At 72.7% G+C, this 111760-nt stretch carries 97 protein-coding genes, 8 pseudogenes and 1 riboswitch (1 of these 106 running past the window's edge); of the genes and pseudogenes, 57 read left to right on the top strand and 48 right to left on the bottom strand.

The window, feature by feature from the left end; all coding sequences use genetic code 11:
* A protein-coding gene (locus tag ACIQ1J_RS11260; RefSeq protein WP_403556152.1) for an EamA family transporter crosses the window boundary here: on the bottom strand, window positions 1-813 show its 5' portion. Its footprint begins 150 nt before the window's first position; 813 of the gene's 963 nt are visible here — the first part of the coding sequence; its start codon is at window positions 811-813; its stop codon lies off the left edge, out of view.
* Window positions 814-1111: 298 nt separating this feature from the next.
* Between ACIQ1J_RS11260 and ACIQ1J_RS11255 the strand changes: the two genes are divergently transcribed.
* Window positions 1112-1564 (top strand): NUDIX hydrolase, encoded by a 453-nt coding sequence (locus ACIQ1J_RS11255; protein ID WP_403556150.1) that lies wholly within the window; start codon window positions 1112-1114, stop codon window positions 1562-1564.
* An 85-nt stretch (window positions 1565-1649) separates the two neighbouring features.
* Entirely contained in the window at window positions 1650-2267 is a 618-nt protein-coding gene (locus tag ACIQ1J_RS11250) for a dihydrofolate reductase family protein (RefSeq protein WP_403556148.1), read from the top strand.
* Window positions 2268-2316: 49 nt separating this feature from the next.
* On the opposite strand, the gene ACIQ1J_RS11245 is transcribed toward ACIQ1J_RS11250, so the two are convergent.
* The 3 genes from ACIQ1J_RS11245 to ACIQ1J_RS11235 all read right to left on the bottom strand — a co-directional run bounded on the left by ACIQ1J_RS11245 (window position 2317) and on the right by ACIQ1J_RS11235 (window position 4871).
* Entirely contained in the window at window positions 2317-2910 is a 594-nt protein-coding gene (locus tag ACIQ1J_RS11245) for a DinB family protein (RefSeq protein WP_403556146.1), read from the bottom strand.
* Between the two features lie 72 nt (window positions 2911-2982).
* Entirely contained in the window at window positions 2983-4449 is a 1467-nt protein-coding gene (locus ACIQ1J_RS11240) for an FG-GAP-like repeat-containing protein (protein WP_403556144.1), read from the bottom strand.
* Between the two features lie 149 nt (window positions 4450-4598).
* Window positions 4599-4871 carry a GntR family transcriptional regulator gene (locus ACIQ1J_RS11235; RefSeq protein ID WP_403556142.1) on the bottom strand — a complete coding sequence of 91 codons (273 nt, stop codon included), beginning with the start codon at window positions 4869-4871 and terminating at the stop codon, window positions 4599-4601.
* Window positions 4872-5059: 188 nt separating this feature from the next.
* Between ACIQ1J_RS11235 and ACIQ1J_RS11230 the strand changes: the two genes are divergently transcribed.
* Together ACIQ1J_RS11230 and ACIQ1J_RS11225 are read left to right on the top strand one after the other, a co-directional pair.
* Window positions 5060-5269 (top strand): hypothetical protein, encoded by a 210-nt coding sequence (locus ACIQ1J_RS11230; protein WP_403556140.1) that lies wholly within the window; start codon window positions 5060-5062, stop codon window positions 5267-5269.
* Window positions 5266-5550 carry a hypothetical protein gene (locus ACIQ1J_RS11225; RefSeq protein WP_403556138.1) on the top strand — a complete coding sequence of 95 codons (285 nt, stop codon included), beginning with the start codon at window positions 5266-5268 and terminating at the stop codon, window positions 5548-5550. Before ACIQ1J_RS11230 ends, ACIQ1J_RS11225 begins: the two co-directional genes overlap by 4 nt.
* Window positions 5551-5589: 39 nt before the next feature.
* On the opposite strand, the gene ACIQ1J_RS11220 is transcribed toward ACIQ1J_RS11225, so the two are convergent.
* Complete coding sequence (locus ACIQ1J_RS11220) at window positions 5590-8508, bottom strand: FAD-binding and (Fe-S)-binding domain-containing protein (protein ID WP_403556136.1); 2919 nt, start codon at window positions 8506-8508, stop codon at window positions 5590-5592.
* A gap of 111 nt (window positions 8509-8619) precedes the next feature.
* Here ACIQ1J_RS11220 and serC point away from each other — a divergent pair, with 111 nt between their 5' ends.
* Window positions 8620-9738 (top strand): phosphoserine transaminase, encoded by a 1119-nt coding sequence (serC, locus tag ACIQ1J_RS11215; protein WP_403556134.1) that lies wholly within the window; start codon window positions 8620-8622, stop codon window positions 9736-9738.
* A 74-nt stretch (window positions 9739-9812) separates the two neighbouring features.
* Here the strand turns inward: serC and ACIQ1J_RS11210 are convergent, their stop codons facing one another.
* Together ACIQ1J_RS11210 and ACIQ1J_RS11205 are read right to left on the bottom strand one after the other, a co-directional pair.
* Window positions 9813-10640 carry an ABC transporter permease gene (locus ACIQ1J_RS11210; protein WP_403556132.1) on the bottom strand — a complete coding sequence of 276 codons (828 nt, stop codon included), beginning with the start codon at window positions 10638-10640 and terminating at the stop codon, window positions 9813-9815.
* On the bottom strand, window positions 10637-11638 hold the full coding sequence (locus tag ACIQ1J_RS11205) for an ATP-binding cassette domain-containing protein (protein WP_403556130.1): 1002 nt from the start codon (window positions 11636-11638) through the stop codon (window positions 10637-10639). Before ACIQ1J_RS11205 ends, ACIQ1J_RS11210 begins: the two co-directional genes overlap by 4 nt.
* A 91-nt stretch (window positions 11639-11729) precedes the next feature.
* Here ACIQ1J_RS11205 and ACIQ1J_RS11200 point away from each other — a divergent pair, with 91 nt between their 5' ends.
* Entirely contained in the window at window positions 11730-12518 is a 789-nt protein-coding gene (locus tag ACIQ1J_RS11200) for a TetR/AcrR family transcriptional regulator (protein WP_403556128.1), read from the top strand.
* On the opposite strand, the gene ACIQ1J_RS11195 is transcribed toward ACIQ1J_RS11200, so the two are convergent.
* Complete coding sequence (locus tag ACIQ1J_RS11195) at window positions 12492-13475, bottom strand: WD40 repeat domain-containing protein (RefSeq protein ID WP_403556126.1); 984 nt, start codon at window positions 13473-13475, stop codon at window positions 12492-12494. The two genes, ACIQ1J_RS11200 and ACIQ1J_RS11195, sit on opposite strands and share 27 nt — an antisense overlap.
* Window positions 13476-13587: 112 nt before the next feature.
* On the opposite strand from ACIQ1J_RS11195, the gene ACIQ1J_RS11190 reads away from it, so the two are divergent.
* The 3 genes from ACIQ1J_RS11190 to ACIQ1J_RS11180 all read left to right on the top strand — a co-directional run bounded on the left by ACIQ1J_RS11190 (window position 13588) and on the right by ACIQ1J_RS11180 (window position 16014).
* Window positions 13588-14268, top strand: coding sequence for a GDSL-type esterase/lipase family protein (locus ACIQ1J_RS11190; RefSeq protein ID WP_403556124.1), 681 nt, complete (start codon window positions 13588-13590; stop codon window positions 14266-14268).
* Window positions 14269-14381: 113 nt separating this feature from the next.
* Window positions 14382-14969, top strand: a complete 588-nt coding sequence (locus ACIQ1J_RS11185; protein WP_386521237.1) for a Uma2 family endonuclease — start codon at window positions 14382-14384, stop codon at window positions 14967-14969.
* Between the two features lie 52 nt (window positions 14970-15021).
* A complete protein-coding gene (locus tag ACIQ1J_RS11180; RefSeq protein ID WP_403556122.1) occupies window positions 15022-16014 on the top strand; it encodes an aldo/keto reductase in 993 nt (330 codons plus the stop codon).
* A 143-nt stretch (window positions 16015-16157) separates the two neighbouring features.
* Here the strand turns inward: ACIQ1J_RS11180 and thpR are convergent, their stop codons facing one another.
* From thpR to ACIQ1J_RS11165, 3 genes are all read right to left on the bottom strand, one after another.
* A complete protein-coding gene (thpR, locus tag ACIQ1J_RS11175) occupies window positions 16158-16730 on the bottom strand; it encodes an RNA 2',3'-cyclic phosphodiesterase (protein ID WP_403556120.1) in 573 nt (190 codons plus the stop codon).
* A 204-nt stretch (window positions 16731-16934) separates the two neighbouring features.
* On the bottom strand, window positions 16935-18302 hold the full coding sequence (locus ACIQ1J_RS11170) for an MFS transporter (protein WP_403556118.1): 1368 nt from the start codon (window positions 18300-18302) through the stop codon (window positions 16935-16937).
* A 27-nt stretch (window positions 18303-18329) separates the two neighbouring features.
* Window positions 18330-18767 carry a MarR family winged helix-turn-helix transcriptional regulator gene (locus tag ACIQ1J_RS11165; protein ID WP_007450858.1) on the bottom strand — a complete coding sequence of 146 codons (438 nt, stop codon included), beginning with the start codon at window positions 18765-18767 and terminating at the stop codon, window positions 18330-18332.
* A gap of 156 nt (window positions 18768-18923) precedes the next feature.
* On the opposite strand from ACIQ1J_RS11165, the gene ACIQ1J_RS11160 reads away from it, so the two are divergent.
* The gene (locus ACIQ1J_RS11160; protein WP_210962289.1) at window positions 18924-19106 is read left to right on the top strand and encodes a ribbon-helix-helix protein, CopG family; all 183 of its coding nucleotides are present in this window, start codon (window positions 18924-18926) and stop codon (window positions 19104-19106) included.
* Between the two features lie 10 nt (window positions 19107-19116).
* On the opposite strand, the gene ACIQ1J_RS11155 is transcribed toward ACIQ1J_RS11160, so the two are convergent.
* Window positions 19117-20574 carry an NCS2 family permease gene (locus ACIQ1J_RS11155; RefSeq protein ID WP_403556116.1) on the bottom strand — a complete coding sequence of 486 codons (1458 nt, stop codon included), beginning with the start codon at window positions 20572-20574 and terminating at the stop codon, window positions 19117-19119.
* Between the two features lie 201 nt (window positions 20575-20775).
* On the opposite strand from ACIQ1J_RS11155, the gene ACIQ1J_RS11150 reads away from it, so the two are divergent.
* The 3 genes and pseudogenes from ACIQ1J_RS11150 (at window position 20776) to ACIQ1J_RS11140 (ending at window position 24070) form a co-directional block, all read left to right on the top strand.
* Window positions 20776-21030: a DUF2530 domain-containing protein gene (locus ACIQ1J_RS11150; protein ID WP_210962291.1), complete on the top strand. Its 255-nt coding sequence runs from the start codon at window positions 20776-20778 to the stop codon at window positions 21028-21030.
* Between the two features lie 68 nt (window positions 21031-21098).
* A pseudogene (locus ACIQ1J_RS11145) lies at window positions 21099-21568 on the top strand (GNAT family N-acetyltransferase).
* 99 nt (window positions 21569-21667) lie between these two features.
* The gene (locus tag ACIQ1J_RS11140; protein WP_403556113.1) at window positions 21668-24070 is read left to right on the top strand and encodes an HAD-IC family P-type ATPase; all 2403 of its coding nucleotides are present in this window, start codon (window positions 21668-21670) and stop codon (window positions 24068-24070) included.
* A 111-nt stretch (window positions 24071-24181) separates the two neighbouring features.
* Here the strand turns inward: ACIQ1J_RS11140 and ACIQ1J_RS11135 are convergent, their stop codons facing one another.
* The gene (locus tag ACIQ1J_RS11135) at window positions 24182-27304 is read right to left on the bottom strand and encodes a sacsin N-terminal ATP-binding-like domain-containing protein (RefSeq protein ID WP_403556111.1); all 3123 of its coding nucleotides are present in this window, start codon (window positions 27302-27304) and stop codon (window positions 24182-24184) included.
* A 194-nt stretch (window positions 27305-27498) separates the two neighbouring features.
* Window positions 27499-28422, bottom strand: coding sequence for a DUF3027 domain-containing protein (locus tag ACIQ1J_RS11130; protein ID WP_403556109.1), 924 nt, complete (start codon window positions 28420-28422; stop codon window positions 27499-27501).
* A gap of 344 nt (window positions 28423-28766) precedes the next feature.
* Between ACIQ1J_RS11130 and ACIQ1J_RS11125 the strand changes: the two genes are divergently transcribed.
* From ACIQ1J_RS11125 to ACIQ1J_RS11110, 4 genes are read left to right on the top strand one after another with little or no spacing between them, the layout of a single operon-like run.
* A complete protein-coding gene (locus ACIQ1J_RS11125; protein ID WP_403556107.1) occupies window positions 28767-30158 on the top strand; it encodes an MFS transporter in 1392 nt (463 codons plus the stop codon).
* A gap of 58 nt (window positions 30159-30216) precedes the next feature.
* Entirely contained in the window at window positions 30217-30705 is a 489-nt protein-coding gene (locus ACIQ1J_RS11120; RefSeq protein WP_247696843.1) for a DUF2771 domain-containing protein, read from the top strand.
* Window positions 30706-30716: 11 nt separating this feature from the next.
* Window positions 30717-31424, top strand: a complete 708-nt coding sequence (locus tag ACIQ1J_RS11115) for a futalosine hydrolase (RefSeq protein ID WP_403556105.1) — start codon at window positions 30717-30719, stop codon at window positions 31422-31424.
* Window positions 31414-32292 carry a 1,4-dihydroxy-6-naphthoate synthase gene (locus tag ACIQ1J_RS11110; RefSeq protein WP_403556103.1) on the top strand — a complete coding sequence of 293 codons (879 nt, stop codon included), beginning with the start codon at window positions 31414-31416 and terminating at the stop codon, window positions 32290-32292. The genes ACIQ1J_RS11115 and ACIQ1J_RS11110 overlap by 11 nt, the downstream gene beginning before the upstream one ends.
* A gap of 16 nt (window positions 32293-32308) precedes the next feature.
* Here the strand turns inward: ACIQ1J_RS11110 and ACIQ1J_RS11105 are convergent, their stop codons facing one another.
* Together ACIQ1J_RS11105 and ACIQ1J_RS11100 are read right to left on the bottom strand one after the other, a co-directional pair.
* Window positions 32309-32692: a cold-shock protein gene (locus ACIQ1J_RS11105; RefSeq protein WP_053132946.1), complete on the bottom strand. Its 384-nt coding sequence runs from the start codon at window positions 32690-32692 to the stop codon at window positions 32309-32311.
* A gap of 158 nt (window positions 32693-32850) precedes the next feature.
* Entirely contained in the window at window positions 32851-33162 is a 312-nt protein-coding gene (locus tag ACIQ1J_RS11100; protein WP_403556101.1) for a helix-turn-helix domain-containing protein, read from the bottom strand.
* Between the two features lie 312 nt (window positions 33163-33474).
* Here ACIQ1J_RS11100 and ACIQ1J_RS11095 point away from each other — a divergent pair, with 312 nt between their 5' ends.
* Window positions 33475-33786, top strand: a complete 312-nt coding sequence (locus ACIQ1J_RS11095; protein WP_403556099.1) for a hypothetical protein — start codon at window positions 33475-33477, stop codon at window positions 33784-33786.
* Between the two features lie 181 nt (window positions 33787-33967).
* Here ACIQ1J_RS11095 and ACIQ1J_RS11090 read toward each other — a convergent pair whose 3' ends face one another.
* Window positions 33968-35605, bottom strand: a complete 1638-nt coding sequence (locus tag ACIQ1J_RS11090) for a recombinase family protein (RefSeq protein ID WP_403556097.1) — start codon at window positions 35603-35605, stop codon at window positions 33968-33970.
* A 222-nt stretch (window positions 35606-35827) separates the two neighbouring features.
* Between ACIQ1J_RS11090 and ACIQ1J_RS11085 the strand changes: the two genes are divergently transcribed.
* Entirely contained in the window at window positions 35828-36094 is a 267-nt protein-coding gene (locus ACIQ1J_RS11085) for a hypothetical protein (RefSeq protein WP_403556095.1), read from the top strand.
* Here ACIQ1J_RS11085 and ACIQ1J_RS11080 read toward each other — a convergent pair.
* Window positions 36055-36705 carry an HAD family hydrolase gene (locus tag ACIQ1J_RS11080; RefSeq protein ID WP_403556093.1) on the bottom strand — a complete coding sequence of 217 codons (651 nt, stop codon included), beginning with the start codon at window positions 36703-36705 and terminating at the stop codon, window positions 36055-36057. The genes ACIQ1J_RS11085 and ACIQ1J_RS11080 overlap by 40 nt on opposite strands.
* Before the next feature lie 30 nt (window positions 36706-36735).
* Window positions 36736-37776, bottom strand: coding sequence for a hypothetical protein (locus ACIQ1J_RS11075; RefSeq protein ID WP_403556091.1), 1041 nt, complete (start codon window positions 37774-37776; stop codon window positions 36736-36738).
* Between the two features lie 131 nt (window positions 37777-37907).
* Between ACIQ1J_RS11075 and ACIQ1J_RS11070 the strand changes: the two genes are divergently transcribed.
* The 4 genes from ACIQ1J_RS11070 to ACIQ1J_RS11055 all read left to right on the top strand — a co-directional run bounded on the left by ACIQ1J_RS11070 (window position 37908) and on the right by ACIQ1J_RS11055 (window position 43249).
* Window positions 37908-40472, top strand: a complete 2565-nt coding sequence (locus ACIQ1J_RS11070) for a helicase-associated domain-containing protein (RefSeq protein WP_403556089.1) — start codon at window positions 37908-37910, stop codon at window positions 40470-40472.
* 384 nt (window positions 40473-40856) lie between these two features.
* Entirely contained in the window at window positions 40857-41069 is a 213-nt protein-coding gene (locus ACIQ1J_RS11065) for a hypothetical protein (RefSeq protein ID WP_403556087.1), read from the top strand.
* A gap of 346 nt (window positions 41070-41415) precedes the next feature.
* On the top strand, window positions 41416-41781 hold the full coding sequence (locus ACIQ1J_RS11060) for a hypothetical protein (RefSeq protein WP_403556085.1): 366 nt from the start codon (window positions 41416-41418) through the stop codon (window positions 41779-41781).
* A gap of 70 nt (window positions 41782-41851) precedes the next feature.
* The gene (locus ACIQ1J_RS11055; RefSeq protein WP_403556082.1) at window positions 41852-43249 is read left to right on the top strand and encodes an FAD-binding oxidoreductase; all 1398 of its coding nucleotides are present in this window, start codon (window positions 41852-41854) and stop codon (window positions 43247-43249) included.
* Here ACIQ1J_RS11055 and ACIQ1J_RS11050 read toward each other — a convergent pair.
* A complete protein-coding gene (locus ACIQ1J_RS11050; RefSeq protein ID WP_403556080.1) occupies window positions 43192-43785 on the bottom strand; it encodes a recombinase family protein in 594 nt (197 codons plus the stop codon). The two genes, ACIQ1J_RS11055 and ACIQ1J_RS11050, sit on opposite strands and share 58 nt — an antisense overlap.
* A gap of 158 nt (window positions 43786-43943) precedes the next feature.
* Between ACIQ1J_RS11050 and ACIQ1J_RS11045 the strand changes: the two genes are divergently transcribed.
* Window positions 43944-45584 carry a DNA repair helicase XPB gene (locus tag ACIQ1J_RS11045; RefSeq protein ID WP_403556078.1) on the top strand — a complete coding sequence of 547 codons (1641 nt, stop codon included), beginning with the start codon at window positions 43944-43946 and terminating at the stop codon, window positions 45582-45584.
* Between the two features lie 13 nt (window positions 45585-45597).
* On the opposite strand, the gene ACIQ1J_RS11040 is transcribed toward ACIQ1J_RS11045, so the two are convergent.
* Both ACIQ1J_RS11040 and ACIQ1J_RS11035 read right to left on the bottom strand, forming a co-directional pair.
* Window positions 45598-45990 (bottom strand): hypothetical protein, encoded by a 393-nt coding sequence (locus ACIQ1J_RS11040; protein WP_403556076.1) that lies wholly within the window; start codon window positions 45988-45990, stop codon window positions 45598-45600.
* A gap of 98 nt (window positions 45991-46088) precedes the next feature.
* A complete protein-coding gene (locus ACIQ1J_RS11035; RefSeq protein ID WP_210962308.1) occupies window positions 46089-46274 on the bottom strand; it encodes a hypothetical protein in 186 nt (61 codons plus the stop codon).
* 286 nt (window positions 46275-46560) lie between these two features.
* On the opposite strand from ACIQ1J_RS11035, the gene ACIQ1J_RS11030 reads away from it, so the two are divergent.
* Complete coding sequence (locus ACIQ1J_RS11030) at window positions 46561-48636, top strand: HelD family protein (RefSeq protein WP_403556074.1); 2076 nt, start codon at window positions 46561-46563, stop codon at window positions 48634-48636.
* A 417-nt stretch (window positions 48637-49053) separates the two neighbouring features.
* Here the strand turns inward: ACIQ1J_RS11030 and ACIQ1J_RS11025 are convergent, their stop codons facing one another.
* From ACIQ1J_RS11025 to ACIQ1J_RS11015, 3 genes and pseudogenes are all read right to left on the bottom strand, one after another.
* Window positions 49054-49743: a copper homeostasis protein CutC gene (locus ACIQ1J_RS11025; protein ID WP_403556072.1), complete on the bottom strand. Its 690-nt coding sequence runs from the start codon at window positions 49741-49743 to the stop codon at window positions 49054-49056.
* A gap of 86 nt (window positions 49744-49829) precedes the next feature.
* A complete protein-coding gene (locus ACIQ1J_RS11020) occupies window positions 49830-50513 on the bottom strand; it encodes a maleylpyruvate isomerase family mycothiol-dependent enzyme (protein ID WP_403556070.1) in 684 nt (227 codons plus the stop codon).
* A gap of 91 nt (window positions 50514-50604) precedes the next feature.
* Window positions 50605-50895, bottom strand: a pseudogene (locus ACIQ1J_RS11015) (TetR/AcrR family transcriptional regulator); the annotation flags it as partial.
* Window positions 50896-51001: 106 nt separating this feature from the next.
* Between ACIQ1J_RS11015 and ACIQ1J_RS11010 the strand changes: the two are divergent.
* Together ACIQ1J_RS11010 and ACIQ1J_RS11005 are read left to right on the top strand one after the other, a co-directional pair.
* The gene (locus tag ACIQ1J_RS11010) at window positions 51002-51667 is read left to right on the top strand and encodes a hypothetical protein (protein ID WP_403556638.1); all 666 of its coding nucleotides are present in this window, start codon (window positions 51002-51004) and stop codon (window positions 51665-51667) included.
* A 10-nt stretch (window positions 51668-51677) separates the two neighbouring features.
* Complete coding sequence (locus ACIQ1J_RS11005) at window positions 51678-52754, top strand: GNAT family N-acetyltransferase (protein ID WP_403556068.1); 1077 nt, start codon at window positions 51678-51680, stop codon at window positions 52752-52754.
* Here ACIQ1J_RS11005 and ACIQ1J_RS11000 read toward each other — a convergent pair.
* Window positions 52727-53014, bottom strand: coding sequence for a DUF4031 domain-containing protein (locus ACIQ1J_RS11000; protein ID WP_403556066.1), 288 nt, complete (start codon window positions 53012-53014; stop codon window positions 52727-52729). The two genes, ACIQ1J_RS11005 and ACIQ1J_RS11000, sit on opposite strands and share 28 nt — an antisense overlap.
* Window positions 53015-53027: 13 nt before the next feature.
* On the bottom strand, window positions 53028-53408 hold the full coding sequence (locus tag ACIQ1J_RS10995) for a hypothetical protein (RefSeq protein WP_403556065.1): 381 nt from the start codon (window positions 53406-53408) through the stop codon (window positions 53028-53030).
* Between the two features lie 55 nt (window positions 53409-53463).
* Here ACIQ1J_RS10995 and ACIQ1J_RS10990 point away from each other — a divergent pair, with 55 nt between their 5' ends.
* From ACIQ1J_RS10990 to ACIQ1J_RS10970, 5 genes are all read left to right on the top strand, one after another.
* Complete coding sequence (locus ACIQ1J_RS10990) at window positions 53464-54441, top strand: MurR/RpiR family transcriptional regulator (protein ID WP_210962316.1); 978 nt, start codon at window positions 53464-53466, stop codon at window positions 54439-54441.
* A 129-nt stretch (window positions 54442-54570) separates the two neighbouring features.
* Window positions 54571-55506 (top strand): N-acetylmuramic acid 6-phosphate etherase, encoded by a 936-nt coding sequence (gene murQ / locus ACIQ1J_RS10985; RefSeq protein WP_403556063.1) that lies wholly within the window; start codon window positions 54571-54573, stop codon window positions 55504-55506.
* 15 nt (window positions 55507-55521) lie between these two features.
* Window positions 55522-57060: a PTS transporter subunit EIIC gene (locus tag ACIQ1J_RS10980; RefSeq protein ID WP_403556061.1), complete on the top strand. Its 1539-nt coding sequence runs from the start codon at window positions 55522-55524 to the stop codon at window positions 57058-57060.
* Window positions 57008-57577 carry a hypothetical protein gene (locus ACIQ1J_RS10975; RefSeq protein WP_403556059.1) on the top strand — a complete coding sequence of 190 codons (570 nt, stop codon included), beginning with the start codon at window positions 57008-57010 and terminating at the stop codon, window positions 57575-57577. Before ACIQ1J_RS10980 ends, ACIQ1J_RS10975 begins: the two co-directional genes overlap by 53 nt.
* 74 nt (window positions 57578-57651) lie before the next feature.
* On the top strand, window positions 57652-58230 hold the full coding sequence (locus ACIQ1J_RS10970) for a TetR/AcrR family transcriptional regulator (RefSeq protein WP_403556057.1): 579 nt from the start codon (window positions 57652-57654) through the stop codon (window positions 58228-58230).
* A 3-nt stretch (window positions 58231-58233) separates the two neighbouring features.
* On the opposite strand, the gene ACIQ1J_RS10965 is transcribed toward ACIQ1J_RS10970, so the two are convergent.
* On the bottom strand, window positions 58234-58620 hold the full coding sequence (locus ACIQ1J_RS10965) for a hypothetical protein (RefSeq protein ID WP_403556055.1): 387 nt from the start codon (window positions 58618-58620) through the stop codon (window positions 58234-58236).
* Window positions 58621-58713: 93 nt separating this feature from the next.
* Here ACIQ1J_RS10965 and ACIQ1J_RS10960 point away from each other — a divergent pair.
* From ACIQ1J_RS10960 to ACIQ1J_RS10950, 3 pseudogenes are all read left to right on the top strand, one after another.
* Window positions 58714-59416 (top strand): annotated as a pseudogene (locus ACIQ1J_RS10960) (helix-turn-helix domain-containing protein).
* Window positions 59400-59492: pseudogene (locus ACIQ1J_RS10955) on the top strand (DUF397 domain-containing protein); the annotation flags it as partial. The pseudogenes ACIQ1J_RS10960 and ACIQ1J_RS10955, both read left to right, overlap by 17 nt.
* Window positions 59493-59575: 83 nt before the next feature.
* Window positions 59576-59629 (top strand): annotated as a pseudogene (locus ACIQ1J_RS10950) (hypothetical protein); the annotation flags it as partial.
* Between the two features lie 365 nt (window positions 59630-59994).
* Here ACIQ1J_RS10950 and ACIQ1J_RS10945 read toward each other — a convergent pair.
* A complete protein-coding gene (locus ACIQ1J_RS10945) occupies window positions 59995-61518 on the bottom strand; it encodes a carboxylesterase/lipase family protein (protein ID WP_403556053.1) in 1524 nt (507 codons plus the stop codon).
* A 110-nt stretch (window positions 61519-61628) separates the two neighbouring features.
* Window positions 61629-62759: an NADH:flavin oxidoreductase gene (locus ACIQ1J_RS10940; RefSeq protein WP_403556051.1), complete on the bottom strand. Its 1131-nt coding sequence runs from the start codon at window positions 62757-62759 to the stop codon at window positions 61629-61631.
* A 316-nt stretch (window positions 62760-63075) separates the two neighbouring features.
* Here ACIQ1J_RS10940 and ACIQ1J_RS10935 point away from each other — a divergent pair, with 316 nt between their 5' ends.
* The 4 genes from ACIQ1J_RS10935 to ACIQ1J_RS10920 all read left to right on the top strand — a co-directional run bounded on the left by ACIQ1J_RS10935 (window position 63076) and on the right by ACIQ1J_RS10920 (window position 66375).
* A complete protein-coding gene (locus tag ACIQ1J_RS10935; protein ID WP_403556049.1) occupies window positions 63076-63594 on the top strand; it encodes a toxin-antitoxin system HicB family antitoxin in 519 nt (172 codons plus the stop codon).
* 95 nt (window positions 63595-63689) lie between these two features.
* The gene (locus tag ACIQ1J_RS10930) at window positions 63690-64532 is read left to right on the top strand and encodes a DUF4097 family beta strand repeat-containing protein (RefSeq protein ID WP_403556047.1); all 843 of its coding nucleotides are present in this window, start codon (window positions 63690-63692) and stop codon (window positions 64530-64532) included.
* A gap of 71 nt (window positions 64533-64603) precedes the next feature.
* On the top strand, window positions 64604-65587 hold the full coding sequence (locus tag ACIQ1J_RS10925) for an ATP-binding cassette domain-containing protein (protein ID WP_403556045.1): 984 nt from the start codon (window positions 64604-64606) through the stop codon (window positions 65585-65587).
* On the top strand, window positions 65584-66375 hold the full coding sequence (locus tag ACIQ1J_RS10920) for an ABC transporter permease (RefSeq protein WP_403556043.1): 792 nt from the start codon (window positions 65584-65586) through the stop codon (window positions 66373-66375). Before ACIQ1J_RS10925 ends, ACIQ1J_RS10920 begins: the two co-directional genes overlap by 4 nt.
* Before the next feature lie 113 nt (window positions 66376-66488).
* Here ACIQ1J_RS10920 and groL read toward each other — a convergent pair whose 3' ends face one another.
* From groL to thrC, 4 genes are all read right to left on the bottom strand, one after another.
* Window positions 66489-68114 (bottom strand): chaperonin GroEL, encoded by a 1626-nt coding sequence (gene groL / locus ACIQ1J_RS10915; protein WP_121747677.1) that lies wholly within the window; start codon window positions 68112-68114, stop codon window positions 66489-66491.
* 293 nt (window positions 68115-68407) lie between these two features.
* Window positions 68408-68611, bottom strand: coding sequence for a cold-shock protein (locus ACIQ1J_RS10910; protein ID WP_004929928.1), 204 nt, complete (start codon window positions 68609-68611; stop codon window positions 68408-68410).
* A gap of 438 nt (window positions 68612-69049) precedes the next feature.
* Window positions 69050-69325 carry a MoaD/ThiS family protein gene (locus ACIQ1J_RS10905; protein WP_121747678.1) on the bottom strand — a complete coding sequence of 92 codons (276 nt, stop codon included), beginning with the start codon at window positions 69323-69325 and terminating at the stop codon, window positions 69050-69052.
* A complete protein-coding gene (gene thrC / locus ACIQ1J_RS10900) occupies window positions 69322-70623 on the bottom strand; it encodes a threonine synthase (RefSeq protein WP_403556040.1) in 1302 nt (433 codons plus the stop codon). Before thrC ends, ACIQ1J_RS10905 begins: the two co-directional genes overlap by 4 nt.
* 18 nt (window positions 70624-70641) lie before the next feature.
* Window positions 70642-70789: riboswitch (SAM riboswitch) on the bottom strand.
* A 134-nt stretch (window positions 70790-70923) separates the two neighbouring features.
* On the opposite strand from thrC, the gene ACIQ1J_RS10895 reads away from it, so the two are divergent.
* Complete coding sequence (locus tag ACIQ1J_RS10895; RefSeq protein ID WP_210962331.1) at window positions 70924-71868, top strand: glucosyl-3-phosphoglycerate synthase; 945 nt, start codon at window positions 70924-70926, stop codon at window positions 71866-71868.
* Window positions 71869-71871: 3 nt separating this feature from the next.
* On the opposite strand, the gene ACIQ1J_RS10890 is transcribed toward ACIQ1J_RS10895, so the two are convergent.
* Entirely contained in the window at window positions 71872-72021 is a 150-nt protein-coding gene (locus tag ACIQ1J_RS10890; protein WP_403556038.1) for a hypothetical protein, read from the bottom strand.
* A gap of 89 nt (window positions 72022-72110) precedes the next feature.
* Here ACIQ1J_RS10890 and ACIQ1J_RS10885 point away from each other — a divergent pair, with 89 nt between their 5' ends.
* Entirely contained in the window at window positions 72111-73514 is a 1404-nt protein-coding gene (locus tag ACIQ1J_RS10885) for a trehalose-6-phosphate synthase (RefSeq protein ID WP_403556036.1), read from the top strand.
* Between the two features lie 182 nt (window positions 73515-73696).
* On the opposite strand, the gene otsB is transcribed toward ACIQ1J_RS10885, so the two are convergent.
* The 3 genes from otsB to ACIQ1J_RS10870 form a co-directional block, all read right to left on the bottom strand.
* On the bottom strand, window positions 73697-74566 hold the full coding sequence (gene otsB, locus ACIQ1J_RS10880) for a trehalose-phosphatase (protein ID WP_403556034.1): 870 nt from the start codon (window positions 74564-74566) through the stop codon (window positions 73697-73699).
* A 267-nt stretch (window positions 74567-74833) separates the two neighbouring features.
* Window positions 74834-75058, bottom strand: a complete 225-nt coding sequence (locus ACIQ1J_RS10875) for a DUF3263 domain-containing protein (protein WP_210962334.1) — start codon at window positions 75056-75058, stop codon at window positions 74834-74836.
* Between the two features lie 46 nt (window positions 75059-75104).
* Window positions 75105-76322, bottom strand: a complete 1218-nt coding sequence (locus ACIQ1J_RS10870; protein ID WP_403556636.1) for an extracellular solute-binding protein — start codon at window positions 76320-76322, stop codon at window positions 75105-75107.
* 230 nt (window positions 76323-76552) lie between these two features.
* On the opposite strand from ACIQ1J_RS10870, the gene ACIQ1J_RS10865 reads away from it, so the two are divergent.
* The 3 genes from ACIQ1J_RS10865 (at window position 76553) to ACIQ1J_RS10855 (ending at window position 79730) form a co-directional block, all read left to right on the top strand.
* Window positions 76553-77461 carry an ROK family protein gene (locus tag ACIQ1J_RS10865; RefSeq protein ID WP_403556634.1) on the top strand — a complete coding sequence of 303 codons (909 nt, stop codon included), beginning with the start codon at window positions 76553-76555 and terminating at the stop codon, window positions 77459-77461.
* 7 nt (window positions 77462-77468) lie between these two features.
* A complete protein-coding gene (nagA, locus tag ACIQ1J_RS10860) occupies window positions 77469-78614 on the top strand; it encodes an N-acetylglucosamine-6-phosphate deacetylase (protein WP_403556032.1) in 1146 nt (381 codons plus the stop codon).
* A gap of 183 nt (window positions 78615-78797) precedes the next feature.
* Complete coding sequence (locus ACIQ1J_RS10855; protein WP_403556632.1) at window positions 78798-79730, top strand: 1-phosphofructokinase family hexose kinase; 933 nt, start codon at window positions 78798-78800, stop codon at window positions 79728-79730.
* 25 nt (window positions 79731-79755) lie between these two features.
* Here the strand turns inward: ACIQ1J_RS10855 and ACIQ1J_RS10850 are convergent, their stop codons facing one another.
* Window positions 79756-80739 carry a carbohydrate-binding protein gene (locus tag ACIQ1J_RS10850; RefSeq protein ID WP_403556030.1) on the bottom strand — a complete coding sequence of 328 codons (984 nt, stop codon included), beginning with the start codon at window positions 80737-80739 and terminating at the stop codon, window positions 79756-79758.
* 118 nt (window positions 80740-80857) lie between these two features.
* Entirely contained in the window at window positions 80858-82522 is a 1665-nt protein-coding gene (gene cdgB, locus ACIQ1J_RS10845) for a diguanylate cyclase CdgB (RefSeq protein ID WP_403556028.1), read from the bottom strand.
* 315 nt (window positions 82523-82837) lie between these two features.
* On the opposite strand from cdgB, the gene ACIQ1J_RS10840 reads away from it, so the two are divergent.
* Together ACIQ1J_RS10840 and ACIQ1J_RS10835 are read left to right on the top strand one after the other, a co-directional pair.
* Window positions 82838-83437, top strand: a complete 600-nt coding sequence (locus ACIQ1J_RS10840) for a flavin reductase family protein (protein WP_403556026.1) — start codon at window positions 82838-82840, stop codon at window positions 83435-83437.
* A gap of 48 nt (window positions 83438-83485) precedes the next feature.
* Window positions 83486-83967: pseudogene (locus ACIQ1J_RS10835) on the top strand (GNAT family N-acetyltransferase).
* A 62-nt stretch (window positions 83968-84029) separates the two neighbouring features.
* On the opposite strand, the gene arfB reads toward ACIQ1J_RS10835, so the two are convergent.
* Window positions 84030-84467 (bottom strand): alternative ribosome rescue aminoacyl-tRNA hydrolase ArfB, encoded by a 438-nt coding sequence (gene arfB / locus ACIQ1J_RS10830; RefSeq protein ID WP_210962339.1) that lies wholly within the window; start codon window positions 84465-84467, stop codon window positions 84030-84032.
* A 158-nt stretch (window positions 84468-84625) separates the two neighbouring features.
* On the opposite strand from arfB, the gene ACIQ1J_RS10825 reads away from it, so the two are divergent.
* The gene (locus ACIQ1J_RS10825) at window positions 84626-85201 is read left to right on the top strand and encodes a TerD family protein (RefSeq protein ID WP_121747691.1); all 576 of its coding nucleotides are present in this window, start codon (window positions 84626-84628) and stop codon (window positions 85199-85201) included.
* Window positions 85202-85306: 105 nt separating this feature from the next.
* Here the strand turns inward: ACIQ1J_RS10825 and ACIQ1J_RS10820 are convergent.
* Window positions 85307-85435 (bottom strand): annotated as a pseudogene (locus ACIQ1J_RS10820) (LuxR C-terminal-related transcriptional regulator); the annotation flags it as partial.
* Window positions 85436-85542: 107 nt separating this feature from the next.
* On the opposite strand from ACIQ1J_RS10820, the gene ACIQ1J_RS10815 reads away from it, so the two are divergent.
* Both ACIQ1J_RS10815 and ACIQ1J_RS10810 read left to right on the top strand, forming a co-directional pair.
* Window positions 85543-86946: a M1 family metallopeptidase gene (locus ACIQ1J_RS10815; RefSeq protein ID WP_403556024.1), complete on the top strand. Its 1404-nt coding sequence runs from the start codon at window positions 85543-85545 to the stop codon at window positions 86944-86946.
* A gap of 60 nt (window positions 86947-87006) precedes the next feature.
* The gene (locus tag ACIQ1J_RS10810; protein ID WP_210962341.1) at window positions 87007-87507 is read left to right on the top strand and encodes a hypothetical protein; all 501 of its coding nucleotides are present in this window, start codon (window positions 87007-87009) and stop codon (window positions 87505-87507) included.
* Window positions 87508-87585: 78 nt separating this feature from the next.
* Here the strand turns inward: ACIQ1J_RS10810 and ACIQ1J_RS10805 are convergent, their stop codons facing one another.
* Window positions 87586-88284 (bottom strand): pentapeptide repeat-containing protein, encoded by a 699-nt coding sequence (locus tag ACIQ1J_RS10805; protein WP_403556022.1) that lies wholly within the window; start codon window positions 88282-88284, stop codon window positions 87586-87588.
* Between the two features lie 153 nt (window positions 88285-88437).
* Between ACIQ1J_RS10805 and ACIQ1J_RS10800 the strand changes: the two genes are divergently transcribed.
* The 3 genes and pseudogenes from ACIQ1J_RS10800 to ACIQ1J_RS10790 all read left to right on the top strand — a co-directional run bounded on the left by ACIQ1J_RS10800 (window position 88438) and on the right by ACIQ1J_RS10790 (window position 91474).
* Window positions 88438-89598 (top strand): NAD(P)-binding protein, encoded by a 1161-nt coding sequence (locus tag ACIQ1J_RS10800; protein ID WP_403556020.1) that lies wholly within the window; start codon window positions 88438-88440, stop codon window positions 89596-89598.
* A gap of 164 nt (window positions 89599-89762) precedes the next feature.
* Window positions 89763-89904 (top strand): annotated as a pseudogene (locus ACIQ1J_RS10795) (zinc-binding dehydrogenase); the annotation flags it as partial.
* 67 nt (window positions 89905-89971) lie between these two features.
* Window positions 89972-91474, top strand: coding sequence for an MFS transporter (locus tag ACIQ1J_RS10790; protein WP_403556018.1), 1503 nt, complete (start codon window positions 89972-89974; stop codon window positions 91472-91474).
* 177 nt (window positions 91475-91651) lie between these two features.
* Here ACIQ1J_RS10790 and ACIQ1J_RS10785 read toward each other — a convergent pair whose 3' ends face one another.
* On the bottom strand, window positions 91652-93061 hold the full coding sequence (locus tag ACIQ1J_RS10785) for an NAD(P)/FAD-dependent oxidoreductase (RefSeq protein WP_403556016.1): 1410 nt from the start codon (window positions 93059-93061) through the stop codon (window positions 91652-91654).
* Between the two features lie 105 nt (window positions 93062-93166).
* Between ACIQ1J_RS10785 and ACIQ1J_RS10780 the strand changes: the two genes are divergently transcribed.
* Both ACIQ1J_RS10780 and ACIQ1J_RS10775 read left to right on the top strand, forming a co-directional pair.
* Window positions 93167-94084, top strand: a complete 918-nt coding sequence (locus ACIQ1J_RS10780; protein ID WP_403556014.1) for an aminoglycoside phosphotransferase family protein — start codon at window positions 93167-93169, stop codon at window positions 94082-94084.
* Window positions 94085-94202: 118 nt separating this feature from the next.
* A complete protein-coding gene (locus ACIQ1J_RS10775; RefSeq protein ID WP_403556012.1) occupies window positions 94203-99329 on the top strand; it encodes a hypothetical protein in 5127 nt (1708 codons plus the stop codon).
* Here ACIQ1J_RS10775 and ACIQ1J_RS10770 read toward each other — a convergent pair.
* Window positions 99320-102799, bottom strand: a complete 3480-nt coding sequence (locus tag ACIQ1J_RS10770; RefSeq protein ID WP_403556010.1) for an AAA family ATPase — start codon at window positions 102797-102799, stop codon at window positions 99320-99322. The genes ACIQ1J_RS10775 and ACIQ1J_RS10770 overlap by 10 nt on opposite strands.
* Window positions 102800-103210: 411 nt before the next feature.
* Between ACIQ1J_RS10770 and ACIQ1J_RS10765 the strand changes: the two genes are divergently transcribed.
* From ACIQ1J_RS10765 to ACIQ1J_RS10755, 3 genes are all read left to right on the top strand, one after another.
* Complete coding sequence (locus ACIQ1J_RS10765; protein WP_403556008.1) at window positions 103211-103894, top strand: LuxR C-terminal-related transcriptional regulator; 684 nt, start codon at window positions 103211-103213, stop codon at window positions 103892-103894.
* Between the two features lie 162 nt (window positions 103895-104056).
* Entirely contained in the window at window positions 104057-104824 is a 768-nt protein-coding gene (locus ACIQ1J_RS10760) for a DUF4255 domain-containing protein (RefSeq protein WP_403556006.1), read from the top strand.
* A complete protein-coding gene (locus tag ACIQ1J_RS10755; RefSeq protein ID WP_403556004.1) occupies window positions 104821-106983 on the top strand; it encodes an ATP-binding protein in 2163 nt (720 codons plus the stop codon). The genes ACIQ1J_RS10760 and ACIQ1J_RS10755 overlap by 4 nt, the downstream gene beginning before the upstream one ends.
* Before the next feature lie 19 nt (window positions 106984-107002).
* Here the strand turns inward: ACIQ1J_RS10755 and ACIQ1J_RS10750 are convergent, their stop codons facing one another.
* The 3 genes from ACIQ1J_RS10750 to ACIQ1J_RS10740 all read right to left on the bottom strand — a co-directional run bounded on the left by ACIQ1J_RS10750 (window position 107003) and on the right by ACIQ1J_RS10740 (window position 111462).
* On the bottom strand, window positions 107003-108445 hold the full coding sequence (locus ACIQ1J_RS10750; RefSeq protein WP_403556002.1) for an RICIN domain-containing protein: 1443 nt from the start codon (window positions 108443-108445) through the stop codon (window positions 107003-107005).
* A 74-nt stretch (window positions 108446-108519) separates the two neighbouring features.
* A complete protein-coding gene (locus ACIQ1J_RS10745) occupies window positions 108520-109965 on the bottom strand; it encodes a hydrolase (RefSeq protein ID WP_403556000.1) in 1446 nt (481 codons plus the stop codon).
* Between the two features lie 87 nt (window positions 109966-110052).
* Complete coding sequence (locus tag ACIQ1J_RS10740) at window positions 110053-111462, bottom strand: DUF4157 domain-containing protein (protein ID WP_403555998.1); 1410 nt, start codon at window positions 111460-111462, stop codon at window positions 110053-110055.
* Window positions 111463-111760 lie beyond the last annotated feature (298 nt).

Genomic DNA, 111760 nt, shown 5'->3' with positions numbered 1-111760 from the left:
GGCGGGTTCCAGGCTCATGAGGATGGCGAAGGTGGGCGCGGGCAGGCGGCGCAGGGCGAGGAGTTCGAGGGTGTAGGGCAGGACGGAGGAGAGCAGGGCGACCCCGGCGCCCAGCGCCAGTGTCATCGGGTCGAGGAGCTTGCCGCCCGACTCGGCGATGCCCAGCGGCAGGAACAGCACCGCCCCGACCGCCATGGCGAGGGCCAGCCCGTCGGCCTGCGGGAAGCGGCGCCCCGTACGCGCGCTGAAGACGATGTACGCCGCCCACATCGCGCCCGCCCCCAGTGCGAAGGCGACGCCGGCCGGGTCGAGGCCGTCGAAGCCGCCGCCACCGAGGAGGAAGACGCCGGCCAGGGCGAGCGTGGCCCAGACCAGGTTGACCGCGCGGCGGGAGGCGAAGACGGAGAGGGCGAGCGGGCCGAGCACCTCCAGGGTGACGGCGGGGCCGAGGGGGATGCGGTCGACGGCCTGGTAGAAGAGGCCGTTCATACCGGCCATGGCGATGCCGAAGACGACGACCGTGCCCCAGTCGGCCCGGGAGTGGCCGCGCAGCCGAGGCCGGCAGATGAGCAGCAGTACGACGGCGGCCACGGCCAGCCGCAGGGTCACCACGCCGAGCGCACCGGCCCGGGGCATGAGGCTCACCGCCAGCGCGGCGCCGAACTGCACGGAGAGTCCACCGGCGAGGACCAGGCCGACCGGCCCCAGGGAGCCCCGACCGCGCGGGGCACCCGCCGGGTCGGACGTGGGCCCCGGGCCCGCAACGGGTGCGGCGGCCGGGGTGGAGGGGGTGGCGGCGCTGGGGGTGGTCACGGGGCCTACCTGGGTCTTGGTGCTGGGCTTTGGCGTTGCGTCCTGGCGCGGGGAACGGAACTCCTGCCGGGCGCCGCGCATCGCACCGCGCCGGCCGCTCCGGAGCCGCGCCCGACCGGTCCAGGGTAATGACCTCCGGACAGGACCGTGCAAGGTGTACACGCCTGACGATGAGTCCCTCGCCCCGCCCGGGTCAACTCCGTCCGTCATACGGACCGCCCGCCGCGGCGGGTACCGTCCCCATGGCGCGTCCCGTGCCCGAACCCGTGCCCGCCCCCACCACGTCTCCCGAGGTCCCGTGCGACGACTTCTTGCCCGCCTCTGGCGGCTCCTGCGCCCTGTTCAGAGCCGCGTCATGTGGATCCTGCACGCCAAGTTCGTGGTCGGCGTGACCGGCGTCGTACGCGACGACGAGGGGCGGGTCCTGCTCCTGAAGCACCGGATGTGGCCGCCGGGCCGCCAGTGGGGCCTGCCGAGCGGTTTCGCGCGCAAGGGCGAGGACTTCCGGGAGACCGTGGTCCGCGAGGTGCGGGAGGAGACGAACCTCGACGTGGAGGTGGGCCGCCTGGTCATGCTGAACAGCGGCCTGCGCACCCGCCTGGAGGTGGCCTACGAGGCCCGCCTGCTGGGCGGCGAGCTGCGCATCGACCCCTTCGAGATCCTGGAGGCCCGCTGGTGCCGCCCGGACGAGCTGCCCGAGGGTGTCCAGCCGGTGTGCCGTCCGCTGGTGCGGGGCGAGACGGCGCCCTGAATCGCCCGCGCGGGTGTGTCGAAAGCGCCGGTCTCCGATCGACGCACGGGTGAAGACACCCACGCACCCCCGAGGAGCACCCCTCATGACCATCGTGACCGCGGACCTGGCCATCACCCTCGACGGCTACGTCGCCGGCCCGAACGTCACCCTGGACAACCCTGGCGGCGACGGCGCCGAGCCGATCTTCGAGTGGATCCACACCCTGGCGAGCTGGCGGGAGCGCCAGGGCATGGCCGGCGGGGAGGAGAACCGCGACTCGGAGCTGATCCGCGAGTGGTTCGACGCCACCGGGGCGGTGGTCATGGGCCGGACGATGTACGACACGGGCGAGGAGCCCTGGGGCGACAACCCGCCCTTCCGCACCCCGGTCTTCGTCCTCACCAACCGCCCTCGCCCCACCCTCGTGAAGGAGGGCGGCACCACCTTCACCTTCGTCACCGACGGCATCCACAGCGCACTGGCGCAGGCGAAGGCCGCCGCCGACGGCCGGAACGTCGACATCGCGGGCGGGGCGAGCACGGTGCGGCAGTACCTCGGAGCCGGGCTCATCGACGAACTCCAGCTGCACGTGGTGCCCGTGCTCCTCGGCGACGGGCTGCGCCTCTTCGAGGGGCCGGGCGCGGGTCGGCGCGACCTCGAACAGGTCAGGGTCGTCGAGACGCCCCTGGCCACCCACCTGAAGTACCGCTTCGTGAAGTGACCCGGCCGGCGCCTCGCCCGCGTCGGCCCGCCCGACCGGATTCCGCCGGTCAGCCCATGCTCTTGGCACCGTCCAGGGACTCGCGGATGATGTCGGCGTGGCCGGCGTGCTGGGCGGTCTCGGCGACGATGTGCATCAGCACCCGGCGGGCCGACCACTGCGCGCCGGCCTCGAACCACGGAGCCTTCGGCAACGGCTGCGTGGCCCCCAGGTCGGGCAGCGTGGCGACCAGGCCGTCGGTCCGGCGGGCCGCCTCGGCGTAGTCGGCCAGGACCCCGGCCAGCGTCTCACCGGGCAGCATCCGGAACTCGTCGGCCCGCTGGGCCCGGTCGGCCTCGGTCATGGTCGTGAAGTCTCCTCCCATCGCCGACGGGCCGTCCACGATGAAGTCCGCCCAGCTCCGCTCGACCGAGGACACGTGCTTGATCAAGCCGCCCAGGCAGAGCTCGCTCGCGGTGGTGCGGAGTCCGGCCTGCTCGTCGGTGAGGTCACGGGTGGTGAAGCGCAGGAAGTGCCGTTGGTGGGCCAGCATCTCCAGCAGGTCGGCGCGCTCACCGGTGACGGCCGGGGCCCCGGTCGGGTCGCCGGTGGTCAGGTCGCCGGTGGTCAGGTCGCGGGTGGTCGACGCGTCGAGAGTGGTCATGGTCTCCGCCTTCCGGTGTACTGCTCCGTCGGTCGAGGACCACGCTATGGGCCGTATAGGTCAGACCATGTCCTAGATCACCTGTGCCACGACGCGGAGTGCCTGGAGCGCGAGCTCACCGCCACCCATCAGCAGGCCCAGCCCCTCGGTGTCGTCGAAGGTGTCCCCGGACAGCCGGGTGACGCCTTCGGTGGCGGGTCCCTCCGCGGTGCCGGGCAGCAGCCACGCGACGCCGTCGACCGTGTCGCTGCCCGGCGCGGTCACCACGAGGTCGGCACGGCCGTCGCCGTCCAGGTCGGTGAGGCCGACCGAAGCGCCGAAGTCGGCGTCCCCGCCCGGGACGGCGCCGAGGTCGTCCCCGTCGAACAACCGGGCCCCCTCACCACTGAGCCCGCCCGGCCCACCCGCCAGGAACAGCACCTGCTCCGGGCCCGGCTCCCCGTAGATGTCCCACCGGGGCGCCCCGGCCACCACGTCCGCGTATCCGTCGCCGTTGACGTCCCCGACGTCCAAGGCTGCGAAGGAGGCGTCCTCGTCCTGGGGTTCCTCGCCGGGCACGCCCGGGGTGTCCCGGTCGACGGTCGTCGCCCGCTCCCCCGGCCCGGCCTCCGACCCGTACACCACCGTCACCGAGCTGCGGCTCGCGTCGCCGCCCCGGGGGCTGAGGACCAGATCGTCGTAGCCGTCGCCGTCCACGTCTCCGATCGCCCCCTCCCCCGCGTCGGGGAGGCGGGTGCCCTCCGGCTGCGTGAAGCCGTCCCGGCCGCCGCGCAGGTAGCTCACCGGCTGGTTCCGTTCGGACCAGGGCACCTCGGGTCCCGTGTCGGCGTCGTGGAAGCTCACCAGGTCGTCGATGCCGTCACCGTCGAGGTCCCCGGCGACGAGGTCGCCGTAGTTCGCGGCGGCCACGTCCGGCGCGGGACGGCGGGGCGCGGGGACGCGGGCCGTCCCGGCCGGGGTGCCGTCGCGCCCGAAGGGCCCCTTGAGCAGCCCCTTGTCGGAGCCGAGCCCGAAGACCAGGTCGGCGTGCCCGTCACCGTCGAAGTCACCGGCGGCGAGCTGCTCGTCCAGGATCGGGTTGGTGCCCCAGGCGACGTGGCTGACGTCCGTCCCCGGCACCCGGGAGGCGCGCGACAGCCCGTCCTCGGAGCCCCACATGACGATCACGCTCGGCTTCCAGTCGAAGACGGAGGCGGCGAGGTCGGTGTACCCGTCCCCGTCGAAGTCGCCGGCCACCACGTCCGACCCGAAGAAGGCCTCGTCGCGGTTCTTCCCGGGTATGCCGGCATCGTCCTGGGTGAGGTACTGGCACCGGCCGATCCCCGTCCCGTCCCCCGCCCCGTACGCGACCTCGACACTCCCGCTCCCGCCCGCCACGCTCCCCATCGAGCCGAAGGCCAGGTCGGGGTGACCGTCACCGTCGAAGTCGGCGGCCCCCTCCGAGGCGGGCCGGCCGGACGCGGGCGCGGCGGTGCCGTGGGCGCCGGTACCGCAGCTTCGCGGCGCGGCGATGTCGGCCGGCTCGTCGTTCGCGATCACCACACCCACGGCAACCACCAACGCGAAGACGGCCGCGCCCCCGACGATCACCCAGGGCCGCTCGCCGACCCTTCGTCGTGGAGCTTCCGCTTGATCACTCGAACCGTCCATAGGAACGATCACGCGACGGCGAGGACGCGTGGTTCCGATCAGGCACCCGAGGCGGGAGCACCGTCTTCCGTCGCTTGCGGCCGGCGGGCAACGAACGAGCCGAGGCCCACTTCGGCACGGATCAGGCCTTCCCTTTTCAGGTGGGCCAGCGCCTTCTGAGCGGTCGACGCCGCGATGGCGAATTCGGCCGACAACTCGACCACCGACGGAACCCGGGCATCAACGGGATAAGTACCGTCCGCGATGCGCGCCTCAATGGCAGCGGCGACCTGCCGCCACACGGGCCGGGTGCGATCAAGCTCGGGAGTCATGCGGTGGACGCTAAAACTCTGCGGTAGACCGCGCGACCGCAGTACACTGCGGTAGACCGTGGAGACCACTCCCACTGAAGACCCCCGCGACGGGTGGAGCCGTCCGGGGGCGTGGTCACCAGCCGAACCTGATCGGAGCTGTTGACATGACCAACCTTATCGGCCGCCTAGTCACATGGGTGAGCCTCATGCTCAACCCACGGGGCACCCACCGCCGCACCGGCGCTCGCCCCGCCGTCCCCACCGCCCCCCACCAGCAAGCCACAACCAGCGTCATCCCCCTCCCCTCCCACCGCAGCCCCTACGGCCTGCCCACCACCCTCGACGGCACCGAGACCGTGGCCGTACGCCCGTACCTCGCGGCGAGTCAGCTGTACGGCTGGGAGGCGGCCGCATGACCGCACCGCGCGAACCCCGCCTGCTCCCCTGGTCCGGCCCCGAGGGCAAACCCTGTTACCTGATCACCGACGACGCCGGCGGCCCCGTCTCACGGCTGGCCGACACCACCGAGGCCACCCAGCTCGGCATGGGCGCCGAGCTCCTCGCCCACGCCCACGACCTCCTCCCCCGCGCCCCGCACGGCGAACTCCGCTACCTCGCCGAGCGCCTCACCGAAGCCCTCGCGGACGCGCTACGGGTGGCCGAGAGCCGAGGACGGAGGCTGAACGGGCTCAACTGAGCGGATCGAGGACGCGCGGGGCGGTTCTGTCCTCGGTTCTCAGGGCCGCCCCAGCCCCTCCGCCAGCACCTCCGCCAGATGACGCCCCCGCACCCCCGCCAACTGCTCCAGCTGCGTCCGGCACGAGAAGCCGTCCGCCAGGACCACCGCCCCGTCCGGTGCCTCGCGCACCGCCGGGAGCAGCTGGTCCTCCGCGCAGGCGGCCGAGACCTCGTAGTGGCCGTCCTCGAAACCGAAGTTGCCCGCGAGCCCGCAGCAGCCGCCGGTCAGCTCGCCGGTCAGGCCGGCCGCCTCGCGCAGGCGGCGGTCGGCCGCGTCGCCCAGGACCGCGTGCTGGTGGCAGTGGGTCTGGCCGGTGACCGGGCGGTCCAGGGCGGGCGGCGTCCAGCCGGGGGCGTGGCGCTCCAGGGCCTCCGCGAAGGTCAGCACGCGGGCGGCGAGCCGAGCCGCCCGTGGGTCGTCGTGCAGCAGCTCCGGCAGGTCCGTGCGCAGGGCGGCGGCGCAGCTCGGCTCCAGGACGACGACCGGCGCCGAGGTCTCCAGCACCGGGGCCATCAGGTCCAGCGTGCGGCGCATCACCGCGCGGGCACGGTCCAGTTGGCCCGTGGAGACGTACGTCAGGCCGCAGCAGACCCGGCCCCGGCGGGCGGTCAGCAGCGCCAGAGCCGACTTGGACGTACCGTCCCCGATCACGGCACGCCCCCGCGGCAGCGTCGGCGGCAACGCCACCCGCAGCCCCGCCGCCTCCAGCACCCGTACGGCCGCCCGGCCCACGGACGGTGACAGGTGCTCGGTGAAGGTGTCCGGCCAGAGGACGACCAGGTCGCCGGACCCGGTCCCGGGACCGGGACCGGTCCGTCCCGCACCCGGGCGCCGCCTGCGCCACCACCTGCTGAACGTCTCCCCCGCCAGCCTCGGCACCTCCCGCTCGCCCGCGATCCCGCCCAGCCGCTTCGCCACCGCCGCCAACGGGCGCACGGACGCCAGCGCGTTGACGGCCGGGGCCAGACGGGCCCGCGCCGCCCAGCGCAGCCACACCGGCAGCCACCCCATCGCGTAGTGGGCGGCGGGGCGGCGGCGGCCGGCGTAGTGGTGGTGCAGGAACTCCGCCTTGTACGTGGCCATGTCGACCTCGACCGGGCAGTCGGAGCGGCAGCCCTTGCAGGACAGGCACAGGTCGAGGGCGTCGCGGACCTCCGTGGAGCGCCAGCCGTCGGTCACCAACTCACCGGCGAGCATCTCGTGCAGCAGCCGGGCCCGCCCGCGCGTGGAGTGCTGCTCCTCACCGGTCGCCCGGAACGACGGGCACATCACCGAGGAGCCCGCCGCCGACGTCGTACGGCACTTGGCGACCCCGACGCAGCGCCGTACCGCCGCCGAGAAGTCGCCGCCGTCGGACGGGTAGCCGAACGCCACGTCCACCGGCTCACGCGGCAGGACGGAGAAGCGGAGGTTCGCGTCGAGCGGCGCCGGGCGGACCAGCATCCCCGGGTTGAGGAGGTCGTCCGGGTCCCAGACGGCCTTCGCGCGCTCGAAGAGGGCGACGGTCTCCGCGCCGTACATCCTCGGCAGCAGTTCCGCCCGCGCCTGCCCGTCGCCGTGCTCCCCGGACAGCGAGCCGCCGTGCGCGACGACCAGGTCGGCCAGTTCCTCGGAGAAGCGGCGGAAGCGGACGACTCCCGCGTCCGTCAGCAGGTCGAAGTCGATACGTACGTGGATGCAGCCGTCCCCGAAGTGCCCGTACGGCGTACCGCGCAGGTCGTGGGCGGACAGGAGGGCCCGGAAGTCCCGCAGGTAGGCGCCCAGCCGGACCGGCGGCACCGCGCAGTCCTCCCAGCCGGGCCACGCCTCCGAGCCTCCCCCAGACTCCGTCCGGGAGGTGCCCCCAGGCATCCGCGTCGCCGTCCCGCTCGCGTCCTCCCGGATCCGCCACAGCGCCCGCTGCCCGGCCGGGTCGGTCACCACCAGCGCGTCGACGACGTCGGCCGCCCGGACCACCGCCTCCGCACGCGCGCGCGCCTCCGCCGCCGTGTCGCCGCCGGTCTCCACGAACAGCCAGGCCCCACCCCGCGGGAGCCCGGCGGCGGACGCCGGCGGCACCAGGTCCACCGCCATGCCCTCCACCGTCAGCGGCCCGAGCGGCAGCAGCCCGGCCGCCGCCTGGGCCGCCCCGGTCTCGTCGGCGTATCCGAGCACCGCCAGCGCACGCGCGCGCGGTGCCTCGACCAGCCGGACCACCGCCTCGGTCAGCACGCCCAGCGTGCCCTCCGAACCACAGAAGGAGCGGGCCACGTCCGCGCCCCTCTCCGGCAGCAGCGCGTCCAGCGCGTAGCCGGAGATACGGCGGGGCAGGTCGGGAAAGCCGGTGCGCAGGCGCGCCAGGTCGCCGTCGACCAGCTCGCGCAGGCCCTCCGGCGCCCCGGCCCACCCCTGCCCGGGCCGCAGCCGCTCCCCCCGCGCGGTGAGCACCGTCAGCTCGCGCACGCTGTCCGCCGTCGTGCCCCACGCCACCGAGTGGGAGCCGCACGAGTTGTTGCCGATCATTCCGCCGAGCGTGCAGCGGCTGTGGGTGGACGGGTCGGGGCCGAAGCGCAGGCCGTGCGGGGCGGCGGCCCGCTGCAGCCGGTCGAGGACGAGACCCGGCTGGACGACGGCCGTTCGCGCCTCCGCGTCGAGCGAGACCAGCCGGTTCATGTGCCGGGTGAAGTCCAGGACGACGCCCGTGCCGGTCGCCTGTCCCGCGATCGACGTGCCGCCACCCCGCGCCACGACCGGCACCCCGCGCGCCCGGCACACCTCCAGCACGGCGGCCACGTCGTCGGCGTCTCTCGGTGCCACCACACCGAGCGGGACCCGCCGGTAGTTGGACGCGTCCATGGTCGTCAGGGCCCGGGAGGTGACGTCGAAGCCGACCTCGCCGCGTACGGCCGTGCGCAGTGCTGCCTCCAGATCGGTCATGTCATCCAGCATGGGCTCTCGTAGCTCGGTACAGGTCCGCACGGCGGAGATCTCGTCTCATCGGACGGACATCTCTCCGTCCGGTTTCGCCGAGGAGATACCCTCCGGCTCGTGGCTGAGATCCAGATTCCTGCTGACATCAAGCCCGCGGACGGTCGATTCGGCGCGGGCCCCTCCAAGGTGCGGGTGGAGGCGCTGGACGCCCTGGCCGCCACCGGTACGTCCCTGCTCGGCACCTCCCACCGCCAGGCCCCGGTCAAGAACCTGGTCGGCAAGGTCCGTGAGGGCATCCGCGAGCTGTTCCGGCTCCCCGACGGTTACGAGGTGATCCTCGGCAACGGCGGCTCCACCGCGTTCTGGGACGTCGCGACCCACGGCCTGATCGAGAACAAGTCGCAGCACCTGAGCTTCGGCGAGTTCTCCTCCAAGTTCGCCAAGGCGGCGAAGCTCGCCCCCTGGCTGGCCGAACCGACGGTCGTCTCCTCCGACCCGGGCACCCACCCCGAGGCGCGGGCCGAGGCCGGCGTGGACGTGTACGCGTTCACGCACAACGAGACCTCGACCGGCGTCGCCATGCCCATCAGGCGCGTGGCCGGCGGAGACGAGGGCTCCCTCGTCCTCGTCGACGCCACCTCCGGCGCCGGCGGCCTGCCCGTCGACATCGCCGAGACCGACGTCTACTACTTCGCCCCGCAGAAGTCCTTCGCCTCCGACGGCGGCCTGTGGATCGGCGTGTTCTCCCCGGCCGCCATCGAGCGCGCCGAGCGGATCCACGCGAGCGGCCGGCACGTCCCGGAGTTCTTCTCGCTGCCGACCGCGATCGACAACTCCCGCAAGAACCAGACGTACAACACCCCGGCGCTGGCCACCCTGTTCCTGCTGGGCGAGCAGCTGGACTGGATGAACGGCCAGGGCGGCCTGGACTTCACCACCGGCCGCACCAAGGACTCCTCGTCCCGCCTGTACGCCTGGGCGGAGGAGGCCAAGTACGCCTCCCCGTTCGTCACCGACCCGGCCAAGCGGTCCCAGGTCATCGGCACCATCGACTTCTCCGACGACATCGACGCCGCCGCCGTCGCCAAGGTGCTGCGCGCCAACGGCATCGTCGACACCGAGCCGTACCGCAAGCTCGGCCGCAACCAGCTGCGCGTCGCGATGTTCCCGGCGATCGACCCGGCGGACGTCGAGGCGCTCACCAAGTGCGTCGACTACGTGATCGAGAAGCTCTGACCACCACCGCTCCCGTAGTACGACGATGAGGGGCGCCCGGCACTCGCCGGGCGCCCCTCATCCGCTCTCCGCCCCTACCTGCTGAGCCGCTGGAAGCGCCGCACCGCCAACGGCAGGAAGATCGCCGTCAGGATCACCGGCCACACGCACGCCATCAGCAGCGCGTGCTGCTCCACCCACGAGTCGCCGCCGCCGACCGGCGTGCCGAACAGTTCGCGGGCCGCCGCAGCCGTGGACGAGATGGGATTCCAGGCCGCCACCCAGCCCAGCCAGTCGGGCATGAGCTGCGGGGCGACGAAGATGCTGGAGATCATCGTCAGCGGGAACGCCACCGCGAACAGGCCGCCCGCCGCCTCCGGGTTGGGGACCAGCAGCCCCAGCCAGACCCCGATCCAGATCAGCGCGAACCGCAGCCACAGCAGCAGTCCGAACGCGCCCAGGAAGCCCCAGCCCCCGTCCGGCCGCCAGCCCATGGCCAGCGCCGTGAGCATCATGATGGCCAGCTCGGCACAGGCGACCACGAGGTCGGTCACCCCGCGCCCCGCCACCACGGCCGAGGAGGACATCGGCATGGAGCGGAACCGGTCGATGACGCCCTTGGTGGAGTCGTGGACGACGACGGTCGCGGTGTTGATGAAGCCGAACGCCATGGTCATCACGAACATGCCCGGCATCAGGAAGTCCTTGTAGTCCCCGCCGCCCGGCACCGTCATCGCGCTGCCGAAGACATAGCCGTAGAGGAGGACGGACAGGATCGGGAAGCCCAGCTGCCAGGCGATGTTGACGGGCTGGCGCTGGTAGTGGGTCAGACCGCGGCGGACGATGTTGCCGCAGTCGGCGAGCAGCCAGTACAGCCGCCCGCGCTCACGCGTGCCTCCGGTCGTCAGGTCGAGGGCGCTCATGCCGCCACCGCCGCCTTCCCCGCACTCGACTTCTCAGCGCCCGGGCTCTCCGCACTCGTACGGTGTCCGGTCAGGCGCAGGAACACGTCGTCCAGGCTCGGCCTGCGCAGCCCGATGTCCTCCACCGCGACACCCTCGTCCTGGAGGGTGCGCGCCACCTCGGTCAGCGCGGACACCCGGTCGGTGACCGGGGCGTGCACCCGCAGCGCCTCCTCGTCGGCCTCGGGTTCGCCGTCGCAGACACGGGCGACCACCTTCACCACCCTCGGTATCTCGGCCCGTTCGGCGACCACGACCTCGATGCGGTCGCCGCCGACCAGGTTCTTCAGCCCGTCCGGGGTGTCGTCGGCGATGGACCTGCCCTGGTCGATGACGGTGATGTGCGAGGCGAGCTTGTCGGCCTCCTCCAGGTACTGCGTGGTCAGCAGCACCGTCGTGCCGCTCGCCACCAGCGCGCGGACGGACTCCCAGACCTCGCCGCGGCTGCGGGGGTCGAGGCCCGTCGTCGGCTCGTCCAGGAACAGGACGGACGGCGCGAGAATCATCGACGCGGCGAGGTCGAGGCGGCGCCGCATACCGCCGCTGTACTTGCCGACGCCCCGGTCGGCGGCGTCGGTCAGGTCGAACTGCTCCAGCAGCTCGACGGCCCGCGCGCGGGCCCGCCTGCCGCCCAGGTGGAACAGGCGCCCGAACATCTCCAGGTTCTGCCGGCCGGTGAGCACCTTGTCCACGGCCGCGTACTGCCCGGTGAGGCCGATCCGCGCCCGCACCTCGCGCGGCTGCCGGGCGACGTCCAGGCCCGCCACCTCGGCCCGTCCCCCGTCCGGCCTGATCAGCGTGGACAGGATGCGAACGGCGGTGGTCTTGCCCGCGCCGTTCGGGCCGAGCAGGCCGTGCACGGTGCCCTCACGGACGGTCAGGTCGAAGCCGTCGAGGGCGCGTTTCCCGCCGTACCGCTTCTCCAGGCCCTCGGCCCGTACCGCGTAACCGTCGCTCATGGGTCCCCCTCTCACTCCTTAACTGAGTACACCGTACCCTAATTTGCGTACGCCGCACCCAGTTTCTTTCCCGCGGACTTAGACTGACCTCATGGCAAGCGGTACGGAGACCAGCGGCAGCGGTGACATCGGCCGCACCCTCGAACTGTTGTGGGACACCGGCAGGCGGCCCAGCCGGGGGCCCAAACCGGGCCTGACGCTGGAGCGGATCGTGGAGGTCGCCGTCGAGGTCGCGGACCGGGACGGGCTGGGCGCGGTCTCGATGCGCCGGATCGCCACGGAGCTGGGCACCGGCGCGATGTCCCTGTACCGCTACGTCCCCGGCAAGGGCGAGCTGATCGACCTGATGCTGGACCGCGTGCAGCGCCCGTCCGAGGACCCCGACGACCACGGCGACGGCGGCTGGCGCTCGGCACTGCACACCCTCGGACACGCCGCCCTCGCCCTGTACCGCCGCCACACCTGGCTGCTGGAGGTCAACCAGTCCCGCCCGGTCCTCGGGCCGAGCGCCATGGACGGCATGGAGAGGGCCCTGGCCAGGATCAAGCCGATGGGCCTGACCGATCCCGAGCTGATGTCGGTGATCATCATGATCGACGGGTACGTCGTCGGCGCCGCACGCACGCAGGTGTACGAGGCGGAGGCCGAGCGCCGGTCCGGGCTGACGGACGCCCAGTTCTGGGGAGCCCAGCAGCCAGCGCTGAAGAAGGCCATGCTCAGTGGGCGCTACCCGGTCCTGGCCTCCCTCTCCGAGGACACCTTCGGCGCAGGCTTCGACCACTTCGAGTTCGGACTGCAGCGCATCCTGGACGGGCTGGAGGTGCTGGTGGCCGCGCGGAGCGCGGCGCACGGCTCAGCGGCGGCGGAACAGTCGCCGTAGCCCGAGGAACACGGCGGCGCACGCGACGATCAGGCCGACCGCCCCGACCTTGAGGGTGTCCCCGCCGGACCCGTCGTCCCCTCCGCCGCCCTCACCCGAGGCGTCGGAGCCGCCCCCTGCCGACCCGCCGCCGCCCCCGGGCGCGTCCTCGGCCTTCACGGGGCTGCCGGCGCCCTCCATCCCGAGCAGCAGCTTCGCGCCGTCGGTGGTGTAGGTGACGGACTCGCCCTGCCCGAGGGGCACGCTGATCCGCCCCTCGCGCTGGATCTTCCCGCCGTTCCAGTCGTACCAGACGCCCCCGAGGTAGCCGCGTACGGCGAGCGTCTCGCCGTCCGGGGAGAAGGCGGCGTCGGTGGCCCAGAGGTCGACGGGGGCGGCGCGCCGGAAGACGTTGGTGCCGGAGGCGGAGAGCTTCGCCGGGCCCTCGTACAGGTGCCCGCCGTCCTCGTTCTTGTCGATGATGTGGATCCGCCCGGTCTTCGGGTGGACGGCCATCGACTCGGCGTCGCGGGGGCCGTCCGCGTACTTCACGACGTACTGCGTCGCCTTGACCGTCTGGTCCTTCAGTTCGGTCGGCTCGGGCAGCTCGTAGATCCACACGTACGGCCAGGTCACGCCCTCGTTGTCGCCGATGTCGCCGACGAAGATCCGGTTGCCCGGCCCGATGGAGATCGCCTCGACGTCCCGGGGCGTGCCGACGCCGGAGAGCGCGACGCGGGCGACGGTCTCGCCGGTGGAGCCGTCCACGGCGTAGAGGTAGGGCCCGTTGTCCTGGTCGTTGTGCGTCCAGTAGACGCCGGGATGCAGGCGGGAGGCGGCGAGGCCGCTGGACTCGGTGATACGCGGGTCCTTGATCGTGAAGCCGTCACTCCCGTCGACCCCGTCGGCGGCGGAGGCGGGCACGGCGAACGCGCCCACGAGAAGGGCCGAGGCGAGGAGGGCGAAGGGTCGGCGCATGCGCCAAGCCTGCCATCCCGCACGGGCGTTCACGGCGGGGGTCACGCACGGAGTCACGCTGCGTGGCCGGGCTCACATCGCGCGGGCCAGGCAGATCGTCCATGATGAGCGGATGCTCAGGTTCATGTTCGTCGGTGACTCCATGACGATCGGGAGCGCAGGCGAACACACGTGGCGCTACCGGCTGTGGCAGCACCTGCGCGACTCCTACGGCCGCCCCTTCACGTTCGTCGGCCCCCGCGAGACGCTGCACGACCAGTCGACGGACGCCCCCACCTCGTACGCCTACGCCGACCCCGGCTTCCCCCGCGCCCACCTGGCCGGCTGGGGCGAGGGCTGGCACCACATGGCCCCGCTGATCGGCGAGACGGTACGGACCTGCCGCGCGGACGTGCTCCTGGTCTCGCTCGGCCTGATCGACCTCGGCTTCTACACGAACGCGGAGCAGACGGCCGACAACGTCCGGGCCTTCGTGGCCGAGGCCCGCTCGGCGAACCCGCGCGTGCGCATGGCCGTGATGCCGGTCGTCCCGAACATCCGGGTGGAGGCGGACGAGACCTTCGCCGAGCAGGTCACCCGGTTCAACGGACTCCTCGCGCAGACGATCGCCGACCTCGACGACCCGCGCTCCTCGCTGCTCCTCGTCCCCCCGCCCGCGTCGTACGACTTCCACGTGGACACCTACGACGGCACGCATCCCAACGAGAGCGGCGAGCACCGGATCGCGGACGCGTTCGCGGAGGTGATGGACGAGGGGTGGGGGCTGGGCGGGCCCTACTCGGCCTCCCGGTAGGACACGGCCTGGCGTTCTGGCATATGCGCGCTCTCCCGTGTCCTGGTCACCGTGCGTATCGTTGTACCGCGCGGCTGTACTCGTCGTTGGGGCAGCCGGGGAGGAGCGCCACGATGACCGTCCTTGAAGACAGGATCGCCATGGCCGACGCCAACACGGAATGCTTGGATGCGTGGTTCGAGCGCCTGGAGCGGATGCCCGTCCCCGAAGGATTCAGGGTCGAGATCGTCGGGGGCAACGTCCACATGACACCGCAGCGCGACACGCATTGGGCAATCATCCGCCGGATCGTACGGCCCATCGAGGACCGGTTCGGCATGGACGTCCTGGTCCTCTCGGACGTCCGCATCGACTTCCCGGGCCACGAGAACGGCTTCTGCCCCGACGTGGCCAAGCTCCGCGACGGCGCGGAGCAGGACGAAACGGGCCACTGGCGCCACGAGGACGTCGAGTTCGTAGCCGAGGTCATCTCCCAGGGCACCGCCGCCAACGACTACGGCCCCAAGAAGCTCGCGTACGCCGCCGCCGAGGTCCCCCTCTATCTCATCGCCGACCCGTACCAGGGCCGTTGCCACATCTTCACGCACCCCAAGGACGGCGACTACACGACCGAGACCAGGGTCGCCTTCGGCCAGGAACTGGACCTCACCGACACCGTCCTCGGCCTCACTCTCAGGACCGACGCCTTCCCCCGCGACTGACCGACCGAACCCGCTTGCCTGGAGCGCACTCCAAGTCGTTGGCTTGGGGACCATGAAGTACACGCAGCTCGGACGCACAGGACTCAAGGTCAGCCGGCTCGTCCTCGGGACCATGAACTTCGGCCCGCAGACCGACGAGGCCGACAGCCACGCCATCATGGACGCGGCGCTGGACGCCGGCATCAACTTCTTCGACACCGCCAACGTGTACGGCTGGGGCGAGAACAAGGGCCGTACCGAGGAGATCATCGGCAACTGGTTCGCCAAGGGCGGCGACCGGCGCGACAAGACCGTCCTCGCCACCAAGGTGTACGGCAACATGGCCGCCGACGGCGAGGCGTGGCCCAACCACGACAAGCTCTCCGCCGTGAACATCCGGCGGGCCGTCGACGCCAGCCTCAAGCGGCTGCGGACCGACCACATCGACCTGTACCAGTTCCACCACATCGACCGCGCCACCGGATTCGACGAGATCTGGCAGGCCATCGACACCCTGGTCCAGCAGGGCAAGGTGCTCTACGCCGGGTCCTCGAACTTCCCCGGGTACAAGATCGCCCAGGCCAACGAGACCGCCGCCCGGCGCGGCGGCACCATCGGGCTGGTCAGCGAGCAGTGCCTGTACAACCTGGCCGAGCGCCGCGCCGAGATGGAGGTCGTCCCGGCCGCGCAGGACTACGGCCTCGGCATCATCCCGTGGTCGCCGCTGCACGGCGGACTGCTCGGCGGGGTCCTGAAGAAGGAGGTCCAGGGCGGACGGCGCGCCTCCGGGCGGGCGGCCGACGTCCTGGCCGACCCCGCGGGCCGCGCCCAGATCCAGGCCTACGAGGACCTGCTCGACAAGCACGGCGTCGCGCCCGGCGAGGCCGCGCTGGCCTGGCTGCTGACCCGGCCCGACGTGACCGGCCCGATCGTCGGCCCGCGCACGGCCGAGCAGCTCACGTCGGCGCTGCGGGCCGTGGAGCTGGAGCTGCCGGACGAGCTGCTGACCGGGCTGGACGAGGTCTTCCCGGGGCCGGGCCCGTCCCCGGAGGCGTTCGCCTGGTAGTGGTGTGAGCGGGGCGGCGGCCGCCGCACGGCCTGCTCACGGCCGCTCAGCCGAGCGCCGCCGCCACCGCCACCACGACGAGCATCAGCACGAGCACACCGGCCATGATCCGGTTACGGGTCTTCGGGTCCACGCCCCCGAGCCTAACCGGAGGCGCCGAGCGGGCTGCGGGCGACCGTCTCGTAACGGGGCTGCTCGCCCGGCACCCCGGACCCCGGCAGGTTGCTGCGCACCAGCGCCAGGCCGGTCACGGTCCAGGTGCGGCTCGTGAAGCCGTCCAGCGCTTCGACGTACGGCCGGACGTCGAACGCCTCGCGGCTGCGGGCCACGGTCAGATGGGGCTTGTAGCGCCGGTGCTCGCCCATCTCGACGCCCGCCTTGCGCCCCGCCGACGCCGCCCGGTCCGCGAGCAGCCGCAGGGTCGCCACGCCACCCTCCGCTCCGGCCCACAGCGCCCGCCCGTGCCCGAACTGACCGCCCCCGCGCAGCGCCAGCCCGAAGGGCGCGGTGCGGTGGGCGGCCCGCGCCAGGCGGGCCGACAGGTCCGGTACGAGAGCGTCGTCCACCTCCCCGTAGAAGGCGAGCGTGAGGTGCCACCCCGGGCGGCCGGTCCAGCGCAGCCCGTCCGCGCCGGGCAGCTTCCGCAGCGCGGCCACCTCGGCGGCGAGGGCGGCGGTGACGTCCTCGGGGGGCAGCACGGCGGCGAACAGTCTCATGCGGGTCAGTCTCCCCCGGGGAACACGTGTACGTCCGCACGTGTCCTGGTCACCGTGCGTATCGTTGTACTGCGCGGCTGCACTCGCGTCGGGGGACAGCCGGGGAGGAGCGCCACGACGACCGTCCTTGACGACAGGATCGAGATGGCCGAAGAGAGCACCGGGCTGACTCTGGACGTCATGTTTGACTGAGCGGGCGACCGGTCACGCCGCCGGAGCCAGCTCCTCGCGCCGCTCTCGCGGCACGAAGCGCACCTGCGGATGCCCCCGGTGCCAGCCGACCGACAGGCGCAGGTTGCCCACGCGGGCCAGGACCAGGCCGATCACGAGCGCGGCCGTCGCGGCCACCGCGCCACCCGCGGCGAAGCCCGCCCGGGCGCCGTACGCGTCCGTGACCCAGCCGACGATCGGGGCGCCGACCGGGGAGCCGCCGAGGAAGACCATCATGTACAGGGCCATGACGCGGCCCCGCATGGCCGGGTCGGTGGACATCTGGATGCTGGTGTTGGCGGTGACGTTGACCGTCATGCTGAAGACGCCTATCGGGACCATCAGCAGCGCGAACAGCCACAGCTCGGGTGCCGTCGCCGCCACCATCTCCAGGGCGCCGAAGGCGAGCGCCGCCGCGATCAGGACGCGCAGCCGGGCCGTGCCGCGCCGGGCGGCGAGCAGGGCGCCGGCCAGCGAGCCGACGGCCATGAGGGTGTTGAAGAGGCTGTAGGCGCCCGCCCCCGCGTCGAAGACGTCGTCGGCGAAGGCGGACAGGAAGACCGGGAAGTTGAAGCCGAAGGTGCCGATGAAGCCGACCAGCACGATGGTCCAGATCAGCTCGGGGCGGCCGGCGACGTAGTGCAGGCCCTCGCGGAGCTGCCCCTTGCCGCGCGGGGCGCGCTGGACGGCGTGCAGTTCGCGGGCGCGCATCAGCACCAGGCAGCTCAGCGGCGCGACGAAGGACAGGCCGTTGGCGAGGAACGCCCAGCCGGTGCCCACCCCGGTGATCATCAGACCGGCGACGGCGGGGCCGACCAGGCGGGCCGACTGGAAGTTGGCCGAGTTGAGGCTGACCGCGTTCTGGAGCTGGTCGCGCCCGACCAGCTCGGCGACGAAGGACTGGCGGGCCGGGTTGTCGACGACGGTCGCCAGGCCCATCGCGAAGGCGGCGACGTAGACGTGCCAGACCTGGACGTGACCGGTCAGGGTGAGGACGGCGAGGAAGAGCGCGGTCAGGGCCATCGCGGACTGGGTCACCAGCAGCGTGGGGCGCTTGCGCAGGCGGTCGACGAGGACGCCGCCGTAGAGGCCGAAGAGCAGCATCGGCAGGAACTGCAGGGCCGTGGTGATACCGACGGCCGCCGAGGAGCCGGTGAGGCTGAGCACCAGCCAGTCCTGGGCGATGCGCTGCATCCAGGTGCCGACGTTGGAGACGACCTGGCCCAGGAAGAACAGGCGGTAGTTCCGGACCCGGAGGGAGGCGAACATCGAGGACCTGGTCTTGCGAGGGGCGTCGGGGGCGGTCGGGTCGTCGTGGCCGTCAGGTGCGGGGGCGGAAGCTGCTCCGGGTCCCGTACTCAAAAGGTTTCGCCTCCTCGCGAATGCTGCTTACCGGTGTGCGAGCTTCTCCAGCACGGGGGCGGCGGCGCGCAGTTTCGCCCACTCGTCCTCGTCGAGTCCCTCGACCAGCGTGGCCAGGAACGCGTTCCGCTTGCGGCGGCTCTCCTCGAGCATCACCACGGCCTGCTCGGTCTGCGTCACGACCTTCTGGCGCCGGTCCTCGGGATGCGGCTCCAGCCGGACCAGCCCCTTGGCCTCCAGAAGCGCCACGATGCGGGTCATCGAGGGCGGCTGGACGTGTTCCTTGCGGGCCAGCTCGCCCGGGGTGGCGCTGCCGCAGTTGGACAGGGTGCCCAGCACCGACATCTCGGTCGGGCTGAGCGACTCGTCGACCCGCTGGTGCTTGAGGCGACGGGACAACCGCATCACGGCGGAGCGCAGGGAGTTCACGGCGGCGGCGTCGTCGCCATGCTTGAGGTCCGGCATGTTCCTTAGCGTAACTCATTAGTCTCGCGAAATACCACCGCTCGCCCGCCCGCGTGCCCGTGACGCCCGCCACTGAAACCCGGACTTCACCCGTACGAGTGAGCTGATTCCGGAAATCGGAGCATCACCCGGTCGGTGGGGGCGACCCTCGTGCGCATGGGGACCAGCGTGCTCAGCCTGCGGATGGACGGGGAGCTGCTCGACCGGCTCCGGCACCATGCGGCGAAAAGGGGAATGAGCGTCCAGGACTATGTCGTCCGGACGCTCATTCGGGATGACTTCGACGAGCGGTTCCAGTCCGCCGTGGAGGAGACGGAACGGTTCTACGGTCTCACGTGAGACCCACCGGTCACGTGAGACCCAGGGCCGGCATCAGGTAGTAGAAGGCGAACACCGCCGACACCACGTACATCGTGACCGGGACCTCCCGGCCCCGCCCGACCGCCAGGCGCAGCACCGAGAAGGTGATGAAGCCCATGCCGATGCCGTTGGTGATCGAGTAGGTGAACGGCATCATCAGCATCGTCACGAAGGCCGGGACGGCGATCGTGAAGTCGGACCAGTCGATCTCCCGGATCGAGCCGGCCAGGATCAGGAAGCCGACCGCGACCAGCGCCGGAGTGGCCGCCTGGGACGGAACCATGGTGGCGACCGGCGTGAGGAACAGCGCCACCGCGAAGAGCGCGCCGGAGACGATGTTGGCGAAGCCGGTGCGCGCGCCCTCGCCGACACCGGCCGTGGACTCCACGAAGCAGGTCGTGGCCGAGGCGGAGCTGGCACCGCCCGCGGCGACCGCGACACCGTCGACGAAGAGGACCTTGTTGATGCCCGGCATCTGACCCTGGGCGTCGGTCAGCTTCGCCTCGTCGCTGACGGCCATGATCGTGCCCATGGCGTCGAAGAAGCACGACAGCAGGACCGTGAAGACGAACAGCACTCCGGTCAGGACGCCGACCTTCTCGAAGCCGCCGAACAGGCTGACCTCGCCGACCAGGCCGAAGTCGGGGGTGGCGACGGGGTTGCCGGGCCACTCGGGGGTGGTCAGGCCCCAGGAGGGGATGTCGGCGACCGCGTTGATGATCATCGCGAGGACGGTCATCACGACGATCGAGATGAGGATCGCGCCAGGGGTCCTGCGGACGATCAGCGCCAGGGTGAGCAGCACACCGAGGGCGAAGACCAGCACCGGCCAGCCGAGCAGGTGCCCGCCGGTGCCCAGCTGGAGGGGGACGGTGGTCTGGGCGGCGTCCGGCATCCGGGTGACGAACCCCGAGTCGACCAGGCCGATCAGCATGATGAACAGGCCGATACCGATGGCGATGGCCTTGCGCAGGCCGTAGGGCACGGCATTCATCACGCGCTCGCGCAGGCCGGTGGCGACCAGCAGCATGACGATGAAACCGGCCAGCACCACCATGCCCATGGCGTCCGGCCAGGACATCCGCGGGGCGAGCTGGAGGGCGACGACGGAGTTGACGCCGAGGCCGGCGGCGAGCGCGATCGGGACGTTGCCGATGACGCCCATCAGGAGCGTGGTGAACGCCGCCGTCAGGGCGGTCGCGGTGACCAGCTGGCCGTTGTCGAGCTGGTTGCCGTACATGTCCTTCGCGCTGCCCAGGATGATCGGGTTCAGCACGATGATGTAGGCCATCGCGAAGAAGGTGGCGAAACCGCCGCGGATCTCACGGGGCAGCGTGCTGCCGCGCTCGGAGATCCTGAAGTACCGGTCGAGGCCGTTCTGCGGGGGCCGCCTGTCTTCGGGCGACTCGGGGGACGGGGGGACCTTGGCGGAGGCCGAGGTGGGCATGCGAGGACCTCATCACCAACAGGTTCCCCCACGGCCTTATTGGTGTTTCCTACGAATGAAAGCGGTCAGAGACAAACGGGTTCAGTATGAACGTATGAGCCGCTCGAACGCTATCTCCGCGCGTAGACCCGGGTGGTGCGGTCCGGTGCGGTCCGGTGCGGTCCGGTGAACCCGCGGCCGGCCCCCTCGTAAGCTGTACGCATGAAGAAGTGGACACCCACGCACGAGGCGCCGGAGCCCCTGGAGGGCCCCGTGGTTCCGACCATCATCGGCGGCACCGTCCTCTGGTTCGTCCTCTTCCTGGCGCAGCTGCCGTTCTACGGCTGGTTCGAGGACCACGGGCACACCTGGTGGGTGTGGACCTGCCTGGCCGGCGCCGGGCTCGGGCTGATCGGCATCTGGTACGTGCGGAGGCGCGACGCCGCGCTCGCGCGGGCCGCACGGGACGACGCCTGACGCCCATACCCGAGCCGCCCGAGCCGCCCGAGCTTCCCGATCCGCCCGATCCGCCCGATCCGGCCTAGCTGCGACCGCTCCGGCCCGACCATGCGCCCGCGCTGCTCGCCTTCGAGCGCGAGAACCCCGCGTGGCTCGCCGCCTCGGTGCCCGACCGGGGCGAGGACTACTCCGCCCGGTTCGACGAGCGCCTCCGCGGGCTGCCGGCCGCGCAGGAGGCCGGGCTCTGCTTCTTCCACGTGCAGGTCGGCCCCGGTGGCGAGGTGCTCGGGCGGGTCAACCTCGTGGACGCGGAGGGCGGTGTCGCCGAGCTCGGGTACCGGATCGCGGAACGGGCCGCCGGGCGCGGCCCGGCCACCCGGGCCGTACGGGAGGTCTGCGCCTCGCCGTCCGCGCGTACGGGCTGACCGCGCCGCGGGCCTCGGCCACCCTCGACGACGCGGCCGCACGGGCCGTGCCGGCCCGCACCGGGTTCGTCACCACCGGCACGACACGGCTCGACGGGCGCCCCGGTCCGACCTACCCGCGCACCCTGTAGTACCTGGGCATCAAAGGCCGGACCACCCCGTCCTACCCAGGTCGGAACTTCCCCGCATTCGGCGGGTGCAGCCGTAAATCCGCCCTTACCGTCGAACGCATGACGCATCTCGACGCGGACGACCGACTAGACCCCGCGGACCCCGTACACGCCCTTTCCCCCGCGACCGGACTGACCGCGGCCGGGGTCGCCGAACGGGTCGCGCGCGGTCAGGTCAACGACGTCCCGGTGCGCAGCAGCCGCTCACTGGCCGACATCGTCCGTGCCAACGTCTTCACCCGGTTCAACGCGATCATCGGCGTGCTCTGGGTGATCATGCTGTTCGTCGCGCCGATCCAGGACAGCCTGTTCGGCTTCGTGATCCTCGCCAACACCGGCATCGGCATCGTCCAGGAATGGCGGGCGAAGAAGACCCTCGACTCCCTGGCGCTGATCGGCGAGGTCCGCCCGACCGTGCGCCGGGACGGGACGGCCACCGAGGTCAGCACCTCGGAGATCGTGCTGGACGACGTCATCGAGATCGGGCCCGGGGACAAGGTCGTCGTCGACGGGGTGTGTGTCGGGGCGGACGGGCTGGAGATCGACGAGTCGCTGCTGACCGGCGAGGCCGACCCGGTCGTCAAGCAGCCGGGGGACCAGGTCATGTCCGGCAGCTTCGTGGTCGCGGGCGGCGGCGCGTTCCGGGCGACCAGGGTGGGGCGCGAGGCGTACGCGGCGCAGCTCGCCGAGGAGGCCTCCCGCTTCACCCTGGTCCAGTCCGAGCTGCGCTCCGGCATCTCCACGATCCTGAAGTACGTCACCTGGATGATGGTCCCGGCCGCCATCGGCCTGATCCTCAGCCAGCTGGTCGCGAAGGACAACGAGCTGGACGACTCCATCGCAAGGACGGTCGGCGGCATCGTGCCCATGGTCCCGGAGGGCCTGGTCCTGCTCACCTCCGTCGCCTTCGCGATCGGCGTCATCCGGCTCGGCCGCAAGCAGTGCCTCGTCCAGGAACTGCCCGCCATCGAGGGCCTGGCCCGCGTCGACACCGTCTGCCTGGACAAGACCGGCACCCTCACCGAGGGCGGCATGGACGTCACCGGACTGCGCCCGCTCGACGGCGCCGACGAGGACTACGTCCGTACGGTGCTCGGCGCCCTCGGCGGGTCCGACCCGCGCCCGAACGCCTCCCTCCAGGCGATCATCGACGCCTACCCGGCCGCCGAAGCCGCCGGGGACTGGCGCTGCACCGAGTCCCTGCCCTTCTCCTCCGCCCGGAAGTACAGCGGCGCCACCCTCGTCGAGGGCGACGGCGCCTTCGGCACCTGGCTGCTGGGCGCGCCCGACGTGCTGCTGGCCGAGGACGACCCCGCGCTCGCCGAGACCACGCGGCTCAACGAGCGGGGGCTGCGCGTACTGCTGCTCGCCCGCGCCGCCCGCGACCTGGACGACCCCTCGGTGGCCGAGGGCGCCACGCCCACCGCCCTGGTCGTCCTGGAGCAGCGGCTGCGCCCGGACGCCGCCGACACCCTGCGCTACTTCGCCGACCAGGACGTCCGCGCCAAGGTCATCTCCGGGGACAACGCGGTGTCGGTCGGCGCGGTGGCCGCCGAGCTCGGGCTGTCCGGCGCCACCGTCGACGCGCGCCGGCTGCCCGCCGAGCGGGAGGAGATGGCCGAAGCGCTCGACGGGGGGACGGTGTTCGGGCGGGTCACCCCGCAGCAGAAGCGCGACATGGTGGGCGCCCTCCAGTCGCGCGGCCACACGGTCGCCATGACCGGCGACGGCGTGAACGACGTCCTGGCGCTCAAGGACGCCGACATCGGGGTGGCGATGGGCTCCGGATCGGAGGCCACCCGGGCGGTCGCGCAGATCGTGCTGCTCGACAACAGCTTCGCCACGCTGCCCTCGGTGGTGGCCGAGGGCCGCCGGGTCATCGGCAACATCACCCGGGTCGCGACCCTCTTCCTGGTGAAGACCGTGTACTCGGTGCTGCTGGCGATCCTGGTGGTCTGCTCACAGGTCGAGTACCCGTTCCTGCCCCGCCACCTCACCCTGCTCTCCACGCTCACCATCGGCGTCCCCGCCTTCTTCCTGGCCCTCGCCCCGAACAAGGAACGGGCCCGGCCCCACTTCGTACGGCGCGTGATGCGGTACGCGATCCCGGGCGGCGTGCTGGCCGGGGCGGCGACCTTCACGACGTACCTCGTCGCCCGGCAGCACTACTCCGGGCCGGGGGCGCTGGACGCGGAGACCAGCGCGGCGACGCTGACGCTGTTCCTGGTCTCGATGTGGGTGCTGGCGATCATCGCCCGCCCCTACACGTGGTGGCGGGTGGCGCTGGTGGCGACGATGGGCCTGGGCTTCGTGGTGGTGCTGGCGGTGCCGTGGCTGCAGGACTTCTTCGCGCTGAAGCTGGTGGGCGTGACGATGCCGTGGACCGCCGTCGGCATCGCGGTGGCCGGGGCGGGACTGTTGGAACTGACCTGGAGGTGGGTGGACCGGCGGTTTCCGGCGTGAGGGCCTACTCGGTCCGTGACTCGCCGCGGCGCGGTCGTGGCTGGTCGCGCCCGCGCGGCGGAGCCGCGTGTCGAACACCGCCCCGCGCCCCTTCGGGACACTCCTCGGCCCTCAGTCGAACCAGCGGTCCCTGGCCAGTTCCTCCGTGCGCGACTCGTCCTCCAGCAGTGCCGCGACCTCGAAGCGGCGGGGCCACTGACCGGCCGCCCAGGCCAGCCCGGCCGCCACCCCCTCCAGCGTCGCCGCGTGCAACGCCCCGTCGGCCGTCAGCCGCCAGTCGATCTCCACACCGTCGACGACCAGTTCCTCGTGCTCCACGTACGACGCCGGGGTCCGCGCCCCGAGCAGCACCCGCACCGGCTCCGGTACGCCGTGCTCGACGCCCTCGGAGTCCACCTCGCCGGTGACGGACTCGCTCAGCCGCCGCACCTGGAACAGTTCCGCCAGCCCGGCGGCCCGGGCCGGGCGTACCGGCAGCAGCGGGACGCCGGACGTGAAGGGCAGCAGGTCCGGTGAGTCGACGACCACCGCGTCGGCGGCGTCCACCACCTCCACCCGGCCGTCGACCACGGCCCGCACCTCGTCCGGCAGGGTGACCTGCTCCGGGTCCAGTTCGGCCAGCGCGCCGTACAGGGCGTGCAGTTGGGCGGCCGTGACCGGGCGGCCGGGGTCGGCGAGACGGTCCAGCAACTCCGCCGCGCCGCCGGGTTCGTCGAGCAGGGCGGCCACCGACGTGCGCACGCCCAGCGCCCGCAGCACCTGCTCGTCCTCGAAGCCGGTGGCGTCGGCCTCGTCGTACAGGCCCCGCAGCAGCGGGTCGCCGCCGGCCGCGCGCAGACCGGCCGGACGGCGTCCGCCGAGCACCGGGTGCCCGCGCAGCCACCACGCGGTGTACGGCCGTACGACCTCGTGGGTGCCGTCGGGCAGGAGGATGCGCACGGACTGGACGAGCGCGTCGCGCAGCGGGGGCCGCGACAGCAGGGCGAGGGCCTCGGGCCACCGGTCGTCGTCCACGAGGTCCAGGTCGCGCACGGCGACGATCTCGGTGGCCACCGGCGGGACGGGACTGTCCGGGAAGCGGTCGAGGATGTCCTCGCTCCACACGTCCACGGCGTCCAGCAGGCCCGCGTCGTCCGGCTCGGCGAAGTCGCCGTCGCGGGGTTCCAGTTCGTCCGGGTCGAGGACGACGTCGGTGGCGCGGACTAGAGCGAAGGTGACGAGCACCCCGCAGGCGGCCAGGGGCTCCGGCCCCCACTTATCGGCCAGCTCCGCGTCCACGGCGGCGAGTTCGTCCTCGCGCATGACCTGGGCGAACGGGCCGCCGGGGAAGACGAGTTCGCCCGCCGGGGAGAGTTCTCCGTCCTCGTCGGGCAGGGCGAGCGCGCCGAGCCAGGGCTCGTCCCCGGCGTCGAGTCCGGCGTCGCGGACCAGGCCGAGGACGGTGTCGGCCAGTTCGTCGGCGTCGAGCGTGTCCTCCTCCCAGTTCGTGCCGCCGTCGTCCTCCAGGGAGGCGGCGACCGCGGCCCGGACCTGCGGGGCGGTGAGCACGGCACGCGGGGTGGCCGGGAGGGCGCCGAGCTTCTCCAGGAGGCCGTGGGCGGCGTCCGGGTGGGCGACCTTCAGGCCGAGGCGGGTCAGGACCTCCGGATCGAGGGAGGCGGCGTCCGGGGAGGGCAGGAGCACCTGCCGGGGGCCGATGGTGGTGCGGCCGTCTGCGAGGGGGACGGGCAGCCCGGTCAGCCGGTCGGGGTCGACCCCGGCGAGGCTGTCGTAGAGCCGCCGCCACCACCCGGGGGCCTTCTCCAGCCCGGCCAGCCGGTCGATCGCGTCGGTCAGCGGCACCCGGGCCACCCCGAGCGTGCGCAGCTCCGCGCGGCGCTCCAGACCGGCCGGGAGCAGCGTCGGCAGCACCTCGGCGAGGACCCGCACGGTGTCGGTGCCCGCGCCCTCCACCACTTCGGCGTCGCGGGGCCGCAGGGACTCGGGCAGGTCGGGGTCGTCCTCGCGCGGTTCGGCGGCGGGCGGCAGGAAGGAGGTGCGCGGCAGCCGTTCGAGGATCGCCTGCCGCAGCGCCCCGTCCAGCTCGCCCTTGCCCAGCGGGCCGGGCACCAGGTCGATGAGGCCGGTCGCCACCGGCCGCCAGTCGGCGAGGAGCCCGGCGTAGGCGTCCGCGGCCCGCTCCGTCAGGAAGTCGGTCAGCGGGCCGGGCGCGGCGTGCCGGCGGGTGGAGTCCAGCGGGAAGGAGGCGATGAGCAGCGCGGGCACGCCGAGGGGCTCGTCACTGGGCGTGGGCGCGTGGACGAAGGGGCTGGTGCGGGGGCGTCCGGGGCCGCCGTCCGCGTCCACGGGCACCGCCCACGTCACGGACCAGTGGGGGCGCAGCCGCTCCTCCACGGGCCGGTCGGCGAGGAGGTCGGGGGTGAGGGGCCCGTGCGCGGCGGCGGTGCGCCAACGGGTGACGCCCTCCCGGGAGTCGTCCACCACGGTCAGGGCGCCCTCGGTGCGGCGGCCCAGCGTGCGCACGTCGTCCGCCACCTCCACCACGACCTCCTCCAGACCCGGCAGGGCGAGGAGCAGCGCGTCGTCGACGGCGTGCAGGAGCCGTTCGGCGAGGTCGGCGGCGGCCGTGTCGCGCAGCGGGAGGATGACGGCCGTGTCGTAGGGGCCGGGCGCCGTGCCCTCGGCGGGGAACGGCAGCCGCAGCAGCGGGACGTGCCCGTCGCGCCGCCGGACCTCGTCCCCCAGGCCGGGACTGTGCAGCGCGGTGTCGGCGGCCAGGCCCCGGGCCTCGGCCAGGGACCAGCGCACACCACCGTGCCGGCCGACGACGGCGGGCTCGTCGGTGACGGCCAGGACGGCGGCGAAGCCGACCCCGAACCGGCCGACCGCGCTGTCCCCGGCGTCGCGCTTGGCGGAGGCGCGCAGGGTGGAAAGCGACTCGACGCCGGCCTCGTCCAGCGGGGCGCCGGTGTTGGCGGCGACCAGGACACCGTCGCGCAGGGTGAGCCGGAGCCGGCCGGGCACACCGGCCCGTGCGGCGGCGTCGGCGGCGTTCTGCGCGAGTTCGACGACCAGCCGGTCGCGGTAGCCGCCGAGGACGAGGTCCTCCTCCGCGTTGGCGTCCTCACGGAACCGGGCCGGGCTCGTCGCCCAGGCGTCCAGCACCCCGCGCCGCAGACGTGCCGTACCGAACGGATCGGCGCCCTCGGCGGCAGGCCGCACGTACATGCTCACGGTGACTCTCCTCATCGACGGACCATGAAGGTACCGCCCCCTGCTGCGGGCGATCAGGACACTCGGCCCGTCCGGCGTCCAAGGACGAGGCCGTCAAGGCCGAAAAGGGGCCCGGGGCGCGGTCCCGCGCACGCGAGGGCGCAGCCCCCGCCCACGCGAGCCAGCACGCACCCGCACCCGCGAACCCGCCGCCCCTACGAGTGCCCGAGATCCGCCGCCTCGTCCTCGGCCACCGACACCGACCCGGAGTCCGGCGCCGGCCGCAGCGGGAAGGGATCGACCCGCGTCTCGTCGATCACCGGCGGAGCCACCCGCGGAGGCTTCGGCATGACCGCCGCCTCGGAGTGCCCGCCGCACCCGTAGGCCAGCGACACCACGCGTCCGTCCGCCGGGGAGAACTCGTTGGCACACACGCCGAAGGCCTGCCCCAGCGAGCCGCCGATCCGGGCCAGGAAGCCGCAGCTCTCGCAGGACGCGGGCGCCGCCTGGGCCATCGCGGTCTTGGGGCCGAAGCCCTCCTCCCAGCGGTCCGCGGCGACATGCAGGCCGTACCTGGACAGGACCCGGGTGCGGCGCAGGCCCAGTTCCTCGGCGACGGCCGAGATCGACCCGCGGGCCGGGACGGACGACAGCTCCGCGGGCGGTCCGGCTGTGACCTCGGCGTCCTCCGCCTCCACCAGTTCGGCCATCTCGTGGGAGACGGCGGAGTTCGGCGGCGGCTCGTCCTCGCCGGTCCAGCCGGGCTCCAGCCGCAGGTCCTCCGCGTCGGTGGGCAGCAGGTCGCCGGGGCCCATGTCGCCGGGGCGCAGCCGCTCGCTCCACGGCACCCACTCGGGGGCGAGGAGGGCGTCCGGGCCGGGCAGCAGTACCGCCTCGTCCACCGTGACGATCTTGGCGCGGGAGGCACGGGCCACGGTCACGGCCCAGCGCCAGCCGCGGTACCCCAGCTCCTTGCAGGCGAAGTGGTGCGTGACGACCCGGTCGCCCTCCGACACCACGCCCTCGTGCTCGCCGACGACGCCTGGTGCGGCGGCCTCCTCGGCTGCGGCGCGGGCGAGGTCGACGGCCTCGGCGCACAGACGGTCAGGGGTGCGGCTTCGCGTTGTCGCTGCGCTCACAGGTATCGCTTCTCTCCATACGCCGTCTCACGAGTGCACCGCTGCCTGCGAGGGGCGGACGGAGCGGACCTGTGGACCGCGTCGACGTCCGCGCCCGATCGCGCTCGGGCACACCTACGTCATCCATTCTGCGGGATGGCCGTAAGGCGCGCGGCCGAGAACGTTCGCCACGGCGCGCTAGGCACGCTACCTGCTCATGTGCGCTGGGCCTACACCGACGGGAGTTTCGGCGGGGTACGGACCCGCGTTCCCCGCCCGTGACGGGGTCGGTGTCGCCCGACTCGATCACCGCCATCCGTGCCGTATGGACGCTATATCCCCCGCTCTCGGGGCACTATGACGGGGTGGCAGCCGCACGGACGGAGTTCAAGGGCGGGAGCCGGAGGCGCGGCCCCGGCTCCCGGTTCCGTGCGGTCGGCCGGGCCCTGCGCCTGCCGGTGACGGGGACCGCGCGCGGCATCCGCAAGGCGACGCACGCGCACGGCGCGGGCGAGTCCGGCCTCGGCAAGCTGATCGAGCTGCACGGGGTGAACGGCGCCGGCGACGTCATGATCACCGTGGCCCTCGCCTCCACCGTCTTCTTCTCCGTGCCCACCGACGAGGCGCGCGGCCGGGTCGCGCTCTACCTGGCCATCACCATGGCGCCGTTCACGCTCCTCGCGCCGGTGATCGGCCCGCTCCTGGACCGCCTGCCGCACGGCCGCCGGGCGGCGATGGCGGCCGCGATGGGCACCCGGGCACTGCTCGCGCTGGTGCTGTCCGGGGCGGTGATCAGCGGCAGCATCCAGATGTATCCGGCCGCGCTCGGCGTGCTGGTCGCCTCGAAGGCGTACGGCGTGGTCAGAAGCGCGGTGGTGCCCAGGCTGCTGCCGCCGCGTTTCTCCCTGGTCAAGGCGAACTCGCGGGTCACGCTGTGCGGGCTGCTCGCCACCGGCGCCGCCGCGCCGATCGCGGCGGGGCTCCAGCAGGTCGGGCCGCGCTGGCCGCTGTACGGCGCCTTCGTGATCTTCGTGGCGGGCACCGTCCTGTCGTTCACGCTGCCCCCGAAGGTGGACTCGGCGCGCGGCGAGGACCGGGCGCTGCTCGCCGCGGACGAGCGGCATCTGCACGGCCCGCACCGCAAGCCGGTCAAGCGGCCCGGGCTGCGCACGGTGGGCCCGGCGGTGACGCACGCGCTGGCCGCCAACGCCGGCATCCGCTGCCTGTCCGGCTTCCTGATCTTCTTCCTGGCCTTCCTGCTGCGCGTCCACCCGCTGTCCGGACAGAGCGCGGCCGTGTCGCTGGGCATCGTCGGCGTCGCCGCCGGTGCGGGCAACGCGCTGGGTACGGCGGTCGGGGCCTGGCTGCGCTCGCGCGCGCCGGAGATCATCATCGTGACGGTCGTCGCGATCGTGCTGGGCACGGCGGTCACGGCCGCGGTGTTCTTCAGCACCGTCCTGGTGGCGTGCCTGGCCGCGGTCGCCGGGTTCGCGCAGGCCCTGGCCAAGCTGTCCCTGGACGCGCTGATCCAGCGGGACGTGCCCGAACAGGTCCGCACCTCGGCGTTCGCGCGCTCCGAGACCCTGCTCCAGGTCTCCTGGGTGTTCGGCGGCGCGGTGGGCATCGTGCTGCCGCTGAACGGCACGCTGGGCCTGACGGTGGCCGCCGCGATCATCACCGCCGGGTGGCTGACGACCGTACGGGGTCTGATCGACTCCGCCCGGCACGGAGGACGGACGCGAGCGAGGGTGGCGTGACCACGCCACGCCGTACCCAGGTGGGGAACGGGCCGGAGGCGCCGTATAGCCTTCGCCCATGACCACGTTGCAATCCTCTGTGCGACGCCGCCGCGCCGTCGCCGCCGCAGGCGCCGTATCCGCTGGACTGCTCCTGCTGTCCGCCTGTGACCAGCCGACGCCCATGGCGACGGTCACCGTCGGCAGTGACTCGGTCAGCTCCGAGGCCACCTGTGGCGGCGAGGGCAAGGTCCTGGAGACCGCCGAGATCCAGAAGTGCCTCCAGGACGACTCCGTCGAGTCCATCACGGTCAACTCGGACGACACGGTGCGCTTCGGTGTGGACCCGGAGGTCGCCGACGAGCGCTGGACGATCCTGATGAACGGTCAGCAGCTGACCGACGACACGGACAACACCTACCGCACCGTCCCGGGCAGCGTGTTCTTCAACGCCCAGTACGGTGCCCAGGGCGACTCGACGCTCGTCACCATCAAGGCCGGCGACGGCAAGGACGACAGCGAGGAGGCCACCGGTCTGTGGTCCTTCAAGCTGAAGAAGGACGACTGACCACGTCCTCCATGCGCGTCCTCGTGGCCACCGCGGTCCCCGTCGAACGGGACGCGGTGGCTCGGGCGTTCCCGGAGCCGGGCGCCGAGGTGTCGAGCCCCGGGGTGGCCCTGCACCGGCTCCCGGGCGGCTTCGACCTGCTGGCCGCCGGTGTCGGCCCCGCTCTCGCCGCCGCCTCCACCGCCGCCGCCCTGACCGCCGCGGCCCTCGGCTCCGCGCCCTACGGCCTGGTCGTCTCGGCCGGCATCGGCGGTGGCTTCGGGCCGGACGCGCCCGTCGGCTCACTCGTCGTCGCCGACGAGATCACCGCCGCCGACCTGGGCGCCGAGACGGCCGACGGCTTCCTGCCGGTCACCGACCTCGGCTTCGGCACCGTCACCCACCGGCCGCCCGCCGGCCTCGTCGCCGCCGTCGCCGCCGCGACCGGCGCCCGCCCCGGCACCGTCCTCACCGGATCCACCGTCACCGGCACCGCCGAACGCGCCGCGCTGCTGCGCGCCCGCCACCCGCGCGCGCTGGCCGAGGCCATGGAGGGCTTCGGCGTCGCCGAGGCCGCCGCCGCGCACGGGGTGCCGGTGCTGGAGCTGCGCGCGGTCTCCAATCCGGTCGGCCCGCGCGACCGCGCCGCCTGGCGCGTCGGCGACGCGCTCGCGGCACTGACGGACGCCTTCGGGAAGCTCGCACCCGTCCTCACGAGTTGGAACCCACATGACCGCTGATTCCTTGCAGATCGCGTACTCCCCCTGCCCGAACGACACCTTCGTCTTCGACGCCCTGGCCCACGGCCGCGTCCCCGGCGCCCCCGCCCTCGACGTGACGTTCGCGGACATCGACATCACCAACGGCATGGCCGAACGCGGCGAGTTCGACGTACTGAAGGTGTCGTACGCCGTGCTGCCGTACGTCCTCGGCGAGTACGCCCTGCTGCCCTGCGGGGGTGCGCTGGGCCGGGGCTGCGGGCCGCTGGTGCTGACGCGCGAGGCCGAGGCCGGGGGCGCCTCCCACGCTTTCGGCGGTGGGGGACTGGCCGGCCGCCGGGTCGCGGTGCCGAGCGAGACCTCGACGGCGTACCTGCTCTTCCGCCTGTGGGCGGCGGACACCGTGCCCGGCGGGGTCGGTGAGATCGTCGTCATGCCGTTCCACGAGATCATGCCGGCCGTGCGGGACGGGAAGGTCGACGCGGGGCTCGTGATCCACGAGGCGCGCTTCACGTACCAGAACTACGGCCTGCACAAGCTCGCCGACCTGGGCGAGCACTGGGAGCACACCACCGGGCTGCCGATCCCGCTCGGCGCGATCATCGCGAAGCGGTCGCTGGGCGAGGAGAAGCTGACCCGCCTCGCCGACTCGGTCCGGGCCTCCGTACGCGCGGCCTGGGGCGACCCGGAGGTCTCCCGGCCGTACGTCATGGAGCACGCGCAGGAGATGGACCCGGCCGTCGCCGACCAGCACATCGGGCTGTACGTCAACGAGTTCACGGCCGACCTCGGCGAGGACGGCTACGCGGCGGTGCGGGGTCTGCTGACCCGCGCGGCGGCCGAGGGACTGGTACCGGCCCTCGGCCCGGACGCGCTGGCGTTTCCCTGACGGGTGGGGTGCGGGGTCAGACGTCCAGCTGGTCGGCGACCGCGCGGAGCAGCCCGGCGATCTTCTTGCCGGCCGTCTTCTCGGGGTAGCGGCCCCGCTCCAGCATCGGGGTGATGTTCTCCAGGAGGGTGGTCAGGTCCTGCACGATGGACGCCAGCTCGTCGGGCTTCTTGCGCTGCGCGGCCGCGACCGAGGGGGCCGGGTCCAGCAGGGTGAGGGACAGTGCCTGGTCGCCGCGCTGCCCGGCGACGACGCCGAACTCCACGCGCTGGCCCGGCTTCAGTGCCTCGACTCCGGCGGGGAGGACCGAGGAGTGGACGAAGACGTCGCCGCCGTCGTCGCGGGAGAGGAAGCCGAAGCCCTTCTCGCTGTTGAACCACTTGACCTTGCCAGTCGGCAAAGCACACGCTCCCTCGATCGCTCCCGGACTGGCCGGACACCCTTGATCTGCCGTTGAGACAGCCTACCGGGGGTCTCTCCACCGGAACACGCCTTAAAACGACACTGAGCCCCTGCCTGTGTCGGCAGAGGCTCAAAGTGGTGGGGAAGTGTGAGGGGTTACCCGATGTGCCGGTAGAGAGTCGCGCGGGAGACTCCAAGAGCCTTGGCTATGGCAGTGACACTCTCTCCCCTGACCTTCCTTGCCTTGGCTGCTGCGATCACGTCCTCATTGACCACAGAGGGTCTACCCGGGGTGCGCCCCTGCGCCTTGGCTGCTTCCAGTCCGGCCCTGGCCCTCTCAACGATCATGTCTCTCTCGAGTTCAGCAAAGGCGACCATCATCGTGAAGAAGAACTTTCCCTCCCCCTTGGGGGAGTAGCTACCGGCGAGGTCCTGCTCCGCTTCGTCGTCACACCCCGAGCGCCTCACAAAGGTGTCTCACAAGTCGATGCCCTGGCGGACTTTCGAGACTACTTTCGAGACATCTCAAACATGGGTGAAACGGGCATCTAGGCCACGTCCTGAGAGTGTCGCTTCAACCATCGATTCTGAGACGCCAGTGAGACACCCCCTGCACCCCCTGTCGCAGACCCCCGGGGGTAATGCATGCGGGAGTCCAGCACACGAACCGCAGGAGCACTGCCCTTCGACGTTGTACGGGTTTGAAGGCTCAGGAGGGCCTCTGAAAGCCTCTGAGGCCCCAGATGGGTAAAAGGGGCCGGAGAAGGGGACGATAGAGGCTTGAAGGTCCTGGCCGCCAAGGCTGAGCAGGAGTATTCAAATGCTCTGTTCGGCGAGCTGAAGGCCATGGGGCCAAAGGAAGCTGAGAAGGCTTATACGGCATGCCTGGAATGGGAAAAGGCTTGGAAGGCTATGGTTGCCGCCCGGGCCACATTGGAACTGCACGCCTCTCTATTTTCCTGGCGTGTCACTGCCGGAGGGTATGACACTTACCCGAGTAAGGGTGATAGCCAGAGTGAGCGTCTGGAGTATTGGGAGATCACCGAGGATGGTCGACTCAAGTTTGAGTCTGCCAAGGCACTCGACTTTTAACACTGCCTGTCTGGATGTTCAGGGAAGATGCTCGCCGCAAAGGCGGCAGGGCAGGCAATTGCCAGGATTGCCGTTGGGAGCAGAAGACTGGAGAACTGGCCCCCTGGAGATCAGAGAGCCAGAACGACGAATAACGGATCTCTTAGTGGACCGTGAAAGGTTGAGGCAGCTCGCCCTTAGGTCAACCTCTGCGCCGAACCCGGAAGGACTCAGTCAATACCCTGTCTTTCTGCTCCGCCGCTACATTATGGGTGAACACTGTCCGAAGTCTGTATTTTCCAATACGGTCGGGGAAAAGTTCCTCAGCCATGGTTTCGATGTCACCCAAGTCCAAGGCGTATCCGGGACCTTCAGTTGATTCGGCTCCGTCGCTCCATGCCCAGACCTTGATCCGACAGGTACGCAGGAACTCCCTACGGTCTTCCTGGTCTTTAGATTCCCAGACTTCCCCATACTTCTTACCAGTGGCTTTCAGAGTCGGATTCGACCTTTCCTCTTCCTGCCTTGCCAGGAGAACCACCTTCCCGGAAAGGCTCTTATGCATACGCTTGTAGGACTCCCCTTGCCCCTCTCCGTCATATTCTCCTGCCAGGAAGTCGGCCTCCAGCTTTTCCAGTCGAGCCTTTGCCGACTGGAGCTCCTTTACCTGAGAGGGGCCGCCAACAGCCCGCTCGTACATATCCCACTTACCAACGCTTTCTCGGATCTCCTGGTCAACCCATGCGTCTAGTGCGTCTGCACGAACATAGAGACCCTTGACGCAAGCGCCTCCTTTGAACTTGTTGGAGCATCGGTAATACCTGTGTCCAGGAACCTTCGTTCCATCCTTTCTCGTATGTCCGGAGCCCAGCAGAGAAGCAACCGGCGCTCCGCACTCCCCACAGTGAGCGATGCCGGAGAGGAGACTCTTAGCTCCATTGCGGCTCCCCGTTGAAGCATTAGGAGCCTTGGGTAGGGGCTTGATCCGGTCCACCAGGTCTGTCCACTCGCCCATGGACGCCAGAGGCTTCTCAGGAAGAATCACCAACTCCCCGTCGTCATCCAATACAGCCTCCCCCTTGTAGGTGTAGATTCCAGGTACCCATGGGGAACGGATGAACTTGTTGATAATTGTGGATTGCCACTGTGTTCCCTTAGTGGCCTCACCCTTCAACTTCCGCATGTAGTCCCCCCAGGTAAGAACCCCACGGGCGTTGAAGTCACGCGCGATCCGGTGCGTTGACTGCCCCTCACGAATGCGAGAGAAAATCTCTTCCACATAGGGGGCATAGCCCTGGTCAATCTCCAGAACCTTACGCTTACCTCCCTCAACCACCTTAATTCGATAACCAGTCGGCGGAGCACCGGTAAGCCAGGAACGGTTCTCCAGACGCGTTTGTACACCGTTGATAATCCGGGCTTGGATCGTGTCCCACTCAGCCTCAGCGAAGACGGCTGTCATACGCGCCATCATCTTCCCCTGGGGAGTAGAAAGATCGAAGCCCTCTTCCACGCAGACAATGAATTTCCCGTTCCCCTGTGCCCACTCCAACAGTTCATTGAAGTGCATTGAGCGGCGGGTAAGCCTGTCCATCTTGGCTGCAATGATCACGTCAAACTCATCGACTCGGGACGTGAGCCAGCGTCCAAGTTTGGGTCGCTTGAAGGGACTTAAGGAGCCTGAGACGTCTGTGTCCTCTGCTTCCCCTACGAGGTTGCCGGACAGGTGGGGAGCAGAGACGTGGTGTCGGATCACGCCACGCTGCCACTCGATGGACGTCGAGCCGTCCGAGTCGGCAGACAGACGGAGGCAGGCGAGGTAGCGCAGGTTCGGTTGCATGCCGAGAGCGTAGCGCTCTCTGTGTGCCTAGGTGACAGACTCCCACTTGCCGGTAGGCACGTCTGTCCTCGTCCTCGTACTCGTCGGAAAACTGCTCGGAAACGGCTTCTGATAGCACTTGGGCGGGTCGTCCGGACCCGCCGGTACCAAGGCTGATGGTCTTCGGGCCGGTGACAAGACGTCCCCCGGTCGTTCCCCAGGCCTGGGAACTACCCTGGTCGGGTGCGTGACAAAACCCAAACGAACTCCGCCGCGCCCGGTGACCGACTGATCCGTGCCGGTGCGATCGTCTTCTTCGTCGGAACCGTGGCCACACTGGTCACGGTGGCCCCGCTCTTTCTGGGGACGACGCCCTTTCCCACCTACATGTTCGGACTGAGCATGCTGATGGGAGTGGGCTTCCTGATCGCCGGTGCGGGGGTGTTCCGGTCGATCGCGGCAGGTCGGCGTCAGGCGCGCGCCGCGTCCGGTCCGGCTCCGGCGCGGTAGCCCGCGAGCCATTCCGGGAACCCGGTCAGGTCGGCGAGGACGACGTCGGCGCCGGCCGCGCGCAGTTCCTCGGCGCTGCACGGCCCGCTGGCCACGGCGACGGAGTGGGCGCCTGCGGTGCGTGCGCCGCGTACGTCGCCGAGGTGGTCGCCGACGTACACGTCCGCGCCGTGCTCGCGCAGCGCCACCGCCTTCTGCTCGGCCCACAGGTTGCCGATCACGGCGTCCGGCTCGATGCCGAGGTGGGCCAGGTGCAGCTTGGCGTTCGGCTCGTACTTGGCGGTGACGACGATCGCCCGTCCGCCCGCCTCGCGTACGGCGGCGATGGCCTCCCGGGCGCCGGGCAGCGCGGGCGTGGCGGCGACGGCGTACGTCGGGTACATCTCCCGGTACAGGTCGGCGGTGGCGGCGATCGCCTCGGCCGGGAACCAGTGCGCCAGCTCCTCCTCCAGCGGCGGCCCGAGCCGCGTGACGGCCAGGTCGGCGTCGACGTACGTCCCCGTCCGCTCGGTCAGCGCCAGGTAGCAGGCGCGGATGCCGGGGCGTGAGTCGATCAGCGTCATGTCGAGGTCGAAGCCGACGGTGAGCGCGGGGCGGGTCGTGGAGGCCATGGGGCCCATTGTGCCGGGCGGGCCGACAGGTCAGCCCCGGGGGCGGCGGGAGCGCCAGAGGAGGTACAGGGCCGTGGCGACGGCGGCGCTGCGCAGGACCCAGGGCCAGGTCCCGGCGACGGCGTCGTTCATGTGGCCCTCGGCGATCGGGTCGCCCCAGCGGCCCTCCGTGCGGCCCCACAGCCAGACGGCGCCGGCGGCGGCGACCGTACCGGGCAGGCCCAGTACCGCCCACTTCGACTGGGCCGGGGTGAGCCGGCGGGAGAGGTAGGCGATCAGCCAGCCGAGGCCCAGCGGGACGAGGCTGCCGAGGACGGCGCCGGCGACCAGCAGGGCGGCGGCGATCAGCAGCAGCGGGTTGTTCAAGCCGCCCTCGGGCCACAGGCGGGGCAGGCGGCGGCGCGGGACTTTGCCCGGCTCCCCGGCGACCGGCTCCACGGCCTCCGCCACCACCTCGGCGGCCGCCTTCCCGGCGGTCCCGTCCTTCTTGGCCGCCGGGCCCTTCCCGGCCGCCGGGTCCGCCCCGTCCTCGTCCCGCGGCGGGGGCTTGAGCAGCTCCGGGATCTCCACGCCGCCGACGAACCCCGGCACGCTGTCGACGCCGCCCCCGAACGGGCCGTTGTCCACCCGCCACCAGTCCGGCCGCGTGACGGCGCTGTCCCCCAGCTCGTGCGCGCTCGCCAGGTGCGGCGGGGCGGGCGCGGGCGCGGACTCGGGCGCGGCCGGGCGGGGGCGCGGTACGGCGCGCCGCAGGCCCTTGAGCCGCTCCGCCTTCCGCGGCCCGGCCTCCCGCTGTACGGGGACGGCGGTGGGCGGCGGCACCGGCGGCCGCGGGGCACCGCTCGTGCCGCCCGCCGCGCCGACGATGTCGTCCGGGCTGCCGAGGCGGTCCAGGATGCGGCGGACGGCGGCGGGGCTGTCCACGGTGGTCCTGGCGCGGTGCCGGTCGATCTCGTCGCGCAGCTCGGAGACCAGCCGCATGCGAGTGGCCGACGGCAGCTGCCGTTGCTGGGCCACGTCGCCGACACGGCTCAGGTACTCGTAGACGACCTGGTCGCTCTCGATCCCCACGGAGCCCTCCGGGGCGGTGTGTTGTGGTACGCCGTCGGACGAAGGTACCGAATCCTTGCGGGTGCGGCGGACGCGCACCGCGCGACCGCGCGCGCACCCCACCGCCGTACCCACCCGCTAACGTGGGCCGGATGAGCACCGAGGAGAAGTCCGCGGCCCCCCGGTCCCTCGCGGAGGCGCTCCGCGTCAGGGACGACGTCTCGCTGGCCGCCCTCCTGCGCAGCCGTCCCGACCTCATCACCCCCGTGCCCACGGACCTCACGCAGCTCGCCACCCGGGCGGGCACCCGGGCCTCGGTCGTACGGGCGCTGGAGCGGCTGGACCGGTTCGCGCTGCAGACGGCGGAGGCGCTGGCCGTGGCGGCTGACCCGGCGCCGTACGGCGAGCTGCTCCGGCTCATGGCCGGTGACGAGCGCGACCCCGTCGTCGCGACGACCCTGCCCCGGGCCGTCGCCCTCCTGCGCGAACAGGCCCTGGTGTGGGGCGCCGACGACCGGCTGCGGCTGGTGCGCACCGCCCGTGAGCTGCTCGCGCCCTCCCCGCAGCACCCCTCTCCGACGGGGCTCGGGCCCTGTGTGCGGGAGGCGACGGCGGGGATGTCGCCGGGCCGGATCCAGGAGATCCTGGCCGCCGTCGGGCTGCCCTCGACCCATGACTCCGTCTCCGCCGTGTCCGCGCTCGGTGAGCTGTTCACCGACCGGCGGCGGATGGCGGGACTCCTCGCCGGCCTGCCCGAGGAGTCCCGCGAGGTGCTGGACCGGCTGGTGTGGGGACCGCCGTACGGCCAGGTCACCCACGATCCTGCGGCTCACCTGCGCCACCTGCTGGACAGCGGCCTGCTGCTGCCGACCGCGCCCGGCACGGTCGTCCTGCCCCGCGAGGTCGCCCTGCACCTGCGCGCGGGCCGGGCGCACCGCACGCCGGAGCCGGTGCCGCCGCCGGTGGAGGCCGCCGCCGCGCACCGTCCACAGGTTGTGGACGCCACCGCCGCCGGGCAGGCCCTGTCGGCGCTGGCGACCGTCGAGGAGCTGCTGAAGGAGTGGGACGAGGGCGGTCCGGTGGTGCTGCGGGCCGGCGGGCTGAGCGTGCGTGACCTGAAGCGGACGGCCGTCGCGCTGGACGTTCCCGAGCCGGTGGCCGCGTTCTGGGTCGAGCTGGCCTACGCGGCGGGGCTGATCGCCTCCGACGGTGAGGCCAATGAGCGGTACGCGGCGACCCCGGCGTACGACGAGTGGCGGGAGCTGCCCACCGCGGAGCGCTGGGCGCGGCTCGCCGGGACGTGGCTGACGGCCACCCGCACGCCGGGTGTGGTCGGCGAGCGGGACGCGAAGGACCGTACGCTCTCGGCGCTGGGCCCGAACCTGGACCGTTCGGCGGCGCCGGAGGTACGGCACCGGGTGCTGGCCCTGCTGGCGGGGCTGCCCGAGGGTGCCTCGCCCACCGAGGAGTCGGTGCTGGCCCGGCTGCGCTGGGAGCGTCCGCTGCGCGGGCCCCGGCGGGACGGGCGGGACGGCCAGGACGACGATCTGCGCACCCGGCTGGCCCGCTGGACGCTGTCCGAGGCGGAGCTGCTGGGCGTCACCGGGCGCGGCGCGCTGGCGGCGCCGGGGCGGGCGCTGATCGGGGCGCCGGAGCCGCCGCACCCGGCGCAGGAGCCCGAGGGTCCGGGCGACAAGCTCCCCGTCCACCACCGCACGCCGACCGCCCCCGCTCCCCCGAGCCCCGCCGAGCAGGCCGCCGCCACCGCGCGGGCCGCCCGGCTGCTCGCGCCGCTGTTCCCCGAGCCGCTGGACCACGTGCTGCTCCAGGCGGATTTGACGGCGGTGGCGCCGGGGCCGCTGGAGCCCGAGCTGGCCGACGTGCTCGGGGTGCTCGCGGACGTGGAGTCCAAGGGCGGGGCGACCGTCTACCGGTTCACGCCGGGCTCGGTGCGCCGCGCGCTGGACGCCGGGCAGGCCGCCGCCGACCTGCACGCCTTCCTCGCCCGGCACTCCCGCACGCCGGTGCCGCAGCCGCTCACGTACCTGATCGACGACGTGGCCCGGCGGCACGGGCGGCTGCGGGTGGGCGCGGCCTCGGCGTACGTGCGCTGCGACGACGACGCGACGCTGGACGAGATCCTCGCCGACAAGCGGGCCTCCGGGCTCGGACTGCGCCGGCTCGCGCCGACCGTGCTGGCCGCGCAGGCCGACCCGGCGGCGCTGCTGGAGGGGCTGCGCGGGATGGGGTTCGCGCCGGCCGCCGAGTCCGCGGCGGGCGATGTGCTGATCGCCCGTGCCGCCGCCCACCGCACGCCGCCGCGGGCGGCACCGGAGCCGGTCCCGGACGGTCCGCCGGTGCCCGACGACACCCTCCTGACGGCGGCGGTCCGCGCCGTCCGGGCCGGCGACCTGGCCGCCACGACCCCGCGCAGGCCGGGCCCCGGGAGCGATGCGGGCGCCCCGGCGGCGGGGGGCGAGCTGCCCCGTACCGGCGCCGCCGAGACCCTCGCCACCATGCAGGCGGCCGTCATGACCGGCGAGGCGCTGTGGATCGGCTACGTGAACGCCGAGGGCTCCGCCAGCCAGCGCGTCATCGCCCCGATCCGGGTCGAGGGCGGCTTCGTGACGGCGTACGACCACACGGCGGACGAGGTGCGCACGTATCCGCTGCACCGGGTCACCGGCGTGGCCGAACTCGCCGACGACGCGACCTGACGGGCCCCTCTTTCGGGGGTACGGGCCGGATCATGCACGCCACGCCGGGTGATTAGCACCTGAGAGGGAGCTTTTTTCATAATCCGCATCGATTTTTCGGCGGTCGGGCAGCCACCGGGTGTCCTGCACACCGAACCGGAAGGAACCGTCCGATGCGTGCCGTTCGTCGAGTCGCCACTGTCCTGACCTCCACCGCCGCGCTGATCGCGGCGTTCGCCGCCGAGGCCGCCGCGGTCGGCATCGACCTCGGTGGGGGCGTGACCCTCTGACCACTCGCTGAACACCCTTGGAACGCCCCGTTCCACGTCCTCTGACGGCGGGCCGGGCCCCCCTGGGCCCGGCCCGCCTCTCCCTCCCGGCCCCCAGCCTTTCGAAAGGCACGCCATGCGCTCCAAGCTCACCGATCCGGACGGCGCCGCCCGTTCCGCCGTCGCCGTCTCCGTCGCCGCCCTGATCACCGCCGCGGCGCTCTTCGGGGCACTCGCCCCCGAGGCCACCGCGCTGCCGCTGCCCCTGCCGTCCACCGGCGTGGAGTCCCTGGTCACGGAGGGGGTCACGGGGGAGGGGCCGCTGATCAACAACCTCGCTCTCCGATAGCCCGGCGCCGCGATCGGGCCCACTGGACGTTTGGCCGATCCGTCCAGTCGCTGTCGGCCGTACGCACGCGAGAGGGCGCCGCCCGTGAACGGTCCGCTGATCGTCCATACGATCAGGTGCGATGCACACGCTTCGGGAGGGGCCCGAGCTCCGGAGCGGTCACCTCACAGCGTTCGAGGCTTCAGCCTTCTGATCCGGTCGTCGGTCTCCGTGTGCCGTCGTCGCCGTCACTTCGCCCGTCCCGGAGCTGCCACAGGTCGCACACCCCGGTGTCCGGCATCACACTGGAGACGGGGCGGATTCGTTGCCCGGATCCCTGGGTGAACGGCCCGGCCTAGGAGGCGCAATGACGGCGGCGAAACGGAACGACACCCCCGTCGCGATCGAAGGCAATGGCGTGGAGTTGCGGGCACTGGAGGTCGGCGGGGACATGACCGCCGCGTTCGTGCGGCTCCCCCAGGGTGCGACCCTGGCACCCGCGCTCGTGGGGCTGCCCGATGATCTGTGCCAGTGCCCTCACTGGGGTTACCTGCTCAAGGGGCGGCTGAGGATGCTGACCAGGACCGGCGAGGAAATCTACGAGGCCGGGCAGGCTTTCTACTGGCCACCGGGCCATGCGCCGGAGGCCGTCGAGGACTGCGAGTACGTGGACTTCTCGCCCTCCGAGGACTTCAACGAAGTCCTCGACCACGTGAAATCCCACATGGGGTGACACGCCGGACTCCGCCCTGCCGCCTCCCTCGCAGCCACCCGCTTCCACACCTTCCAAGGGGTGTTCCACCATGAGCGGCATAGACGCAACTGCTCTGGACAGCCTGCGCGCGACCCTGCGGGGACACGTGATCACGCCGCAGGATGCCCATTACGACGAGACCCGCAGCCTCTACAACGCCATGATCGACCGCCGTCCGGCCGCCATCGCCCAGTGCGTGGGCGCGGCGGACGTGCGCGCCACCATCGCCTTCGCCCAGGAGACGGGGGTTGACCTGGCGGTTCGCGGTGGCGGTCACAGCGGGCCGGGGCTGTGCCTGATCGACGACGGGCTCACGCTCGACCTGTCCCCGATGCGCTGGGTGCGCGTCGCCCCCGAGGCGGCAACAGTGCAGGTGGGCGGAGGCAGTCAGCTCGGCGACCTGGACCACGAGACACACGCCTTCGGCCTCGGCGTACCGGCCGGGATCATGTCGACCACCGGGGTCGGAGGTCTCACGCTGGGCGGCGGGCACGGCCATCTGACCCGCAGGTACGGCCTGACGATCGACAGCCTGATCGCCGCGGATGTCGTCCTGGCCGACGGCAGCCTCGTCACCGCTTCCGAGAAGGAACACCCGGATCTCTTCTGGGCGCTGCGGGGCGGCGGCGGCAACTTCGGCGTGGTCACGTCGTTCACCTACCGGCTGCACCCGGTGCACACGGTCGGGGTCGCGGCGACCGTGTGGCCGATCGACCGCACGGGAGACGTGTTGCGGTGGTACCGGGAGTTCCTGCCCGCCGCGCCGCAGGATCTCACCGGCTTCTTCGCCGTCCTGGTCATACCGCCCGGGCCGCCCTTCCCGGAACCGATCCACGGGCAGAAGATGTGCGGCGTGATCTGGTGCTACACGGGCGACCTGGAGGCCGATCGCCTGGAGGAGGTGCTGTCGGTCGTCAACGACCCGGCGCCGCCGGCGTTCCACTTCACCACGCCCATGCCCTACCCCGCCTTGCAGACCATGTTCGACGAGCTGATCCCCAAGGGGCTGCAGTGGTATTGGCGCGGCGACTTCTTCGACACCATCTCCGATGACGCCATCGCGGTGCACGAGAGGTATGGCCAGGGCATTCCCACCGACCTGTCGACGATGCACCTGTACCCGGTGGACGGGGCGGCCCACCAGGTCGGCCCCGACGAGACGGCCTGGGCATACCGGGACGCCGTGTGGTCGGGCGTCATCGGCGGCATCGATCCCGATCCGGCAAACGACGATCTCATCCGACAGTGGTGCGTCGACTACTGGACCGACCTGCACCAGCACTCCATGGGCGGTTCGTACGTCAACTTCCTCGGAGAAGCGGAAGGCCCCGAACGCGTCCGGTCCACCTACCGCGGCAACTACGATCGGCTGGCCTCGGTCAAACGCGCCTACGACCCGGACAATTTCTTCCGCGCCAACCAGAACATCCCACCGTCCGCGGCGTGAGACGTGAAGTCGCCGCGCTCGCCCGTCGTCCGGCGTGAGTGTGGCCAGGGGGGAAGGGACGCCTCGTTGACCGCAAGGGCCTTGCCCGCCCCGTTGGGGTCGGGGACGACCATGTACCCGTACGGGACCCGACCGCCGGTGTAGCGGCCCTCGCGGCGCAGGTGCTCGTGCGCGCTGGACACCCGCATCCCGGTGGTGCCGGACTCCAGCTCGGCGAAGACCGCGATCAGCTTCGCCATGGCCCGGCCCGTGGACGACGTGCGGCCGAGCGGCTCCGTCGCCGACGCGAGCGCAACGCTCTGGTACTCGGCGAGTCGCATGATCTCCGCGAAGCCGACCGTCGAACGCGCAAGCCGGTCGATCTTGCAGAACAGGATCACGTCCAGCTCGGCGAGCCTGGTCAGGAGGCGTTGCGGTCCCGGCCGGTCGAGCCCACGCGAGAAGCCCGAGACATCGATGTCCTCCTCGGCGGCCACGACCTCCCGGCCGCGTGCCTCGCACAACGCTGCACAGGCCGCGCGCCTGCGTTCAGGCAAGTCGTCTCGTCGGTTTCGCGCGATAGGCGAACATGGATAGCGGCGCGCATCCCCGGCGCGCCGGCCGGGACCCCCTTCCGGCGTCGGGCACGGGGCATAGCCCGTGCTGTGACAGGCGTTGGTCCTGTCATGAGACGACCCTATATCCGGAGGTATGTGTGTCCTGCCTGATCGTCCAGTCCGACAAGACCCTGCTCCTCGAAGTCGACCACGAGCGGGCCGGCGAGTGCCGTCGGGCCATCGCGCCGTTCGCCGAGCTGGAGCGGGCCCCGGAGCACATCCACACCTACCGGGTGACCCCGCTGGGCCTGTGGAACGCGCGGGCGGCGGGTCACGACGCCGAGCAGGTCGTGGACGCCCTCGTCGAGTTCAGCCGCTACCCGGTGCCGCACGCGCTGCTCGTCGACATCGCCGAGACGATGGACCGCTACGGCCGCCTCACCCTCTCCAAGCACCCGGCGCACGGGCTGGTCCTGACGACCACCGACCGGCCGGTACTGGAGGAGGTCCTGAAGTCGAAGCGGATCGCGCCGCTCGTCGGCAACCGCATCGACCCCGACACCGTGGCCGTGCACCCCTCCGAGCGCGGGCAGATCAAGCAGACGCTGCTGAAACTGGGCTGGCCCGCCGAGGACCTCGCCGGGTACGTCGACGGCGAGGCGCATCCGATCGAGCTGGCCGAGGACGGGTGGGCGCTGCGGCCGTACCAGAAGCAGGCGGTGGAGAACTTCTGGCACGGCGGCAGCGGCGTCGTCGTGCTCCCCTGCGGCGCGGGCAAGACGCTGGTCGGGGCGGGTTCGATGGCGCAGGCCAAGTCGACGACGCTGATCCTGGTCACCAACACCGTCTCCGCCCGGCAGTGGAAGCACGAGCTGGTGAAGCGCACGAGCCTGACCGAGGACGAGATCGGCGAGTACAGCGGGACGAAGAAGGAGATCCGGCCCGTCACCATCGCCACCTACCAGGTGCTGACGACCAAGCGGAAGGGCGTCTACCCGCACCTGGAGCTGTTCGACTCCCGGGACTGGGGGCTGGTCGTCTACGACGAGGTGCACCTGCTGCCCGCGCCGGTCTTCAAGTTCACCGCCGACCTCCAGGCGCGGCGGCGGCTCGGCCTGACCGCGACGCTCGTCCGCGAGGACGGCCGCGAGTCCGACGTGTTCTCCCTCATCGGCCCGAAGCGTTTCGACGCGCCGTGGAAGGAGATCGAGGCGCAGGGCTACATCGCGCCCGCCGACTGCGTGGAGGTCCGGGTCAACCTCACCGACTCCGAGCGCCTCGCGTACGCCACCGCCGAGACCGAGGAGAAGTACCGCTTCTGCGCGACGACCGCGACCAAGCGGAAGGTGACCGAGGCGCTCGTGCGGCGCTTCGCCGGGCAGCAGATCCTCGTCATCGGCCAGTACATCGACCAGCTCGACGAACTGGGTGAGCACCTGGGCGCGCCGGTCATCAAGGGCGAGACGTCCAACGCCCAGCGGGAGAAGCTCTTCGAGTCCTTCCGCCAGGGCGAGATCAGCGTCCTCGTCGTCTCCAAGGTCGCGAACTTCTCCATCGACCTGCCGGAGGCGACCGTCGCCATCCAGGTGTCGGGCACCTTCGGGTCCCGGCAGGAGGAGGCCCAGCGCCTCGGCCGGGTGCTGCGCCCGAAGGCCGACGGCCACCAGGCGCACTTCTACTCGGTCGTCGCCCGCGACACGCTCGACCAGGACTTCGCGGCCCACCGCCAGCGCTTCCTGGCGGAGCAGGGCTACGCGTACCGGATCATGGACGCGGACGAGGTGCTGACCGAGAGCTGAGCGCACCGCCGGCTCAGGGCGCGGGAAGGGTGAACACCAGCAGCAGGACGAACACCGGCGGCAGCAGCGAGGCGGCGGCCGGCCAGATGCGGGTGGCCGACCAGCGGCGGGTCCAGGGGAGCACCCAGGCGGCGAGCCAGGCTCCGAAGGCGAGGAAACCGCCGAAGAACAGGCTGCCGTAGATCAGGGTGAGCGCGTTCGTCAGCGCCTGCGAGCACTCGGTGCCGCAGCCGTCGGTCGCCATGACCGACATCAGGCCGAGGAGTCCGGCCGCCGGTCCCAGGACGCTCAGGAGCACGGTGGCGACGGTCGGCGCTATCCAGGCCAGCGGGTCGCGGTGGTCCCGCGGGGCCGGGTACGGCGGCGGGGACGGCGGGGGCCACGCCGCGGAGTCCTGTGGGCTCATGCGGCCAGTCAAGCCGCGCGGCCGGGCCCCGCGCACCGGCGTACGTACTCAGACCGGTACGCGTCGGTACTCAGTCGGCGCGGCGGGGGACGCGGGCGTCAGTGCCGGCGGACGCCCGCCTCCTCGCCGTACTCGCCGAGCACGACCACGTCGAAGGCGGCGCCCGCGAACACCCTGACGACACGCAGGGCGTCACCGAGCCGGTGCCGGTGGCTGCCGGCCACGGGCGTGGCACCGGACGCGCGGCCCGGTGCCGGGACGGGGGAGATGGTTGCTGCGCTCATGTCTCCATGGTGCGACTGCGAGCCCCCGAACGGCATCGGTCTGCGGACCGAACCCCTCCCATCGCCGTGTACGCCTCCAGGGGGACGCCCTCCCCCGGGTCGGAGGGCTGTCGGAGGGCCCGACCCCTAGGGGGTTCAAAACCTGTTGGCCGGCGCCGTGCCCACTCCCCTAGAATCTCCGCTCTCGCCCGCCTCCCCACGGAGCGCCGCCGTCCGGACGGAAACCGGTCGGCCCACCGCGCGCAGCCCGCGCCCACCACGCCGCAGGTCACCCGGAGGCACCCCCTTGTCCACGCCCGTGCACGACGATCCCCTCGCGAAAGAGCGCTCCCACCTGGCCGGCTCCCGTTCCGCGCTGCGCGCCATGCGGGAGGACGTCGAGTCCCTCGACATCACCGACGTCACCGCGAACTGGGTCAACGCCGCCGTCCTGGGGAGCCAGATCGAGCAGCGCATCAAGGCCCTGGCCGACCTCAGCGAGACCCCGCTGTTCTTCGGCCGGCTCGACTACCTGCACGCTCCCGGTGCCGAGCGGGCGGAGGGCGGGGAGGGGGAGCGCCCGCAGCCGGAGGCTGCTTATCGGACACTGCATGTGGGGCGGCGGCACGTGCACGACGCGGACGGCGACCCGATGGTGATCGACTGGCGGGCGCCGGTCTCGCAGCCGTTCTACCGCGCGTCGAAGAAGGACCCGCTGGACATCTCGCTGCGCCGCCGCTTCGGATACACCGGCGGGGACCTCACGGCCTACGAGGACGAGCACCTGTCCGACCCGGCCGAGGCGGAGGTCACCAGCAAGCTGCTCCAGCAGGAGATCGAACGGCCCCGCGTCGGCCCGATGCGCGACATCGTGGCGACGATCCAGCCCGAGCAGGACGAGATCGTGCGCGCCGGGCTGACCGGTTCGGTCTGCGTGCAGGGCGGCCCCGGCACCGGGAAGACGGCGGTCGGCCTGCACCGGGTCGCCTACCTCCTGTACGCCCACCGCGAGCGCCTCGCCCGGACCGGGACCCTGGTCATCGGGCCCAACAAGTCCTTCCTGCACTACATCGAGCAGGTCCTCCCGGCCCTCGGTGAGCTGACGGTCCGCCAGGCCACCGTCGACGGCCTGGTGGCGCACGTCGAGGTGCGCGGGGCGGACGAGACGACGGCGGCGGTGATCAAGGGCGACGCGCGGATGGCGGAGGTCCTGCGCAGGGCCCTCTACTCGCACGTCACCCTGCCCACCGAGGGCGTGGTCGTGGTGCGCGGCGCACGCCGCTGGCGGGTGGCCGCGTACGAGGTGGAGGAGATCGTCCGGGAGCTGCTCGCCCGCGACATCCGCTACGGTGCCGCCCGCGAGGCCCTTCCCCAGCGCATCGCGCACGCCGTGCTGGTGCAGATGGAGCGGGCCGGTGAGGCGCCGGACGACCGGGTGCAGAACGCGGTCGCGCGCAACGCCGCCGTGAAGGCGGTGGTGAAGACCGTCTGGCCGCAGGTCGAGCCGGCGAAACTCGTCCTCCGCCTCCTTACGGACGCGGACTTCCTCGCCGAGCACGCCGAGGGCGTTCTCACCGAGGACGAGCGGAAGGCGCTGCTGTGGGTGAAGCCGGCCCGCTCGGTGAAGTCGGCCAGGTGGTCACCCGCCGACGCCGTGCTGATCGACGAGGCCACGGATCTGATCGAGCGCACCCACTCCCTGGGGCACGTGGTCCTCGACGAGGCGCAGGACCTCTCCCCGATGCAGTACCGCGCGGTGGGCCGGCGCTGCACCACCGGCTCGGCGACCGTCCTCGGCGACCTGGCGCAGGGCACCACGCCGTGGGCGACCCGCAGCTGGGCGGAGGCGCTGGCCCACCTGGGCAAGGAGGAGGCCGTGGTCGAGGAGCTGACGGCCGGTTTCCGCGTGCCGACGGATGTCATCGCGTACGCGTCCCGGCTGCTGCCGGACATCGCGCCGGGCCTGACGCCGGTGGCGTCGATCCGTGAGAACCCGGGCTTCTTCGACATCCGTACGACCGCGGACGGGGCGGCGGACGTGGTGTCCGCGTGCCGCGAGCTGCTGGAGCGCGAGGGCTCGGTCGGCCTGATCGCCGCCGACGCGCGGGTGCCGGAGCTGGCCGACGCCCTCGGGGCGGCGGGGATCGGCTTCATCGGGCCGGGCGAGGAGACGACCCGCACCACCCGCCTGACCCTGGTGCCGGCCTCGCTGGCCAAGGGTTTGGAATACGACTACGTGGTCCTGGACGAGCCGCGGGCCGTGGTCGACGGCGAACCGGACGAGCGGACGGGGCTGCGACGGCTGTACGTGGCGCTGACCCGCGCGGTGTCGGGGTTGATCGTGACGCACGGGGCGGGGTTGCCGCCGCAGCTGGCGGAATAGCCCAGCCGGCACAGCTGCCCCGGCTATCCCGGCTACCTCAGCTGCCCAGCTGCCCAGCTGCCCAGCTGCCCAGCTGCGGGCAATCGTGACCTCCCCCAGAGCCTGAACGGCCTGGGAGGTGCCCCCAGGGGCGGCACGGGTGGGCGGTGAGGGCACCTCCCGCTCATGGAGGTCCCCCCGCGCGAGCGAAGCCGAGAACTCATGGCGGTCCCCCCGCGCGAGCGAAGCCGAGCGTGGGAGAGGAGCCGAGCGTGGGAGAGGAGCCGAGCCTGGGGGAGGAGCCGAGCCTGGGGAGGAGCCGAGCCTGGGGAGGAGCCGAGCGTGGGGGAGGCGCCGAGCGTGGGGGAGGCACCCCGCACCGCCGGGCCGCGCGACCCGCCCCCGCGAGCGGCGAGGCAGGGTGTCGCGGAGCAACGCTCAGTGCCCCAGTACCCGCCGCCACTCCCCCACCGCCGCCGCCGACACCGGCCCGTCCCACCCGGAGGGCCTCGCCGCGCCGCCGATGTGGAAGCCGTCGATCCCCGCGTCCAGCAGCCCGGGTACGTGGTCCAGCCGCAGGCCGCCGCCGACCAGCAGCTGCTGCCCGTACCCGGGCTCGCCCCGCCGTCGCGCCTCGGTGAGCAGCAGCGGCAGCCCGTCGTCCACCCCGCCGGCCGACCCGGCCGTCAGGTACGTGTCCAGGCCCGGGAAGTCCGCGAGCTGCTTGCGCAGGGCGTCCCGGTCCGAGGCGCGGTCGATCGCGCGGTGGAACGTCCACCGGCACCCGTCCAGCACGCCGGCGACCCGCTCCACCGCGCCCAGGTCCACGTCACCGTCCGCGTCGAGGAACCCGAGCACGAACTGCGTGGCCCCGGCCTCCCGCATCTCCGCGGCGACCCGTGCCAGCCGCTCGACGTCCCCGGCGGCGAACCCGTCCGCGAGCCGCAGCATCACCCGTACGTCGATGTCGACGGCGGCGCGGATCGCGGCGACGGTCGCGGCCGACGGGGTGAGTCCGTCGGCCGCCATGTCGGTGACCAGTTCGAGGCGATCCGCGCCTCCGGCCTGGGCGGCGACCGCGTCCTCGACGTCGAGGGCGATCACCTCCAGGACTGCACGCTTGCTCATGGGACCCCATTCGTCGGCCTGCTACAGGTCTAGTCCAATCCAAGACTACGCCCAGACAGCCGGCCAGGGCTCCCACTCGTCCCCGCTCAGCCGCCGAAGAGGTTCAGCTCAGCCGCCTCCACCCCGGCCAGCTCGAACCCGGCCGCGTCGTCCACGGGCCGGCCCGCGTACAGCCGTACGAGGGTGGCGGCGTCCCCGATGAACCGTCCCGGCGGGCGCTCACCACTCACCTCGCCCAGCTTCAGCGGCTCGTCCACGTCGTCGAGGTCGGCGTGCAGCGGCACGTGACCGCGGTCCCGGGTGAGCGTGCCGAGCAGCGCGAGCGCGTCCGGCAGCCCGCGCCCCGCGTAGGCCCCCGGCTCGCCGAGGGCCACCCGCACGTCACCCGCGTGCACCCACTCGCCCAGCGCGATCGCGTCCAGGGCACCGCCCGCGCGGCCGATCACCGGACCGGCCTCGGCCATGCCGCGCTCCAGTTCGTCGAGGACCCGGGCGTTCGTCCAGTCGGCGCGTTCGGCGATGTCGCGGTCGTTGGAGGCGGGAGAGAAGACACCGTCCTCGAAGCGGTTGTCCACCACCCGGATCAGCGCGCTGGAGCAGTGCGCCAGCACGTCCCGCACGGTCCAGCCCGGGCACGCGGCCACCGGCAGCGCGAAATCCCCGTCCGCCCGGGACCGCAGCAGCGGCACCAGTTCGTCGCGTTCGACGGCCAGCAGCCGCCCGGGCACCTCGGGGTCGCGTACGTCGTGCACGTCAGCAGGAGTCGTCATGGGCTCCACGGTAGGGCCCGGTGCGGCTTCCGGTCAGCGTTCGAGCAGGTCGTCCAGTTCGGCGGCGCAGAGCAGGACGGGATCGAACTCCGCGCAGGGCGTGCGCCGGCCCGGCCGGGCCGGCACCGGCCCCGGCGGCCGCCCGGAAGGTGTCGGCGAGGCTCCGGCAGGCGTCCCGGACGAGTTCGGTGATCAGCTCGTCGCGGCCGGCGAAGTACCGGTAGAGGGCGGGGCCGCTCATGCCCGTCCGCTTGGCGATCGCGTTGAGCGAGAGCGCGGACGCGCCCGCCGTGGCGATCTGCTCCCACGCGTGTTCCTTGATCTCCGCGCGCACCTGGGCGCGGTAGCGCTCGCGCGGGGCCTTCGTTCGCGTGTCCCTCACGGTCCGCAACCTCTCGGGTGCCTCTTCGCGCCTGCGCCACTACACCTTCCAGATGCAGCGAGAAGCTATGACCCGAGCGAGAGACACCCGCTGGAACAATGAGTCCATGGCCGACCTCGACGCCCTGCGCTCCCGTTTCGCCCGCGCCCTGGACCGAGCCGGCGCGCCCGGTTCCGGCCGTCCCGACCCGGCGCCGTACGCCGACAACCTGCTCGCCCGCTGGCAGGAGCCCCAGCGGCGCTACCACACACTCGCGCACCTGGCCGCGGTGCTGGACCACGTCGACGTGCTGGAGCAGTACGCCGACGACCCGGACGTGGTGCGCCTCGCCGCCTGGTTCCACGACGCCGTCTACCTTCCCGACCGCTCCGAGAACGAGGAGCGCTCGGCCCGCCTCGCCGAGCGCGCCCTGCCCGAGGCCGGCGTCCCGGCGGAGCGGACCGCCGAGGTGGCCCGGCTGGTCCGCCTCACCGTCACCCACGCCCCGGCCGGCGACGACCGGGACGGGCAGGTGCTGTGCGACGCGGACCTGGCGATTCTCGCCTCGCCGCCGTCGGCGTACGCCGCGTACACGGCGGCCGTACGGCAGGAGTACCACTTCGTCCCGGACGACGCCTTCCGCGCGGGCCGGGCCGCCGTCCTCCGCCAGCTCCTCGGCCTGCCCCGGCTGTTCCACACCCCGCACGGCCGGCGCGAGTGGGAGGCGACCGCCCGCCACAACCTCACCGGGGAGCTGGAAATACTGTCGCTCGGGGACAGCCCGGCACCGTAGCCTGCCCGGCATGCGGAGCATGGGCGGGGAACAGCTGGAAGAGGCCGTGGCGGGCGCGGTCGCCCTGCTGCGGACGGCGGCGGACCGGGACTGGGAGGCGGTTCCGGCGGGGCGGCTGGAGTGGAGCTGCCGCTACACGGCGGAGCACATCGCGAGCGACCTCATCGCCTATGCGGGCCAGCTCGCCGGACGCGCCACCGAGGCCTACGTCCCCCTCGGGATCACCCTCGACGACGGCACGGACAACGAGGGCGTCCTGCACGTCGTCGAGACGGCCGGCGCACTGCTCGCCGCCACCGTCCGCACCACCCCGCGCGAGGTCCGCGCCTTCCACCCGTACCCCTTCCGCAGCGCGGACCGCGAGGGTTTCGCCGCCATGGGGATCACCGAGGTCCTCGCGCACACGCACGACATCGCCGAGGGCCTCGGGCTGACCTATGAGCCGCCCGCCGGACTGTGCGCGGACGTCCTCGCCCGGATCTTCCCGCACATCCAGCCCGGCACCGGCCCCTGGCGCACCCTGCTGTGGGCCACCGGCCGCGGCGAACTGCCCGGACGCGCCCCGGTCACCGAGTGGCGCTGGCGCAACAACCTGGTGATCGGGGCCGAGCGCCTCACTCTCCAGGGCGTCACGCCCGCCGCCGCCACCGGCCTGGCCGCGGGCGGCGACGGGGGCTTCGAGTGGGTCGGGAGCGGTCCCTTCCAGGGCACGCGGGACGCCGCCGGCATGCTGCTGAAGGCGTACGAGGCGGGTGTGCACCGGCCGGAGTGGGGCGTGTTCGTACTCGTGCGCCGCGGGGACGGGCGCGCGGTCGGCGGCATGGGCTTCCACGGGGCGCCGGACGAGGAGGGCCGGGTGGAGATCGGCTACGACGTCGCCGAGGCCGCCCGCGGCCACGGCTACGCCACCGAGGCCCTGCGGGCGCTGTCCGCCTGGGCGCTGGCCCGCGAGGAGGTGACGTCGGTGTTCGCGACGACCGAGCAGTCCAACCTCGCCTCCCAGGCCGTGATCGTCCGCGCCGGTTTCACCCGGGTCGCCGGGGACGAGGAGCAACTCGCCTACGAGCTGCGGGGCCCGCGCGGCTGAGCGGAGCCCTTGCGCCGGCGCAGCCCCGCTCCGTGCAGCAGCCGCACCACCTCGCGGCTGCTGACCTCCAGCGCACCGGCGGACACGACGTCGGCGTACCGCTGGGCGGGGATGTCGTAGTGGTCGCGTTCGAAGGCGCGGCGCGGCACGCCCAGGGCCCCGGCGAACGCGTGCAGCTCGGCGTAGGAGACGTCGCTGACGAGGTGCGACCACATCCGGCCGTGCCCCGGCCAGGCCGGCGGGTCGATGTAGACGGTCACCGGGTCGCCCTCGTCACGTCCGCGGGCCGCCGATGGCCGCGCCCAGCGAACCGACCGCCGCGACCTTGACGCCCGCCTTGCCGCACACCCAGTACGGGTCGGGGCCCAGTTCGGGCTCGACGTCCAGCGCGTGCGGGTCGCCCGAGCCGCACACCGGGCACAGCGGCCAGCGGCCGTACCGCTCCAGCAGGGCGTCCTGCACGTCCTGCGCGACCAGCCCGGCCACGAACTCCGCGCCCTCGGGCCACTGTTCGACCCACCAGCGCCGCTGTACGACGGACTCCTCGACCAGCGACACGACGTCCGGCTCGGCGACCTGGCCGGCCACCAGGTCGGCGAGCACGAGGGCGCGCGCGGCGTGCAGCGCCTGCTCCAGGGGGCTGATGGGGTCCATGCACCCATTGTGCGCACTCTTGACCCGCGAACCGAAACGAAAATATCTTTCATGAGTGACCGATGAAGTGAAGGAAACTTTCGGCAGCGCGGGCGGCGGCAGTGCGACCGGTACGACCGGTGGCCGCCGGGGCGCCGGAAGCGGCGGCGCGCCGCCCGCGCCCGCCGCCCTCGCGGCCAAGGTGCGCACGCTGGCGCCGTCGATGACCCGTTCCATGCAGCGGGTCGCCGAGGCCGTCGCGGGCGACCCCGCCGGCTGCGCGGCCCTCACGGTCACCGGCCTCGCCGAGCTGACCGGCACCAGCGAGGCCACCGTGGTGCGCACCGCCCGGCTGCTCGGCTACCCCGGCTACCGCGACCTGCGCCTCGCGCTCGCCGGACTCGCCGCCCAGCAGCAGTCCGGCCGCGCGCCCGCCATCACGACCGACATCGCGGTCGACGACCCGATCGCCGACGTCGTCGCCAAGCTCGCCTACGACGAGCAGCAGACCCTCGCCGACACCGCCGCCGCCCTGGACACCGTCCAGCTGGGCGCGGCCGTCGCCGCACTGGCCGCCGCCCGCCGCACCGACGTGTACGGCATCGGCGCGTCCGGGCTGGTCGCCCAGGACCTCACCCAGAAGCTGCTGCGCATAGGGCTGATAGCCCACGCGCCCGGCGATCCGCACCTCGCCGTCACCAACGCGGTGCAGTTGCGGGCCGGGGACGTCGCCATCGCGATCACGCACTCCGGTTCGACCGGGGACGTGATCGAGCCGCTGCGGGCGGCCTTCGAACGCGGCGCGACGACCGTCGCGGTCACCGGCCGGCCCGACAGCCCCGTCACGCAGTACGCCGACCACGTGCTGACCACGTCCACGTCGCGGGAGAGCGAGCTGCGGCCGGCGGCGATGTCGTCGCGGACCAGTCAGCTGCTGGTGGTGGACTGTCTGTTCGTGGGGGTGGCGCAGCGGACGTACGAATCGGCTGCGCCGGCTCTGGCGGCGTCCTATGAGGCGTTGGCTCATCGGCATGGGTCGCGCGGGAGACCGTAGGGCTTGAGCTGTGTGGGTGGCTGCGGGCCGCAGTGTGGCTGGTCGCGCCCACGCGGCGGAGCCGCATATCAGTACAGTCCCGCGCCCCTGGGCAGTCACAGGCACCGAAGTTGAAAAGAGCGGCTTCTCATGACCTCAACCCCCCACCACCCCGACCTCCGTACCCAGTTGGAGACGTTGACCACCGAGGCGTTCCGGCCCGAGCTGGCCGAGATCGACCGGATGCCCACCCTCGACATCGCGCGCGTGATGAACGGCGAGGACACCGCCGTGCCCGCCGCCGTCGCCGAGCGGCTGCCCGAGATCGCCGCCGCCGTCGACGCGATCGCCACCCGGATGGCGCGCGGCGGGCGGCTGGTCTACGCGGGCGCCGGCACGGCCGGCCGCCTGGGCGTGCTGGACGCCTCCGAATGCCCGCCCACCTTCAACACCGCCCCGGGGCAGGTCGTCGGCCTCATCGCGGGCGGCCCGGACGCCATGGTCACCTCCGTCGAGGGCGCCGAGGACTCCGCCGAACTGGCCCGCGCCGACCTGGACGCCCTCGGCCTGACCCCGGACGACGCGGTGGTCGGCGTCTCGGCCTCCGGCCGCACGCCGTACGCCATCGGCGCCGTCGAGCACGCCCGCACGCGGGGGGCCCTGACCGTCGGACTGGCGTGCAACAGCGGCAGCGCCCTGGCCGCCGCCGCCGAGCACGGCATCGAGGTCGTCACCGGCCCCGAGCTGATCACCGGCTCCACCCGTCTGAAGGCCGGTACGGCGCAGAAGCTGGTCCTGAACATGCTGTCGACGATCACGATGATCCGTCTCGGCAAGACGTACGGGAACCTGATGGTGGACGTCCGCGCCTCCAACGAGAAGCTGCGCGCCCGCTCGCGCCGCATCGTCGCGCTCGCCACCGGCGCCGCCGACGACGAGATCGAGCGGGCCCTGACCGCGACCGGCGGCGAGGTCAAGCACGCGATCCTGACCCTGCTGGCCGATGTGGACGGCCCGACGGCCGCCCGCCTTCTGGAGGACTCCGGCGGCCACCTGCGCGCCGCGCTGGCGGCGGCGAAGGGCTGACCGCACGCTCGGGGAGTGCACAAGGACCCCCACAAGGACCCCGCCGCCACGGCCGCCGCGCTGCTCCCCCTGGTGGGCGGCGCCGCGAACGTCACGTCCGTCGCCCACTGCATGACCCGCCTGCGCCTGGGCCTGGCCGACCGCACCCGGGTGGCGGACGCGGCGCTGCGCGCGCTGACCGGCGTGCTGGGGGTGGTGGAGGAGGGCGACTCGTACCAGGTGGTGCTGGGGCCGGGGGTGGTCGGCCGGGTGACGGAGGCGTTCGAGGCGCTGCTGGCGGCCGGCGGGGGCGGCGCGGCGGACATTCCTGTGGGCGCGGCGGACGCTCCCGCCGCCGGCCCGGTGAACGGTGGGGGCGGCACGGCGGACGCCCTCGCCCTGCGCGGCGCCGCGCTGAGGGCGCGGCAGAAGCGGCGGAACGCGACTCCGCTGAAGACGGCCCTGCGCCGCGTCGCGAACATCTTCGTCCCGCTCATCCCGGCTCTGATCGGCTGCGGAATCGTCGCGGGCATCGCGGGCCTGCTGACGAACCTGGGATGGCTCCCCGGCATCACCCCCGCCCTGGCCGCCCTCTCCTCCGCCTTCATGGCGCTGATCGCGGTGTTCGTCGGCCACAACACGGCGAAGGAGTTCGGCGGCACGCCCGTACTGGGCGGCGCGGTCGCCGCCGTCGTCGTCTACCCGGGCGTGGCGAAGGTGACCGCGTTCGGCGCCGCGCTCGCCCCCGGCCAGGGCGGCGTCCTGGGTGCGCTGGCGGCGGCACTGCTGGGCTGCCAGGTCGAGAAGTGGTGCCGCGCCCGCCTCCCCGGCACCCTGGACGTCCTGCTCACCCCGACCCTGACGGTCCTGGTCTCCGGCCTGGTCACCCTCTACGTCCTCATGTACGCGGCCGGCGAGGTCGCCACCGCCATCGGCACGGCGGCCGACTGGCTCCTGACGACGACGGGCGCCCTGGCCGGTCTGATCCTCGGCGGCCTCTTCCTCCCCCTGGTGATGCTGGGCCTCCACCAGGCCCTCATCCCCATCCACACCACCCTCATCGAGCAGCAGGGCCACACCGTCCTGCTCCCCATCCTGGCCATGGCGGGCGCCGGCCAGGTCGGCGCGGCGGCGGCGGTCTACGTCCGCCTGCGCCACGACACCACCCTCCGTACGACGATCAGATCGGCGCTCCCGGCCGGCCTGCTCGGCGTAGGCGAACCCCTGATCTACGGCGTCTCCCTCCCCCTCGGCCGCCCCTTCCTCACCGCCTGTGTGGGCGGGGCGGCGGGCGGCGCCTTCGTCGGTCTGTTCTCGATGCTCGGCACCGGCGTGGGGGCGACGGCGATCGGCCCGTCCGGCTGGGCACTGTTCCCGCTCCTCGCGGGCGGCGGAGGCTGGGCGGCGACGGCGGGGGTGTACGGCGGCGGTTTGCTCACCGGGTACGTGGTCGGCTTCGTGGCGACGTACTTCTTCGGCTTGAGCGACGGCGCCGACCGTGCCGTGTGCGACTCTGGGGAGCATGAACCACGCCCAGCTGACCGCCCTGGGCCGCGCCCTGCGTCTCCTCGGTGAGCACGGCGAGGCCCTGACCTCCGACACGCCGGACGCCAAGCTGCACGAGGTCCGCGCGGACCTCAAGCGCGCGATGGACCAGCTGGCGGAGAGCGTCTCGACGACGGCCCCCAGCACCCGCTGCCCGGAACACCCGAACGGCCCGGTCGACAAGGCCGCCCCCGACCTGTGCCTGCTGTGCGAGACCCGCCGCCGCAGCGCCCGCCGCACCGAGTACAACGGCGGCCCGCTCCCCGCCCGGCACACCGAGCCGGTCCAGTCCCGGTACGGGATGCGGGGCGAGCGGCCGCAGCCCCAGCAGCGCTGGCTGCCCGAGCTGTGGAACGGCCAGGCGTGGCAGCTGTGCGGCACCCCGCGCCGCGACCGCCGCGAGGCCGAGCTGTACATCACGGCCCAACTGCGCGCGCCCCGCGCCGCCATGGCGTACCGGCTCGTCCACGAGTTCACGGACTACGAGGTACTGCGGGTGTGGGGCACGCCGGTCCGGGTGGACATCGAACCGATGGGCGGCATCTGAACCCCTCCCCCTCTCCGCGCAGTACTATGCCCACAGTGGCTTACTTGTAGTACTACGCCTGGAGTGTTTTCACCATGGTGAGACGGAACGACGTACGTCGCGCCGCCCTCGTGGACGCCGCGATCGAGGTACTGGCCGAGCAGGGTGCCCGGGGCCTGACCTTCCGCGCGGTGGACACGAAGGCCGCCGTCCCGGGCGGCACCGCGTCCAACTACTTCGCCAACCGCGACGACCTGCTCACCCAGGCCGGCGCCCGCGTCTACGAGCGGCTCCACCCCGACGAGGCCACCATCGCCCGCCAGCGCACGGCCGACCGCGACCGGGACACCTACGTCGTCCTGATGCGCGAACTGGTCGACCGCATCGCCTCGTTCCGCACCGGCTACCTCGCGCTGCTGGAACTCCGCCTGGAGGCCACCCGCCGCCCCGAGCTGCGTGCGGTCCTGACCGAACGCATCCGCGCCGACGTCGCCGCCAACGTCTCCTACCACGAGGCATCCGGCCTCCCCGGCGACGCGATGGCCGTCAAGCTGCTCTACCTCGCCCTGAACTGGCTGATCGTCGAACAGCTCACCCTGCCGGACGTCTTCACCCCGGCCGAGCGCGACGAGCTGGTGGCCGCCGCCGTCGAACGCATCGTGGCGCCGGACTAGCCACTAGCCCCGTACGCTCTCGTGGTGGGTCTTGCGCAGCCGGGCCCGCATCACCTCCTCCGGCTGCGCATCCACCACCGCCCCCTTCGTACAATCCCACTCCCGGCCCCCGCCGACCGGGCGCAGCCGCACGCCGCCGCCATGCCCCATCACCTCCCCCACCCGCCCGTCCCGCGCGTCCACGGCATGCGTACCGACCGCCGGCCGCTCACCCCGCACCACCGACGCCGGCCGCTCGGCGACCCGGACGTTGCAACGCCCCAGGCCGACCAGCGCGAACGGTTCCTCGCTCGCGCCGGTCACCGGATCGACGCACAGGGACGGCAGTACGACTCCGGCACCCACGAGGGCCTGCCGCAAGGACTCGACGACTTCTTCGGTCGACCGCACCCTTCCTCACCTCCACGCTGAGTCCGTGATTCGCGACACAGCGTGTCCGACCCGCCCCTGACCCGGCCATACAGGGCGCCCCAACAACCCCTGCTGTGCGACCGGGAGTTCCAAGCCACGCCTGGACCGAAAGACCTCGACCCCGCCTCGTCCCCCCGCGCCCTGCTGGGCGCCGAGCTACGCCGTGCCCGCGAGAAGACCGGGCTGAGCCAGGAGGAACTGGGCGGACGGCTGTTCGTCAGCGGCTCGTTCATCGGCCAGTTGGAGGCCGGTGCACGGAGGATGCAGCCGGAGTACGCGCGCCTGCTGGACGAGGTCCTCGCGACGGAGGACTTCTTCCAGCGCAACTGCGCGGCTTCGGCGGATCGAGGATCTGGTGGCCACCCGCATGGAGCGGACTCGGCTACTGGACGGTCCAACAGCGCCGCTGTTGTGGGTGGTACTGGACGAGGCCGCACTCCGACGGCCGGTCGGCGGAACAGCAGCCGTGGCGGAGGCCCTCCACCATGTCGCGGGCCTGGTGGGCCGTCGCCGGGTCATCGCGCAGGTGCTGCCGTTCAGTGCCGGGACGCATGCCGCCATGGGCGGCTCGCTGAAGCTCATGGAGTTCGCCGACGCGGCTCCGCTCTGCTTCGTCGAGGGACTGGACATGGGCAAGCTGCTCGACGATCCCGCCACGCTCGCCCGTCACACCCTCACGTTCAGCCTCCTACAGCCCACCGCTCTCTCCCCACCCGATTCCCTGGCCCTGATCCAGTCGGTGGCGCAGGCTTACGAGCATGAACAGCACCCCTGATGCCCATCTCCGTAGCGTCACTTGGCACAAGTCCAGCTACAGCGCAGGGGACGGGGGCGACTGCCTCGAAGCCACCGTCGAAGGGACCGTCGTCCCCGTCCGCGACAGTAAGAACACCCAAAGAACCCCCACGGCCCGAACCTTCTCTTCCGGGCCGGCGCCTGGGCGGCCTTCGTCAGCGACCTCAAGGCGGCGGCCCCGGCCGGCAAGTGACCGTTGGTACGGATGTGCCCCCACCCCCTCTCCCAAAACCGAGGACACTTCGGGCCCAAGTGTCCTCGGTTTCGGAGACCACCCACCACCCCGCAACCGATCCACCCACCACCCACCGATAGCCGCCGAGACGGCCCGGCGTGCAGGTGAGGCGCGAGCGCGCTCCCGCACGCCGGGGCACCGGGGAGCCCGCATAAGGGACCGACGTACCCGGGCCACCGCTTTCCCCGGGCCGCCCGCTCGCTTCTCACCCGTGCTGGAGCGACCCGAGTCAAGGGTCGGCCGCAGGCCGATCGGCGCAGCCGACGCGCAGCGCCCTTTACTCGGGTCGCGGAAGCACGACACTGGCAAAGAAGCGGGCGGCCTCACCCCAGCAGAGGCAGCGCCCCGAACTCATGCCCTTCCCACAGGCGCCTCGACGCCTCCTCCGGGTACGGCGCGACGACCGGCTCCGCGTCCAGGACCTGGACCAGACGCCGCTGCGTGTCGTACGCGGGCCAGCCGGGGTCACCGGTGCGCGCGAACGCGGTCCACGAGGACCGGAAACGGGACGACAGGGCGAGCGCCTCCGGCGAAGGTTCGGCACCGCCGAAGACGAGCAGCCCCGCGTCGGCCTGGAACGTCCCGAAGAGGAGCGGGACATCCAGAGCGTGGCAGGCGCCCAGCGCACCGCCGTCGGCCGGGGCCGGCCAGGTCAGCTCGTAGACGTACGCCCGGCCGCCGCCCGCGAGATGCGCCTCGGCCAGGTGCAGCGAGGGCATGGCGAAGATCCAGTCGGTCTGGACGCGTTCGTACAGGTCGTTCGCGGACACGCCCGGGTAAGCGGCCCGGTAGGCCGCTTCGCCGCCCGGCGCGTACAGGCCGAGGGCCGCCCTCGCACGCTCCTCACCGATCTGCCCGAGCCTGCCCGCCATCGCGGTGAAGAGCCGGTTCTCGTCGCGGTTGTGGCCGACGATCAGGTCGACGTCCGGGGACGCGCCGGACGCGAGTGCCTGCCACGGCGTGGCCGGCAGTACGTCGCCGTCGACGACGGGTGAGTACGGGGTGACCGTGGGCGCGGCCCGGCCCCAGCGGTCCACGCACCCGGGCATCTTCGGGGCGAGGGACTGCCCCGCCTTGACCAGCTGCCCCGGGTCCACGGCCGCCAGGTCGGCGACGGTGGGGCGCAGGCCGAGTTCGGCGGCGAGGGCGGCGCCGAGGTCCCGGGCCAGCTCGTCGGAGTAGAACGCGCCCGGCACGCTCTGGGCGATGGCGCGGTGGAAGAGGCCGGCCGCGCGGGGCATGGCCATGAGGGAGGCGATGGAGCCGGCGCCCGCCGACTCGCCGAAGACGGTGACCCGGTCCGGGTCGCCGCCGAACGCCGCGATGTTGTCCCGTACCCACTCCAGCGCGGCCACCTGGTCGAGGAGGCCCCGGTTGGCCGGGGCGCCGTCGATGCGGGCGAAACCCTCCATGCCGACGCGGTAGTTGAAGGTGACGACGACGAGGTCGCCGTCGGCGGCGATGCGGCGGGCGTCGTAGCCGGGGCTGCCGGAGTGGCCGAGTTTGTAGGCGCCGCCGTAGATCCAGACCATGACCGGGCGGCGGGCGGCCGGGTCGGGGGCGGGAGTCCAGACGTTGGCCGTCAGCCAGTCGTCGCCCTCGGGCGCGTCCAGGACGCCGGCGGCGCCCGCGATGCCGAGGTCCTGCGGGGGCGGCGGGCCGAAGGCGTACGCCTCGCGCGTTCCGTCCCAGGCGCGGACGGGGCGCGGCGCGGCGAACCGGGCCTCGCCCACCGGCGCCCCGGCGAACGGGATGCCGCGGAAGACGGTCAGACCGTCCTCCCGCCGCCCCCGCACCGAACCGGCGACGGTGCGCACCACGGGCCCCGGGACCTCGGGGTTCGTCATCGATCACTCCTCACTGAACGCCGCTGGACGTACGTACGGCAGTAGTTGGTGATCCCACGGACTTTACGCCGCGGTGCGCATCCGGTCCGGGTCGGGTCAGCTCAGGGACTTCAGCTCAGGGACTTCAGCGACGCCGCGTCGTAGGGGGCGAGCGCGTCGAAGCTCCCGGCGAGGACCTTCTCGGCCCACCGCGGGTCCTGGAGCAGTGCGCGTCCGACGGCGACGAGGTCGAACTCGTCGCGCTCCAGGCGGTCGAGGAGGTTGTCGAGGCTGCCGACCGGGGCGCCCTCGCCCAGGAATGCCTTGGTGAAGTCACCGTCCAGGCCCACCGAGCCGACCGTGATGGCGGTCCTGCCCGTCAGCTTCTTGGTCCAGCCGGCGAGGTTGAGGTCGGAGCCGTCGAACTCGGGGTGCCAGTAGCGGCGGGTGGAGGCGTGGAAGGCGTCGACGCCGGCCGAGGCGAGCGGGGCGAGGATCGCCTCCAGCTCCTCGGGGGTCTCGGCGAGGCGGGCACGGTAGGCCTCCTGCTTCCACTGCGAGTAGCGGAAGATCACCGGGAACTCCGGCGAGACGGCGTCGCGCACGGCGGCCACGATCTCGGCGGCGAAGCGGGTGCGGGAGACCGGGTCGCCGCCGTAGGCGTCGGTGCGGCGGTTGGTGCCCGCCCACAGGAACTGGTCGACGAGGTAGCCGTGGGCGCCGTGGATCTCCACGCCGTCGAAGCCGATGCGCTCGGCGGCGGCAGCGGCCTCGGCGAAGGCGCCGATGACGTCGTCCAGGTCGCGCTGGGTCATCGCCTTGCCGGTGACCTCGTCCTCGCCGATGCGCAGGCCGGAGGGACCGACGGCGGGGGCGTCCGCGAAGGGGGGCTCGCCCTGCTTGCGGACCATGCCGATGTGCCACAGCTGCGGCATGATCGTGCCGCCCGCCGCGTGTACCGCCTCCGCGACCTTCGCCCAGCCGGCCAGCTGCTCCTCGCCGTGGAAGCGCGGGACGCTGTCGCTCTGCCCGGCCGAGTCGTGGCCGACGTAGGTACCCTCGGTGACGATCAGACCGACACCGGCGGCGGCGCGACGGGAGTAGTACGAGACCACGTCCTCGCCGGGGACGCCGCCCGGCGAGAACATCCGGGTCATCGGCGCCATCGCGATGCGGTTGGGCACGGTCAGGCCGTTGATGGTGGCCGGGCGGGCGAGGATCTGGGCGGCGCGCGAGGCGGCGTCGGGTGCGGTGACGGTCACGTGGGGGCTCCTCGGGTGGGTACCGGGCGGTATGTGCGTATGCATGCATCCTGCTTCAACGAGAACCATCGCACCCGGCGCGACCATTCCGGCCGGCATGGCCCGACCGGCGTGATCCGGAGCACACCGAAGCCGGAGTGACACCGCGTGGCGCCACGTGGTGCCACCTGACTCCATCTGGCACCCAATGGCGCCAAGTGGAGCCACTCAATGACACCATCCATCACCGCAGGTCAGAGCGCCTCCACTCCAGACCGTTCCCCATCCGGCACCACTGAGGCTTGTTTTGGCACCACTGTGGTGCCATGATGGCGTCATGGACCTCACCCCGTACGTCGACGCCCTCCGCCGCGAACTCGCGGTGGCCGCCGAAGCCGGTGGCGACGAAGCCCGCGAGCTGGCCGAGAGACTCACGGCTCCCCTTGAGTCGGCGACCCGGCTGACCATGCTCAACGTGCTCTCCGCCGCGATGGACGAGATCACCCGTGAACTCGCCCCCGGCTCGGTCGACGTACGGCTGCGCGGGCTCGACCCCGAGTTCGTGGTGACGCCGCCGCCCACCGACGGCGGCTTCGAGGAAGGGGCCGGCGCGTCCGTCGAACCGCTCAGGTCACAGGCGCCCTCCGACGGCGAGGAGGGCGGCACCGCCCGCGTCAACCTGCGCCTGCCGGCCCACCTCAAGGCGCGCGCCGAGGAGGCCGCGAACAACGAGGGCCTCTCGGTCAACGCGTGGCTGGTGCGGGCCGTGTCGGCCGCGGTCGACGGCGGCAACCGGCCGCGCCCGACGGAGAAGACCCGCACCGTCGGACAGAGCTTCACGGGCTGGGTGCGCTAGCCGCGCACCCAGCCGCACCACTTCACCGGCGCCACTTCATTCGCACCACGCCCACCAGCGAAGACGCTCCAAGGACTCACGAGGACGGTACAGTCATGCCTTCTTTCGACACTCCCGAACCGATCGCGGTGACCGCCCACGTGGGCGCGGGTTCCATCCGGTTCACCGCGGGCGACCGACTCGACACGGTCGTCGAGGTGCGGCCCGCCGACCCGAAGCGGGACAAGGACGTACGGGCCGCCGAGCAGACCGAGGTCTCGTGTTCCGGCGGCGCCCTGACGATCAGCACGAAGGAGCGCCGGTTCATCGGACCCACCGGCGCCGTCGACGTGTCGGTGGAGCTGCCCGCGGGCTCGCGCATCGACACGACCGGCTCCTGGACGCAGGTGCTCGGCGAGGGGCGGCTCGGCGAGGTCCGGGTGAAGACCTCCGGCGGTGACGTCCGCCTGGACGCGACCGGACCGCTCCGGCTGACCGCCGCCCACGGCTCGGTCACCGTGGACCGGGTGGAGGGCGCGGCCGAGATCGCCACCAGCTCCGGCAGCGTGCGCGTCGGCCTCATCGACGGCCCCGCCGTCCTGAAGAACTCGCACGGCACCACGACCGTCGGAGTCGCGACCGGCGACCTGCGGGTGAGCCACGCCAACGGCGACATCAACGTCACCCGCGCCGAGGGCTCCCTCACCGCCACCACCGCCTACGGCACGCTGCGGGTGGGTGAGGTCGCCCGCGGCGAGGTGCAGTTGGAGACCTCCTACGGCGCCATCGAGGTCGGCATCCGCGAGGGCACGGCCGCCTGGCTCGACGCGCACTCGGGCGCCGGACGCGTGCGCAACACGCTCACCGCGTCCGACACCCCCGGGGAGAACGAGGACACCGTCAAGATCCGGGCCCGCACCAAGTACGGCAACGTCGACGTCCGCCGCGCCAGGAGCTGAGCACCGCCCCAGCGACCTCCACCCCAGCCACTCCACCCCAGAAACGGGAGGGCTCCGTGCCTTCATCTGTCATGCCCACATCCATGAAGGGCGACGGTCACGCGGCGCCGGCCGCCGTCTCCACCGTCGGGCTGCGCAAGTCCTACGGCGACAAGGCCGTCCTCGACGGCATCGACCTGTACATCCCGGCCGGGTCCGTGTTCGCCCTGCTCGGCCCGAACGGCGCCGGCAAGACCACCGCCGTCAAGATCCTCTCCACCCTCGTCACCGCCGACGGCGGCCACGCCCAGGTCGCCGGCCACGACCTCGCCGCCGACCCGCAGGCGGTCCGGGCCGCGATCGGTGTCACCGGGCAGTTCTCCGCCGTCGACGGCCTGATCACCGGCGAGGAGAACATGCTCCTCATGGCCGACCTGCACCACCTCCCCAAGCAGGAGGGACGACGGACCGCCGCCGAACTGCTGGCACGCTTCGACCTCACCGAGGCGGCCAAGAAGCCCGCCGCCACCTACTCCGGCGGCATGAAACGCCGCCTCGACATCGCCATGACCCTCGTCAACAAACCCCGCATCATCTTCCTCGACGAACCCACCACCGGCCTCGACCCCCGCTCCCGCCACAACATGTGGCAGATCATCCGCGAACTCGTCACCGGCGGCGTCACCGTCTTCCTCACCACCCAGTACCTCGAAGAAGCCGACCAGCTCGCCGACCGCATCGCCGTACTCAACGACGGCCGAATCGCCGCCCAGGGAAGCGCCGAGGAACTGAAACGGCTCATCCCCGGCGGACACATCCGGCTCCGCTTCACCGACCCGGCCGCCTACCAGCGCGCCGCCTCCGCACTGGACGACGTCACCCGCGACGACGAGGCACTGGCACTGCGGCTCCCCAGCGACGGCAGCCAGCGCGAACTGCGCACCCTCCTCGACCGGCTGGACTCCACCGGCGTCGACGCCGACGAACTGACCGTGCACACCCCCGACCTCGACGACGTGTTCTTCGCCCTGACCGGCCCCGCCACCCCCAACCAGCCCAAGGAAGCCCTCCGATGAGCTCCCTCTCCCTCGCCGTACGCGACTCCTCCACCATGCTGCGCCGCAACCTGCTCCACGCCCGGCGCTACCCGTCCCTCACCCTGAACCTGCTGCTCACGCCGGTCATGCTGCTACTGCTCTTCGTCTACATCTTCGGCGACGTGATGAGCACGGGCATCACCGGCGGCGGTGCCGACCGCTCCGACTACATCGCCTACCTGGTGCCGGGCCTCTTGCTGATGACCATCGGCAGCACCACGATCGGCACCGCCGTGTCCGTCTCCATGGACATGACCGAGGGCATCATCGCCCGCTTCCGCACCATGGCGATCCACCGCGGCTCCGTACTCATCGGACACGTCATCGGCAGCGTGCTCCAGTCCGTCATGAGCGTGGTCCTCGTGGGCGCCGTCGCCGTGGCCATCGGCTTCCGCTCCACCGACGCCACCGCCCTGGAATGGCTGGCCGCGTTCGGGCTCCTCGTGCTCTTCGCCACGGCACTCACCTGGATCGCCGTCGGCATGGGCATGGTCAGCCCGAACGCCGAGGCCGCCGGCAACAACGCGATGCCGATGATCCTGCTGCCGCTGCTCTCCAGCGCCTTCGTCCCGGTCGACGCGATGCCGGGCTGGTTCCAGCCGGTCGCCGAGTACCAGCCCTTCACCCCCGCCATCGAGACCCTGCGCGGGCTGCTGCTCGGCACCGAGATCGGCCACAACGGGTGGCTCGCGCTCGCCTGGTGCCTGGCTCTCTCCGCGCTCGGCTACTTCTGGTCGAAGGCGGTCTTCAACCGCGACCCGACGTAGCCGGGACGGGGCCGGCGGCGAGGACCCCGGACGCGCCCGAGGGCGGCACCCCCTGCCGGAACAGGGGGTGCCGCCCTCGGTACGTGAAGGACGGTTGATCAACCAGAGGCCGATCAGAAGTCCATGTCACCGCCCGGCATGCCGCCCGGGGCGCCGCCCGCGGCGGCCTTCTCCGGCTTGTCGGCGATGACGGCCTCGGTGGTGAGGAACAGCGCGGCGATGGAGGCGGCGTTCTGCAGGGCAGAGCGCGTCACCTTCGCCGGGTCGATGATGCCTTCGGCGATCATGTCGACGTACTCACCGGTCGCGGCGTTCAGGCCGTGGCCGACGGTCAGGTTGCGGACCTTCTCCACGACGACGCCGCCCTCGAGACCACCGTTGACGGCGATCTGCTTCAGCGGGGCCTCCAGGGCGAGCTTCACGGCGTTGGCGCCGGTCGCCTCGTCACCCGTCAGCTCCAGCTTCTCGAAGACCTGGGAGGCCTGGAGCAGGGCCACGCCACCACCGGCGACGATGCCCTCCTCGACGGCCGCCTTCGCGTTGCGAACGGCGTCCTCGATGCGGTGCTTGCGCTCCTTGAGCTCGACCTCGGTGGCGGCACCGGCCTTGATGACGGCCACGCCGCCGGCCAGCTTCGCCAGGCGCTCCTGGAGCTTCTCGCGGTCGTAGTCCGAGTCGCTGTTCTCGATCTCGGCGCGGATCTGGTTGACCCGGCCCTGGACCTGGTCGGCCGAGCCGGCGCCGTCCACGATCGTGGTCTCGTCCTTGGTGATGACGACCTTGCGCGCGCTGCCCAGGAGGTCGAGCGTGGCGTTCTCCAGCTTGAGGCCGACCTCCTCGGAGATCACCTCGCCGCCGGTGAGGATGCCGATGTCCTGGAGCATCGCCTTGCGGCGGTCGCCGAAGCCCGGGGCCTTGACGGCGACGGACTTGAAGGTGCCGCGGATCTTGTTGACGACCAGGGTCGACAGGGCCTCGCCCTCGACGTCCTCGGCGATGATCAGCAGCGGCTTGCCCGACTGCATGACCTTCTCCAGGAGCGGCAGCAGGTCCTTGACGTTGCCGATCTTGGAGTTGGCGATCAGGATGTACGGGTCGTCGAGCGACGCCTCCATACGCTCCATGTCGGTGGCGAAGTACGCCGAGATGTAGCCCTTGTCGAAGCGCATACCCTCGGTGAGCTCCAGCTCCAGACCGAAGGTCTGGGACTCCTCGACGGTGATGACGCCTTCCTTGCCGACCTTGTCCATGGCCTCGGCGATGAGCTCGCCGATCTGGGTGTCGGCGGCGGAGATGGAGGCCGTGGAGGCGATCTGCTCCTTGGTCTCGACGTCCTTCGCCTGCTCGAGCAGGGCGGCGGAGACGGCCTCGACGGCCTTCTCGATACCGCGCTTCAGGGCCATCGGGTTGGCACCGGCGGCGACGTTGCGCAGGCCTTCCTTGACCAGGGCCTGGGCGAGAACGGTCGCGGTGGTCGTACCGTCACCGGCGACGTCGTCCGTCTTCTTGGCGACTTCCTTGACCAGCTCGGCGCCGATCTTCTCGTACGGGTCCTCGAGCTCGATCTCCTTGGCGATGGAGACACCATCGTTGGTGATCGTGGGGGCGCCCCACTTCTTCTCGAGGACGACGTTGCGGCCCTTGGGGCCGAGCGTCACCTTGACGGCGTCCGCGAGCTGGTTCATGCCGCGCTCGAGGCCGCGCCGTGCCTCCTCGTCGAACGCGATGATCTTGGCCATGTGAAGTGGTCCCTCCAGGACTGGGGGTGATTCCTTCGGACCGCGCCCGCGCCCGCGACGGACGGCTCGCCTGCCTCGTGGTTCCTTCCCCACCCGGCCTGCGGGCCTCACCGACCCGGTCCTTCGTTGTCACTCTCACCTTCAGAGTGCTAACGCCAATGATTAGCACTCGACCCCTCCGAGTGCAAGCGCCTCTCGGGGATCGGCGCGGGTTCCGGGCAGACCGAAGGGCCCGCACCCCATGGGGTGCGGGCCCTTCGGAGAAGACCGCTGACTTGCCGTGGTCGCGCGTCTCAGGCGCTGAGGCGAACCATGTCGGCCTGCGGGCCCTTCTGACCCTGCGAGATCTCGAACTCGACCCGCTGGCCTTCTTCGAGGGTGCGGTAGCCGTCCATCTGAATCGCGCTGTAGTGGACGAAAACATCCGCACCACCGTCGACCGCGATGAAGCCGTACCCCTTCTCCGCGTTGAACCACTTGACGGTGCCCTGAGCCATGCCTAACTCCCCTATTACTGGCCCTTGCACAGATCCGCACTTCGCGGACCCGGGTCAGACCTCACCCCCCACGACCGGGGGCGTGCGCCGGAACGCGTCGACCGCGGCTGAATGTATCTGTCCAACTGCCGTCTGCAACAGGTCAATCGGACGAGAAATCTGGACGCACCCGGTCCGGAATGTGGCAAGAATTCGCCTGAATTCGGGTCAAGTCGGGGCACACAAAAGGAACAAAAGCCGCGAAACACGCCCACACTTTGGCTACATCTGGTCGGACGGGCGGCAGGGATTCCGGGTTCCCGATCTTCCGATCGGGAGCGCGTTCCCCAACTCTACCGCGCTCAACCACATGGAATTGCCCCCTCCGCTTCTCTCACGGAGGGGGCAATTCGATGAACGGAGCGTTACCGCAATTACCGGAGGTAATCGAGGGGCGGGTCAGCCGCCGGCGACCGCCGGGATGATGGAGACGCCGGCGCCCTCCGGGGTCGCGGTCTCCAGGCCCTGCTCGAAGCGGACGTCGTCGTCGTTGACGTAGACGTTGACGAAGCGACGCAGCTTCCCCTGGTCGTCCAGGACACGGGCGGCGATACCGGTGTGGTTCTTCTCCAGGTCGGCGATGACCTCACCGAGGTTCGCGCCGTCGGCGGCGACCTCGGCCTTGCCGCCGGTGTAGGTGCGCAGGATGGTCGGGATGCGAACGGTCACGCTCATGCGAGGCCAGCCTCTCGGAAGGAGTCCAGGTTCGGGCGGATGGTGGCGGTGAGGCCGGTGCCGGCCACCGCGTCGAGGGTCTTCAGGCCGTCGCCGGTGTTGAGGACGACGGTGGTGAGGGACGGGTCCAGGACGCCGTCCTCGATCAGCTTCTTCGTGACGCCGACCGTCACGCCGCCCGCCGTCTCCGCGAAGATGCCCTCCGTGCGGGCCAGCAGCTTGATCGCGTCCACGACCTGCTCGTCGGTCACGTCCTCCACGGCGCCGCCGGTGCGGCGCGCGATGTCGAGGACGTAGGGGCCGTCGGCCGGGTTGCCGATCGCCAGGGACTTGGCGATGGTGTCCGGCTTCTGCGGGCGTACGACGTCGTGGCCGGCCTTGTACGCGGTGGACACCGGCGAGCAGCCCTCGGCCTGGGCGCCGAAGATCTTGTACGGCTTGTCCTCGACCAGACCGAGCTTGATCAGCTCCTGAAGACCCTTGTCGATCTTCGTGAGCTGGGAGCCGGAGGCGATCGGGACGACGAGCTGGTCGGGCAGCCGCCAGCCGAGCTGCTCGCAGATCTCGTACGCGAGGGTCTTGGAACCCTCCGCGTAGTACGGCCGCAGGTTGACGTTGACGAAGCCCCAGCCCTCACCCGCCGAGTCGCCGATCAGCTCGGAGCAGAAGCGGTTCACGTCGTCGTAGTTGCCCTCGATGCCGACCAGCTCACCGCCGTAGACGGCGGCCATGACGACCTTGCCCTGCTCCAGGTCGTGCGGGATGAACACGCAGGAGCGGAAGCCGGCGCGGGCGGCGGCGGCGCCGACGGCACCCGCGAGGTTGCCGGTGGAGGAGCAGGACAGGGTGGTGAAGCCGAAGGCGCGGGCGGCCTCGATCGCCTGCGCGACGACGCGGTCCTTGAAGGAGTGCGTCGGGTTGCCGGAGTCGTCCTTGACGTACAGACCGCCGGTGACACCCAGCTCGCGGGCCAGGTTGTCGGCCTTGACCAGCTTGGTCCAGCCCGGGTTGATGTTCGGCTTGTCCGCCACGTCGGCGGGGACGGGCAGCAGCGGGGCGTAACGCCAGATGTTCGCGGGGCCCGCTTCGATCCGCTTGCGCAGTTCCTCGGTGTCGTACGCCGAGAAGTCGTAGGCGATCTCGAGCGGGCCGAAACACTCCTCGCAGGCGAAGACCGGGCCGAGCGGTACGCGATGACCGCACTCGCGGCAGGTGAGCGCCGCGGCGGGACCCAGGTCGACCGGGGAAGCGGGGGAAGCGGTGGTGTCGGTGGTGCTTTCGACAGTCTGCACAGCCATGTGAGGCGAGGCCCTTTCTCCTCATCTTCCTCACGACGCATCTCGCCGTGAGACGGATTTGGCACCTTCCCTAGCCGGGAGCCTCGCCACGTCCGCGTGACAAGAACCGACTGGAGGGTTGCCGGGGCTTCAACGGGCCGTATCCCTCTGCCCCTCTGGATGAGCGGTCTTCAGTTGTTGTTCGCGCGGCGACCCCGGCATGCGATGGTCACCCGCGTTGTTCAAGACTGTAACCGACGTCCATCGCTGTCGAGATAGTCGTCCGAACCGCGAGATGGATCACAGAGGGAGCCGGAGACCGTGCTGGAAGAAGTCGAGCGCTGGCTGAGCGCACGCTCCTGGTCCGTGGGGGACCGGCCGATCCAGCAGCTCATGGCCGCCAAGCACGCCACCGGGCAGTCGGTCAGCGTGGTGCTCCCCGCACTCGACGAGGAGGCGACCGTCGGCGGCATCGTCTCGGTGATCCGCCGGGAGCTGATGCTGCGGGTGCCGCTCGTGGACGAGCTGGTGGTCGTGGACTCCGGGTCGAGGGACCGTACGTCGGCGGTGGCCGCGGCGGCGGGCGCCCGTGTCGTGCACCGCGACACGATCCTCCCCCGTGTCCCCGCCGTGCCGGGCAAGGGCGAGGTGCTGTGGCGCTCGCTGCTGGTGACCGGCGGCGACATCGTCTGCTTCGTCGACGCGGACCTGCGCGAGTTCTCGGCAGACTTCGTGTCCGGGATCGTCGGCCCGCTGCTCACCGAGCCGGACGTGCACCTCGTGAAGGCCATGTACGACCGGCCCCTCGGCGCCGCTCCCGGCCAGGGCGGCCGGGTCACGGAACTCATGGCCCGTCCGCTGCTCAACATGCACTGGCCGCAGCTGGCCGGCTTCGTCCAGCCGCTCGGCGGCGAGTACGCGGCCCGCCGCTCCCTCCTCGAACGGCTCCCCTTCCCCGTCGGCTACGGAGTCGAGCTGGGCATGCTGGTCGACGCCCTGCACCTGGTGGGCCTGGACGCCCTCGCGCAGGTCGACGTCGGCGTCCGCAAGCACCGGCACCAGGACGGCCAGGCACTGGGCCGCATGTCCGCCGCCATCTACCGCACCGCCCAGCTCCGGCTGGCCCGCGGCCACCTGGTCCGGCCGTCCCTCATCCAGTTCGAGCGGGGCGCCGACGGCTTCGAGCCGCGCACGTACTCCGTGGACACCGAGGAACGGCCCCCGATGACGGAGATCGCGGAGTACGCGGCCCGGAAGGCGGCGTGAGCGTCAGCCGGGCACGCCGTCCGACCAGCGCCAGGTGCCGCCGGAGTCCGGCTCGCAGGTCAGGTACTCACCGCCTGGGCCGCCGGTTCCGGAGCCGGTGCCGCCTCCGGGTCCGGTGCCGGGGTGGCGGCGGCGGTGGCCGAGGCCGGTCACACCGTCCGCACAAGACGCGTGACGCAATCGATGCGGATGTGCCGCCCGACCACGTTTGAGGGTTTCGGGGCCGGGCTAGGTTGAGGCGTATGGCTTCAAGCTTCGGTGCTGCTCAGGTGCTGGTCGCCTCCAACAGGGGGCCGGTCTCGTACGAGGTGCGGGAGGACGGTTCGCTGCACGCCAAACGCGGCGGTGGCGGGCTGGTCTCCGGACTGTCGGCCATCGGGCCGGACGCGGGGGCGCTGTGGGTGTGCTCCGCGTTGAGCGACGGCGACCGCGAGGCGGTACGGCGCGGGGCCGGCGAGGACGGCGTACGGATGCTGGACGTACCGGCCGACGTGCACGCGGACGCGTACAACGGCATCGCCAACTCCGTGCTGTGGTTCGTGCACCACATGCTCTACCAGACCCCGCTGGAGCCGGTCTTCGACGCGGAGTTCCGGCGGCAGTGGGCCTCCTACGAGGCGTACAACCGGGCCTTCGCCGAGGCGCTGGCCGAGGAGGCGGCCGAAGGCGCGGTCGCGATCGTGCAGGACTACCACCTGACGCTGGTGCCGGGGATGCTGCGGGAGCTGCGGCCGGACCTCAGGATCGGCCACTTCTCGCACACGCCGTGGGCGCCGGTCGACTACTTCCGGCTGCTGCCGGACGACATCGCCGAGCAGGTGCTGCGGGGCATGCTCGGCGCCGACCGGCTCGGGTTCCTCACCCGTCGGTGGGCGGACGCGTTCTCCGCGTGCTGCGACGCCGTGGCGGGCGGGGTCGGTGCCACCGAGATCGGCGTGCACGGGCTCGGCGCGGACGCGGACTTCCTGCGGCAGCGGTCGCACGAGGCCGACGTGGACGAGCGGATGGCGGCGCTGCGGGCGGAGATCGGTCAGGGCCCGGACGGGAGCGCGCGCCGGACGATCGTGCGGGTGGACCGGACCGAGCTGTCGAAGAACATCGTGCGGGGGCTGCTGGCGTACCGGGAGCTGCTGGCCGGTCGTCCCGAGTGGCGCGAGCGGGTGGTGCACGTCGCGTTCGCCTACCCCTCGCGGCAGGATCTCGCCGTGTACCGGGACTACACCGCCGAGGTGCGGCGGGTCGCTGATTCGATCAACGACGAGTTCGGGACGGCCGGGTGGACGCCGGTGGTGCTGCACGTGAAGGACGACTTCTCGCGGTCGCTGGCGGCGTACCGGCTGGCGGACGTGGCGCTGGTCAACCCCGTCCGGGACGGGATGAACCTCGTCGCCAAGGAGGTGCCGGTCGTCTCCGACGAGGGGTGCGTGCTGGTGCTGTCCCGGGAGGCGGGGGCGTACGAGGAGTTGGGGGACGACGCGGTGGTGGTGAACCCGTACGACGTGTCGGGGACGGCGGAGGCGTTGCACGAGGCGTTGTCGGTCGGTGCCGGGGAGCGGGCGGAGCGGTCGAAGCGGTTGGCGGCGGCGGGGACGGCGTTGCCTCCGGCTCGGTGGTTCCTTGAGCAGTTGGAGGCGCTGAGGTCTTGATCGCCGGGTGATCCGGCGGCGGGGCTGAGCGGGGGGTGGTGCGCGGCCCGGCGTCGCGGGGTGCCTCCCCCGGAGGGGGAAGCCCCGGCGCCCACCCACGCCGCCCCTGGGGGTACCTCCCAGGCCGTTCAGGCACTGGGGGAGGCACGAATGCCCGCAGGCTGCGGCGGCGGGGGCTGCGGCTACGCGAGCCGTGTGGTCAGGGAACGGAGTAGTCGCACCACTCCCGGCGGGCCGTCGACCACCACGTCGGCTCGTTCGCGGAGGTCGGGGACCTCGTCGCTGCCGCTGCAGACCAGGAGGCCGGGGGTGCCCTCCGTGCGGAGGGTGTCGACGGCCGTGAAGGCGGGGAGGTCGCCGAGGTCGTCGCCGGCGTAGAGCACGGCTCCCGCGTCCAGCTCCCGGACGTACTCCCGCAGGGCGGCGCCCTTGTCCATACCGGGTGGGCGCAGCTCCAGGACCATGCGGCCCGGTTCGACGATGAGACCGTGGCGGGTGGCGAGGTCGGCGAGCGGGGCGCGCAGGGTGTCGAAGGCGGCCTGGGGGTCGGGGGCGCGGCGGGTGTGGACGGCGACCGCGTGGCCCTTCTCCTCGACCCACGTGCCCCGGCCCGCCCCGGAGCGCTCCAGCAGCCCCGGCAGCTCGGCGCGGACGGCGGCGACGCCGGGGTGCGGTTCGGGGGTGGTGAGGGCGCCGGTGGCGGCGTCCCAGCGCTCGGCGCCGTAGTGGCCGAGGACGACGAGGTGATCCAGGCCGGGGACGTCCGCGAAGCCGCCGTGGTGTACCGCGACCTCGGCCGGGCGGCCGGTGATCACCGCGACGGAGGCGACCTTCGGGGCGAGGGCCGCGAGCGCCGGTACCGCGTCCTGGTGGGCGCGGGCCCGGTCGGGGTCGGCGACGATCGGGGCGAGCGTGCCGTCGAAGTCGAGGGCGATCACCGCGCGGCCGGGGGCGGCGAGGAGGGCGTCGAGCCCTTCGCGCCCGGCCGCCGTCGCGGGGGTCGGCAGATGGTCCGGGGAGTCGTCACGGGTGGAGTCCTGGTGGCTGCCCATACCGCGAACCTATCCCGCCGGGGCGGAAGACAATCTCATCGCTGCCTCGCCACTGCCCTACTGCTCCCTCGGCGCCGCCTCACTGCCGCCTCGCCGCCGCCTTGCTGCTCCCCCACCGCCGCCTTGCTGCCGCCTCGCCACTGCCTTACTGCTCCCCCACCGCCGCCTTGCCACTGCCTTACTGCTCCCCCACCGCCGCTTCACTGCCGCCTCGCCGCCGCCTTGCTGCTCCCCCGCCGCCGCCCTTACTACTGCCTCGCCGCCGCCTCACCGCTCCGAGCGGCGCGACTCCCGTATCCGGCGCAGGCGGTTGACCGTCACCGGGTCGGCAGCCAGGGCGCGGGGGTCGTCCAGGAGGGCGTTGAGCAGCTGGTAGTAGCGGACGGGGGCCAGGCCCAGCTCCTCGCGGATCGCGCGCTCCTTCGCGCCGGGGCCGGGGAAGCCACGGCGCTCCAGCGCGAGGATGTCGCGCTCCCTCTGTCCCAGGTCCATGGACGGCACCGTAACGCCCGCCACCGACAGCGGGGCCGCTGCGCCGCTACTCCGCGCTGCCCGCCCGCATCGCCGTCGTCTGGATCTGGCCGAGTACCTCCTCGGGGCTGCCACCGGTGGCGACCGCCTGGCCGATCTGCTTCTTGACGTCCGCGCTGACCGAGGCCCAGGAGGTCTTGCCGACCGGGTACAGCTCGGAGAGCAGCAGCTCGTCCAGGAAGGGCTTGAGCTTCTTGTCCTCGGCGGCCGTGCTCATGACCTGGGACGCGGACGTGGTCACCGGCAGCAGGTCGTACTCGCGGGAGAAGTCGAGGACGTTCTCGTCGCTGTAGACGAAGTCGAGGAAGTCGCCGATCTCCTCCTGGTGGCCGTTCTCCTTGAAGGCCGTCATCCAGTCGGTGACGCCGAGCGTGTTCCGGCTCTCGCCGTCGATGCCGGGAGTGGTCACCATGCCGTACTCGACCCCCTTGTCGGAGGCCATCTTCATCAGCGAGGGGTGCCCGTTGAGCATGCCGACGTCGCCGTTGGCGAAGGCGGCGAAGGCGTCGGCCCGGTCGAGCTCGCCGGGGGCGACCGGGCCGGTGAGGCCCTCGCCGACCAGTTCGTCCCGCAGCCACGTGAAGGTGGTGACGTTCTGCGGCGAGTCGACGGAGTAGGTGCCGACGTCGTCGGTGTAGCCGCCCCCGCCGCTGAGCATCCACTGCATCGTCTCGGCCTGCGCCTCCTCGGCGCCCAGCGGCAGCGCGTACGGGTACTTCACGCCCTTGGCCTTGAGCGCCTCGGCGGCGTCCGCGAGGTCGTCCCAGCTCTTGGGCGGGGTGGCGCCGGCCTCTTCGAAGAGGGCCTTGTTGTAGAAGAGCACGCGGGTGGAGGCCGCGAAGGGCAGACCGTACTGCACCCCGTTGACCTGGCCCGCCCCGGCGAGCTGGGAGACGAAGTCGGCCTGGACCGGGATGGAGAGCACGTCGTCGGCGCTGTAGAGCAGGTCCTTGTCCGCGTAGTCGGAGTAGGCGCCGATCTGCGCCATGTCGGGCGCCTCGCCGGCCTCGACCATCTCGCGGACCTCGCGGTCGACGTCGGTCCAGGAGTGGACGGTGACGTCCACGTGCACGTCGGGGTGCTCGGCCTCGTAGGCCCTGGCCAGCTCGTCCCAGTACTTCTGGGAGCTGTTGGCCTTGCTGTCGCCGTAGTCGGCGGCGACCAGTTTCAGCGTCACCTCGCCGGAGTCTCCGGTGAGCCCGCAGCCACCGAGGACCGCTGTCATGCCCAGCGCGGACACCACCGCGATCGTTCCTGTCCTACGCCGCTGCACCGTGATTCCCCAACCCTGCCGACGACTCGTCGTTCACTGCTTTGCTTACGCGTTCGCTTGTTCGCTTGTTCGCTTAACGGATTAAGGTCTACACCACGGCAGTGGACTAGACCTCTCCCGGGTCAACGGGCCACACTGTCCCCGTGAGACATGTCATCGCCCTCGACGTGGGCGGCACCGGGATGAAGGCCGCCCTGGCGGGGCCGGGGGGCGAGCTGCTGCACCAGGCCCGCCGGGCCACCGGCCGCGACCGCGGGCCCGACGCCGTCGTCGCGGGCATCCTGGACTTCGCCGCCGAACTGCGCGCCTACGGTGCCGACCGGTTCGGCGAGCCCGCCCGCGCCGCCGGTGTGGCCGTCCCCGGCATCATCGACGAGGAGCACGGCACCGCCGTGTACGCGGCCAACCTCGGCTGGCGCGACGTACCGCTGCGGGCGCTGCTCGGCGACCGGCTGGACGGCATCCCGGTCGCCCTCGGGCACGACGTGCGCACCGGCGGGCTCGCCGAGGGCCGGATCGGGGCCGGGCAGGGCGCCGACCGGTTCCTGTTCGTGCCGCTGGGCACCGGCATCGCGGGCGCCATCGGCATCGACGGCCGGGTGGAGTCGGGCGCCCACGGCTTCGCGGGCGAGATCGGCCACATCGTCGTACGGCCCGGTGGCACCCCGTGTCCGTGCGGACAGCGCGGCTGCCTGGAGCGGTTCGCGTCCGCGTCGGCGGTCAGCCAGGCGTGGGCCGAGGCGTGCGGCGACCCGGACGCGGACGCCGCCGACTGCGCCAAGGCCGTCGAGTCGGGTGACGCCCGCGCGCTCGCCGTGTGGCAGGACGCCGTGGACGCGCTCGCCGACGGGCTGGTCACCGCGCTCACTCTGCTGGACCCGCGCGTCCTGATCATCGGTGGCGGCCTCGCCGAGGCGGGGGAAACCTTGTTCACACCGCTGCGGGACGCCGTCCGGCGGCGCGTCACCTTCCAGAAGCTGCCGGAACTGGTCCCCGCGGCACTGGGGGACACCGCCGGCTGCCTGGGTGCCGGGCTCATGGCCTGGGACCTGCTCAGCACCACGCCTACGACCGCGACTCCCCGGAGGTAACCACCTGATGGCCCCAAGCAAGGTTCTCGCCGGTGCCCGGGTGGTACTGCCCACCGGCACCGTGGACGACGGCCGCGTGATCGTCGACGGCACGCGGATCGCGGACACGGCGCCCCCGGAGGCGGAAGTCGTCGACGTGTCGGGCCACTGGGTGGTTCCCGGCTTCGTCGACATCCACAACCACGGCGGCGGCGGCGCCTCCTTCGCCGGCGGCACCCACGAGGACATCCTCAAGGGCGTCGACACCCACCGCCGGCACGGCACGACGACGGTGGTCGCCTCCGCCGTCACCGGTGACCTGGACTTCCTCGCCCGGCACGCCGGGGTGCTCGCCGAGCTGGCCCAGCAGGGCGACATCGCGGGCATCCACTTCGAAGGGCCGTTCATCTCCCCGTGCCGCAAGGGCGCGCACGACGAGCAGCTGCTGCGCGACCCCGACCCGGCCGAGGTCCGCAAGCTGATCGACGCCGCGCACGGCCACGCGAAGATGGTGACGCTGGCCACCGAACTGCCGGGCGGCCTGGACTCCGTACGGCTGCTGGCGGAGCAAGGCGTGATCGCGGCGGTCGGGCACACCGACGCCACGTACGAGCAGACGCTCCAGGCCATCGACGCGGGCGCCACGGTCGCCACGCACCTGTTCAACGCGATGCCGCCGCTCGGCCACCGCGCCCCCGGCCCGATCACCGCGCTGCTGGAGGACGAGCGGATCACCGTCGAGCTGATCAACGACGGCACCCATCTGCACCCGGCCGCGCTCCGGCTGGCCTTCCACCACGCGGGCGCCGCCCGGGTCGCCTTCATCACCGACGCGATGGACGCGGCCGGCTTCGGCGACGGCCGCTACCTGCTCGGCCCGATGGAGGTCGAGGTCGCGGACGGCGTGGCCCGGCTGGTGGAGGGCGGCTCGATCGCGGGCTCCACGCTCACCCTGGACCGCGCCTTCAAGCGGGCGGTGACGGTGGACGGGCTGCCCGTCGAGGACGTCGTCGCGGCGATCTCCGCCAACCCGGCGCGGCTGCTCGGCCTGGCCGACCGGGTCGGCTCCCTGGAACCCGGGAAGGACGCCGACCTGGTGGTCCTGGACGACGCCTTCGACCTGGTGGGCGTCATGCGCCGGGGCGAATGGGTGGTCGATCCCCAACTGGGCTGATCCGTCCCCGGGTCCGGCCCCGGATCCGGCCCCGGGCCGGTCGACGGTGGCCGGACCGGGGGTGGGCCCGCCGGCGTCCTTTTGGCATGATCGTGTCCCCGGAACACACCGGAGCGAATCCGGGGACACACGGCAGCCGCAGCCGATCGGGGGAGGTCGACACAGGTGACACAGGTGACACAGGTGATCCTCACCGTCACGCTGAACACCGCTGTCGACATCACCTACCGTGTCCCGGCCCTGCGCCCCCACGCCTCCCACCGGGTGACCGCGGTGACGGAGCGCCCCGGCGGCAAGGGGCTGAACGTGGCCCGGGTACTGGCGGCCCTCGGGCACGAGGTGACGGTCACCGGCTTCGCGGGCGGCACCACCGGGGACGTCGTGCGCGAGGGACTCACCGGCGTGCGCGGGGTGACCGACGCGCTGGTACCGGTCGCGGGGGCGACCCGCCGCACCATCGCCGTCGTCGACGAACGCACCGGCGACACCACCCAGCTCAACGAGCCCGGCCCGGCCGTCTCCCCCGCCGAGTGGAACGCCTTCCAGGAGACCTACGAGGACCTGCTGGCCGGCGCCGCCGCGGTGGCCCTGTGCGGCAGCCTGCCGCCGGGCGTCCCGGTGAACGCCTACGCCGGGCTGATACGCACCGCCCGCGCCGCCGGCGTCCCCGTGCTGCTGGACACCAGCGGGGAGCCGCTGCGCCGTGGGGTCGCCGCCCGACCGGACCTGATCAAGCCGAACGCCGACGAACTGGCCGAGCTGACCGGCTCGCACGAGCCGCTGCGGGCCGCCCAGGCCGCCCGGCGCCGCGGGGCCCGCTCGGTGGTCGCCTCGCTGGGCGCCGACGGGCTGCTCGCGGTGACCCCGGAGGGCCGCTGGCGTGCCGCGCCGCCCGCCCACGTCCACGGCAACCCGACCGGCGCGGGCGACTCGGCGGTCGCGGGACTGCTCTCCGGCCTGGTCGAGCACCTGCCCTGGCCGGACCGCCTGGCCCGCGCGGTCGCCCTGTCCGCGGCGACGGTGCTGGCACCGGTGGCGGGCGAGTTCGACCGGGGGGCGTACGAGGAACTGGTCGGGCGCGGGGTCGCGGTGACGGCGGAGGCGGGCGCGGCGTGACGAGCGGGCCCCGCCCGGACGGACCCTAGTCCTTGACCTGGCCCTTCTTCAGGGAGAACTGGTCCAGCAGGACGTTGCACTTGTCGCCGTCGGCACAGGAGAGCGAGATCGTGTTGGTGCCCTTGTTGAGGGTGGGCCAGGCGTACGTCTTGGTCCAGCCCTTGGCGAAGTCGCCGTCCTCGGCACCGGTGAAGTTGCCCAGGTTCAGCTTGCTGCCGAACTCCTTGCCGTTGACCGTCAGGGTCATCGACTGGTCCTCGCCGGCCGCGCTGTAGCCGGCGAAGAGGGTGTAGAGGCCGTCCTCGGGGATGCCGTCCACGGTCCAGGTGACCGAGGCACCGGGCTGGTTGAGATTGGCCACATAGACGCCGCCGTCCGACCGGGCGCCGTCGATCTCCGACGCCGTCGCCACGCCGGGCGACAGCCGCAGGGCCTTCGCGTCCACGGCCGGGAGCTTCACCTCGTCCTCGGCGCCGTCGCTCGCCGACGGGCTCGGGCCGGTGGTGTCGGACTGGGTGGGGGCGGTGCCGCCGCCCGCCTCGTCGCCGCCCTTGTCGTCGTCCGAGCCGCTGCTCGTCATGGCCACGGCGATGCCGATGACCACCGCCGCGACGACCGCGACCGCGCCGATCAGCAGGCCCTTGGTGTTGGGGCCCCGGCGCCCGCCGCCCCCGCCGTGCGCCGACTGCTGCGGGGCGGTGGGAGAACCGCCGCCGGGGAGGGTCTCCGGCGCCGCGTAGTGCGCGTTCGGCCGGCCGTAGGCGCCCTGCTGCCGGCCGTAGGCGCCCTGCTGCTGCGGGGCGGCCTGGCCGTAGGCCGCGGTCTGGGCGGCCTGGCCCTGCGGGGCCCCGTACTGCCGCGTGCCGACGGGACGCACCCGGTTGACCGAGTTCGGGTAGCCGTAGCCACCGGACGGCGGCTGGGCCCCGTTGGCCTGCCCGTCGGCGTAGAGGTAGCCGAAGGGGTCGTCGTCCTCGGGCGTGCTCGCGCCGTTGTTGCCGGGCGTCATCCCTAGGTCTCCTAACCAGATGCGGTGCGTGTGCGGTATGGGTGTGAGATGGCGAGCCTACCCGCTCCCACTGCCCCGAAAGGGTGACTCAGACCGCATCAAGGCGCTGACCTGGTGATCATCCGGCTCGGCGATGCTGTTTGGGACGAGATCGTTTCTCGACGTACATCCGTTCGTCAGCTGACTTCAGCACTTCGTCCGCCGTCATGCCGCAGTGGGCCCACCCGATGCCGAAACTGGCGCCCACGCGGACGGCCCTTCCCTCGGCCCGGATGGGCTGGATGATCTCGTTGCGCAGCCGTACGGCGAGGTCCTCGGCGTCGGCCCGGCCGAGCCCGTTGGCGAGAATCACGAACTCGTCGCCGCCGAGCCGGGCCACCGTGTCCCCGTCGCGCACGCCGCCGCTGAGCCGGCGGGCGACCTCGATGAGCACGGTGTCACCGGCGTTGTGCCCGAACCGGTCGTTGATCGACTTGAAGCCGTCCAGGTCGCAGAAGAGGACCGCGAGCCCCTTCGTGCCGTCGTCCCGGCCGTCCGCGGGGGCGACGGCGTGCACATGGTGGTCGTAGGCGCCGTACGGCTCGGTGACCGCGCCGAAGTCGAAGGTGTGGCCGCCGGAGTCGAGGACGGCGGGGTCCCCGTAGGCGGCGTCCATGGCGTCCACCACACCCGCGTGGGGCGCCTGCGGGCGCCGGCAGAGCCGCGCGGCGAGGCGGGAGCGCAGCTCGGCGGAGTTCGGCAGGCCGGTGAGGGAGTCGTGGGAGGCGCGGTGGGCGAGCTGGAGCTCGCGGCGCTTGCGTTCCTCTATGTCCTCGACGTGGGTGAGCAGGAAGCGCGGTCCGTCGGCGGCGTCGGCGACGACGCTGTTGCGCAGCGAGACCCAGACGTAGGTGCCGTCGCGGCGGCCCAGGCGCAGCTCGGCCCGGCCGCCCTCGGCGGAGGTGCGCAGCAGGGTGCCGATGTCCTCGGGATGGACGAGGTCGGAGAAGGCGTAGCGGCGCATCGCGGAGGCGGGGCGGCCGAGGAGGCGGCAGAGCGCGTCGTTGGTGCGCAGGATCCGGCCGTGCTGGTCGCCGCCCATCTCGGCGATGGCCATGCCGGAGGGGGCGTACTCGAAGGCCTGCCGGAAGCTCTCCTCGCTGGCCCTGAGCGCCTGCTGGTCGCGCTCCAGGCGGACCAGGGCGCGCTGCATGTTGGAGCGGAGCCGGGCGTTGCTGATCGCGATGGCGGCCTGGAACGCGTACATCTGCAAAGCCTCGCGGCCCCAGGCGCCGGGGCGGCGGCCGTTGCGCGGCCGGTCCACGGACAGGACGCCGATCAGCTCGCCGCTGTTGCCACTGCCCTGCGGGCCGGGCGCGTACATCGGGGCGAAGAGCCGGTCCGAGGGGTGCCACTCGTCCTCGAAGCGGGGCGCGGGGCCGTCGGTGTACCACTGCGGGACGTCGTCGTCGTCGAGGATCCAGCCCTCGGTGTGGGGTATGAAGATCAGGTCGCCCCACTGCTCGCCCATGCTCAGGCGGCGGTCCCAGGACTCCCGGGAGCCCGCCCGGCCGGTGATGAGCGCTTCGGCGGCCTGGTTGCCGGAGAAGGCGGCGACGACGAGGTCGCCGTCGGGGCGGACCAGGTTGATGCACGCCAGCTCGTACCCGAGGGCCTGGACGACGCCGTCGGCGACGGTCTGCAGGGTGTCGGCCAGGCTGCGGGCCGTGTTCATGTCGGCCATGACCTGGTGCAGTTGACGCAGGGACGCAAGGCGGACGTAGGGCTCCGACTCGGCCTCCATGCTCGCCCTCCCCCCGAGACCTCGCAGCGAATCAAGGGTTCCCTTCGGCGCCTTCACTGAATTGGTGCCCTTGCAGGTTCCCCGCCACTGAATCACAGCGCGCTCCCCACTCGGTACACAGGGTCAACAATTACCGCCCCTTGTGACTCAAGTCACAATGAAAGGTGAACAATTGAGTGGTGTTTCTGCGTTTTTCCTGTGTGTTTACCGAACGCAAAGTTTGTAGGTATGCGCACGTCTCCTTCTGTGGTCCTAGGTCCCGATTCGGACCGGGGCCCGATGCCCCGCCCGCGGCCCGCCGATTAGCGTGGCGGGGTGCCGAACACTCCTTCCCTCACGTCCCCCGCGTCCCCCGCGCTCCCGTTGCCGTCGCCCCTCCCCGGGCATGCTGAGGGGGTGAGCAACGAGGAGTTCCGTGCCGCCATGTCCCGGCTGGCCTCGGGCGTGGTCCTGGTGACCGCGCAGGAGCCGCCGCTCGACCCCGACGACCCGCAGGCACCGCGCGGCGAGGACGTCGGGATGACGGCCACGGCGTTCATGTCGGTGTCCCTGGACCCGCCGCTGGTCCTGGTCAGCCTGCGCGAGGGTTCCCGCATGGACGACCTGCTCGACGAGCAGCCCCTGTGGGCGGTCTCCGTCCTGTCCGAGAGCCAGCGGCACATCGCGGGCCGCTTCGCCATGAAGGGCCGCGTCAGCGACCGGCTGCTGTTCGCGGACATCCCCTACCTGCGGGGCGAGGCGTCCGGGGCGCCGCTGGTGGGCGGGGCCCTGGCGACGCTGGAGTGCCGTACCGAGCAGCGGGTGCCCGCCGGGGACCACACCCTGGTCATCGGCCGCGTGCTGACCGCCTCGCTGCCGAGCGCGGACGGGGGGCCGCTGGCGTACTTCAAGGGGCGGTACCGGCAGCTGGGCTGAGCGGAGTTCACTCGCCCGCGCGTGAGCCGCCTGTTCAGGGGTGCGCGCATGACGACCGGTACCCCGCTCCGGCCCCCGCTCCGGCCGGCGGAGATCACTTCCGCGAACCTCGACGCCGCCCTGGGCATACGGGTGCTCCCCGAGCAGGAACACGCCGTCTCCCCGGTGGTGAGGTCCCCGGCCGAGGTCTACGTCCACCCCGACGCCGCCTGGCCCCGGCTGATCCTCGACGGCGACCGTCCCGTCGGCTTCCTCATGGCCTTCTTCGACATCGACTGGTACGAGGACGGCAGCGCCCGGCGCTCCGGGCTGTGGCGGCGGAACATCGCGGCCGGGGAGCAGGGCCGGGGGTACGGCCGCTTCGCCGTGGAGTCGGTGGCCGCTCGGATCCGCCGCCGCGGCGGCAAGGAGTGCTGGGTGACGTGGCATCCGGGCCCGAACGGCCCGAGGGCTTCTGCCTGGACCTGGGCTTCCGCCCCAACGGGGAGACCAGCGAAGGCGGGACGGTGGGCGTGCTGAAGCTGCACTGACCGTGCCGGCTCCGCGGCCACCCATCGTTCACCCGCGTGAACAACCCCGCGGGTCGAAACACCTAGTCCCAGCTCTTCGGGGTGCGGCCCCTCTTGGTCTGCGAGCGCTGTTTCTTCTCGCGCAGCCGGCGTTCGTTGATGCCGCGCGGGATGCGGGTCGGCCTGCGGGGCTTGGGCGGGGGCGCGGTGGCCTCCGCGAGGAGAGCGGCGAGGCGTACGGCGGCGGTCTCGCGGTTGCGCCACTGGGAGCGGTGCTCGGAGGCGCGGACGGTGACGACGCCGTCGGTCAGGCGCCCGGCCAGCCGCTCCAGGGCCCGGCTCTTCCACACCTCCGGCAGGGCCTCGGTCCTCGCCAGGTCGAAGCGGAGCTCAACTGCCGTGTCCGTGGTGTTGACGTGCTGGCCGCCGGGCCCCGAGGAGCGCGAGAAGCGCCAGACGAGCTCGGCCTCGGGCAGGGAGACGGAGCCGCGGATGACATGGGGACCGGACATGCCGTCCATGTTCCCGTCCCCGGACGGTCCACGTCATCCCAATATCCTGATCCAGGCCTCGGTAAAGAAAGTAAAGAGAGCAGGAACCTTGCGTACCCCTCTCGTCGTTCATGGGGGTAGCTGTAGCTTTCTTGCCGTACGTACACGAAGGAAGGGACTCCCAAACAATGGCTGTAAGCCTGTCCAAGGGTGGCAACGTCTCGCTCACCAAGGAGGCTCCGGGCCTGACCGAAGTCACCGTGGGCCTCGGCTGGGACGTCCGCACCACCACCGGCACCGACTTCGACCTCGACGCCTCCGCGATCGCGGTGAACACGGAGGGCAAGGTCTACTCCGACGCCCACTTCGTGTTCTTCAACAACAAGCAGACGCCGGACAACACGATCGTCCACACCGGTGACAACCGCACCGGCGAGGGCGCCGGCGACGACGAGGCGATCAACGTCAACCTGGCCGGCCTCCCGGCCGACATCGAGAAGATCGTCTTCCCGGTGTCGATCTACGACGCCGAGAACCGTTCGCAGAACTTCGGCCAGGTGCGCAACGCCTACATCCGCATCCTCAACAAGGCCGGCGGCGCCGAGATCGCCCGCTACGACCTCTCCGAGGACGCGGCCACCGAGACCGCCATGGTCTTCGGCGAGCTGTACCGCAACGGTGCCGAGTGGAAGTTCCGCGCCGTCGGCCAGGGCTACGCCTCGGGCCTGGTGGGCATCGCCCAGGACTTCGGTGTGAACGTCTGACGTTCACTCACCCGTTCGTTCCGTACGAAGGCCCCCCGGTCGTCCGCCGGGGGGCCTTCGGCGTACCGGCAGCGGGGCATCACGGCAGCGGGACACATCACGGCGTCACGGCAGCAGACGCCGCTCCTTGGCCACCGCGACCGCGCCCGCGCGGGTGTCGACGCCGAGCTTGTCGTAGCTGCGGCGGAGACGGGTCGACACGGTGGCCTCGCTGATGAACAGGGCGCCGGCGATCCGCCCAGGCCTCAGCTCGTCGGCACCAGGAGGCCGGGGTCTGCCCAGCGGCCCCGACAGCCGGTCCCAACGGGCGTTTCACGTGAAACGCCTCATAGGATCACGACGTGCGCACCACCCGTCTGCTCGTAGCCGCCGCCACCGCCACCGCCCTCGCGGCGTGCAGTGGTGGCGGTGCGGTCGACGGCACCCCCGGTGGCTCGGGCGTACGCGACCCGTACTTCCCGAAGGCGGGAAACGGTGGCTACGACGTCGGGCACTACGCCCTGTCCCTGGCCTACGACCCCGACACCGAGCACCTCACCGGCACCGCGACGATCACCGCCCGCGCGACCCGGGACATGTCCGCCTTCAACCTCGACCTCAAGGGCCTGGACGTCGAGAAGGTCACGGTCGAGGGCCGGAACGCCCGCTTCAACCGGGCCGGACAGGAGCTGACCGTCCGCCCGGCGGACGAGCTGGACGACGGGGAGACGTTCCGTGTGACCGTCCGCTACTCCGGCGACCCGGTGACGGTGACCGACCCCGACGGCTCCGAGGAGGGCTGGCTGCCCACCGGGGACGGCGCGGTCGGGCTCGGTCAGCCGACGGGCTCGATGGCCTGGTTCCCCGGCAGCCACCACCCCTCCGACAAGGCCACGTACGACCTCGCGGTGACCGTGCCGGAGGGGCTCGGGGCGGTCTCCAACGGTGAGCTGACGGGCGAGAGGACCCACGAGGGCCGGACGACGTTCACCTGGCACACCGCCGAGCCGATGTCGAGCCACGTCGCCACGGTCGCCGTCGGCGACTGGGAGACCGACCGCTCCACCACCGACGACGGCCTGCCGGTGTACACGGCCGTCGACCCGGAGCAGGCCGAAGCGAGCCGGAAGGTCCTGGGGCGGATCCCCGAGATCATGGAGTGGGCCGAGGAGAACTTCGGCCCGTACCCCTTCTCCTCCACCGGCGCGATCGTCGACCGGGTCCAGGACGCCGGCTACGCGCTGGAGACCCAGAACCGGCCTTACTTCCCCGGCGCCCCCGACACCGTCCTGCTCGTCCACGAACTCGCCCACCAGTGGTATGGGAACTCCGTCAGCCCGAAGACCTGGCAGGACATGTGGCTCAACGAGGGATTCGCCACCTACGCCGAGTGGCTGTGGGAGGAGGACGAGGGCGGCGACAGCGCGCAGGAGACCTTCGACGCGCTCTACGACGGGACCTACTATCCCGACGAGGACGCCGACGCCTCGATCTGGGCGTTCCCGCCCGCTGAGCCGCCCGACGCGGAGGACATCTCCGCGAGCCCCGTCTACCAGCGCGGCGCGATGGTCCTGCACAAGATCCGCCAGAAGGTGGGCGACGACGCCTTCGGGGACCTCCTGCGTGGCTGGGCCGCCGCCCACCGCCACGGCAACGCGGACACCGACGACTTCACGGCGTACGTGGAGAAGTCGGCGCCGGACGAGGACTTCACGGAGACCTGGGATGCCTGGCTCTACGGCGACGGCCGGCCGGAGAGCCCGTGAGGCACCGCACCGCGACCGGTAGGGCGCCGGCGACGGCCGGGCCGTGACACCATCACCTGCGTGCTCGACATCGGCTACGCCCTCTCCACCCGTTTCCCCGACCCCCCGCAGACGGACTACCGCCGTGCGGACGTCCGGGCGCTGCGGCACGACCTGTTCTGCGGGGACGTGTATCTCGCCGACACCAAGGCGGACCGGGAGTTGTCCACAGCCTGGGGATGGGTGCCGGTGCTCGACTTCGCCTGGGCGCTGTGCGACATCGTGGAGCGCGTCGACCGGGACCCGGCGGGTTCCCGGGCCGCCCGTCCGCAGCGGGCGGAGCTGGACTTCACCGAGTCCACCGACCGTCTGCTCTTCGAGCGCCGCTTCGGCTGGGTCGACATCGAGGCCGAGTGGCTGCCGGAGAGCGAGCCCCCGCTCTCCTTCTCCCACGCCGAACTGCGCCGGGAGTGCCGCGACTTCCTGCACGACCTGATCGCCGACCTCACCGACATGCACGACGGCCTGGCGGACAACCCGGCGATCTGGACTCTCCAGGCCCGCTTCCCGCGGGTCTCCTGAGCGCCGCGGGCCGGGACCCGCTTCGCGCCGGCGCCCGGCCCGCCCTGCTCCCCCGCCCGCCCTGCTCCCCAGCTCGCCCTACTCCCCCGCCAGCACCCGCACCCCCAGCTCCGCCGCCAGCACCGGCGCCAGGTCCAGCAGCTGGGCCGGGCTGATCACCGCCCCCGAAAGCCGGTCCACGCCCCGGGCCAGCTCCAGCGGGGCGGCGCCGCGCAGGTCGACGTCCGTGAGGGCCGCCGCGCTGAAGTCCGCCCCCTTCACGGCGCAGTCCACGAACTCGACCCGCTCCAGCCGGGCGCCCCCGAAGTCCGGCTCGACCAGGACGCAGCTCTCGAAGACGACATCCTTGAGCCGGGCCCGGCGCAGGTTCAGATAGTCGATCTTGCCGCCGCGGATCAGCACCCGTTCCAGGACGGCGCCGTGCAGCTGGGTGCCGCCCAGGCGGGCGTCGACCAGCTCGACGTCGCGCAGGGTCGCCTCGGCGAGCCGCGTACCGACGCCCCGGACTCCGTCGAGGACCGAGTCGAGCAGCCGGGCCCGGGTCAGGGACGCCTCGTCCAGCGCGCACCCTGTGAGCACGCAGTCCATGAAGCGGGCGCCGGCGCCGTCCTGGCCGGCGAAGTCGGTGTCCCGGAACTCCAGCCCGTCGTAGTCCCCGTCCGGTTCCAGCTCCCTCCCGTCGTGCGGCTCCAGCGGGGGCAGCCGCAGCTCCGGGCGCCGTGCCGCCCGTACCTTCGTCGCACCCGTACCGCCGCCGCCCGCCGCTCTCCTCGCCATGCCCCCATGCTGCACCCCGGCACTGACAACCCGCTCCGGCCTGCGCGAACACCTTCTCTCCCGGCCGCATGTCACATTCGGCACCCCCGCGGCCGTCGTACTCGCAGACAGGCACCACACCAGGCGACCCCGACCCGAGGGAGACCCCGAGCCATGCATCGCATCACCGTCATCGGCGGCGGCTTCGCCGGACTGACCGCGGCCATCACCGCCGCCGAGGCGGGCGCCAAGGTCACCGTCCACGAGGCCCACCACACGCTCGGCGGACGGGCCCGGACGGCCGACGGCCGGTACCGGACCAACGACGGCCCGCACGCCCTCTACAACGGCGGCCCGCACTGGGCGTGGCTCAAGCAGCGCGACCTGATCGGTCCGCTCGCGCCGCTCCCGCCGCTGGAGGGGGCCCGGCTGCGGCTGCGCCACAAGGGGGTACTGCGCCGCACCCCGCCCTTCGCCATGCTCAAGCTGCTGCGCCGGGGCGCCGGACCGGCCCCCGTGGACACCGACTTCCTGACCTGGGCGACCGGCGTCGCGGGCGAGGAGGGCGCCCGGGCCGCCGCCCACTACTGCGCCGTCGCCCTCTTCCACCACGACCCGGGGTCGCTGTCCGCCGCCTTCGTGCAGGAGCGGCTGCGCCGGGCCACCAAGCTGCCGCCCGAGGCGCACTACCCGCGCGGCGGCTGGTCCGGGGTGATCGACCGGATGGCGGCCCTCGCGTGGAACCTCGGGGTCCGGGTGGAGACGCTCTCCCGCGTCGACGCGGTGCCGGCCGGCTCCCCGGTCGTCGTCGCCACCTCTCTCGACGCCGCCCGCCGCCTGCTGGGCGACCCCGCGCTGACCTGGCCCAGCGGTCGCACCACCCTGATCGACGTGGCGGTACGGACCCGGCGCGGCGACGCCTTCGCGGTCTCGGACCTGGACGCGCCGGGCTGGATCGAGCGGTTCACCGCGCAGGACCGCACGCTGGCCCCGGCGGGCGAGCAGCTGATCCAGGGACAGATACCCATCGCGCCCGACGAGTCGAAGGCCGACGGCACCGCCCGCGCCGAGCAGCTGCTCGACCTCGGCTTCCCCGGCTGGCGCGAGCGTCTCACCTGGCGGCGCGAGGCGATCGCGAACGGCCGTACCGGCGCAGTCGACCTGCCCGGCACGACCTGGCGCGACCGGCCCGCCGTCGACCGCGGCGACGGGGTCTACCTCGCCGGTGACCAGGTCGCCGCGCCGGGGCTGCTGTCGGAGGTGTCGTTCAACAGCGCGCTGACGGCGGTGTCCCTGGCCCTCGGCCGGCGGGAGGTTGACCTCAAACACGCTTGAGGTCGTTGGGTGGGGCGCACACGGCCCGCCGCACCCTGGGGGATCCCATGCGCGCCATCCGCCTGCACGCCTTCGGCCCGGCCGGGAGCCTCGCCCTCGAAGAGGCCGAGGATCCGCGGCCGGGCCCGGGCCAGGTCCGGATCGGCGTCCGCGCGGCGGGCGTCCTGGGACTGCGCGCCCTCACCGAGGCCGCCGAGGGGCGGCTCACCCCGGCCGTGCACCGCTTCCCGCTCGCCGGCGCCGCCGCCGCGCACCGCGCGCTGGAGAGCCGGGGCGACGACCGGGAAGGTGGTCCTGGAACCATGAGAGGCGGCGGGTACGGCCATCTGCGCAACGGGATGCGATTCGCCCCGCTTCATGGTCTTCTGGCCAGATGAGTGGCACCCGGACAGGTGGGCCGGCCGCGCCCGCGGAGGCCGACCCCCGCCGCTGGTGGGGGCTGGTGGTGATCGCCCTGGCCCAGCTGATGGTCGTCCTCGACGCGACCATCGTGAACATCGCGCTGCCCTCCGCGCAGCGCGACCTGGACATGTCCGACGGCAACCGCCAGTGGGTGATCACCGCCTACACCCTCGCCTTCGGCGGTCTGCTGCTGCTCGGCGGCCGGGTCGCGGACCTGGTGGGGCGCAAACGCACCTTCGTCATCGGGCTGATCGGCTTCGCCGCCGCCTCGGCGATCGGCGGCGCCGCCACCACGTCGGCGATGCTCTTCGGCGCCCGCGCCCTCCAGGGCGTCTTCGCCGCCGTCCTCGCGCCGTCGGCGCTGTCGCTGCTGGCGACCACGTTCACCGAACCGAAGGAGCGCGGGAAGGCCTTCGGCATCTACGGCACGCTGGCCGCCAGCGGCGCCGCCGTGGGCTTCATCGTCGGCGGTGTACTCACGGAGTACCTGAACTGGCGCTGGTGCCTGTACGTCAACATCCCCATCGCCGTCGCCGCCGTGATCGGCGCCTTCCTGCTCCTGCACGACCGCCCCGGACACACCGGCGCCCGCCTGGACGTCCCCGGGGCCGTCCTCGGCTGCGGCGGCCTGGTCGCGCTCGTCTACGGCTTCAGCGAGGCGGAGCCCCGCGGCTGGACCGACCCGCTGGTGGCGGCGTTGTTCGCCGCGGGCGTCGTGCTCCTGGCGGGCTTCGTGTGGTGGCAGAACCGCGCCGCGAACCCGCTGCTGCCGCTGCACATCATCCGCGACCGCAACCGCGCCGGCTGCGTCGTGACGATGATGCTGGCCGTCGTCGGCATGTTCGGGCTCTTCCTGTTCATGACCTACTACCTCCAGGAGATCCTGGGTTACCCGCCCCTGAAGACCGGCCTGGCGTTCCTGCCGATGACCGCCGCGATCCTCTTCGGCTCCACCCAGATCTCGGCCCGGCTGCTGCGCCGCGTGGGCCCGCGCATGCTGATGGTCCCCGGCATGCTCCTCGCCTCCGGCGGCATGGTGATCCTCACCCGGATGACCGTGGACTCGGAGTACGCCACCGCGATCCTGCCCGCCCTGCTCCTGATGGGCCTCGGCATGGGCCTGACCTTCATGCCGGTCTTCTCCACCGCCACCGCCGGGGTCGCCCCGCGGGACTCCGGCGTGACCTCGGCGACGGTCAACACCGCACAGCAGGTGGGCGGCTCGATCGGCACGGCGCTGCTCAACACCATCGCGACCAGCACCGGCGCGACTTACATCACCTCCCACCTCACCGACCCGTCCCGGCGGGAGTCGGTCGTCCGGGAGGGCATCGTCCACGGCTACACGGTCGCCATCTGGCTGGCCGCCGGCATCATGCTGCTGGCGGGCCTGGTCGCGGGCCTGATGGTGACGGCCAAGGCCCCGGAACACGGCGCCCCGGCCGACCGGCCGGTGCCGGAACCGGTGGCCTAGGGGGACAGGGGCCCCGCCCCAGTCTGCCGTCCGCGGGGCCCCTGCAGGCGTCCGGTCTGCGTCCGGCGTGCGTCCGCGCGGGCCGACCGGGTCAGCTCCGGCCCGCCACCCGGTCCGCGATCCGTGCCAGCCGGGACGACCCCGCGCCGTGACCCGTGCGTCCGCGCGGGCGCACTCTCAGCTCCGGCCCGCCACCCGGTCCGCGATCCGTGCCAGCCGGGACGACCCCGCGCCGTGACCCGTGCGTTCGCGCCGGTCGGCCTCGCGGTAGACGGCGTACATGCCCTGCACGCCGAGCCGGCGCAGGGGCTCCGGTTCCCAGCGGCGTACCCGGTGGTTCACCCAGGGCAGGCCGGTGAGGTCGGTGCGGCCGCCCTGACCCGAGTCGTGCTGGACCAGGTCGCACAGGGTGCGGGCGGCGAGGTTGGCGGTGGCGACGCCGGAGCCGACGTAGCCGCCCGCCCAGCCGAGGCCCGTGGAGCGGTCCAGGGTGACGGTCGCGCACCAGTCGCGGGGTACGCCCAGGACACCCGACCAGGCGTGCTCGACGCGCAGTCCGGCGAGGGACGGGAAGAAGCGGACGAGGATCCCGCGCAGCGCCCCGACGGTCGCCGCCTGCGTGGTGCCGTCGTTGTCGGTGCGGGAGCCGTAGCGGTACGGCACTCCGCGCCCGCCCAGCGCGATCCGGCCGTCGGCGGTGCGCTGGGCGTACATGTAGGCGTGCGCCATGTCGCCGAGGGTCTGCCGGTCCGCCCAGCCGACGGACTCCCACTGCGCGTCGGTCAGCGGCTCGGTGGCGATCATGGAGGAGTTCATGGGCAGCCAGGTCCGCCGCTGGCCCTTGAGGGAGGCGGTGAAGCCCTCGGTGCAGCGCAGGACGTAGGGGGCGCGGACGGTGCCGTACGGGGTGACCGCGTGCCGGGGGCGGATCTCCGTCACCGGCGTCGACTCGTGGATCGTCACACCGAGGCGTTCCACGGCCGCCGCGAGGCCCTTGACCAGTTTCACCGGGTGCAGGCGGGCCCCGTGCGGGGTCCAGGAGGAGCCGACCGCGTCCGCGACCCTGATCCGCTCGGCCGTCTCCCGGGCGCCGTACAGCTCCCGGTCCTTCTCGCCGTAGGCCAGTTCGGCCTCGTGGAACGCCTTCAGCCGGGCCGCCTGCGCGGGGGTGCACGCCACTTCGAGCGCTCCGCCCTTGTGCACGTCGGCGTCGATGTCCTCTGCTTCGGCGGCGCGGACCACCTCGTCGACGGTGTCGTTCATCGCCCGCTGGAGGCGTACCGCGGCCTCGTGACCGTGGAGTTTCGCGTACCGGTCGCGGCCCGCGATGCCGTTGTAGAGCCAGCCGCCGTTGCGGCCGGAGGCGCCGTAGCCGCAGAACTTCTGCTCCAGGACGGTGATCCGCAGGAAGGGGGCGGCCTGCTTCAGGTAGTACGCCGTCCACAGGCCCGTGTATCCGCCTCCGACGATCACCACGTCCGCCGACGCGTCGCCGGCGAGCGGCTCGCGCACCGCCGCCGGGAGACCGTCGTCCGCGTACCAGAAGGAGATGCCACCGTTGACGACGCCGCTGGTCGAGCCGCTCATGGCAAGGACGTTAGCCCTGGTGAACGGTGCCTGTCTCCTTCGGATTCCGTCGAATTTCCGGGCCTGCGGGGGCCGTAGGGGGTGCCGTCGGCGCCGGATAACCCCGTGACCGCCGGGCCGCACGCCGGTAGCGTCGCCGACGTGATCGACGTTCCGGACGCGCTCGCCGTCTCGCAGGCGAAGTACAACGGTGCGGCGGGCCGCGCCTTCATCGACGGGCTGCCCGCGCTGGCGGCCGGCCTCCTGGACCGCTGGGAGCTGCGCCTCGACGGGCCCTCCATGCACGGCTGGGCGGCCCTCGTGCTGCCCGTCGTGCGCCCCGACGGCACACCGGCCGTGCTCAAGCTCCAGATCCTCGACGAGGAGACCGAGGGCGAGCCCGTCGCCCTGCGGCTGTGGGACGGCGACGGGACGGTGCGGCTGCTCGACCACGACCCGGCCACCGGTACCATGCTCCTGGAACGCCTCGACGCGTCCCGCGCGCTCAGCCACGTCGAGGACTCCCGCGAGGCCGTCCTCGTCATCGCCCGGCTGCTCGCCCACCTCACCGCCACCCCCGCGCCGCCCGGCGTGCGCCGTCTCGGCGACATCGCGCGGGGCATGCTGGAGCGGACACCGTGGGCGCTGGAGCGCATCGCGGACCCGGCGGACCGACGGCTGGTCGCCGACTGCGCCGCCGCGGTGCGCGAGGTCGCCGACGAGCCGGGCGACCGGCTGCTGCACTGGGACCTGCACTACGACAACGTCCTCGCCGCGGACCGCGGCCCCTGGCTCGCCATCGACCCCAAGCCGCTGGCCGGCGACCCCGGGTTCGACCTGCTGCCCGCCCTCGACAACCGCTACGACCCGGGCGAGACCCGGTGGCGTTTCGACGCCATGACCGACGTCCTCCAACTGGACCCGGAGCGGGCCCGCGCCTGGTCCCTCGGCCGCGTCCTGCAGAACAGCCTGTGGAACGTGGAGGACGGCGACCCGCTGGAGCCCGAGCAGCTGGAGATCGGGCGGCTGCTGCGGACGGCGTGAACTGTCAAGCCTCGCCGAATGCACCGTAGTTGAACAGCGGAAGAGGTCTCGTCGACGATCTCCCCGAACCCGGTCACGGGCCCCGTACGGCCGCTTCCGCGTCCCTACGCTGACGCGGGTGCGAGGACAGCGGCAGGGACGGCGGCAGACGGACGAGCGCCAGGACGGCGCCCGTGGGCGGACGCCCTCGGTGCCCCGGGCGGAACGCGCGCACGGCCTGGGCCAGGCCGGCGGGCCCGGGCCGCGCTCCATGCTCGCGCTCCAGCAGAGCGCCGGCAATTCGAGGGCCACGCGGGCGATGCGGCCGGGCGCGGCGAACAGCGCGGCCGCGCCGGGCGGGCCGGGCCTGGGCACCGTGACGGAGGCCGCCGAGCGCGGGCTGACCCTCCCCCCGTACCTGCTGGGCCTTCAGGCCCCGGGGCTGTCCTCGACGTACGGGCTCACCGGGCACGACTTCGTCCGCACCGTGGTGGCCGGCGCCGTCGCGCGCGCCGACGGCACGGTCGCCGAGATCGCGGCGGAACTGGCCGCGCGGCCGGAGACGTTCTACGGGCAGGGCCGCGCGTTCGCCGTCGAGGGGGGCGAGGGGCGGGGCTGGTTCGACGTGACCGTCACCCTTTCCCCCGCCGCCGACGAACGGCCCCCGGAGATCGAGCCGGCCGCCCTCGCACGCGCCCAGGAGGACGCCACCAAGGTCGACGTCCACCACAACTCGGCCGCCGCGGTGGGCTCCAGTTCGGGCGGCTCGACGAGTTACGGCGCGGGCGGGACCTTCTTCGGGCTCGCGCCCGTCGCGCCGGGCCTGTACCTGGGCGGCGTGGGCATGGCGCAGGCCCAGCCCTGGCAGTCGTCCCGGGAGAGCCGCAGCCAGAAGGGCGTGGCCGAACCACGGGTGCTGCGCAGCGAGTCGGGGTCGGTCGAGGTACCGCGCAGGGTGCGTTACGGCGTACGGATCAGGCAGCAGGACGCGGCACCCGCACCGCCCGTGTACGGCACCGGCACGCTGACCATGCGGGTGCCGACCGAGAGCCTCGTGCCGTACGACACCGCCGCGCCGCCACCGGCGCCGCGCGTCGACGACCCGGCCCTGGCCAGGCGCGTCCGGCACGCCGGTTCCCTCGCCCCGGTCGCCGTCACCGACGACGCCGGGCCGCGCACCGACGACGCCGGGCCGCACGCGGGCGGCGGCGGACTGTTCGACGCGGTCGCCTCCGTGCTGCACCCCTCGCTCACCGCGCCCGGCTCCCCCGGGCGGGCCCGCCTCTACGCGGCGACCTCCACCACGGCCGTGCTGGAGGACATGCCCCGGCTGCTGGGCAACGGCGTCGTGAGCGACGACCTGACCGGGCCGGACCCCCGTACGGCCGGCGCGTACCGGATGAGCGCCCGGATCGCCGGCCTCGCCCCGGGCTGGGCCGCCGGCCGGACCCAGCTGCGCACCCACGCCCACGCCCAGCACACGGCCGCCGACGCGGCGGGCAAGGGGCGCTCCGGCGCGATCGGCGCGGGACCGGCGGTCGGTGCCGGCGTGGCCGTGAACGCCGCAGTCGTCCGGGCCGGGGCGATGCCCACCGCCGCCGCCCGCAAGGCCCGCTTCACCCAGTACGACCAGACGACGGCCCGCCGGGTGGGCGCCGAGGTCCGGGGCGACAAGGTGCTTTACCTGGCCACCGTGGACCTCACCGTGGAGGGCACCGGGACCAGCTCCGCGAACATGCTGCTGGGCCGGGCCTCCCGGGTGGCCCGCCACTCCCTCCGGATGTGGATGACCCTGCGGGCGGACGAGGCGCAGGACTTGGGGCTTCCGCTGCCGCCCGGGGTGAGCGCCGGCCCGCTCGTCACCGGACCGAAGCGGCGACGGGAGGGAGCCGGGGGCGACCAGGGGACGGAGGAGGACGTCGAACGTCACCTGCCGTTCGGGGCGCTGGGGGCGAGCGTCGCGCTCGACAGGCTGGACACCACCGGGATGATCGCGTCCATCGAGCGCATGTTCGCCGCCGACCCCCGTCTGGCGGGCTTCCTGCCCCCCTTCGGCGACAAGCGCAAACCGGGCGTTCCCGCGGCGGAGGCCCAGGCCCAGCGGCACAACTACCAGGAACTGGTCACCCGGCTCTCGGAGACCAACCTGAAGGCGAACAAGGACCAGTTGCTGTCCACCGGCGTGCCGGTGCGGCTGCGCCGCAAGAGCCGTATGCACGCGCACGACGTGCAGATACGGGTCACCGGCACGCTCGGCGACGCCGAGTACGCCGGTGACATCGAGAAGTGGCTGGTGCGCAGCCACTCCGGCGTCAGCAGCAACCTCCAGAGCGGGCGGAGCAGTTCACGTTCGGCCGGCTGGTCGGCGATCGGCCAGGTGCGGATCGTCCCCGGTGTCCTGACGGGCTCGGCCCGCCGCGACCGCAACCACATCAGCGCCCGCCGCAACCAGGCCGGGCCCACCACGCGCAGCGACGTCCTCACCAACGGCTCCGAGGACGCGAGCGTCTTCTCGGCGCCGCTGAACATGCAGGTGCAGGTCACCATGACGCACCGGCAGCGCAAGGCCCGGCGCTCGGTCCTGCCCGGCTCACCGGGGCGCGACGTGCCCGAACCCGAGCGGATCGCCCGGATGGACGTGGAGCAGCAGGACGTACGGCTGGTCACGCCGACGGAGTTCACCCTGGACGGCGAGGAGAAGCGGCGCCTCGACGACGAGGGGGCCGCGCGCGGGGCGCGGCAGCGGGGGCCCGAGTGGCGGGTGGACGCCGCGGGCATCGGCGACCTGGCCGGGCTGACGCCCCGCCCGGCGAGCGGCCGGGCCCTGCGTCACTGGACGCTGGTGGAGACCGTCGGCTCCGGCGCCCCGATCCGGGACCTGGCCTTCGACCTGCTGGCCGGGGCGGCGGCCCGGGACAAGGGGGTCCGCGAGGACCGGGCGCTGCAGACCGAGGGCCTCGCGCCCCGGCAGGCGATCGAGGAACGGCTCGGCCCGGGCGCGCTCACCGGGGCGCTGCGGCAGGCGGTGTCCTCGGGGTGGGTGGTGAAGAACCTCAAGTACCCGCGCCGGCTCGCCGCGCTGGACGGGGCGGTGGGCCTGCGGCTGGCGCTCACCAACCCGCGGGTGACACATGAGGGTTCGGGGCCCGGCACGGAGACCTTCCTGCTCGGCGGTCACCAGGCCGGCGGCCAGGAGGGGCGCGGCAGCACCACGACGTACCAGGGCGGGCTGATGGGCCTGCAGAACGGTGCCGAGTGGCGCACCGGGCAGGGCGCGGCGGTGACCCGGAGCAAGGGGGAGAGCACCGCCGGGGCCGTCACCGTGTCCGGCACGGTGGAGCGCAACGCCCACACCCCGCGCAAGGCTCCGCTCTACCTGGTCCGGTGCGACCTCCTGGTCACCATGGTCGCCGAGGTCAAGGTCACCGGCGGCGGCCCGTACGTGACCAGGGAGGCGCGGACGCTGCCGGGCGAGGTGGGGGTGTGGCTGACGGCGGAGCAGCTGTCCTCGCAGGGGCTGAGGCTGCCGCGGTCGGCCGCCGAGGCGCTGGGCATGGAGAGCGTGCTCGCGCCCCGGCCGGGCCGGACGGAGGCGGAGGCGGAGGGGCCCCTGGGGGCCGGCGAGCGGCCGGCGGACCGGCAGGCCGGCGCACCGATGGTCCCGCCCGCCGACCCCGCCCGCACTCCCGAGCGGCCCGTGCCCGGCCTCGACGCCCGCCTGCCCCTCGGTATGGGCATGATCGAGAACCTGCCGAACTTCGTGCCGCTGCTGACGGAGCTGCGCGCCGCCCTCGCCCGCCGCGACGAGTCCCTGGCGGCGGACCTGCTGCCGCACCGGCAGCTGGACGACCCCAACGACAACGTGCAGCGGCTGCTGCGCGTCCTGGACCGGGACGGCTCCGAGGGACTGCTGTCGAGCGCCATGGACGGCGGCGTCACCGTGGAGCTGTTCGACGGCCGCAGGACGCCGTACTGGGCGGTGTTCCGGGTCCGCCGGGCGGGTCCCGGCAGGTTCGCCGAGATGGCGACCGACCAGCGGGACATGGAGTACATCACCTCGGCCACCGCGCAGCGGACGGACTCCCAGGAGCGGGGCGGCTCGCTCGGCGCGGAGGGCGTCCTCGCCGGGTCCGCCAAACCGGAGGGCGGTGCCGGGCTGCTCAAGAGCACGGGCGGGGTGGCCGGCCTCGGCGCCGCCACGGCCGACTCGCAGCGGGGGGGCTCGGCCTCCCGCGCCCAGGTGGGCATGAAGCTGGTCGCCGACTCCGCCACGGGCCCGGCGAAGATGCGCGTGCCGGTCGACGCCTCGCTGGAGCTGCACTCCGCGAAGGGGCGGGTGGCTCTCGCCCGGTTGGGGCGCAAGGAGCTGACACACCGTGTGCCGAAGGACGACCTGACGGCTCTGGCCCGGCTGGAGCCCGTCACCGCCCGGCCGGCCGGCGAACGGCCGCCCGCCGCCGCGGACGCCGACCCGGCACGGCTCGGCGCCTGGCGCGACGGAGGAGTCCGGCTGCCGCTGGAGGCACAGGTCAACGGCTTCCAGGGGGCTGCGCAGGTCCGGCGGCTGGTGGACGCGGCGGTGCAGGAGGCCGGCGGTGGGCACCGCTACCGCGACAAGGGGCAGTCCGCCGCGTACACCCTCCAGGAGGCCGTCTCCACCGAGTGGTTGATCTCGGCGCTGCCGCTGCTGACCAACGCGGGGGCGGAGCTGCCGCCGGTGCACGCCGGCGGGCTCCAGGGCCAGGATCTGCGGGCATCGGTGCACGCGCGGCTGCGCGCCGGCAAGGTGCTCGGCACCGGCGCCAAGATGTCGTTCGAGGCGATCGCGCCCAGCGGCCCGGAGGGCCCCAGGCCCACCCAGGAGGACGGCCAGTACTCGGCGGACCGCGGGCGGGCGGGGCGCGGACTGTTCGGTGCGGGCCTGCTCAACGCCACCGAGTTCCGGCTCAACCAGGCCCTGGCCAACGCGGACGGCGCGGGCGGGGCGGCCGGCATGACGGCGAACGGCTCCGGCTCGATGCCGGTGCACAAGCCCAAGCAGCGGTCCGTCCTCGTCCAGTTCACGGTGGACGTCAGGGTGGTGGCACGGGTCGTGGCCCGCGGCACGCACCGGACCGGGACGGCGGTACGGGAACTGACCCTGCCCGCGCCGGTGGTGGTCCGGATGCCCGAGCCGGTCGCCCGGCGGCTGCTCGCCGAGACGGCGGACGACAGCAGGCTGCGGGCCGCGGAAGGGCGTCTGGCAGCCGCGGATCCTCAGTCCTGAGCGGTGCGCCGCGCGGTGTTCGGTGCGGTGTTCGGTGCGATGTTCGGTGCGGTGCTTCGTGGGGTGTCCTGAGCGGTGTGCCGTGCGGGGTCCTGGGCGGTGTGCCGTGCGGGGTCCTGGGCGGTGTGCCGTGCGGGGTCCTGGGCGGTGTGCCGTGCGGGGTCCTGGGCGGTCCGTGCGGTGGGGTGCGCTTCCCTGGAGCGGCCGGCCCCGCCCAGCGCACCGGGCAGCTCGGTCCTGCGGCGTATCCGCAGTTTGCGGTACGTGCTGGTCAGGTGGGTCTCCACGGTGCGCCTGGCCAGATGCAGCAGCTCGGCGATCTCGGTGTTCGTACGTCCGTCGGCGGCCAGTTCGGCGATACGGCGCTCGCTGCCGGTCAGCGCCCCCGAACCGGTCAACGCCGTCACCGCGCCCCGGGCGCCGCTCTCGCGCAAAGCCTCCCCGGCCGTGGCGAGCAGCCTTAGGGCACCCTTGCGTTCGGCCAGCTCCGCCGCCTCGCGCAGGCAGTCGCGCGCGCGGCCGCGGTCGCCGGTGGCGGCGAGCTGACGGCCCTGGGCGATGAGCGCCGCGACCAGCTCCACGTGGGTGTCGACGGGTGCGTCCCGCAGGGTGCGTACGGCCTCCTCGGCCAGCTCCAGGCCGCGCCGTCCGCCGGTCGCGGTGCCCAGCACGCGCAGGGCGCGGCCCACCGTGCGCGGGGTGTTCCACACCCGGGCCAGCCGCAGTTCCTCCGTCGCCAGGGCCAGTGCCTCCTGACCGCCGCCCAGGGCCAGCCGGCACTCCGCGATCGCCGTCCGCCACGGGGTGACGACCGGGCTGACCACCTCGCGGGCGGTCTGGCGCCGTCCGCACTCCAGGAAGTCGTGGACCGCGCCCGCCGGGTCGCCGGTGGCGGCGCGCAGCACGCCCCGGGCGTACAGGAAGCGGTTCAGCTCCCAGTTCTCCGGCACCTCGCGCAGGTCGAACCGGTCGGCGAGGCGCTGTGCCTCGTCGGTGCGGCCGGTGTGGACCAGCGCCATCACCGTGTGGGCGTCCCGGTTGGAGGGCCCGGTGCGGGACGCTGCCGGGTCCCCCGCCGCGTCGCCGGTGGCCAGCAGCCGGGCGTGGTCGCCGCGGGCCCCGGCGATGTCCGCGCGGGTGTTGAGGAGCGCGTGCTGCATCGGGTGCAGCAGGGCAGGGTGCTGTCCGGCGAGGCCGCGCTCCACGAGCCGTTCGGCCTCGTCGAGTTCGTCGGCCCACTGGGCGACCGCGGCGGCCGTGCCCAGCAGGAAGGGCTCGGCGAGCGGGTCGGTGGGCTGCGCGAGCAGGGCCCGTACGCGGGTCATCGCCTCCTCGGCCGAGATCAGCGCGGCCGTCGCCGCGTACCGCACGAGCAGGGCCTGTCCGGCGGTGCCCACCAGTTCCGGGGAGTTCTCGCCGGTCTCGCACAGCCACCGGTACACCTCCTGCCGGGTCGCCAGGTCCTCGTCGGACAGCAGCGCGCCGGCGGTCTGCACGGTGCGGGTCAGACCCGGGTGGTCGGACAGACGGCCCTCCGTCCGCCGCAGCACCTCCATGGCGGTACGGATCTCGCCGCGCCCTGCCAGCGCGGTGCCGAGGGCGACGGCCGTACGCACCCGGTTGCGGGGGTCGGCCGGCAGGTGCTGCGCCTCGGCGAGGCGCGCGATGGCCGCCGGGGTGTCGGCCGACGCGTACTCCAGGGAGCCCAGTTCGGTCAGCAGCCGCTGGCGGACGTCGTCCGGCAGCGGCTCGTCCAGCACCCGGCGCAGATAGCCGACGGCGTCGTCGGGCCGGGCGTCGTGCACGGCGACCGTGACCGCGTCGCGCAGGACGCGCAGCGCCCAGGGCAGGCCGACGGCCGGCGTCCGCAGCAGATGCCGGGCAACCGCCTCGACCCGGTCGCCCCGGCGCAGCATCGCCTCCGCCGCCGCCCGGTGCGCCGCCTCCCGGCGGGGCCTGGGCCAGCCGGTGAGCACGGCGTCGCGCAGCAGCGGGTGCGCGTAGCGGGGGCGGCCGGCGGCGTCCGGGCGCAGCAGTCCCAGCCGGGTCATCGCGGCGAGCCAACCGGCGACCCGGGCGGGATCGGCACCGGCCGCCTCGGCGAGCAGATCGACCGGGTCCCCGGCCCCCGCCTCGGCCGCACGTCCCCGGGAGGGATGGTGGGCCTGCCCCGGCACCGTCCGGTGCGGCGCGTCGGGGGGCTGGGGGAGGCGGCCGTACTGGGGGTACGGGGCGTACGGGGCGTACGGGGCGTACGGCGTGGACCCCGTGCGTTGGGCGTATGGGGCGGGCTGCGTGTAGCGGGTGTGCTGCGTGTACGGGTCGGGCGGCCCGGACGGCGCGTCCTGGGCGTACGGGTGGGACTGCGCGGACGGCCCGGACGGCCCGGGCGGCGCGTCCTGGGCGCGCCGCGTCTCCGCGTCGCTCTGCGCGGACCGCGCGGGTGGCGTGGGCTCCGTGGGCCGGACGCGCCGCGCCTGCTGGTCGTGTCCCGCGCTTTGCGCGTGGTCGGGTGCGGCGGCGGAGTGGCTCGGCTCCGTGCCGGGAGGCGCGAGGGCATGCCCGGCCGCCCCGCGTCCGTTCGACAGGTCCGCCGGGTCGGGGGCCTGGTCGCCGTCCGTGCCCGTTGGCCACGCCTGTTCCAGTGCCGCGAGGCAGCGGGCCACGTCGGCCGTCGCGGGGCCGGCGCTGTTCAGCCACCAGGAGACGGCCGCCGGGTAGGTCCCGGGGTACAACGCGGCGCAGGTGTCGGGCAGGAGCGGGGCGCCGTCGGATGCGGGGCCGTCCTGCCGCGGGATGCCGCCGAGGTCGTCGAGCAGGGCGTGCAGGAGCATCGGGCTGCCGGCGCCGGCCCGTACGCACTCCCGCGTCCAGCGCGGTCCGGCCGCGGGGAAGGCGGCACGGACCAGCCCGGCCGCCGCCGCGTCGCTGAGCGGGGCGAGGGTGTGGGTGCGCACGAGGGAGGGCGACAGGGCCTGCGTGAGTCCGGCGGGCCGCGGTTCGATGTCGTACTGGCTGCGCTCGGTGGCCACCAGCAGTACCGGTAATCGGTCGACGCGCCGGGCCGCCTCGACCAGCCAGCGCCGCGAGGCGTCGTCGGCCAGGTGGACGTCGTCCACGGCCACCAGCAGCGGGCCCTCGTCCGCGTACGAGCGCAGCAGCCGCCACAGCCGGGCCGCGTTGCCGCGGTCGTCGCCGCCCGGTGCCAGGTCCGTGAACTCCGGTACCGGGCCGAGGAGGTGGAGGACCGTGGCGAAGGGAACGCCGGTGTCCTCGGGTGAGCAGCGTGCCCGCAGCACCCGCAGGCCGAGGTCCGCGGCGTGCCGGGCGGCGGCCTCGAGTACGGCGGTGCGGCCGGTGCCGGTGGCCCCGCGCAGCAGGACGAGGCCGCCGGTGCCGGCCCGGGCGCGCTCGGTATCGGCCGCGAGCAACGCCAGGGCGTCGTCGCGTTCGCGGAGCGGTCCGGTCATCGGTGCCTCCTGTGGTGGATGGTGCTCCCCCGGTATGTGAGACGTAGGAATGCGGACACGGGTGGTGTGAGCCGGCCCACCAACCGGAACGGCCTCCCATGGCCCGGGCGGTGCCCGGGCCTGCGCCTGCGCCTGCGGCTGCGGCTGTGGCTGTGGCTGTGGCTGTGGCTGTGGCGAGGCTCACGGTGGTGCGCGCCCGGCGCCACGGACCCGCGCGCCTTTGCGCAAGGCCCTCCTGACCTGCTGGTACCTCCGCCCGACGGCCCGTTCGAGAGGGTCGCCGCGCTGGTCTCGTGGTGTGCCTCGTGGTGCTCCACGATTGCGCAGCCCCAGCCGCCACAGAAGTGTGGAACACGCTCATCCGCTACCGGCCTGCGCCGAACGGCGGGCTCGTGAACAGGGGGGAAACGGTTGTTCAACTCACCCCGGACCACCACCACATCCAGTCTCGGCGCCGACGGATCCGTCGGCGTCGCCGACCGGCGCGTCCCGGTGGCGGTGTCCGCTCCGGACCCGATCAGCCGCGAGGGCGCGGTCAGCCAGTTACGCCGCCACCCGGAGATCGATCTGCGCGAGGAGTCCGGCCCCGGCACGGTGGCTCTGCTCATCGAGGACGCGCTCGACGAGGGGGCGCTCACCCGGCTGCGCCGGATCGTGCGCAGCGAGGGCGCGCGCGCCGTCCTAGTGGTCGGCGCGATCCGGGAGAGCGAGCTGCTGGACGTCGTCGAGTGCGGCGTCGGTGCCATCGTCTGGCGGCACGAGGCCACCGCCCACCGGCTGGTGCAGGCGGTACTGGCCGCGTCCCGCGGCGACGGCGACCTGCCCGCCGACCTGCTCGGCAGGCTCATCAACCAGGTGGGCACCCTGCACCGGGGCGCGGCGGGCCGCCCCGGCGCCCCCTCGCTGGGACTCACACCCCGCGAGGTGGACGTCCTGCGACTGGTCGCCGAGGGCCTCGACACCGGAGAGATCGCCGGCAAGCTGTCCTACTCCGAACGGACCGTCAAAAACGTCATGCACGGACTCACCACGCGTCTCCATCTGCGTAACCGGGCGCACGCCGTGGCCTATGCCCTGCGGGAAGGCTACATCTGACCGAACGGGCAACCGAAGGCGGCCCCTTGGGGCCGCGCGGGCACGCCGGCCTGCCCGGCCGCCGTCCCCGGCGCGCCTGCGGGCGGGACGGCCCCCGGGGCACGATCGGTGACGGACAGTGGCGGACGGGCGGCGGCGAGACGGCAGGGCGGGAGCACAAGAGTGATCCACGAGGTGGACGAGGTCCTCAAGAGCCTCCTCGGCGGTGGCGCGCTGACGGGCTCGGGCATCGACGTGTCCTTCGAGGCACCCACCCGTGACTGGGCGGCCCGGCGCAACGCCCCCGTGGTCAACGCCTATATGTACGACATCCGCGAGGACGTGGCCCGGCGGCAGAGCGGACACATGTCGGTCCGCGACGAACGGGACATCGAGGTGCGGCGCCGCCGGCCGCCGCGCTGGTTCCGGCTGTCGTACCTGGTGACGGCCTGGACGAAGACCCCGCAGGACGAACACCGGCTGCTGTCCGCCGTACTGGCGACCCTGCTGCCGCGCGAGGTCCTGTCGCCCTCCGAACTCCCCGCCTCACTGCGGGCACTGGGGCTGTCGATGCCGCTGACGGTGGCCGGCACCCAGACGGAGTCCCGTTCCCTCGCCGAGATCTGGTCCGCCCTCGGCGGCGAGCTGAAACCCTCCCTGGACCTGGTGGTGACCGTGCCCTTCCCCGCCTTCCCGGAGTACGACGCCGGGCCGCCGGTCACCGAGGGCGCGCTGGTCCGGGTGCGCGAACTGCCCGGCGAACCGGCGCAGTCCAGCGAGCGCGCCCACCGCCCCCACCAGGTGGCCGCCGCCCGCGCCGCCCGAAAGAACGCGCCCCCTCGCAAGGACGCGGCCCCTCGCAAGGACGCGCCGCCTCGCGGGGACGCGCCGCCTCGCGGGGACGCGACCCCTCGCGAGGACGCGGTGAGCCGCCGCACGGACCAGCGGTGAGCGCCCGCACCGAGGAGGCGGCGACGGCAGCCGCCCCCGGCACCCCGGCCGGCGACTCGTCCGACTCGTACGACCCGCGCGAGTCGTACGGCCCGAACACCCCGAACACCCCGCACGACGATCCCGCGCACGCCCTGCTCGCCCACCTCGCCGCCCTGCGGGAACGGGTGACCGCGCTGGTCGAGCACCGCGCCGCCGGCGACCCCACGGCCGACGACCCGTTGCGCGGCCTGTACCTGTCCGACGACGCCGTACACCACCTGCTGCGCACCTGGCCGTCCGCCGACGCCACCGCGGCCTCTGCCGCCGAAGCTCCCGAAGCTCCCGAAGCTCCCGAAGCTCCCGAAGGTGCCCCGCCACACGCGCCCGCCGACGACCCGGCCGGTCCCGGTGACCGGCTGGCGCTGCTGGCCGGGCGGGCGGGGCTGACCGAGCTGGACACCGCCGTCCTGCTCATCGCGCTCGCCCCCGACGTCGACCGCACCTTCGAGCCGCTCTACGGCTACCTCAACGACGACGTGAGCCGCCGCCGCGCCACCGTGGGCCTCGCCCTCGACCTGTGCGGGGCGCCCGCCCACGTGGCGGCGGTCCGGGGCCGCTTCCACGCCTCGGCACCTCTGCGCGCACTCGGACTGCTGGAGGTCGAGGAGCCCGAGCGGCCCTTCCTCACCCGCTCGTTGCGGGTCCCGGACCGGCTGGCCGGCCATCTGCTCGGCGACGACACCCCGGACGCCGCGCTCCTCGGCCGGCTGCACCCGATGCCGGACCCGCTGCCCGCGGGGGCCGACGCCGAGGACTTCACGCGTCGCCTGGCCGCACGTCTGCACGACGGCCCGCTCGCCGTCTACCTGCGCGAACAGCGCGAGGGTGACGGCCTGGCCGCCCTCGCCTCCGTCCTGCGCGCCGCGGACCTCGACGCGCTGTGCTGCTCAGGACCCGAAGACGACCTCTCCACCGTTCCCGAGCTGCTGCGCGAGGCACGCCTCGGCGGCCGGGCCGTCGTGGTGTCCGGCCTGCCCGGCCAACCGGGCCCGCTGGTACGGGCGCTGACCGCGGCGACGGACGTGACCGTACTGCTGACGGACCCCCGCCCCTACGACCCGCACTGGGCACCCCACGACCCGCTGGTCCTGGACGCGCCGGGCCGCCGGGCCGGCGGAGCGGCCGCCTGGCGGGCCGCGCTGGGCCCGGACGCCGACGGCTTCGACCTGGCCACCGCCGTCGCCCCCTACCGTCTGGGCGGCGACCGGATCCAGCGGGCCGCGCACGCCGCCCACGCCCTCGCCGCCTTCGACGGCGGCCCGGTCACCGCCGGCCACGTCCGGCTCGCGGCCCGGCGTCAGTCGGCCTCCGGCCTGGAGAGCCATGCCCGGCGGATCCGTCCCGCCGTGGACTGGCGGGACCTGGTCCTGCCCGAAGCGCCCCTCACCCAGCTGCGCGAACTCGCCCTGCGCGCCCGCCACCGCGACCGCGTCCTCGGCGACTGGCGGCTCAGCGCGGGCGGTGGGCGCGGCCGGGGCGTCCTCGGCCTGTTCGCGGGCGAGTCCGGCACCGGCAAGACCCTGTCGGCGGAGGTGGTGGCGGCCGACCTGGGCCTCGACCTCTACGTGGTCCAGCTGTCGTCGATCGTGGACAAGTACGTCGGCGAGACCGAGAAGAACCTCGAACGGATCTTCACGGAGGCCGACCGCACCGACGCCGTACTCCTCTTCGACGAGGCCGACGCCGTCTTCGGCAAGCGCTCCGAGGTCAAGGACTCGCACGACCGGTACGCCAACATGGAGAGCGCCTACCTGCTCCAGCGCCTGGAGTCCTTCGACGGCATCGCCCTGCTCACCACCAACCTGCGCGCCAACATCGACGAGGCGTTCACCCGGCGTCTGGACCTGGTGGTCGACTTCCCGTTCCCGGACGCCGGTCAGCGGCTGGCGCTGTGGCGGCACGGCCTGTCGCACGTCCCGTCCGCCGACGGCATCGACCCGGCCCCGCTGGCCCGGGACTTCGAGCTGGCCGGCGGGTCGATCCGCAGCGCGGTGGTCACCGCCGCGTACCTCGCCGCCGGACGCGGGGACCACGTGACGGCGGGCGACCTCCTGGAGGGCGCCCGCCGCGAGTACCGCAAGGCCGGGCGGCTGGTGCCCGGCGAAGGCGGCTGGTGACCGTCGGTCCTCCTCGACGTCAGTCCTTCTTCACCGGGGCGATCTTCCACTCCTGCTCGCCGCTGCTCGTGCAGGTGGAGATCCTCAGCCGGGCGAAGAGGGGGCCGTCGGCGTCGTCCACGTCCAGGCACCTGTTGTTGCTGGCGAAGTTCCGGATCCAGTAGTCACCGCTCGGCTGCTTGTCGATCCACCAGAGCTGGTTGTCCGCGGTCGTGCCGTCGCAGTGGAACTCGGCGACGGGCGTTCCGACGGGCCGGGACTCGTACTCGCCCAGGTCCATGCAGAGCTGGTCCTTGATGTTCCGGATCTGGAAGAGAGCCACGCCGGCGGGGCCCTTCTCGGCCTGCACCTCGAGGTCCCAGACCTGGTTGTCCCCGTCGGTGCCGTCGCAGACGGCCTGCTGGACGGGGCCGTTGATCTTCCCCTCCTCACGTCCGGGAAGTTCGGCGCACATGTCGCTGGCGGTGTTGCGCAGCAGGACGTTCTCGGCGGGCACCACGGGCTTCTTCTTCACGGGCTTCTCGGGCGCCCCGCCACCACCTCCTCCGTCGTCGCCCTTGCCTGCGCCGCCGTCGTCCTTCGGTTCCTCGGGGACCGGCTGCTCGGGTGCCTTCGGCTCCTCGGGCACCGACTCGGCCGCGCTCGGCAAGGTCTCCGGACTCGCGCTCGGACTGGGCGCCAGCGCACTGCCCGCCTGCTCGATCTGATCCGTGGCACTCGTACGGACCTGCGGCTTGTACGCGATCCAGATCATCACACACGCGATCGTCAACGCCAGCGCGATACCGAAGAACGCCGCCAGCCAGCCGGGCAGGAACCCACGCTGGACATACGTCCCCTCGACCTCCGTCGGCTCGACCCCCGACCGGCGCACCGCCAGCGAATACGGCCGCTCCTCCTTCGACCCGAACCAGATGACCTGCCGCGGCTTCAACGTCGTCTCCACGAACGCCGCACGCCCCGGCTCGATCTGCACATTCCCCGGCCGGATCTCGTACGACAGATGATCCCCGGTATCACTCCCGGAAACCGACGCCGTCACCTTCGTATTACCGAGATTGTCCACCGCCAGCCGCGGCCGCCCCCGGAACCGCCCCTTCACCGTCGGCGGCACCAACTCCGCCCGCACCTCGGTGAACGGCGTGATCGTCAGGTTCCCCTCCGGAACCGTCACCGCGTCCGGATGCTCCGTCGGCGTAATCCGCACCGCATACGGATTCGGCCCCGCCACCGCATCAGACGTACGCGGCGGCGCAAACGTCAGTTCAACAGTTCCGGTCGTCCCCGGATACAACCGCAACGTCGGCGGCTCCACCGTCGTCCACGGCGCCACATCCCCCACAGGCTCGAACCGGTACTCGTCAACGACATCACCGGTGTTACGCACCCGCAGCCGCACACGCGTGCTACTGCCAGGATCAACGGTGGCGGACGCGGGCTCCAGCGAAGTCCAAAGGCTCACACACCGACGCTACGGGCGTACCGGTGTGGCGTCAGGAGCCGCCGGGGCAGACCCGGTTGCCCCTACGGGCGCGGTCACACGGTGAGACGGACGGCCTCCAGCCGAAGCTTCTTGCCCATCTCACTGCCGAAGTACCGCCAGTCCGCGGGCTCGGTGCAGCCCTGGTTCAGCCAGCCCCGGTTCTGCACATGGGTGTTCGCGCAGACTGCGCCCTTCGTGGTCCTGATCGTGAAGCCCTCAAGGGCCGAGAGCGCCTCCTTGGTGCTCCCGAGATACATGTCCTTGCCGTCGGCGGCACCCGCCCACTTGTCACCGGTCAGCCAGCCCTCGACGACATGGGCTCCGTTGCCACTGGTGCCTCCGGTCCCGGACACGGCGATGTTGAGGGCCTTGACGGGCAGGTCCTTGCCGACCGTGCCGGCCTCGGCCCCGTCGCACACCGGCTCCTGCCAGCCCCGGTCCGCCACATAGGCGCGGTAGCAGATGTGCCGGCCCTCGCTGCGCGCGGCGATCTCCTTCACCGCCGTGGCGGCGGTCCGGGGCTTCGGCGGCTCGGCCTTCTTCGACTCACCGCCGCCCTCGCCCTCGTCGCCCTTGCCCGCGCCGTCGTCGCCCTTGCCCGCGCCGCCGTCGTCCTTCGGTTCCTCGGGGACCGGCTGCTCGGGTGCCTTCGGCTCCTCGGGCACCGACTCGGCCGCGCTCGGCAAGGTCTCCGGACTCGCGCTCGGACTGGGCGCCAGCGCACTGCCCGCCTGCTCGATCTGATCCGTGGCACTCGTACGGACCTGCGGCTTGTACGCGATCCAGATCATCACACACGCGATCGTCAACGCCAGCGCGATACCGAAGAACGCCGCCAGCCAGCCGGGCAGGAACCCACGCTGGACATACGTCCCCTCGACCTCCGTCGGCTCGACCCCCGACCGGCGCACCGCCAGCGAATACGGCCGCTCCTCCTTCGACCCGAACCAGATGACCTGCCGCGGCTTCAACGTCGTCTCCACGAACGCCGCACGCCCCGGCTCGATCTGCACATTCCCCGGCCGGATCTCGTACGACAGATGATCCCCGGTATCACTCCCGGAAACCGACGCCGTCACCTTCGTATTACCGAGATTGTCCACCGCCAGCCGCGGCCGCCCCCGGAACCGCCCCTTCACCGTCGGCGGCACCAACTCCGCCCGCACCTCGGTGAACGGCGTGATCGTCAGGTTCCCCTCCGGAACCGTCACCGCGTCCGGATGCTCCGTCGGCGTAATCCGCACCGCATACGGATTCGGCCCCGCCACCGCATCAGACGTACGCGGCGGCGCAAACGTCAGTTCAACAGTTCCGGTCGTCCCCGGATACAACCGCAACGTCGGCGGCTCCACCGTCGTCCACGGCGCCACATCCCCCACAGGCTCGAACCGGTACTCGTCGACCACGTCACCGGTATTGCGCACCCTCAGGCGCACACGCGTACTGCTGCCGGGGTCCACCGTCGCGGACGCGGGCTCCAGGGAAGTCCACAGGCTCACGCCGCGACGCTACGGCGCCGCCGGGACGCCGTCAGGAGCCGCGGGGGCAGACCTCGTTGCCCCTGCGGGTCCGGTCTCCGGCGCGGACTACCCGAGCCTGGGGCGCTGGTTGCGGTTCACCAGCTCCATGAGGATCTCGGTGTGCCGGCCCTTGAGCGCTTCGACCGGCACCTGGATGGTCACGTACCGGTCGTGGTCGTGCCGGCGCCCCCGCGTGCTGTTCGGGTCGTTCCAGCGCAGGTCCGTGCCGCCCGCCTCGAAGTGGTCCATGCCCGGGACGGTCTGCACGAGCACCCGGCCGCTCGGGGCCTTGATCTCGACCCAGAAGTGCTCGGGGGTGCCCGCCGTGCCGTCCATCTTGTAGTGGCACATGATCCAGGCGGCCGGGTCGTCCCTCTTGATCTGGAAGCCGTGCGCCGTCACGAAGCCCTCGACCGCGCGCTGCATGAGGGGCTGGATCGTCGTCTCGTCCTGCTGCACATCGGCACCCGTGGGGCCGGAGTGGAGCCCCGAGGCCTGCATCTGGTCGCGTACCTGGGCCAGTTGCTCCCGCACCGCGGGCGCCAGGTCGCTGAGTCCGGGCACACCGCCCGCCTCCAGCCAGCCGGTGAGGTAGGACCAGTAGTCCCCCCGGTCGAGGCCGCCCGTTCCCGCGGCGGCCCGTACCGCCCAGTCCCAGCAGGGCAGGTCCGGGTCCGACTTGGAGACCTTCTTCGACTCCCCGCCGCCCTTGTAGGAGGCCGACCTGCCGGCGGGGTTCTCGATCTCGCCGACCACCCGGTCCATGTCCGACTCGTCCTCGCCCCGGCGCCGGCGGCGTCCCGTGCGCTGGACGACGCCGTCCGTGCTGCGCTGCACGGTCGGACCCGTGTCGTCCGCGCCCTGCGCGACCGACCGCTGGGCGACCACGGACGGTGCGGTGCCGGCCCCGGACATGAAGGCGTCGCTGTCGGTGTCCGCCGCCCGCTCGGAACCCTGCCCGGGGTCCGTGACGGTGAGGCCGGCACCGTGGTTGTTGCCCGTCTCGGGGATGCCCCTGATGTTCTTGTCGAGGTGGCTGGCCTCGTGGGCGAGGGTCTTCGTGTTACCGACGGCCTTCGGGCCGAGGAAGATGTGCTTGCCGACCGTCATGGCCTCGGCGCCCAGCGCCGCCGTGGCGCGCTGGGCTATGGGGTTGTCGTGCACGCGCCCCTCGGAGAGCCGGTCGTTCTGGAAGAACGGCTTCGCCTTCGCGAGGAACGCCCCGGGGAGCGACGTACTCGGCGTGTTCCTGGCTGCGTCGAGGAGGCTGCGCTGAGCCGTCGGGCCGGTGTCCTCCACAGCTCCGTGCCCGCAGCCGGGCCCGTGCTCGTGCGGGGCTTCCCGGCGCTGCACGGCCGGTCCCGCGTGGCCGCACCCCGGGCCGTGCTGGTGCCGGTCCGTCTCGACGGACCGGGCCACGGCGGCGTTCCCGGCCAGGCGCTGGAGGTCCAGCATCCGCTGGACGGGCGCGCTCACCGCGGCCACCTGGCGGTTCGTCGCGTCCCGCTCGTCGGACGATCGGCTCCGCGTTCCGTGCGCGCGCACGACGCTCCCTTCGACACCGGACGGTTGACCACCCAGCCTTACCGGAGCGCCCCCGCCTCCGGCAGGTCCGTGAGGGCAGCTTCGGGGGCAGTCCGGACGGGCGGCGGGAATCGCGGCCGGCCCTACGGGCAGGCCCTACCGTCACCGCCGAATCGCCGCCCCACGGACCGGCCGGCCCGAACGACAGGCCCCACCGACAGGCCCTACCCGCCCCCGGCGATCCGCCGCC

Origin of the sequence: Streptomyces sp. NPDC097107, assembly GCF_044762405.1 — a bacterium.
GTDB lineage: Bacteria > Actinomycetota > Actinomycetes > Streptomycetales > Streptomycetaceae > Streptomyces > Streptomyces thinghirensis.
This window is presented reverse-complemented; position numbering and strand designations above follow the sequence as displayed.

Bases quoted from the DNA above. Each gene is read 5' to 3' on its own strand.
- ACIQ1J_RS11250 (WP_403556148.1), top strand. From the start codon at position 1,650: ATGACCATCGTGACCGCGGACCTGGCCATCACCCTCGACGGCTACGTC.
- ACIQ1J_RS11245 (WP_403556146.1), bottom strand. From the start codon at position 2,910: ATGACCACTCTCGACGCGTCGACCACCCGCGACCTGACCACCGGCGAC.
- ACIQ1J_RS11235 (WP_403556142.1), bottom strand. From the start codon at position 4,871: ATGACTCCCGAGCTTGATCGCACCCGGCCCGTGTGGCGGCAGGTCGCC.
- ACIQ1J_RS11230 (WP_403556140.1), top strand. From the start codon at position 5,060: ATGCTCAACCCACGGGGCACCCACCGCCGCACCGGCGCTCGCCCCGCC.
- ACIQ1J_RS11225 (WP_403556138.1), top strand. From the start codon at position 5,266: ATGACCGCACCGCGCGAACCCCGCCTGCTCCCCTGGTCCGGCCCCGAG.
- ACIQ1J_RS11220 (WP_403556136.1), bottom strand. From the start codon at position 8,508: ATGACCGATCTGGAGGCAGCACTGCGCACGGCCGTACGCGGCGAGGTC.
- ACIQ1J_RS11210 (WP_403556132.1), bottom strand. From the start codon at position 10,640: ATGAGCGCCCTCGACCTGACGACCGGAGGCACGCGTGAGCGCGGGCGG.
- ACIQ1J_RS11205 (WP_403556130.1), bottom strand. From the start codon at position 11,638: ATGAGCGACGGTTACGCGGTACGGGCCGAGGGCCTGGAGAAGCGGTAC.
- ACIQ1J_RS11200 (WP_403556128.1), top strand. From the start codon at position 11,730: ATGGCAAGCGGTACGGAGACCAGCGGCAGCGGTGACATCGGCCGCACC.
- ACIQ1J_RS11195 (WP_403556126.1), bottom strand. From the start codon at position 13,475: ATGCGCCGACCCTTCGCCCTCCTCGCCTCGGCCCTTCTCGTGGGCGCG.
- ACIQ1J_RS11190 (WP_403556124.1), top strand. From the start codon at position 13,588: ATGCTCAGGTTCATGTTCGTCGGTGACTCCATGACGATCGGGAGCGCA.
- ACIQ1J_RS11185 (WP_386521237.1), top strand. From the start codon at position 14,382: ATGACCGTCCTTGAAGACAGGATCGCCATGGCCGACGCCAACACGGAA.
- ACIQ1J_RS11180 (WP_403556122.1), top strand. From the start codon at position 15,022: ATGAAGTACACGCAGCTCGGACGCACAGGACTCAAGGTCAGCCGGCTC.
- thpR (WP_403556120.1), bottom strand. From the start codon at position 16,730: ATGAGACTGTTCGCCGCCGTGCTGCCCCCCGAGGACGTCACCGCCGCC.
- ACIQ1J_RS11165 (WP_007450858.1), bottom strand. From the start codon at position 18,767: ATGCCGGACCTCAAGCATGGCGACGACGCCGCCGCCGTGAACTCCCTG.
- ACIQ1J_RS11160 (WP_210962289.1), top strand. From the start codon at position 18,924: ATGGGGACCAGCGTGCTCAGCCTGCGGATGGACGGGGAGCTGCTCGAC.
- ACIQ1J_RS11155 (WP_403556116.1), bottom strand. From the start codon at position 20,574: ATGCCCACCTCGGCCTCCGCCAAGGTCCCCCCGTCCCCCGAGTCGCCC.
- ACIQ1J_RS11150 (WP_210962291.1), top strand. From the start codon at position 20,776: ATGAAGAAGTGGACACCCACGCACGAGGCGCCGGAGCCCCTGGAGGGC.
- ACIQ1J_RS11140 (WP_403556113.1), top strand. From the start codon at position 21,668: ATGACGCATCTCGACGCGGACGACCGACTAGACCCCGCGGACCCCGTA.
- ACIQ1J_RS11120 (WP_247696843.1), top strand. From the start codon at position 30,217: ATGACCACGTTGCAATCCTCTGTGCGACGCCGCCGCGCCGTCGCCGCC.
- ACIQ1J_RS11115 (WP_403556105.1), top strand. From the start codon at position 30,717: ATGCGCGTCCTCGTGGCCACCGCGGTCCCCGTCGAACGGGACGCGGTG.
- ACIQ1J_RS11110 (WP_403556103.1), top strand. From the start codon at position 31,414: ATGACCGCTGATTCCTTGCAGATCGCGTACTCCCCCTGCCCGAACGAC.
- ACIQ1J_RS11090 (WP_403556097.1), bottom strand. From the start codon at position 35,605: ATGCAACCGAACCTGCGCTACCTCGCCTGCCTCCGTCTGTCTGCCGAC.
- ACIQ1J_RS11080 (WP_403556093.1), bottom strand. From the start codon at position 36,705: ATGGCCTCCACGACCCGCCCCGCGCTCACCGTCGGCTTCGACCTCGAC.
- ACIQ1J_RS11070 (WP_403556089.1), top strand. From the start codon at position 37,908: ATGAGCACCGAGGAGAAGTCCGCGGCCCCCCGGTCCCTCGCGGAGGCG.
- ACIQ1J_RS11065 (WP_403556087.1), top strand. From the start codon at position 40,857: ATGCGCTCCAAGCTCACCGATCCGGACGGCGCCGCCCGTTCCGCCGTC.
- ACIQ1J_RS11060 (WP_403556085.1), top strand. From the start codon at position 41,416: ATGACGGCGGCGAAACGGAACGACACCCCCGTCGCGATCGAAGGCAAT.
- ACIQ1J_RS11055 (WP_403556082.1), top strand. From the start codon at position 41,852: ATGAGCGGCATAGACGCAACTGCTCTGGACAGCCTGCGCGCGACCCTG.
- ACIQ1J_RS11040 (WP_403556076.1), bottom strand. From the start codon at position 45,990: ATGAGCCCACAGGACTCCGCGGCGTGGCCCCCGCCGTCCCCGCCGCCG.
- ACIQ1J_RS11035 (WP_210962308.1), bottom strand. From the start codon at position 46,274: ATGAGCGCAGCAACCATCTCCCCCGTCCCGGCACCGGGCCGCGCGTCC.
- ACIQ1J_RS11025 (WP_403556072.1), bottom strand. From the start codon at position 49,743: ATGAGCAAGCGTGCAGTCCTGGAGGTGATCGCCCTCGACGTCGAGGAC.
- ACIQ1J_RS11020 (WP_403556070.1), bottom strand. From the start codon at position 50,513: ATGACGACTCCTGCTGACGTGCACGACGTACGCGACCCCGAGGTGCCC.
- ACIQ1J_RS11010 (WP_403556638.1), top strand. From the start codon at position 51,002: ATGGCCGACCTCGACGCCCTGCGCTCCCGTTTCGCCCGCGCCCTGGAC.
- ACIQ1J_RS11005 (WP_403556068.1), top strand. From the start codon at position 51,678: ATGCGGAGCATGGGCGGGGAACAGCTGGAAGAGGCCGTGGCGGGCGCG.
- ACIQ1J_RS10995 (WP_403556065.1), bottom strand. From the start codon at position 53,408: ATGGACCCCATCAGCCCCCTGGAGCAGGCGCTGCACGCCGCGCGCGCC.
- murQ (WP_403556063.1), top strand. From the start codon at position 54,571: ATGACCTCAACCCCCCACCACCCCGACCTCCGTACCCAGTTGGAGACG.
- ACIQ1J_RS10975 (WP_403556059.1), top strand. From the start codon at position 57,008: ATGAACCACGCCCAGCTGACCGCCCTGGGCCGCGCCCTGCGTCTCCTC.
- ACIQ1J_RS10970 (WP_403556057.1), top strand. From the start codon at position 57,652: ATGGTGAGACGGAACGACGTACGTCGCGCCGCCCTCGTGGACGCCGCG.
- ACIQ1J_RS10945 (WP_403556053.1), bottom strand. From the start codon at position 61,518: ATGACGAACCCCGAGGTCCCGGGGCCCGTGGTGCGCACCGTCGCCGGT.
- ACIQ1J_RS10935 (WP_403556049.1), top strand. From the start codon at position 63,076: ATGGACCTCACCCCGTACGTCGACGCCCTCCGCCGCGAACTCGCGGTG.
- ACIQ1J_RS10930 (WP_403556047.1), top strand. From the start codon at position 63,690: ATGCCTTCTTTCGACACTCCCGAACCGATCGCGGTGACCGCCCACGTG.
- ACIQ1J_RS10925 (WP_403556045.1), top strand. From the start codon at position 64,604: ATGCCCACATCCATGAAGGGCGACGGTCACGCGGCGCCGGCCGCCGTC.
- ACIQ1J_RS10920 (WP_403556043.1), top strand. From the start codon at position 65,584: ATGAGCTCCCTCTCCCTCGCCGTACGCGACTCCTCCACCATGCTGCGC.
- groL (WP_121747677.1), bottom strand. From the start codon at position 68,114: ATGGCCAAGATCATCGCGTTCGACGAGGAGGCACGGCGCGGCCTCGAG.
- ACIQ1J_RS10910 (WP_004929928.1), bottom strand. From the start codon at position 68,611: ATGGCTCAGGGCACCGTCAAGTGGTTCAACGCGGAGAAGGGGTACGGC.
- ACIQ1J_RS10905 (WP_121747678.1), bottom strand. From the start codon at position 69,325: ATGAGCGTGACCGTTCGCATCCCGACCATCCTGCGCACCTACACCGGC.
- thrC (WP_403556040.1), bottom strand. From the start codon at position 70,623: ATGGCTGTGCAGACTGTCGAAAGCACCACCGACACCACCGCTTCCCCC.
- ACIQ1J_RS10885 (WP_403556036.1), top strand. From the start codon at position 72,111: ATGGCTTCAAGCTTCGGTGCTGCTCAGGTGCTGGTCGCCTCCAACAGG.
- otsB (WP_403556034.1), bottom strand. From the start codon at position 74,566: ATGGGCAGCCACCAGGACTCCACCCGTGACGACTCCCCGGACCATCTG.
- ACIQ1J_RS10875 (WP_210962334.1), bottom strand. From the start codon at position 75,058: ATGGACCTGGGACAGAGGGAGCGCGACATCCTCGCGCTGGAGCGCCGT.
- ACIQ1J_RS10870 (WP_403556636.1), bottom strand. From the start codon at position 76,322: ATGACAGCGGTCCTCGGTGGCTGCGGGCTCACCGGAGACTCCGGCGAG.
- ACIQ1J_RS10865 (WP_403556634.1), top strand. From the start codon at position 76,553: ATGAAGGCCGCCCTGGCGGGGCCGGGGGGCGAGCTGCTGCACCAGGCC.
- nagA (WP_403556032.1), top strand. From the start codon at position 77,469: ATGGCCCCAAGCAAGGTTCTCGCCGGTGCCCGGGTGGTACTGCCCACC.
- ACIQ1J_RS10850 (WP_403556030.1), bottom strand. From the start codon at position 80,739: ATGACGCCCGGCAACAACGGCGCGAGCACGCCCGAGGACGACGACCCC.
- cdgB (WP_403556028.1), bottom strand. From the start codon at position 82,522: ATGGAGGCCGAGTCGGAGCCCTACGTCCGCCTTGCGTCCCTGCGTCAA.
- arfB (WP_210962339.1), bottom strand. From the start codon at position 84,467: ATGGACGGCATGTCCGGTCCCCATGTCATCCGCGGCTCCGTCTCCCTG.
- ACIQ1J_RS10825 (WP_121747691.1), top strand. From the start codon at position 84,626: ATGGCTGTAAGCCTGTCCAAGGGTGGCAACGTCTCGCTCACCAAGGAG.
- ACIQ1J_RS10805 (WP_403556022.1), bottom strand. From the start codon at position 88,284: ATGGCGAGGAGAGCGGCGGGCGGCGGCGGTACGGGTGCGACGAAGGTA.
- ACIQ1J_RS10800 (WP_403556020.1), top strand. From the start codon at position 88,438: ATGCATCGCATCACCGTCATCGGCGGCGGCTTCGCCGGACTGACCGCG.
- ACIQ1J_RS10790 (WP_403556018.1), top strand. From the start codon at position 89,972: ATGAGTGGCACCCGGACAGGTGGGCCGGCCGCGCCCGCGGAGGCCGAC.
- ACIQ1J_RS10785 (WP_403556016.1), bottom strand. From the start codon at position 93,061: ATGAGCGGCTCGACCAGCGGCGTCGTCAACGGTGGCATCTCCTTCTGG.
- ACIQ1J_RS10770 (WP_403556010.1), bottom strand. From the start codon at position 102,799: ATGACCGGACCGCTCCGCGAACGCGACGACGCCCTGGCGTTGCTCGCG.